The 115,343-nt window shown below is 54.3% G+C and carries 101 protein-coding genes and 1 pseudogene (2 of these 102 running past the window's edge); 28 read left to right on the top strand and 74 right to left on the bottom strand.

Translation table 11 applies throughout. The features are described 5' to 3' along the window. From D3P09_RS23880 to cls, 6 genes are all read right to left on the bottom strand, one after another. Positions 1–1,038, bottom strand: partial view of a sodium-dependent transporter gene (locus tag D3P09_RS23880; RefSeq protein WP_243644437.1) — the 5' portion only. The gene continues 291 nt to the left of window position 1, outside the view; 1,038 of the gene's 1,329 nt are visible here — the first part of the coding sequence; its start codon is at positions 1,036–1,038; its stop codon lies beyond the left edge, outside the window. Positions 1,039–1,097: 59 nt separating this feature from the next. Next, a complete protein-coding gene (locus D3P09_RS23875) occupies positions 1,098–1,580 on the bottom strand; it encodes a CcdC family protein (RefSeq protein ID WP_120113943.1) in 483 nt (160 codons plus the stop codon). Between the two features lie 459 nt (positions 1,581–2,039). Further along, positions 2,040–3,506: a catalase gene (locus tag D3P09_RS23870; RefSeq protein WP_120113942.1), complete on the bottom strand. Its 1,467-nt coding sequence runs from the start codon at positions 3,504–3,506 to the stop codon at positions 2,040–2,042. 176 nt (positions 3,507–3,682) lie between these two features. Then, a complete protein-coding gene (locus D3P09_RS23865) occupies positions 3,683–4,447 on the bottom strand; it encodes a winged helix-turn-helix transcriptional regulator (protein ID WP_120113941.1) in 765 nt (254 codons plus the stop codon). Beyond that, complete coding sequence (locus D3P09_RS23860; protein ID WP_120113940.1) at positions 4,426–4,818, bottom strand: Fur family transcriptional regulator; 393 nt, start codon at positions 4,816–4,818, stop codon at positions 4,426–4,428. The genes D3P09_RS23865 and D3P09_RS23860 overlap by 22 nt, the downstream gene beginning before the upstream one ends. A 453-nt stretch (positions 4,819–5,271) precedes the next feature. Next, entirely contained in the window at positions 5,272–6,720 is a 1,449-nt protein-coding gene (cls, locus tag D3P09_RS23855; protein ID WP_243644446.1) for a cardiolipin synthase, read from the bottom strand. Between the two features lie 99 nt (positions 6,721–6,819). Here cls and D3P09_RS23850 point away from each other — a divergent pair, with 99 nt between their 5' ends. Continuing rightward, complete coding sequence (locus tag D3P09_RS23850; RefSeq protein WP_120113939.1) at positions 6,820–6,975, top strand: DUF1540 domain-containing protein; 156 nt, start codon at positions 6,820–6,822, stop codon at positions 6,973–6,975. Positions 6,976–7,091: 116 nt separating this feature from the next. On the opposite strand, the gene D3P09_RS23845 is transcribed toward D3P09_RS23850, so the two are convergent. Continuing rightward, the gene (locus tag D3P09_RS23845) at positions 7,092–8,048 is read right to left on the bottom strand and encodes a M15 family metallopeptidase (protein ID WP_243644435.1); all 957 of its coding nucleotides are present in this window, start codon (positions 8,046–8,048) and stop codon (positions 7,092–7,094) included. A 243-nt stretch (positions 8,049–8,291) separates the two neighbouring features. Here D3P09_RS23845 and D3P09_RS23840 point away from each other — a divergent pair, with 243 nt between their 5' ends. Continuing rightward, the gene (locus tag D3P09_RS23840) at positions 8,292–10,166 is read left to right on the top strand and encodes an LTA synthase family protein (RefSeq protein WP_424452566.1); all 1,875 of its coding nucleotides are present in this window, start codon (positions 8,292–8,294) and stop codon (positions 10,164–10,166) included. A gap of 106 nt (positions 10,167–10,272) precedes the next feature. On the opposite strand, the gene bcp is transcribed toward D3P09_RS23840, so the two are convergent. From bcp to D3P09_RS23815, 5 genes are all read right to left on the bottom strand, one after another. Beyond that, the gene (bcp, locus tag D3P09_RS23835) at positions 10,273–10,743 is read right to left on the bottom strand and encodes a thioredoxin-dependent thiol peroxidase (protein ID WP_120113938.1); all 471 of its coding nucleotides are present in this window, start codon (positions 10,741–10,743) and stop codon (positions 10,273–10,275) included. A gap of 27 nt (positions 10,744–10,770) precedes the next feature. Continuing rightward, complete coding sequence (locus D3P09_RS23830) at positions 10,771–11,460, bottom strand: VOC family protein (RefSeq protein WP_120113937.1); 690 nt, start codon at positions 11,458–11,460, stop codon at positions 10,771–10,773. Further along, the gene (locus D3P09_RS23825; protein ID WP_165867567.1) at positions 11,457–12,521 is read right to left on the bottom strand and encodes an asparaginase; all 1,065 of its coding nucleotides are present in this window, start codon (positions 12,519–12,521) and stop codon (positions 11,457–11,459) included. Before D3P09_RS23825 ends, D3P09_RS23830 begins: the two co-directional genes overlap by 4 nt. Before the next feature lie 145 nt (positions 12,522–12,666). After that, on the bottom strand, positions 12,667–15,864 hold the full coding sequence (locus tag D3P09_RS23820; protein WP_120113935.1) for an MMPL family transporter: 3,198 nt from the start codon (positions 15,862–15,864) through the stop codon (positions 12,667–12,669). 41 nt (positions 15,865–15,905) lie between these two features. After that, positions 15,906–16,355, bottom strand: a complete 450-nt coding sequence (locus D3P09_RS23815; RefSeq protein WP_120113934.1) for a MarR family winged helix-turn-helix transcriptional regulator — start codon at positions 16,353–16,355, stop codon at positions 15,906–15,908. Positions 16,356–16,571: 216 nt separating this feature from the next. On the opposite strand from D3P09_RS23815, the gene D3P09_RS23810 reads away from it, so the two are divergent. Both D3P09_RS23810 and D3P09_RS23805 read left to right on the top strand, forming a co-directional pair. Continuing rightward, positions 16,572–19,223 (top strand): putative bifunctional diguanylate cyclase/phosphodiesterase, encoded by a 2,652-nt coding sequence (locus D3P09_RS23810; protein WP_120113933.1) that lies wholly within the window; start codon positions 16,572–16,574, stop codon positions 19,221–19,223. Between the two features lie 167 nt (positions 19,224–19,390). Beyond that, positions 19,391–21,136, top strand: a complete 1,746-nt coding sequence (locus D3P09_RS23805; protein WP_165867566.1) for a methyl-accepting chemotaxis protein — start codon at positions 19,391–19,393, stop codon at positions 21,134–21,136. A gap of 71 nt (positions 21,137–21,207) precedes the next feature. Here the strand turns inward: D3P09_RS23805 and D3P09_RS23800 are convergent, their stop codons facing one another. The 3 genes from D3P09_RS23800 to D3P09_RS23790 form a co-directional block, all read right to left on the bottom strand. Then, positions 21,208–23,241 carry an ABC transporter ATP-binding protein gene (locus tag D3P09_RS23800; protein ID WP_120113931.1) on the bottom strand — a complete coding sequence of 678 codons (2,034 nt, stop codon included), beginning with the start codon at positions 23,239–23,241 and terminating at the stop codon, positions 21,208–21,210. Between the two features lie 19 nt (positions 23,242–23,260). Further along, positions 23,261–25,009: an ABC transporter ATP-binding protein gene (locus D3P09_RS23795; RefSeq protein ID WP_120113930.1), complete on the bottom strand. Its 1,749-nt coding sequence runs from the start codon at positions 25,007–25,009 to the stop codon at positions 23,261–23,263. 396 nt (positions 25,010–25,405) lie between these two features. Further along, positions 25,406–27,739, bottom strand: coding sequence for an ATP-dependent DNA helicase (locus D3P09_RS23790; RefSeq protein WP_120113929.1), 2,334 nt, complete (start codon positions 27,737–27,739; stop codon positions 25,406–25,408). A 465-nt stretch (positions 27,740–28,204) separates the two neighbouring features. On the opposite strand from D3P09_RS23790, the gene mle reads away from it, so the two are divergent. Next, a complete protein-coding gene (mle, locus tag D3P09_RS23785; RefSeq protein WP_120113928.1) occupies positions 28,205–29,041 on the top strand; it encodes an alpha/beta fold macrolide esterase in 837 nt (278 codons plus the stop codon). An 86-nt stretch (positions 29,042–29,127) separates the two neighbouring features. On the opposite strand, the gene D3P09_RS27850 is transcribed toward mle, so the two are convergent. Next, positions 29,128–29,277 (bottom strand): hypothetical protein, encoded by a 150-nt coding sequence (locus D3P09_RS27850; RefSeq protein ID WP_165867565.1) that lies wholly within the window; start codon positions 29,275–29,277, stop codon positions 29,128–29,130. 161 nt (positions 29,278–29,438) lie between these two features. Continuing rightward, positions 29,439–29,645 (bottom strand): cold-shock protein, encoded by a 207-nt coding sequence (locus tag D3P09_RS23780; RefSeq protein WP_120113927.1) that lies wholly within the window; start codon positions 29,643–29,645, stop codon positions 29,439–29,441. Positions 29,646–30,024: 379 nt separating this feature from the next. Between D3P09_RS23780 and D3P09_RS23775 the strand changes: the two genes are divergently transcribed. Beyond that, on the top strand, positions 30,025–30,156 hold the full coding sequence (locus D3P09_RS23775) for a DUF4023 family protein (RefSeq protein ID WP_120113926.1): 132 nt from the start codon (positions 30,025–30,027) through the stop codon (positions 30,154–30,156). A 126-nt stretch (positions 30,157–30,282) separates the two neighbouring features. Here the strand turns inward: D3P09_RS23775 and yidC are convergent, their stop codons facing one another. Both yidC and D3P09_RS27430 read right to left on the bottom strand, forming a co-directional pair. Beyond that, the gene (gene yidC / locus D3P09_RS23770) at positions 30,283–31,137 is read right to left on the bottom strand and encodes a membrane protein insertase YidC (RefSeq protein WP_120113925.1); all 855 of its coding nucleotides are present in this window, start codon (positions 31,135–31,137) and stop codon (positions 30,283–30,285) included. Further along, complete coding sequence (locus tag D3P09_RS27430) at positions 31,092–31,430, bottom strand: hypothetical protein (RefSeq protein ID WP_133305050.1); 339 nt, start codon at positions 31,428–31,430, stop codon at positions 31,092–31,094. Before D3P09_RS27430 ends, yidC begins: the two co-directional genes overlap by 46 nt. 96 nt (positions 31,431–31,526) lie before the next feature. Here D3P09_RS27430 and D3P09_RS23765 point away from each other — a divergent pair, with 96 nt between their 5' ends. The 3 genes from D3P09_RS23765 to D3P09_RS23755 all read left to right on the top strand — a co-directional run bounded on the left by D3P09_RS23765 (position 31,527) and on the right by D3P09_RS23755 (position 35,119). Then, positions 31,527–33,032: an ABC transporter permease subunit gene (locus tag D3P09_RS23765; RefSeq protein ID WP_120113924.1), complete on the top strand. Its 1,506-nt coding sequence runs from the start codon at positions 31,527–31,529 to the stop codon at positions 33,030–33,032. Beyond that, positions 33,025–33,747 carry an amino acid ABC transporter ATP-binding protein gene (locus D3P09_RS23760; RefSeq protein WP_120113923.1) on the top strand — a complete coding sequence of 241 codons (723 nt, stop codon included), beginning with the start codon at positions 33,025–33,027 and terminating at the stop codon, positions 33,745–33,747. Before D3P09_RS23765 ends, D3P09_RS23760 begins: the two co-directional genes overlap by 8 nt. 517 nt (positions 33,748–34,264) lie before the next feature. Next, complete coding sequence (locus D3P09_RS23755; protein ID WP_120113922.1) at positions 34,265–35,119, top strand: aminoglycoside 6-adenylyltransferase; 855 nt, start codon at positions 34,265–34,267, stop codon at positions 35,117–35,119. Here D3P09_RS23755 and serS read toward each other — a convergent pair. Beyond that, positions 35,098–36,405, bottom strand: coding sequence for a serine--tRNA ligase (gene serS, locus D3P09_RS23750; protein ID WP_120113921.1), 1,308 nt, complete (start codon positions 36,403–36,405; stop codon positions 35,098–35,100). The genes D3P09_RS23755 and serS overlap by 22 nt on opposite strands. Before the next feature lie 420 nt (positions 36,406–36,825). Here serS and D3P09_RS23745 point away from each other — a divergent pair, with 420 nt between their 5' ends. The 3 genes from D3P09_RS23745 (at position 36,826) to D3P09_RS23735 (ending at position 39,900) form a co-directional block, all read left to right on the top strand. After that, positions 36,826–38,514 carry a GAF domain-containing sensor histidine kinase gene (locus tag D3P09_RS23745; RefSeq protein WP_120113920.1) on the top strand — a complete coding sequence of 563 codons (1,689 nt, stop codon included), beginning with the start codon at positions 36,826–36,828 and terminating at the stop codon, positions 38,512–38,514. Then, positions 38,511–39,179, top strand: a complete 669-nt coding sequence (locus D3P09_RS23740; RefSeq protein WP_120113919.1) for a response regulator — start codon at positions 38,511–38,513, stop codon at positions 39,177–39,179. The genes D3P09_RS23745 and D3P09_RS23740 overlap by 4 nt, the downstream gene beginning before the upstream one ends. A gap of 172 nt (positions 39,180–39,351) precedes the next feature. Further along, positions 39,352–39,900, top strand: a complete 549-nt coding sequence (locus D3P09_RS23735) for an NADPH-dependent FMN reductase (RefSeq protein WP_120113918.1) — start codon at positions 39,352–39,354, stop codon at positions 39,898–39,900. Between the two features lie 15 nt (positions 39,901–39,915). Here the strand turns inward: D3P09_RS23735 and D3P09_RS23730 are convergent, their stop codons facing one another. The 3 genes from D3P09_RS23730 to D3P09_RS23720 all read right to left on the bottom strand — a co-directional run bounded on the left by D3P09_RS23730 (position 39,916) and on the right by D3P09_RS23720 (position 42,158). Then, on the bottom strand, positions 39,916–41,043 hold the full coding sequence (locus D3P09_RS23730) for an amidohydrolase family protein (protein WP_243644433.1): 1,128 nt from the start codon (positions 41,041–41,043) through the stop codon (positions 39,916–39,918). 153 nt (positions 41,044–41,196) lie between these two features. Further along, positions 41,197–41,730, bottom strand: coding sequence for a YceI family protein (locus D3P09_RS23725; protein ID WP_120113916.1), 534 nt, complete (start codon positions 41,728–41,730; stop codon positions 41,197–41,199). 191 nt (positions 41,731–41,921) lie between these two features. Then, a complete protein-coding gene (locus tag D3P09_RS23720; RefSeq protein WP_120113915.1) occupies positions 41,922–42,158 on the bottom strand; it encodes a hypothetical protein in 237 nt (78 codons plus the stop codon). A 235-nt stretch (positions 42,159–42,393) separates the two neighbouring features. Between D3P09_RS23720 and D3P09_RS23715 the strand changes: the two genes are divergently transcribed. The 6 genes from D3P09_RS23715 to D3P09_RS23690 all read left to right on the top strand — a co-directional run bounded on the left by D3P09_RS23715 (position 42,394) and on the right by D3P09_RS23690 (position 49,653). Beyond that, positions 42,394–44,529 (top strand): multicopper oxidase family protein, encoded by a 2,136-nt coding sequence (locus D3P09_RS23715; protein ID WP_120113914.1) that lies wholly within the window; start codon positions 42,394–42,396, stop codon positions 44,527–44,529. 69 nt (positions 44,530–44,598) lie between these two features. Further along, entirely contained in the window at positions 44,599–45,102 is a 504-nt protein-coding gene (locus D3P09_RS23710; RefSeq protein WP_120113913.1) for a hypothetical protein, read from the top strand. Positions 45,103–45,158: 56 nt separating this feature from the next. After that, positions 45,159–45,653 carry a hypothetical protein gene (locus D3P09_RS23705; RefSeq protein WP_120113912.1) on the top strand — a complete coding sequence of 165 codons (495 nt, stop codon included), beginning with the start codon at positions 45,159–45,161 and terminating at the stop codon, positions 45,651–45,653. 62 nt (positions 45,654–45,715) lie between these two features. Further along, positions 45,716–48,004, top strand: coding sequence for a PAS domain S-box protein (locus D3P09_RS23700; RefSeq protein WP_243644431.1), 2,289 nt, complete (start codon positions 45,716–45,718; stop codon positions 48,002–48,004). A 54-nt stretch (positions 48,005–48,058) separates the two neighbouring features. Beyond that, positions 48,059–48,745, top strand: a complete 687-nt coding sequence (locus D3P09_RS23695; protein WP_120113911.1) for a futalosine hydrolase — start codon at positions 48,059–48,061, stop codon at positions 48,743–48,745. Positions 48,746–48,798: 53 nt separating this feature from the next. After that, a complete protein-coding gene (locus D3P09_RS23690; RefSeq protein WP_120113910.1) occupies positions 48,799–49,653 on the top strand; it encodes a 1,4-dihydroxy-6-naphtoate synthase in 855 nt (284 codons plus the stop codon). 93 nt (positions 49,654–49,746) lie between these two features. Here D3P09_RS23690 and D3P09_RS23685 read toward each other — a convergent pair whose 3' ends face one another. Both D3P09_RS23685 and D3P09_RS23680 read right to left on the bottom strand, forming a co-directional pair. Further along, complete coding sequence (locus tag D3P09_RS23685; RefSeq protein WP_120113909.1) at positions 49,747–50,082, bottom strand: ArsR/SmtB family transcription factor; 336 nt, start codon at positions 50,080–50,082, stop codon at positions 49,747–49,749. A 2-nt stretch (positions 50,083–50,084) separates the two neighbouring features. Continuing rightward, positions 50,085–50,510, bottom strand: coding sequence for an SRPBCC family protein (locus D3P09_RS23680; protein WP_120113908.1), 426 nt, complete (start codon positions 50,508–50,510; stop codon positions 50,085–50,087). A 267-nt stretch (positions 50,511–50,777) separates the two neighbouring features. On the opposite strand from D3P09_RS23680, the gene D3P09_RS23675 reads away from it, so the two are divergent. Both D3P09_RS23675 and D3P09_RS23670 read left to right on the top strand, forming a co-directional pair. Further along, positions 50,778–51,344, top strand: coding sequence for a beta-class carbonic anhydrase (locus D3P09_RS23675; protein ID WP_120113907.1), 567 nt, complete (start codon positions 50,778–50,780; stop codon positions 51,342–51,344). 222 nt (positions 51,345–51,566) lie between these two features. Next, positions 51,567–52,349: a hypothetical protein gene (locus D3P09_RS23670; RefSeq protein WP_120113906.1), complete on the top strand. Its 783-nt coding sequence runs from the start codon at positions 51,567–51,569 to the stop codon at positions 52,347–52,349. A 63-nt stretch (positions 52,350–52,412) separates the two neighbouring features. On the opposite strand, the gene D3P09_RS23665 is transcribed toward D3P09_RS23670, so the two are convergent. The 11 genes from D3P09_RS23665 to D3P09_RS23620 all read right to left on the bottom strand — a co-directional run bounded on the left by D3P09_RS23665 (position 52,413) and on the right by D3P09_RS23620 (position 63,237). Further along, positions 52,413–53,600, bottom strand: coding sequence for an anhydro-N-acetylmuramic acid kinase (locus tag D3P09_RS23665; protein WP_120113905.1), 1,188 nt, complete (start codon positions 53,598–53,600; stop codon positions 52,413–52,415). Between the two features lie 28 nt (positions 53,601–53,628). Further along, the gene (locus D3P09_RS27845; protein ID WP_165867564.1) at positions 53,629–53,784 is read right to left on the bottom strand and encodes a hypothetical protein; all 156 of its coding nucleotides are present in this window, start codon (positions 53,782–53,784) and stop codon (positions 53,629–53,631) included. 7 nt (positions 53,785–53,791) lie between these two features. Next, complete coding sequence (locus D3P09_RS23660) at positions 53,792–54,712, bottom strand: N-acetylglucosamine kinase (RefSeq protein ID WP_120113904.1); 921 nt, start codon at positions 54,710–54,712, stop codon at positions 53,792–53,794. A gap of 27 nt (positions 54,713–54,739) precedes the next feature. Then, the gene (locus tag D3P09_RS23655; protein ID WP_120113903.1) at positions 54,740–55,879 is read right to left on the bottom strand and encodes an exo-beta-N-acetylmuramidase NamZ family protein; all 1,140 of its coding nucleotides are present in this window, start codon (positions 55,877–55,879) and stop codon (positions 54,740–54,742) included. Between the two features lie 24 nt (positions 55,880–55,903). After that, positions 55,904–56,611, bottom strand: a complete 708-nt coding sequence (locus tag D3P09_RS23650) for a PIG-L deacetylase family protein (protein WP_120113902.1) — start codon at positions 56,609–56,611, stop codon at positions 55,904–55,906. A gap of 2 nt (positions 56,612–56,613) precedes the next feature. After that, a complete protein-coding gene (locus D3P09_RS23645; protein ID WP_120113901.1) occupies positions 56,614–57,582 on the bottom strand; it encodes a GNAT family N-acetyltransferase in 969 nt (322 codons plus the stop codon). Between the two features lie 75 nt (positions 57,583–57,657). After that, positions 57,658–58,518 (bottom strand): carbohydrate ABC transporter permease, encoded by an 861-nt coding sequence (locus D3P09_RS23640; protein WP_120113900.1) that lies wholly within the window; start codon positions 58,516–58,518, stop codon positions 57,658–57,660. 18 nt (positions 58,519–58,536) lie between these two features. Then, positions 58,537–59,436 (bottom strand): carbohydrate ABC transporter permease, encoded by a 900-nt coding sequence (locus tag D3P09_RS23635; protein ID WP_120113899.1) that lies wholly within the window; start codon positions 59,434–59,436, stop codon positions 58,537–58,539. Positions 59,437–59,613: 177 nt separating this feature from the next. Further along, entirely contained in the window at positions 59,614–61,065 is a 1,452-nt protein-coding gene (locus tag D3P09_RS23630) for an ABC transporter substrate-binding protein (RefSeq protein WP_120113898.1), read from the bottom strand. A 58-nt stretch (positions 61,066–61,123) separates the two neighbouring features. After that, the gene (gene murQ / locus D3P09_RS23625) at positions 61,124–62,038 is read right to left on the bottom strand and encodes an N-acetylmuramic acid 6-phosphate etherase (protein ID WP_120113897.1); all 915 of its coding nucleotides are present in this window, start codon (positions 62,036–62,038) and stop codon (positions 61,124–61,126) included. 335 nt (positions 62,039–62,373) lie between these two features. Beyond that, the gene (locus D3P09_RS23620; RefSeq protein ID WP_120113896.1) at positions 62,374–63,237 is read right to left on the bottom strand and encodes a MurR/RpiR family transcriptional regulator; all 864 of its coding nucleotides are present in this window, start codon (positions 63,235–63,237) and stop codon (positions 62,374–62,376) included. A 207-nt stretch (positions 63,238–63,444) separates the two neighbouring features. Between D3P09_RS23620 and D3P09_RS23615 the strand changes: the two genes are divergently transcribed. Together D3P09_RS23615 and D3P09_RS23610 are read left to right on the top strand one after the other, a co-directional pair. Continuing rightward, the gene (locus tag D3P09_RS23615) at positions 63,445–64,728 is read left to right on the top strand and encodes a 6-phospho-beta-glucosidase (protein WP_120113895.1); all 1,284 of its coding nucleotides are present in this window, start codon (positions 63,445–63,447) and stop codon (positions 64,726–64,728) included. 30 nt (positions 64,729–64,758) lie between these two features. Beyond that, on the top strand, positions 64,759–65,754 hold the full coding sequence (locus tag D3P09_RS23610) for an N-acetylglucosamine kinase (protein ID WP_120113894.1): 996 nt from the start codon (positions 64,759–64,761) through the stop codon (positions 65,752–65,754). A gap of 151 nt (positions 65,755–65,905) precedes the next feature. Here D3P09_RS23610 and D3P09_RS23605 read toward each other — a convergent pair whose 3' ends face one another. Together D3P09_RS23605 and D3P09_RS23600 are read right to left on the bottom strand one after the other, a co-directional pair. Next, positions 65,906–66,151, bottom strand: coding sequence for a hypothetical protein (locus D3P09_RS23605; protein WP_120113893.1), 246 nt, complete (start codon positions 66,149–66,151; stop codon positions 65,906–65,908). A gap of 9 nt (positions 66,152–66,160) precedes the next feature. Continuing rightward, a complete protein-coding gene (locus tag D3P09_RS23600) occupies positions 66,161–66,457 on the bottom strand; it encodes a hypothetical protein (protein ID WP_120113892.1) in 297 nt (98 codons plus the stop codon). 210 nt (positions 66,458–66,667) lie between these two features. Here D3P09_RS23600 and D3P09_RS23595 point away from each other — a divergent pair, with 210 nt between their 5' ends. Continuing rightward, entirely contained in the window at positions 66,668–67,426 is a 759-nt protein-coding gene (locus tag D3P09_RS23595) for a hypothetical protein (RefSeq protein ID WP_165867563.1), read from the top strand. Positions 67,427–67,508: 82 nt separating this feature from the next. Here the strand turns inward: D3P09_RS23595 and D3P09_RS23590 are convergent, their stop codons facing one another. The 9 genes and pseudogenes from D3P09_RS23590 to D3P09_RS23550 form a co-directional block, all read right to left on the bottom strand. Then, the gene (locus D3P09_RS23590; protein ID WP_133305049.1) at positions 67,509–67,694 is read right to left on the bottom strand and encodes a hypothetical protein; all 186 of its coding nucleotides are present in this window, start codon (positions 67,692–67,694) and stop codon (positions 67,509–67,511) included. Between the two features lie 198 nt (positions 67,695–67,892). Beyond that, positions 67,893–68,795, bottom strand: coding sequence for an NAD(P)/FAD-dependent oxidoreductase (locus D3P09_RS23585; protein WP_120113889.1), 903 nt, complete (start codon positions 68,793–68,795; stop codon positions 67,893–67,895). Between the two features lie 346 nt (positions 68,796–69,141). Then, entirely contained in the window at positions 69,142–70,086 is a 945-nt protein-coding gene (locus D3P09_RS23580) for a nucleoside hydrolase (protein WP_120113995.1), read from the bottom strand. 25 nt (positions 70,087–70,111) lie between these two features. Continuing rightward, positions 70,112–71,029, bottom strand: a pseudogene (gene rbsK / locus D3P09_RS23575) (ribokinase). Then, positions 71,026–71,943, bottom strand: a complete 918-nt coding sequence (locus D3P09_RS23570) for a nucleoside hydrolase (RefSeq protein ID WP_120113888.1) — start codon at positions 71,941–71,943, stop codon at positions 71,026–71,028. Before D3P09_RS23570 ends, rbsK begins: the two are co-directional and overlap by 4 nt. A 20-nt stretch (positions 71,944–71,963) precedes the next feature. After that, positions 71,964–72,890 carry an ABC transporter permease gene (locus D3P09_RS23565; protein ID WP_120113887.1) on the bottom strand — a complete coding sequence of 309 codons (927 nt, stop codon included), beginning with the start codon at positions 72,888–72,890 and terminating at the stop codon, positions 71,964–71,966. Then, positions 72,883–73,926 carry an ABC transporter permease gene (locus D3P09_RS23560; protein ID WP_120113886.1) on the bottom strand — a complete coding sequence of 348 codons (1,044 nt, stop codon included), beginning with the start codon at positions 73,924–73,926 and terminating at the stop codon, positions 72,883–72,885. The genes D3P09_RS23565 and D3P09_RS23560 overlap by 8 nt, the downstream gene beginning before the upstream one ends. After that, positions 73,910–75,481: an ABC transporter ATP-binding protein gene (locus D3P09_RS23555; protein ID WP_120113885.1), complete on the bottom strand. Its 1,572-nt coding sequence runs from the start codon at positions 75,479–75,481 to the stop codon at positions 73,910–73,912. Before D3P09_RS23555 ends, D3P09_RS23560 begins: the two co-directional genes overlap by 17 nt. Before the next feature lie 123 nt (positions 75,482–75,604). Then, on the bottom strand, positions 75,605–76,729 hold the full coding sequence (locus D3P09_RS23550; RefSeq protein WP_243644429.1) for a BMP family ABC transporter substrate-binding protein: 1,125 nt from the start codon (positions 76,727–76,729) through the stop codon (positions 75,605–75,607). Between the two features lie 180 nt (positions 76,730–76,909). On the opposite strand from D3P09_RS23550, the gene D3P09_RS23545 reads away from it, so the two are divergent. Next, positions 76,910–77,671, top strand: a complete 762-nt coding sequence (locus D3P09_RS23545; RefSeq protein WP_165867562.1) for a helix-turn-helix transcriptional regulator — start codon at positions 76,910–76,912, stop codon at positions 77,669–77,671. Between the two features lie 413 nt (positions 77,672–78,084). Here the strand turns inward: D3P09_RS23545 and D3P09_RS23540 are convergent, their stop codons facing one another. The 10 genes from D3P09_RS23540 to D3P09_RS23495 all read right to left on the bottom strand — a co-directional run bounded on the left by D3P09_RS23540 (position 78,085) and on the right by D3P09_RS23495 (position 87,839). Beyond that, entirely contained in the window at positions 78,085–78,696 is a 612-nt protein-coding gene (locus tag D3P09_RS23540; RefSeq protein WP_120113882.1) for a flavin reductase family protein, read from the bottom strand. 11 nt (positions 78,697–78,707) lie between these two features. Continuing rightward, on the bottom strand, positions 78,708–79,313 hold the full coding sequence (locus D3P09_RS23535; RefSeq protein ID WP_120113881.1) for an alpha/beta hydrolase: 606 nt from the start codon (positions 79,311–79,313) through the stop codon (positions 78,708–78,710). Then, entirely contained in the window at positions 79,313–80,260 is a 948-nt protein-coding gene (locus D3P09_RS23530; RefSeq protein ID WP_120113880.1) for a VOC family protein, read from the bottom strand. The genes D3P09_RS23535 and D3P09_RS23530 overlap by 1 nt, the downstream gene beginning before the upstream one ends. A gap of 93 nt (positions 80,261–80,353) precedes the next feature. Then, positions 80,354–80,800 carry a MarR family winged helix-turn-helix transcriptional regulator gene (locus D3P09_RS23525; protein ID WP_120113879.1) on the bottom strand — a complete coding sequence of 149 codons (447 nt, stop codon included), beginning with the start codon at positions 80,798–80,800 and terminating at the stop codon, positions 80,354–80,356. Between the two features lie 251 nt (positions 80,801–81,051). Further along, positions 81,052–82,458: an MATE family efflux transporter gene (locus D3P09_RS23520; RefSeq protein ID WP_120113878.1), complete on the bottom strand. Its 1,407-nt coding sequence runs from the start codon at positions 82,456–82,458 to the stop codon at positions 81,052–81,054. A 128-nt stretch (positions 82,459–82,586) separates the two neighbouring features. Next, positions 82,587–83,678 carry a GerAB/ArcD/ProY family transporter gene (locus D3P09_RS23515; RefSeq protein WP_243644427.1) on the bottom strand — a complete coding sequence of 364 codons (1,092 nt, stop codon included), beginning with the start codon at positions 83,676–83,678 and terminating at the stop codon, positions 82,587–82,589. Next, positions 83,656–84,777 carry a GerAB/ArcD/ProY family transporter gene (locus tag D3P09_RS23510; protein WP_120113876.1) on the bottom strand — a complete coding sequence of 374 codons (1,122 nt, stop codon included), beginning with the start codon at positions 84,775–84,777 and terminating at the stop codon, positions 83,656–83,658. The genes D3P09_RS23515 and D3P09_RS23510 overlap by 23 nt, the downstream gene beginning before the upstream one ends. A gap of 18 nt (positions 84,778–84,795) precedes the next feature. Next, entirely contained in the window at positions 84,796–85,029 is a 234-nt protein-coding gene (locus D3P09_RS23505) for a hypothetical protein (RefSeq protein ID WP_120113875.1), read from the bottom strand. Positions 85,030–85,033: 4 nt separating this feature from the next. After that, on the bottom strand, positions 85,034–86,233 hold the full coding sequence (locus D3P09_RS23500) for a Ger(x)C family spore germination protein (protein ID WP_120113874.1): 1,200 nt from the start codon (positions 86,231–86,233) through the stop codon (positions 85,034–85,036). A 31-nt stretch (positions 86,234–86,264) separates the two neighbouring features. Then, on the bottom strand, positions 86,265–87,839 hold the full coding sequence (locus tag D3P09_RS23495) for a spore germination protein (protein ID WP_120113873.1): 1,575 nt from the start codon (positions 87,837–87,839) through the stop codon (positions 86,265–86,267). A 528-nt stretch (positions 87,840–88,367) separates the two neighbouring features. On the opposite strand from D3P09_RS23495, the gene trpS reads away from it, so the two are divergent. Then, positions 88,368–89,354 carry a tryptophan--tRNA ligase gene (trpS, locus tag D3P09_RS23490; RefSeq protein ID WP_120113872.1) on the top strand — a complete coding sequence of 329 codons (987 nt, stop codon included), beginning with the start codon at positions 88,368–88,370 and terminating at the stop codon, positions 89,352–89,354. Between the two features lie 61 nt (positions 89,355–89,415). Here trpS and D3P09_RS23485 read toward each other — a convergent pair whose 3' ends face one another. Both D3P09_RS23485 and D3P09_RS23480 read right to left on the bottom strand, forming a co-directional pair. Beyond that, on the bottom strand, positions 89,416–90,267 hold the full coding sequence (locus D3P09_RS23485; RefSeq protein WP_120113871.1) for a hypothetical protein: 852 nt from the start codon (positions 90,265–90,267) through the stop codon (positions 89,416–89,418). Positions 90,268–90,366: 99 nt separating this feature from the next. After that, positions 90,367–90,864, bottom strand: coding sequence for a hypothetical protein (locus D3P09_RS23480; protein ID WP_120113870.1), 498 nt, complete (start codon positions 90,862–90,864; stop codon positions 90,367–90,369). A 166-nt stretch (positions 90,865–91,030) separates the two neighbouring features. Here D3P09_RS23480 and D3P09_RS23475 point away from each other — a divergent pair, with 166 nt between their 5' ends. Beyond that, entirely contained in the window at positions 91,031–91,990 is a 960-nt protein-coding gene (locus tag D3P09_RS23475) for a BadF/BadG/BcrA/BcrD ATPase family protein (protein ID WP_243644425.1), read from the top strand. A gap of 181 nt (positions 91,991–92,171) precedes the next feature. Here the strand turns inward: D3P09_RS23475 and D3P09_RS23470 are convergent, their stop codons facing one another. The 4 genes from D3P09_RS23470 to D3P09_RS23455 form a co-directional block, all read right to left on the bottom strand. Continuing rightward, positions 92,172–93,599 (bottom strand): GntP family permease, encoded by a 1,428-nt coding sequence (locus D3P09_RS23470; RefSeq protein ID WP_207892551.1) that lies wholly within the window; start codon positions 93,597–93,599, stop codon positions 92,172–92,174. A 46-nt stretch (positions 93,600–93,645) separates the two neighbouring features. Beyond that, positions 93,646–94,779, bottom strand: coding sequence for a glycerate kinase (locus D3P09_RS23465; RefSeq protein ID WP_120113868.1), 1,134 nt, complete (start codon positions 94,777–94,779; stop codon positions 93,646–93,648). Between the two features lie 180 nt (positions 94,780–94,959). Further along, on the bottom strand, positions 94,960–96,126 hold the full coding sequence (locus D3P09_RS23460) for a CdaR family transcriptional regulator (protein WP_120113867.1): 1,167 nt from the start codon (positions 96,124–96,126) through the stop codon (positions 94,960–94,962). A 278-nt stretch (positions 96,127–96,404) separates the two neighbouring features. Continuing rightward, complete coding sequence (locus tag D3P09_RS23455) at positions 96,405–97,148, bottom strand: MerR family transcriptional regulator (RefSeq protein WP_120113866.1); 744 nt, start codon at positions 97,146–97,148, stop codon at positions 96,405–96,407. 198 nt (positions 97,149–97,346) lie between these two features. Between D3P09_RS23455 and D3P09_RS27940 the strand changes: the two genes are divergently transcribed. Beyond that, positions 97,347–97,820: a PepSY domain-containing protein gene (locus D3P09_RS27940; RefSeq protein WP_120113865.1), complete on the top strand. Its 474-nt coding sequence runs from the start codon at positions 97,347–97,349 to the stop codon at positions 97,818–97,820. A 317-nt stretch (positions 97,821–98,137) separates the two neighbouring features. On the opposite strand, the gene D3P09_RS23445 is transcribed toward D3P09_RS27940, so the two are convergent. The 8 genes from D3P09_RS23445 to chrS form a co-directional block, all read right to left on the bottom strand. Then, positions 98,138–98,392 (bottom strand): hypothetical protein, encoded by a 255-nt coding sequence (locus D3P09_RS23445; RefSeq protein WP_120113864.1) that lies wholly within the window; start codon positions 98,390–98,392, stop codon positions 98,138–98,140. Between the two features lie 178 nt (positions 98,393–98,570). Next, a complete protein-coding gene (locus D3P09_RS23440) occupies positions 98,571–99,908 on the bottom strand; it encodes a glycosyltransferase family 4 protein (protein WP_120113863.1) in 1,338 nt (445 codons plus the stop codon). Then, the gene (locus tag D3P09_RS23435) at positions 99,905–101,794 is read right to left on the bottom strand and encodes a CotS family spore coat protein (protein WP_341538304.1); all 1,890 of its coding nucleotides are present in this window, start codon (positions 101,792–101,794) and stop codon (positions 99,905–99,907) included. Before D3P09_RS23435 ends, D3P09_RS23440 begins: the two co-directional genes overlap by 4 nt. A gap of 197 nt (positions 101,795–101,991) precedes the next feature. Next, a complete protein-coding gene (locus tag D3P09_RS23430; RefSeq protein WP_120113862.1) occupies positions 101,992–107,565 on the bottom strand; it encodes a phosphodiester glycosidase family protein in 5,574 nt (1,857 codons plus the stop codon). A 399-nt stretch (positions 107,566–107,964) separates the two neighbouring features. Next, positions 107,965–109,875: a beta-N-acetylhexosaminidase gene (locus D3P09_RS23425; protein ID WP_120113861.1), complete on the bottom strand. Its 1,911-nt coding sequence runs from the start codon at positions 109,873–109,875 to the stop codon at positions 107,965–107,967. 202 nt (positions 109,876–110,077) lie between these two features. Beyond that, positions 110,078–110,629, bottom strand: coding sequence for a chromate efflux transporter ChrA (gene chrA, locus D3P09_RS23420; RefSeq protein ID WP_120113860.1), 552 nt, complete (start codon positions 110,627–110,629; stop codon positions 110,078–110,080). Beyond that, positions 110,616–111,269, bottom strand: coding sequence for a chromate efflux transporter ChrB (chrB, locus tag D3P09_RS23415; protein WP_120113859.1), 654 nt, complete (start codon positions 111,267–111,269; stop codon positions 110,616–110,618). The genes chrA and chrB overlap by 14 nt, the downstream gene beginning before the upstream one ends. A gap of 5 nt (positions 111,270–111,274) precedes the next feature. Next, positions 111,275–111,757, bottom strand: coding sequence for a chromate efflux transcriptional regulator ChrS (chrS, locus tag D3P09_RS23410; protein ID WP_120113858.1), 483 nt, complete (start codon positions 111,755–111,757; stop codon positions 111,275–111,277). A 255-nt stretch (positions 111,758–112,012) separates the two neighbouring features. On the opposite strand from chrS, the gene ggt reads away from it, so the two are divergent. Beyond that, entirely contained in the window at positions 112,013–113,593 is a 1,581-nt protein-coding gene (gene ggt, locus D3P09_RS23405; protein ID WP_120113857.1) for a gamma-glutamyltransferase, read from the top strand. A 69-nt stretch (positions 113,594–113,662) separates the two neighbouring features. On the opposite strand, the gene D3P09_RS23400 is transcribed toward ggt, so the two are convergent. The 3 genes in view from D3P09_RS23400 to D3P09_RS23390 are tightly spaced (at most 15 nt apart) and all read right to left on the bottom strand, a layout consistent with a single transcriptional unit that may run on beyond the window. Then, positions 113,663–114,454, bottom strand: a complete 792-nt coding sequence (locus tag D3P09_RS23400) for an ABC transporter permease subunit (RefSeq protein WP_120113856.1) — start codon at positions 114,452–114,454, stop codon at positions 113,663–113,665. A gap of 15 nt (positions 114,455–114,469) precedes the next feature. Further along, entirely contained in the window at positions 114,470–115,267 is a 798-nt protein-coding gene (locus D3P09_RS23395) for an ABC transporter permease subunit (RefSeq protein ID WP_120113855.1), read from the bottom strand. Positions 115,268–115,271: 4 nt separating this feature from the next. Further along, on the bottom strand, positions 115,272–115,343 hold the final stretch of the coding sequence (locus D3P09_RS23390) for an ABC transporter ATP-binding protein (protein WP_120113854.1). 813 nt of this gene lie beyond the right edge of the window; 72 of the gene's 885 nt are visible here — the last part of the coding sequence; its start codon lies beyond the right edge, outside the window; it ends in the stop codon at positions 115,272–115,274.

Genomic DNA, 115,343 nt, shown 5'->3' with positions numbered 1-115,343 from the left:
CAGGCCCACAAGCATAACAGCGACAGGACGGCTCCATCCAAAAGTCTCGCTGGCGTAAGCAACCGGCACCTCAAGCACGGAGACTGCCGACGTAATTGCCGCAAAAGCAAGCAGCACAAAAAACAAGCCGCCGAACACCGCGCCGAGCGGCATTGCGGAGAAAGCGGCCGGCAGCGCAATAAAGACTAGACCCGCTCCTTGCGTCGGTTCAATGCTGAACACGAAGATGGTCGGGAAGATAATAAGCCCCGCTAATAAGGCATACAGAACGTTGCCTACGCCCACGGCGATAGTCGCTTTGCCTAGCGACTGGCTTTTTTGGACATATGCGCCGTACGTAACCATTGTGCCCATGCCCAGCGACATCGAGAAGAAGGCTTGTCCCAGCGCCACGAGAGCTGATTCCGCCGTCAGCTTGCTGAAGTCAGGCTTCAGGAAGAAGGATATGCCCTCGCCTGCTCCCTCCAGCGACAATGCCTGCACGGCCAACAGCAGCAGCAAGACGACCAGCGACGGAATCAGCACCTTATTGAATCGTTCGATGCCTTCGGATACGCCGCGTATCAGCACCAATGCCGTCACCAGCATCACAACCAGCTGCCAGCCGATCGGCAGCCAGCTATTCATGAACCGCCCGAAGAGGCCAGCGTAATCCTGGGTGGAGAACAGCTCTCCCGTAAAGCTCAGAACCGCATAATGAAGCGTCCAGCCTGCTACGATGCCATAGAAGGACATGATGAAGAAGGAGCCTGCCACCGACAAAAAGCCGAGCGCTCCCCAAGACTTGCTGCCGCTCAGCTTGGTCAGGGAGGAGGAAGCATTCCCTCGCCCGCCGCGGCCGACTGCCAGTTCAGCCAACAGAATAGGCAGGCCGACCAGCACCAGACAAACCATAAACAGCAGAAAAAAAGCGGCTCCTCCGTATTGACCCGTCACATAAGGGAACTTCCACATGTTGCCCAGTCCTACCGCGCTGCCTACAGCTGACATAATAAAGCCTGTTGAGGAGAACCGGTCGGCATGCTTATTTTGCGCCATAAAAAAACCACCCATCGCCAAAAAGATTCGGTAATGGGTAGTATGACCAACTTATTGGCCTAAGCCTCTAATTTTCTCAGGCGCAAATAATCGCCCACCATGGCAAGCCGCCATGGCACAATCATGCCGAACGCGAGCAGATAGAAGATCGCACCCGTCTGCGGGATTGTCATATACTGCTCCACCACGCTATGGAGCGATAGCCGCAGCAGAAACAGCACAAGCATAATGGCAATGAACGCTTTTGATCGGCGCACGAAGATATCGGAATTCACCTTCTCCATGCTGGTAGTGACGATAAGCGGGAATGAGAATATAAGCAGCCCCGTCCCGAAAGCCGAGAGTCCCCATAACCACGGAATATGGGTGACGGGAACGGCAAACATAATGAAGCCCGTAGCCATGCCGAGCGGCGGAATGACGATTTTCTTCAGCGTCGTCGGCCGTTTGCCCGCGCGTATGCGTATAATAATCAGACTCAGCCCTGCCAGCACCGAAAACACGATCGCACCCGTCTGTACGATTGGATTGGACCACAGCATCCTCTGCAACCTCCATTGCTTCTATGACTTACATCTCGCCCCTCTAAGCCGTGTTTTACAGCTTACAGCTTCTGCGCGCGGGCGTGGCGACTCTCTTAGCCGATTTTCTCAGATTTCTGCTCTACTTTCACGCGCGGGCGGCTCCCTAAGCCGACTTTCTCGGCTTGCAGCTCCGCTCTCCCACACAGCCTACTTATTCCGACAAATTTACCTAATTATTAGTTTAACCTCAGCCATGCTCGTAATCAAATACGTTGTGTACATTCCCCTCACACTCACCTAGACAACCTCTAATTTGTTACGAACATTCCGCTTCTAAGCGAGATACGTGTATCCTCGGCAATCGTACTGCAATGGCTTAAATCAGGCACACATACTCAAACGCAAAAGCAGCGGCTTCTGTGCGAGGTGCCGCACAAAAACCGCTGCCAATAAACTTATATATGAATAGCTTGCAACTTACGCTTGGACATGCCCCTGAGGGATGAACTTGCTGATATCCACATCAAGCTCTTCGGAAAGCTTCGTTCCGAGCGTCCGGTCGGCGCGGAAGAAGTTGCAGATTGCGCGCAAGCGAATTTCGTCGTTCGTCGCCTTCAAATCGTTGACCAGGTTGGATACGAGATTGCGCTGCTGCTCCTCCGGCAAACTGCGGTAGCGCTCGCCCGCCTGTGTGAAATCGTCCGTCTTGTCGATTCTCTGACGACCTGCGTTCCCTTGAAGCGGAATGGACGAATCCTGATATGCTGCGTCCTCCTTCGGACTGCCGGAATCGCTGTTCGGCTCGTAATTGACCGGCGAAGGATCAGCTTTCATCGTCATCGCTCCGTCGCGCTGATAATTGCGCACAGGCGCATATGGGCAATTGACCGGGATGTTCAAGTAGTTGGCTCCAAGCCGGTAACGCTGCGTATCCGGATACGAGAACAGTCTGCCCTGCAGCAGCTTATCCTCCGATGGCTCGATGCCCGGCACCAATACGCTAGGGGCGAATGCCGACTGCTCCACTTCCGAAAAATAATTGAGCGGATTGCGGTTCAGCGTCATCGTGCCTACCTTGCGAAGCGGATACATATCCTCCGGCCAGATCTTGGTCGGATCTAGCGGGTCAAATGCATAACGATCGACATGCTCGACCGGCATCAACTGCACATGCAACTCCCACTCCGGGTAATTGCCAAGCTCGATTGCCTCATACAAATCACGGGTAGCGTGGTTAAAATCTTTTGCCTGCGTCTCCGCAGCTTCCTTCGCGGTAAAGTTGCGCACGCCTTGCAGCGACTTCCATGTGTACTTGACATACGTTTGCTTGCCTGCCGCGTTAATCCACTTGTACGCATGTACGCCAAAGCCGTCCATCTCGCGATAGGACGCAGGCGTTCCATCATCGGAGAACAGCCAGGTCAGCATATGTGTTGATTCGGGTGACAGCGTCATAAAGTCCCAATAGCGCGCCGGCTCCTGAATGTTCGTGTTCGGAGCAGGCTTCAGGGAGTGCACCATATCAGGGAACTTGAGGGCATCGCGGATAAAAAAGACCGGGAGATGGTTCCCCACCAGATCGTAGTTGCCTTCCTGTGTATAGAACTTCACGGCAAAGCCGCGCGGATCGCGAGCCGTCTCGGGAGAGCCGGTGCCATGGATAACCGTTGAGAATCGCACGAATACCGGAGTCTCAGTACCCGCGGCACCCAGGAAATGTGCCTTCGTATGCTCCTCCATGCTGTTCTCCAGCCGGAATACGCCGTGGGCTCCAGCCCCGCGCGCATGCACGACACGCTCCGGAATGCGCTCACGATCGAAATGCGCAATCTTCTCTAGCAAATGATAGTCTTCTAGCAAAGTAGGGCCGCGCTGCCCTGCCGTTCTGGAGTTTTGATTATCGCCTACAGGCGCGCCTTGATTGGTCGTCAATCGATTGTCCATTATATCCACCTCATCAGTTATATATTTAGACTTGATCTAAATCTTTAAACTAATTGTAACTTCACGGTGTCCGGTTGTCATGAAATCATGATGAACGGTGCATGAACATTAGATGAACGCATTTAAGAACGGAGTTGAAAGTTCATCGGTGCGCTAACGCCAAGCAAATAAACCGGTTAATGCAAGCCGTCATCCGCAAGCCTGTAGCCCGCTCCGCGGACCGTCACGATATAACGGGGCGATACAGCGCTGTCCTTCAGCTTCTTGCGCAGCGTCTTGATGTGCACATCGACCACATTGCTGCCGCCGTAGAACTGCGAGCCCCAGACGTCATCCAGCAGCATCTCTCTCGTCAGCACAGACCCGTCGGAATGGATAAAATACAGCAGCAAGTCGTATTCCGTCTTCGTCAGCTCGACTCGCACGCCTGACCGCTCCACCTTCATCTTGCGCAGATCGACGCGAATATCCTTGAAGACGCGTATGTCTTCCAAGCTGCCTGCTTGAGCTGGGCGATTCTCCAGCATGCTATGGATGCGGCTTAGCGCCTCCTCGGGCAGGGCCGGCCACTTCAGCAGCTCAGCGCCAGGGAACTCCTCGTCCTTATGCTCTTCGAAAGAAGGAGCGTCCAGCAGCACAAGCACCGGAACATGATAGTCCCTCGCATCAGCCAGCAGCTCAGCGCCCCCTTCCAGCGTATGGCCTTCAGACGGCAGCGGCAGCGGCAAGGCATCGTATACAAGCAGCTCCGGCTGCAGCGCTGGCAGCATGCCCTTATTGAATTCATGCAAAGAGAATACATCAAAGCATTCAGCCGACAGAGCTACCAGCAGACTGCGCACCCGGTCGGGCAGCGGACTGATAATCATTACCCTCTGCGTCAAGGAACAGAGCATGCCCGTCTGCGAAGACGGGTCCGTCATGAAGTTTTGCTCGCGCACGTCCCGCACACCCCCTCGAGAACGACATGGGCATGCTCAATGCGGTATCCGGTTTCCTTCGCCACGCTTGCCATCCATTCTGCAGGCACGTCGGCCAATACCTCGTCCACTCGCCCGCACTTCACGCACATAATATGCTGATGATCTTCCATTCTGGCATCGTAGCGGCTTACCGCCTCCCCTAGCTTCAGCTCACGAATGAGTCCGACATCCGTCAAGTAGCGAAGAGAATTATAGACTGTGCCATAAGCAAAGTTATGGCCGTTGCTGCGCAATCTCTCAATCACATCTGCCGCTGTCGGGTGGTCGAACGCCTGCTGTACAACCTCGTACACGGCTTTCCTCTGTATAGTTAAGTTTATTTTGTTCATGACTTCTTCATGCCGCCTTCGTAATATGATTTTAGACTAAGTATAAATTCATATCCGGGCACCGTCAACCGTCCCCATTTCTTAACGCCAACGTAACGATTTTGACACATCTATGAGTTGTCTGAATATTTACAAAATTAAAATAATAGGCTATAATAGAGTCATAACAAACGAGAGGGGATAGTCCATTGAAGTAGGTTAGCGAAGCGTGTTCCACTAACGCGGGAAGGAGCCAGCCGTATCAGGAGCATGCGGGAACTCAGTGCAGTTGGATAGGTTGGAAGTGGATAGTACGGAAGCGGTTAATACATGAGCAAACCTGCAACACCCTAATTCAAGTGGCTGTGCAAGCAGTAGAATGGAGCGTTTGAAGAAATTGAATAGCTGGTTTTCAGAAACGTAAAGGGATTTCGGTTATCATCGATAAGCGAAATCCCTTTTTATGTACCCGGATTATAGGATCGGACTTAGCAAACGGGAGATCGACTCCCTGAACCGATTGAATAGCGGCCGCTGGTCGTAATCCTCCTGAGTCAGCATTCGGGAATGCAGCACATCCTCCTCGAAGATATCGATTAGCCGCGCAGCCGTCTCTTCATCATAGATGAACGCATTCATTTCGAAGTTAAGCTTAAAGCTGCGTATATCCAGATTGGCCGTTCCGACGGATGCGGTCTTGCCGTCCACCACCAGCGTCTTGGCATGAAGGAAGCCCTTCTCGTACAGATAGACCTGCACCCCGCTTTTCAGCAGCTCACCCAGATAAGAATGCGTTGCCCAATAAACGAAGAAGTGATCAGGCTTGCTCGGGAGCATAATGCATACCTTGACCCCGGACAGCGCCGCGATACGCAAAGCCGTCATCAAACTTTCATCCGGTACAAAGTAAGGCGTCTGCAGCCTGATGGTATCTTTGGCAGAATAGATCATCTTAATGTACGCATTCTTGATCTCCTGATACTCCGTATCCGGTCCGCTCGCGACCAGCTGCATGCCGATCTTGCTGCCCACAAAAGGAACAACGGGGAAATACGATTCGCTCAGATTGATGCGCCCGGAGGATGCGAGGTTCCAGTCCATCAGAAACTGCGCTTGCATCTGCAAGACAGCGCCGCCCTTCACCTTCAGATGCGTATCCCGCCATTCTCCAAAATGCTTGTTCAGGCCCAAATACTCGTCGCCGATGTTGAACCCGCCTATGTAACCGACCTGGCCGTCAATAATAGCAAGCTTCCGATGATTGCGGTAGTTGATCTTCAAATTCAAGTACGGTATGCGCGAAGGGAAGAACGCCGCTTCCATCCCGCCTGCCTCGCGAAGCTCCTGAAAAAACTTTCTCGGCAAGTTCGAGCTGCCGATATGGTCGTACAGGAACCGGACCTCGACGCCCTGCGCCGCCTTCTTCGTCAGCGCCCCGACCAGTTTCCTTCCCAGCGCATCATCGCGAACAATATAATACACCAGGTGAATATGATGCTGAGCCGCCTCTATATCCGCGATCAGCGCGTCGAACTTCTGATTGCCCTCGGTAAAGATCTCAATAGAATTATTGCTCGTATACAGGGCATAGCTCGTAATCAGGTTCATGTAGATCATGTCCTGATAGTCCGACAGATCGCTGGATTCCGGAAGCAGCCGATGCTCCAGCAAGTCTTGTCTTTGCTTCTCCAGCGTATCCTCTAATATTCGCTGATTATCCCCGAGCAGCTTGTTCAGCTGCCGCTTCCGCACCTTCTGACCCAGCACCAGATACATAATAAATCCAAGCACCGGAATAAAGAACAAAACCATCAGCCAAGCCCAAGTCGAGCTGGCATTGCGCCGCTCCAGGAATATGACGGTAATCGCCAGAAAAATGTTGAGCAGCATAATGATCAAAGAAATATTTTGGAGCATGGTAATATGCACGCTCGGCACCTCCGTGTCGCCACAAATCCGATTTGTACTAAGTATAAAAGAGGCTTTCCCTTGACCATCCTATTCATAGGAGGTGAATGGAAGATGGCAAAGGACGTATTATGTGAAGTGAACTCATGCAAGTTTTGGGCGGCAGGGAACAATTGCGCTGCGAGCAGAATCTATGTGGTCAGCAACCGCGGCAAGCAGGCCAGCCACTCCGAGGAAACCGACTGCAAAACATTTGAATCCAAAATTTAAAGAACCGCCTCACAGGCGCAGCCTCCGGACAAGCATTCATGCAATGGGACTTGCCGCTTACCGCAATGCTGCGCCACCGTTTTTCTATTGTGCGTCTGCCTTCATCTTATCATTCTTTACTGCTTTCCGCTTACCGGAACAGCGTCGTAATATTCCTCCAGCGTCGACCCGTTCGCCGCAATCTCGCCCGCCAGATCCGATCCTACATAACGCAAATGCCAAGGTTCATATTGATAGCCCGTTATATTCTGCTTCCCTTCCGGGTAGCGAATAATGAACCCGTAATCCGCCGCATATTTTTTCAACCAGTCCGCTTCCTTCGTATCGCCAAAACAATCCGCTGCTGCACACTTGCCGTCGCTGCTGGTCACGTCTACGGCCAGCCCTGTTTCATGCTCGCTAGTTCCGGGTAATGCGCTGTATGTTCTTGCTTTCTCATAGCCATCACGCTTCACATAGCGGTCGAACAATGCTTTCTGCGTCTTGTGCGATCTGTACGCCGATACGCCGGCCAGATAGATGTTATCCTTCTCAGCGCCCGCGAACAGATTCTCAAGCGCCTCGGCCGCTTCTTTGCGCATCATCCGCTTCTCGATTTTTTCATTGAAAATAAAACGGACATCGGGATAGACCAAATCGCTTGGCACGTAATCGTCAGGAAGCATATTGAAGGGATTGACTAGCGCGGCTATGCTCTCCGGCTTGCCGATTACCGCAATGGCTCCGTCTTCGCCTTTGGAGATACCGGCTTGTCCGCCGCTGGCAGAGCCAGGCTTAGTCGTGGCTGGAGGCGTTGACGCTTCCCCGCCGGAAGGCTTGTCCGTTGCAGGAGGCGTCGTCGCTTCCCCGCCGCTCGGCCCCTCTGTCGCAGGAGTCTCGGACGCCTCGCCGCCCGGTTCTTGCGGTATCTGACCGGATACCTCGCCTTCGCTCTCGCCGGAGCCGTTATCCGCTCCCTCGGCCAGCTTCGGCGGCGTCTCTGTGACCGATTCCTTCTTCTCTAGTACGGCATAAGCGCCCAGCACAACAACGACCGCCAGCGCAACCAGCATCATAAACTTACCTCTGCCCATTCTAGTTCCTCCTGTTCGTAACATGGCATATCCTATCTATTGACGTCCGCCGGCATCAGGATGATGCGACTAACGTTTGTTAATTTTCGACATTCCTGCTAAGGGCCCTTTTGCCTTTTGACAATTGGCTCCTAGAAGGAGCATAATGATAGTGGATTTACAATACGATTATAATTATAGAAAAAAGCGCGTAACGGCTGCTCGGGGAGAAGGCCGGTTTTTGCTGTGAAAGGAAGGGTCAAAGTGTCAAACTTATCATCAAAGCGGCTATTGAGCACTCGTCCCATTTTGTTTTTCTCGCTCATTATGCTTCTGAAAAGCTACTTGGCTTGGATGGTTATTTTCGAGGGCGGCCCGTCTTGGACGACCCTGCTGAAGGAAATTCCGTTCGTGCTCATCGTGTACTGCCTCATTGAATGGTTCGCCAGCAAGAGGAAGCTGCTCTATTATCTCATAGCGAACCTGACCATGACATCTATTCTATTTGCAGTAATCATGTATTACAAGTATTACGGTGTAATTGTCACCTATTTCGCACTTGCTCAGGTCAACCAGGTGACCGCGGTCAAAAACAGCGTATTTTCGCTTATGGATCCTTACTTCCTATTTATCTACACGGATGTCGTGATCCTGATGTTCCTGATGTTCCGCAAAAACAAGGCGGTAGAGTGGAAAAACTCGTTCAAGCGCAAAATGAACACTAGGCTCGTTGTCGGCTTGCTGACCGTGTCGCTGGCGATCTGCCTGTTCAACGTGCTGCCGAACCGCGCCAGCATGAACGAAATTGTCAAAGCAGAGCAAATGGGCATTCTCAGCTACGAAGCATATACCATCTTCTCCAATAAAGAAATCGACTATGTCGATCCAGACCAAATCTCGCAAGAGAAAATCAACACCGTCAAGAAGACTGAACCTTCTGCAGTACCTGTCTTGCAAGGGACAGCAAGCGGCAAGAATCTGATTGTCCTGCAGATGGAGTCCATGCAGAACTTCTTGGTAGGTCTTAGCATCGAAGGCCAGGAAATCATGCCGAACCTGAACAAGCTGGTGAAAGAGAACAGCTATTTCAAGCACTTCTACCAACAGGTGGGACAAGGCAATACGTCCGATGCAGAGTTCGTCGTGAATACATCGCTGTACATCCCTCCTCGCGGAGCGGCAACTCAGATGTATGCCGGCAAAGAGCTGCCTAGCTTGCCGAAGCTGCTGAAGAGCCACGGCTATGATACGGCGACATTCCATACGAATGTCGTGGAATTCTGGAACCGCGGCGAGCTGTATAAGGCAATCGGCTTCGATCGCTATTACGATGCAGAGTTTTTCGGAACGGAAGACACCGTATTCTTCGGCGCTTCCGACGAGATGCTATACAAGAAGACAATCGACGAATTGGAGCGCATGGACAAGAACGACAATCCGTTCTACGCCCAGGTTATCTCCATGACGGCTCACCATCCGTACACCATTCCGGATAACAAGAGACTCATCAAGCTGCCGGAACGCTTCGACAACACGCTTGTCGGCGACTATATCGTCTCGCAGAACTATGCCGACCATGCGCTCGGCAAATTTATCGAGGATCTGAAGGCACGTGGCATCTGGGACAACAGCTTGATCGTCCTGTACGGCGACCATCTGGGACTCCCAATCTATTCTCTGGATCGCCATGAGAAGGATTTGATGGCGGAGATTTATTCGCGTGAATACACGTACACCGACATGATCAACATTCCGCTCGTGATCGTGAATCCAGACAAAACGGCACAGCCGGCCGAATACGAGCAGCTCGGCGGCCAAGTCGATGTGCTTCCGACTGTTGCGAATTTGCTAGGCATGTCTTTGGACGATCAGGTTCATTTTGGCCAGGATTTGTTCAACCAGACTTATAACATCCTGCCACAGCGCTACTACCTGCCAAGCGGCTCGTTCTTGAGCAGCCAAGAGCTGTTCATGTCGGGCAGCGGCTTCGAGGACGGCAAGCATTACCCGCTCGCCGGCGACGGCAACAACGATGAGAACAAAGCGACCGAAGATGAATTCGAGCGTGCGCTCGAGCTGCTGAATTTGTCCGACAGCTACGTGAACCATTTGCCGAATTGGAAAAAAGAACAGAAATGAGTATAGGTCCTCCCCTCAAGCTGCACTAAGCTTGAGAGGAGGACCTTTTTTGATTACTCCGTATTGAAACTGGTTGCTCTGAAGCCCGATTAAGTCCGCTTCGGACTCAAGCCTTGACTGCTTCTAGCACCTCAGCCGCATGGCCGTCTACGCTGACGCTGCGCCATTCGCGCACCAGGGTGCCCTCTTCGTCAATGACGAAGGTCGAGCGTTCCACGCCAAGGAACGTTTTGCCGCCCCAGCTTAGCTCCTTCCATACGCCGAACAGCTCCGACACCTTCTGCTCCGTATCCGACAGAAGTAGGAACGGCAGCTTGTACTCACTAACGAACTGCTCGTGAGATGCCAGGTCGTCTGGACTTATGCCGACCACTTCCGCATTATTCGCCGCAAATTCGCCATTGAAATCACGGAAGTCGCAGGACTCCGCCGTACATCCCGGTGTCATATCCTTCGGATAGAAGTAGATGACCAGCTTCTTCCCCTTGTAATCGCTGAGCGACACATCCTTGCCATTCGAGGCGTGCAGGGTGAAATCCGGCACTTTCTCGCCTACCTTAACTGTCCCAATGCTCATTATTCTTCTCCTCCTCTTAATCGTTATTTACTTCGTTGCCGATTCTTTGCGAATGATAAGTCCCGACTCGCCTTCCTCCAGCGACAGCAGACCGATCCCCTTCACATTCGCCTGGAATGGGAAGCAATCAGCCGTCAGATCCGTGAAGTGCCACCTGCGCCCCGGACTCACGACAATGAAGATGCCTTCCTCGTTGCCGACTGGATTAAAGACAGGATCCCGCCTTTTGTAGGTAGGGATGCCAAGCGCCTCCAGCTCATCTACAGCACGCGGAACATCCTTCGTAGGCAGTCCCATCTCGCTGATTCCGAGCAAATCCCGCTTCGGGTCAAACGGACGGTCCACCGCATTGTCCATCGTATGCCGCGCGATCAGCTCCAAGATATTGCCCGCCGGATCAAAGAAGTACACCGAATGGGAGTCCCATAGCTCGCTATAAGAAATATCCGTCCCGTTCTCGGTACCCAGCTCTACTTTGGACTCTATCCAGCGCTTTGCCTCATCCAGCTTGTTCTCCGGAATATTGATTGCAAAGTGGTAATAAGGGGCCTCTTCCTCGCTGTCTTGATACACAAAGGTCAGGCTGGAATAACCGGCCTGAACCGTAAAACGGTCCTCCGCAGACTCTATAACCGGCAAGCCCAGCACCTCACGATAAAATGGCAGCAGCTTCTCGGGAAGCATAGCCGTATACAGCTTTACCGAGTCCATAATCATGACAGCACCTCAAGCTTCTCATAGTAGATCGACTCGCTTCGGATGAACTCATCGCGCGCAGCGTCCTCTGCGATCATGCCGTACGCCAGCATCAGCTTGGTCAGCGCGGCTTCTATGGATATATTTTCAATGAACCGTGCTCCGGCGTCAATCAGGCGATGTGAGGAATCGTATAACGCATCGGAAGCGTTTTTGATAGGACATAGGTAGCAATCGATGCCAAGCTTCCTGATTTTCTCGATAAAAGCAGTCAGCGAGTAGGGTCCTGATTCCAACGCATTCGCTGTGCCGGAATGATGAAGGTCATGCAGGATAACCCGCGGCTTCTTCTTGCTGAAGTCATATAGATCGTAGTTCAAGCCTGGATACGGCTTTATGTATAACACGCCATCCTCCAGCTTAAGCGTCGATGGCTCCCACGCCAATGTGCTGGCGCTCGGGGTCAGGCTGGCCGGATCGGGATTGCGCCGGTCCTCCACCAGCTGGAAGGTTCTGTCGCTGGCCATCTTGCCGTAGACAAGCTCATAGGGGCTAAGGAATTGATCCGTGAAGGATTCGTTCTGGAAAATCCTTGTGCCCAGGTATACCAGCGGCTCTCCTTTGTTGTTTTCATAGACGACGAATATGCCGGGCAGCGCCGCGTTCACAATAAAATCAATGGAGCTGGACAAGTTGCGCAAGCCGTTGCTGCGCTCATCCGCGATGGGATAGTTGCTTGCCGTCAGCACAAGCGGAACCTTGATATCCGCGAACAAATAACTCATCATAGCAGCCGTATAGGCTAATGTATCGGAGCCATGCGTGACGATCAGTCCTTCGTAAAGACGTAAGTCCACCTCGCGTATAGCCGATGCCAGAGAAGACCAGTCTTGCGGCGTCAAATTCTCGCTGAGCAGGTTCAGCGGCTGAATCGTATCCAGCTGTACATCGCTGCGATAGAAGGGCTGCTTGCGATATTCCTCCAGCAGCGTATAAGAGCCGCTGTCGCTAACGTTAATCGCCAGTCCCTCCGCTTTGCTTCCAATGGTGCCTCCCGTGAAAATTACCAAAAGCCGCTTCATAAGCAGCCTCCCTCCACTCATTCATGCTGTCCTTGTTCAAGATTGCCCTCTTTGGGCAACGCAATACGTCCATCTTACTACCTGCGAAGGGGAATGTCTAAAAAAGAAACCCGAACCTCAGCAATCCGAGGCTCGGGTTTTCACATTAATGTTCTTCCCTATTAGAGCTAATCGTTGCGTATTGATTCAACGCCCTGCCCCGCTGGTCGCTCTTGGCCATGAACGGCCACCAGTTGGCTTCGCCAAAGGTGCGCACCATAACCGGAATGAAGAGCGGCAGGATGACGAGCGCGTACAGGAACAATCCGCATAGGACGACTGTCGCGATTTGCAGCAGCGACATGACGCCGGAAGGCAGCATTGCCGCGAACGTACCGCCCAGAATGACAGCCGCGGACATAATAACCGCGCCCATGTTCTTCATCGCTTCCAGGATGGCCTGCTTCGGATCCAAATTCTTGTACTCCTTGAAGCGGTCCATCAAGAAGATGCTGTAATCGACGCCGAGCGCGATCAGCATGACGAAGCCGAAGAAAGGCACCGCCCAGCTGATGCCGGACAATCCAAGCATACGGACGAAGATGACCTCTGTCATCGCCAGCGACGTATAGAACGTGACCAGCAAGGAAGCAACGATATAAATCGGAATAATAATGGAGCGGAACAGTACGATCAAGATCAGGGAGATGCCGATAAGCATCAGCATGACTGTTCTGGAATAGTCGCTGTTCGAGATGGTGCTGAGGTCATGGTTCATACTCGTAACGCCGCCAATCGCAACCTCCGCTCCCGATAGCGGCGTGCCTTGGAAGGCCCGTTTGACCGCAGCATTCAGGGCTTCGATCTCCGCCATCGTATCTTGCGCGTACGGATTGCTTTCGAAGATGACGTCCAGCTTCGCCGTCTTGCGGTCTGGCGACATGTAGACATCCAGCGACGCCTGGAACTGCTCATCCTCGATCGCTTCCTGCGGAATATGCCAGCCGGTTATCGTCTTATCCGGCGCGCTCGCCAAGCCTTGCAGGTAGCCGCCGGCGGATGACAGGCCGTCCGTCACTTGCGTCAAGCCGTCGACGCTCTGATCCAGTCCGCTAGTCAGCTCGCCGAGCTGATCGCCCAGCGATGCGAAGCCGGACTTCAGCTCCTCCTGCCCTTTGGCAAGATCGCCAAGACCTTGCGTCACGCCCGGCAGCTGCTGGACGATCTGCCCTTGGCCAGCGGCCGCTTGGCTAATGCCATTCTTCAGCTCGCCAAGGCCTTTCGCGAGTTGCGACAAACCTTCCGCAAGCGCCGACTGGCCGGCAGACGCCTCGGCAAAGCCCTTGTTGGCCTGTGCTACGCCGGCAGATACTCCAGCCAGGCTCTTATTCAGCTCTGCCAGCTGTGCGCCCAGCGCTGCTGCGCCCTGCTGCATGCCGGACAATGCGCCCAGCGCCTGCTGGAAAGCTTCATCCTGCTTCAGCTCGGGATGCTTCTCCTGCAGGCTATCGAGTCCTGCAGTTACGCCTGCGAGACCTTCAGCCAGCTTTCCTTGCTCAGCCGCAATCGCTTCGTATCCGCCGCTGAGCTGCGCGAGGCCGCCGCCCAATTCATTGTAGCCCTTCAAGAGCTCTGCGCCCCCCGCGGCAAGCTTCTCGGCGCTTTCCTGCGCCTCAGTAAGGCCGCTCAGCAGCTCCTGCGCTCCAACCGTGCCGTCATCAAGCCCTTTCTGAATCGCCTTCAGGCCGGATGACAGCGCCTCTACGCCGGACTTCAGCTCGTTCGTGCCGCTGACCAGCTTCGCGGCGCCGTCTGTCGCCTCCGCCAGCTTAGGCGCATTCTCGTTCAGTGCGGTGCTCGCGTCGGCAAGCCCGGTGCTGATCTCGCCAAGCCCCTCGCCGCTCTTGCCAAGCCCCTCATCCAGCGTCTGCACTTGGTCCGCTACGAGGAAATCGTCCAGCACAGCGCCTGTCGGACGTGTAGCGCTTCGGACGGTCTTGACGCCCTCGACCTTCGACAGCTCGCGGCTTGCCTGCTCCAGAGCCGCCAGGCCTTCCGGCGTGTCGAGCGGAGCGTCCGACTTCACGATGACGCCAGTCGGCAGCGACTCGCCCGGTCCGAAGCCCTCGGCGATAATATTAAAGCCTTTGACCGAATCGTATCTCTCGCCGATCTCATCCAGTGAGTTGAAGGATATCGTCCCCTTATATGCCGTCAGGAACGGGACAATGATGACTGCCAGGATCAGCAGCGCCCATGCCGGACGTTTCAGGGAGAATCGGCCTACCACATCCCACAGCTTGCTTGGCTTATGCTCCAGCTTGCCCTTCGACGGCCAGAACAGCGCGTTGCCGAGCAGCGCGAGGAAGACCGGCACCAGCGTGAATAGTGCCAGCAGCAGGATCAGAATGCCCACTGCTACCGCTACCGCCGAGCGATACAGCACGAACGTCGACAAGCCAATGGAAGCAAAGCCGACCAGCACTGCAAGACCGGAGAACAATACTGTTCTGCCTGCTGTGCGGTAAGTATGCACAATAGCTTCCGTACGGTCGCTCCGATGCGCCAGCTCTTCCTTATAACGGCTGATGAGCAGAATGCAATAATCCGTTCCGATACCGAACAAGACGGCCACAAGGAAAATTTGCGTAAAGTTCGACAGCGGGAAGTCCGCATACTTGACCAGGAACGCTACAATCGACTGTGATACCAGATAAGTGAAGCCGACTGCCAGCAGCGGCACAAGCGGCGCCGCCGCAGAACGGAATACCAGGAATAGAATGACAAGAATAAATCCGACTGTAATAAACTCCGTCTTCTTCAGGCCCTCTTGCGAGCTCTGAATAACATCCTCATTAATAATCCAGTTGCCGGTGTAATAATGATCGACCGATACGCCTTCGAGCGCCTCGTACAGGCTATCCTGCACTTCCTTCATCTCCCGGCCGCCCGCTTCGACGGTCAGGAGCGACAGAATGGTGCTGCCATCTTCCGCCACCATCTGCTCCTTCAGCTCCGGAATATCGAAGTGCGTCATCACGGAGCTGACGCCGAGCTTCTCGCCTTCGGCATCCAGCTTCGCCAGCGCCCCTTCGACTTCCTTCAGGTCTGCGTCGCTCATTCCGCCCTCCCGGTGGAAGACAAGCACCGTAGACATCCCCGGCTCGCCGCCTTCTTCGGCCCCGGTTCCCCCGATGGCCTTCTCCAATTGTCCGGCTACCGAAGATGAGTATCCTTCCGGCACGGTGATCTGGCCTTTCGTGCGGACCAGTTCTTCCATAGCTGGCGCGCTCAGCATAAGGCCCACTGCTCCAAGCACCCACAGGGCAAGGACCAGCCATTTCAACTTCAACACAACCCTCATCAACGATCTTCCTCTCTTCTCCAAGTAGATCTCTTTAGGCACTACAGGGCAGCCTTTACGACCTTAGCCAGCTTTTCGAAGGTCTCAATGAAGGCGATAGCCTCCTTCTCGTCGAAGTGCTCAATAAGATCCGCCAGCACATTCTGCACACGCTCCTCCAGCAAGCTGCTGATGCGCTCTCCCTCCTCCGTCAGCTTCAAATGAATGACTCTGCGGTCGCCATCATCCGGCACGCGATCAAGCAGCCCTTTATCCGACAATCGGGTAATAATCGCGGTGATCGAGCTTTTGCCCACGCAGAAGAACTGAGCCAGCTCCGATGCCGTGCTGTTGACATTATGTCTAAGGAATCGCAGCGTCTTGAACTGGTCGACGGTCAATTCCTCCGGCATTAAATCCTTTACTTTGACATGAAGACCTCTCTCTACGACAAAGTTTGCAACCTCGTAGCGGTGGATCAATGATTTCAAAAGGCAGAGGTCCTTTTCCATTGCTCTCCCTCCTCCCTCTCATTAATTCTATTGTTGAACTATTCGATAGTAGAACTATATCACGATGGGGATAAGCATGCAAATTCACATCATTTTGTCCTTCTTTTTGAAAGGAGGATTTAAGAAAATTTTGTCGAATATTAGGGAAATAACGCGGCATTAGACACCGTATCTATCGTTCATCACATCGCTTCTTACAGCAACTGGAGGACGCACTTGAGCAATTCAACTCATCAACCGCGCAGCAAATGGATGGTTGTCATCTCACTTACGCTCTGCGCCTTGCTGGCCGTTGCGGGAGAATGGAGCCAGTTCCATTTCATATACGGCATTACGTTTTCACTTACGAGCATATTTGTTCTCCTCGCCCTCCGGCTGTTCGGCATTTGGGGAGGCCTTCTGACCGCAGGTGCCGCTTTCCTTGCCGGAGGCGCTTCTATGGAGCATCCGATGTTCCAGGCGCTCGGTATGCTGGAGGCCCTCATTGTCGGCTTATTGATGCTTCGCTATCGCGGCCGGCTGTTCATGACGGACCTCTGCTTCTGGCTGTTCATCGGCGCGCCGGTCGTATATTTCTTCTATAATCAACATTATTCAGGAACAGGAATCGATATTAAGCTTATTGCCTGCCTCATCGCAATTAATGGCTTGTTTAATGCGCTATTCGCCGAAATTGCCCATCAATACTTGCCTCTCAGCCGCTGGAGCGGCGTGTCCAGCATTAAGCAGCTGCCCCGGTCCATCAACCAGCTGCTGCTGCATTTGTCGCTTGGCATCGTACTCGTGAGCTTCTTGCTGAATATGCTGGTCAACAGCATCAATTCCTTTAAGGAAGTCAGTTATTACGTGGAGGATATCGCGCTGCAAGCTACCAGGACGATTACCAAGGAATGGGGCGCATCGGAGGTCCCGTATACGATTCCTTCCGATCGTGTATCCATTCGCACGCTGCAATTTCTGATTGACCGCTACACGACGGACACGTATACGTTCAGCCTGACAGACGATCAGCATCGCGTCGTCGCATCGAACCATCACGGGCTAATCGGCACGCATCTGGATCCTTTCGGCGAGAAGACATTCCAGCCGATCACCGATTATCTCTATTTTTCATCCAACTACAATAGCTTTAGCCGTTTAAAGCCCTATACCTGGCAAGATGAACAATTCCTATTCCAGTCCAAGCTCGGCAACGGAACGGGACAAATCATCATTACATTCCCGCTGGAATACTACCAAAAATATCTGTTCGGCAAATATTTCACCCATATCTTCTATTTGATCGGCTTTGGGCTCGTGGCAGCCTTTGTCTCTCTGCTCATTAACCGCTCGTTCGCCCGCAGCTTGAAGAGGCTCGCGGTCGTAACGACGAACTTGCCGCTGAAGCTGAAGCATAATAACGCGCTGGAGCTGCCGGCGAGCAGCACGGTCGAGATTCATTCGCTCATTATGAATATCAAGCATATGTCGAGCAGCCTTCTCTATCTGTTCCGGGAATCGCAAAGCAACAACGAACGGCTGGAGATGCAGGCTCAGCTTCTGCAGCAATCGGAGGAGCGGCTTCATCAGCTGGCCTACTATGACATGCTGACTGGACTGCCCAACCGCCATCAGTTCACCCGCCACTTCCAAGAGCTGATCGCCATGAATTCCGGCGCCGGCTCCAGGCTGAAGGTCGGCGTGCTGTTCGCGGACATCAACCGTTTCAAGCAGATCAACGACACGCTGGGCCATGCCTTCGGCGATAAGCTGCTGCAGCTGGCCGGGGAGCGGTTCCAGGCGATAGCATGCAAGTCCTGCGACGTGTTCCGGCTCGGCGGAGACGAGTTCGTCTTTGTGGTTCGCTATCAACAGGAAGAGGACCTGTCCCGCCATGCGGAAGCGGTTCTGGATTGCTTTGTCGAGCCGTTCATCATCGACGGAATGCCGCTTTTTCTCACAGTCAGCATCGGCATAAGCGCCTATCCCCGCGACGGGGAGGACATGGATACGATCGTCCGCAATGCGGACATCGCCATGTACAACGCCAAGGAAGAGGGAGACGGCTGCTACCGCTTCTTCAAGCCGAACCTGCTGCCGCTCATCGCAGAGAAGATGCGATTGGAGAACGGCTTGTACAAGGCGCTTCAGGAGAATCAATTCTCGCTTCACTATCAGCCGAAGATTAGCGCGGCATCCGGCGAGCTGTGCGGCATCGAGGCATTGATCCGCTGGAAGCATCCGGAGCTCGGCCTGGTGCCGCCGGACAAATTCATTCCGCTTGCGGAGGAATCCGGCTTCATCCTGGAGATTGACCGCTGGGTATTCCGTGAAGCTTGCCGCCAGAATAAAGCCTGGCAAGATGCGGGCTTGAAGAAGATCAGCGTCTCGGTCAACATATCGGCACGACACTTCTATCAGGGCAACCTGAAGGAAATGATTCTGAGCGAATTGAAAGCAACCGGTCTCGAACCGCATTATGTCAGCCTGGAAATTACCGAGGGCGTCTTCATGCGCAATATCGATCAGGTTATTGATACCATCCTGTACTTGCGCAACCTGGGCATACAGATCTCGATCGACGATTTCGGCACGGGCTATTCGTCGCTGAACCAGCTTCAGCGTCTGCCGATCTCCGATGTGAAGCTTGACCGCTCCTTTATCCAAGGCATTACAAGCGATGACAAGAAGTCATCGATCGTTCGCGCCATTATCGAGCTTGTCCATAGCATGAATATGAAGGTGGTCGCGGAAGGCGTCGAAACGGAAGGCGAATCGCGCTTCTGCAAGGAGCTCAAATGCGATGAGCTGCAAGGTTATCTGTTCAGCCGGCCGCTGCCCGCCGCAGAGCTGGAGGCCTTGCTAGTCCAACCGAAAAACGTTAGCTAAAAGCCGGTCCAGTCTGATACTTTCCTAACATTAGCTGCTAAACTTTTCTAATAAATGCATGCTAGTGTAGGATATTAGGCGGGACCGGTTTGTTCTAATACATTCCTATCATGACGGACAGCCAATTGTCTTGCCAGCCTTTACAACAATCGAGAGGTGTGGCATTCATGTTCAGATGGAAAGATCGAAGTTTGGTCGTAACAAGCTCTCTGGTATTAGCCCTTATACTGATCGTGCTAATCAGCGCGACACAGTGGCTATCCTACAGTTCCCAGAAAGCAGCTTATAAGGACGATATTACAGATTTGGGCGAAACATTAGGCTATCAGCTTGAATTCGAATATGATCTAGTCGCAGCCGCTCATGATGAATTGCTGCAAAGCGGCACTCATGAAGCGGACGGCTTCCGCGTTCTAAAAAGTAAATTTGATGCCATGGTGCGCAACGAACGGGTGGCGAACGCCTATATCTATATGCCTGAAATTAAGGAAGTGGACGGCAAGCGCACAGCCGTCATGCTGCAAAGCAATGAGGAGCTGCATCAGACCGATCTGGGTCCAGGCGGAACTTATGCGATGGCGGAAAGATTCGATACCGCATTCCAGAAGGCAGCGGCTCAAGGAGCGGCATGGACAGAAATCTATGAAGATGAATACGGCCAATGGGTTACATATGTAAAAGCAATTGAGGATACAACGGGCAAAGTTGTGGGCTTGTTAGGCATTGACTTCGACTACGGACAAGTCGATGAAGAATTGGGCGCCATGGTATGGAAAAGCTTCTTTATTGCCGCTGCCTTATCGGCGGTCGCCATTCTGATTATTACGATGCTGGTGCGCATCGTGCTCCGGCCGCTTCGCCGGGTCGCTGAAGTGTCTGAGCTGGCGGCTGCCGGAGATTTGACGATATCCGTGAATGCAAAGGGCGACAACGAAATCGGGCAGCTGTCCAAATCGTTCAACAGCATGATCGCCAGCCTGCGCAAGCTGACAGGCGATATTCGGAACAGTACGGGAGAGGTAGCCGGCTCGGCAGAAAATATGCAGCAGAGCGCCGAGATGACCTCGCGCGCCACAGAAGAAGTGACGGAAGCGATCCAAGAGGTTGCATCCGGATCGGAATCGCAACTGCAGAGCTTCCAGGAATGCCAGCGCGCAATGGGCGAGATGGCTGTCGGCATCGGCCGCATTGCCGAATCGTCGGCTATCGTATCGGAGATGGCTGCGGATGCCACTCATCTGGCTACCGAAGGTGAAAGCGTCATGGAACAGACGCAAACCCAGATGAAAGAGCTGGAGCAAAATGTGGAGCAAACCGTTGTCACGCTCCGCGAGCTCAGAGATCATAGCGAGAAGATCGAAGGCATTCTAGGCCTTATCGCCGAGGTGGCGAATCAGACCAACCTGCTGGCGCTGAATGCTTCGATTGAAGCCGCGCGCGCAGGAGAGCATGGCAAAGGCTTCGCTGTAGTCGCGGTCGAGATCCGCAAGCTGGCGGAGAGAAGCAAGGAATCCTCGGAGCAAATCAACGAGATTCTGAATATGATCGGCATGGGTACGAGAGAAGCCGCAAGCTCCATGGAACGCTCGGCAGTAGCGGCACGCGAAGGCTCTGCCGTGGCGACACAGGCGGGCGAATCCTTCCGCTCCATCGTTGACTCGATCAAGCATGTATCGGCACAGGTGCAAGAGGTATCCGCCGCATCGGAGCAGATGTCCGCCGGCAGCGAAGAGATTGCCGCTTCGCTGGATCAGCTGTCCTACATCGCTCAGTCTACAGCGTCTAACGCACAGCGCGTCGCAGCAGCCTCGGAGGAGCAATTGGCTTCCATGCAAGAGGTAGCAAGCGGCTCTGTGCAGCTCCGCAGCTTGGCAACAGGCCTCAATCAAGCAGTCGGACGCTTCAAAACTTAATATCCGGATTCAATTAAAAGGCCCGCATACACGATGCAACGCGTGTATGCGGGCTTTTCTGGCCTCCTATATTAAGCGGTCTGTATGGAACCTTGCTGCAGTTGATACATCGCATAATATTTGCCGCGATGATCCATCAGCTCGTCATGATTGCCGCGTTCTACGATGACGCCTCGGTCAAGCACCAGAATCTGATCGGCCTGGCGAATCGTTGACAGACGGTGGGCGATAACGAAAGTCGTGCGTCCCTTCTTCAGAACGTTCAGCGCTTCCTGAATGACCGCCTCCGTCTCTGTATCGATGCTGGCTGTCGCCTCATCCAGAATGAGAATCGCCGGATCGAATGCCAGCGCGCGGGCAAAGGAGATCAGCTGGCGCTGTCCTGCCGACAGCGTGCTGCCCTTCTCGATCACCTCGGCGTCGATGCCGCCAGGCAGCTGGCTGAACATCTCGTATGCTCCGACATCCTTCAGCGCTTGAATGACCTTCTCTCTGGAGATCGTCGGATCGTCCAGACTGACGTTCGAGGCAATCGTGCCTGTGAACAGGAACGGATCCTGCAGCACGATGCCCATATGCTGGCGCAGCATCTGCTTCGGAATCTCGCGCACGTCCCGGCCGTCTACGACGATGCGGCCTTCGCCGTCCTTAATGTCGTAGAACCGGAACAACAGGTTCAGAATCGAGCTTTTGCCTGAGCCGGTATGGCCCACAAGCGCGACGGTCTCCCCTTGCTTCGCATGGAAGTTGATGTTCTTCAGCACATATTCATTCTTCTTATAGGCGAATGATACATTCTCGAACGACACATTTCCTTTATAACGCTCCAGCTTGCCCTTCGCTACATCGATGCCCTCTTCGTCCATCAGCTTGAACACACGCTCCGCAGATACGCGGGCAGTCTCCAGATTGGAGAGCTGGTTCACAATGCCGACAATCGGCGAGAACATCCGGTTCATATAGTCGATATACGCGAACAATACGCCGACCGTCACCAGCGTCCCAAGCGTACCGCCCCAGAACATCCAGATGACGATCAGAAACAGCACATTCCGCACGACATTGACGAGGTTGTGGGACGTTAGCGAGTTAAGGCTCAGCAATTTGTTCTGATATTTGAAGTAATGATCATTCATCTCGGCGAATTCCTTGGACGTCTCCTTCTGGCGGCGGAAGGCTTGAATGATGGTCATGCCTTGGATCGATTCGTTGATCATCGCATTGATCTCGCTCAGCTTCGCTCGGATAATGCGGTTATACTTCGCTGCGAACTTCCGGTATATGATAATCCAGACGATCAATATCGGAACAAGCGGCAGCGTGATAAGCGCCAGACGCGGATCCAGCAGGAACAGCGCCCCGAAGATGGCAACCATGTAGATCGTGCCGGTAAAAAAGTTCGCCAGCACGCCGACATACAGCTCCCGAATCGCTTCCGTATCGTTCGTAATGCGTGAGACGACCTGGCCCGCGGCCAGATTGTCATAATAATTGACCGGCAGCCGCTGCGTGTGCGCATACACATCATTGCGCATCTTGCGCACGATGCGGTTCGCGGACGTCTGCAGCATGAGCCGCTGTCCGTACGTCAACACCGCCACCACCAGCAAGAGGCCGAAATATATGGCGGCCAGCACGAGCAGTCCCGGAACCTCCGGCTCGTAGAAGCTGTACAGCTCCTTGGAAGTCAGCTTCGCCACCACATGCTTTTCCTGCTCGCCTGTCGTGCCGTTCGTCACAGTCAGCTCGCTGCCATTCACTGCGCGCGCGCCGTTCTCATTCACAAGCACGCCCGTCAGGAAGTAATAGCTTCTGCCGACTTGCAGCACGCGCGCTTCCTGACCTTTCTCGCCGCTCTCCTCAGAGGAGAAGCGGTCCTCCCGTTTGTACCAATCGCCTTGATACTGCACGGCGTATGGCTGATCGCCCTCTACTTGATGCCATCTCTTCTCGATGCCGAGAATGTTCTGGTCAATCATTCGCTTGGCGATCAGCGGGCCCGTAAGCTCCGCGCATACCGCCAGCACGAGAAGCGCCAAGGCGATCAGAATCGTTTTTTTATACAGCATGGCGTATTGAAACAATCGTTTGCCTGTTGTACCCATTGCTCTTCACGCCTCCTATCTATTCAGTTTCAATGGATGCTTCCAATTGCTGGCGGTCATACTGCTCGCGGTACCAGCCTCCGCTTGCAAGCAAGCGGTCATGCGTGCCCTCTTCCACTATCTTGCCGTCCTCCAGCACAATGATCCAGTCGGCATGCTGCACCGCAGACAGCCTATGGGTCGTAATCAATGTTGTTTTGCCTGCACGCTCCGTGCGGATGCCTTCAATGATTTCCGCTTCCGTCTTTGCGTCAACAGCGGAGAGCGCATCGTCGAGCATCAGAATTTCGGGATCGGCGATCAGCGCCCGTGCTATGCTGACACGCTGCTTCTGTCCGCCGGACAGCGCCACGCCTTTCTCGCCGACCATCGTATCCAGCCCATCCGGCAGGAAGGCGATATCCTTCGCGAAGGAAGCGCGCTCCAGCGCACGCTGCAGATCAGATTCGGACGCATCTGTGCGGCCGAAGAAAATATTTTCTTTAATCGTCTTCGAGAACAGAATCGGCTGCTGAGGCACATAGCCGATCCAGCCCAGCATTTGGTCAATCTTCACATTGCCCAGCGGCTCGCCGGATACGCGGATCTGGCCTTTGCCAAGCGGATACTCCCGCAGCAATTGCTTGAGCAGCGTCGTCTTGCCGCTGCCTGTGCGGCCGACAATGCCCAGCGTTCCGCCCTGGTGAAGCTTAAGCGATACGCTCGCCAGGTTGTCGACCTCCGAGGATGGATAACGGAACGTCACTTTGTCGAATTCAACCATAGTCGGCTCCTCGACCGCGGCAGGCTTCGCCGCATCCTTCACGTCCTGCTTGTAGCCCAGCGTCTCATTCACGCGATCGAGAGACGCGTTGCCGCGCTGCATAATATTAATGAGCTCGCCGATGGCGAACATTGGCCAGATCAGCATGCCAAGGAAAATATTGAACGAAACCAGCTCGCCCAGCGTTATTTCGTTATGGAATACAAGGAAGCCGCCATAGCCGAGACCGATCAAATAGCTGCTGCCGACGAGGATCTTCATCGTAGGCTCGAAGAGCGCGTCAATTTTGGCAACGGCAATATTTTTGCCCAATACCTCACTGGTCTTCGCATTGAACCGGCCTTCGCTTGCTTCCTCCTGCACGAATGCGCGGATGACGCGCACGCCGGCTACCGACTCCAGCACCTGGTCGTTCATCTCGCCGAAAGCGTCTTGCGCTTCTGTGAACCGCTCATGAATCTTCTTGCCGTAATAAGACATCGCAATCGCCATGAGCGGCAGCGGCAGAAGCGCCGCCAGCGTCAGCTTAAAGCTGATAGCGGCAGCCATGACGATCAGAATCGTAATCATGAACAGAGTCGAGTCGACCAGAGTCAGTATGCCGAAGCCGGCCGTTGTTGCCACAGCTCCAAGGTCGTTCGTCGAGCGGGCCATCAAGTCGCCGGTCCGGTTCCGCTCATAGAAGGTCGGCGTCATGCGCAGGAAGTGTCCCATCATGCTGGAGCGCAGCAGCCTCTCCAGCACGAACGCCCCGCCAAAGAGCTTATAGTGCCATACATACGTAATCAGATAACCGACTACCGTCAGACCGATCCAGAAATACATGATACGGTTGAACTCGGACGTGCCGAGCGTATTCTGGCTAATCCCGTCTACGACGTAGCCGAGCAGCCAAGGCGGAATAATATCAATGACTCCGGTCAATACAAGCAGCGTGACCGCCAGCGTGTATCGCTTCCATTCCTTGCGAAAGAACCAGCCTAGCTTTTTCAATACGCCAAACATCGCTTTTTACCACACCTTCCGTCTCGCATCCGTAAACCGGATGCTTCTCTTTCTAAAATCGAATAATTGCTGGCCGTTTCCTCATACAGTTCAAACAAAAAGAGCCTGTCGCCGCAACGACACGCTCTTATCCGGCCCGGAATTCTCCCCGCGCGAGACGCGGTAAGCCCTTCCAAGGCACAATAAAGGCGCATGATTACGGACACGTAACCCTGCGCCTTTGATATCGGGTACACCCTGATATATCAAAGTTATTCTTCGCGCAGTTGGATTACGTCGTGGGAGCCGTTATGAAAATGGCCGTTCAAATCATTATTACGCATGTCGTAATCCTCCCTCTTCGCTAGAAATTTTTTGAAATCTATTTGTCACTTTATCATTCCGATCAAGAAACTGTCAATCGTAAAGTTCGCTATAAGTATTCTTTACCGCCTGCAGCCATTCCTCCGGAAGAAGCCTGCGATAATCAGGCTCCAGATACCGGTCGTCTATGAGCACAAGCCGCCCTTCATCGGTCTCGGAGCGAATCAGCCTGCCGCCTGCTTGCAGCACCTTGTTCATGCCGGGTATGACATAAGCATAGTGAAAGCCCCGATTGCCCCGCTCTTGATAGTACGCCCGCAGCGCGTCCCGCTCCAGCCCAAGCTGCGGCATGCCGACGCCTACCACGACCACGCCTATAAGCCGCTCTCCCGGCAGATCAACGCCCTCTGAGAAGACGCCGCCCATGACCGCGAAGCCCACCAGCGACCGCGCTCCGTCTGGCTGGAAGGCCTCCAGAAATCCGTCACGCTCTTCTTCCGTCATATCGCTGCGCTGCACTTGAACGGATGGCCGCTCTTCAGGCGGCAGCCCTTCGCGTTCCATCAACTCTATATATGCTTCATAGACCGCATTCATGTAAGCATAGGACGGGAAAAACACAAAATAATTACCTCTCCTGGACATAACCGTCCGATGCACGATACCGGCGATAGGTGCATATGATTCCCCGCGATGCTGGTAACGGGTCGAGACCGGGTAGACTGATACATCCAGCTGGCCGCTGTCAAAGGGAGATGCCAGAGAGATGGTATAGTCTTCCTCCGCGCCGCCCAGCATGTCCATGTAATAGCCAAGGGGAGTGAGCGTAGCCGAGAAGTAGACGGCTGACCGGTAGCCTTTCCTCATGCCCTTCAGCAGTTCGGATGGGTCGAGGCAATAGAGCTTCATGCTGACATCGTTCCTTATCACCTCCGTCAATGTCGCATAACGGACGTCATATAACTTCGCTGCCCGGAGAAATTGCTGAGTCTGGAAGTATAGATCAAGCCCTTCGGCGCCGATGTCTTCGAGGAGCGGCTCCAGTTCCTCTGCGAAGCGCTCCGCCAGCGCAATCAGCTCGTCCGGCCTCTCCTGCTCCATGGCTGACGGCTTCCCATCGCCAAGAAGCTTGCGCCTGGCGATAAAATAGTCGTTGACCGCCTTCGCCGCGCTATATGCGCCCGGATGCTTCCCCTTCATCTCCCGCTGCATCGCAAGGAACGGGGCTTTCGCCAGCGAGCCGGAGAACATCTCCCGCCCGCGGTCGGGAAGATGATGCGCCTCGTCCACAAGCAGGGCTGTCCGCTTCTTCACTTCCCCATGCAGCCGCTTGAACGAAATCCGCGGATCGAAGACATAGTTGTAATCGCAAATAACCATGTCGGCGGCATAAGCCAAGTCCAGCGAATATTCGAACGGGCATACAAGGTGCTTGCGCGCGTATTGCTCAATGACCGGTCTTGTCAGCAGCGTCTCCTCCCGGAGAATATCCATAATCGCTTCATTAATCCGGTCATAATAACCGTCTGCGTACGGACAATGCTCCTTCTCGCAGCGAGTCTCCTCCTGGAAGCATATCTTGTCCTTGGCTGTAATCGTTACAGCATGGAGCCTTAGCCCCTGAGCCTCCATTAGCCGCAGAGCATCCTCGGCTGCCGCTCTTGTCGTCGTCCTCGCCGTCAAATAATAAATCCGCTGCAAGAGGCCTTGGCCGATCGCTTTGATCGCAGGGAAGGTGGTAGAGATTGTCTTGCCGATTCCTGTTGGCGCTCTTGCGAACAGGGAGACCCCTTCCTCAATCGACTTGTATACGGCCCCCGCCAGCTTCCGCTGTCCCGCCCGATAGGCGCGGAACGGGAAATCGAGCTCCCTGATGCTCTCGTCGCGGCTCTGTTCATGCTCTTTGCGAAGCAGCGCATACGGGGCATACCGCTCGATCATGCCGAGGATATCCGACTCCAGCTCCTCGAAGCTGGCTTCCCTGACGAATCGGACCGTCTCATCCGTTACGGTATGCACATACGTCATCTGCACACTCATCCTGCGAACGCCATGGTCTCTCGCATACATATAGGCGTAGAACCAGGCCTGCGCCCAGTGGACAGGGAGTCCGCCCTCTTCCTTCACGCGCGCAAGGTCGCCTCTAGTAGACTTGATCTCATCAATCATCGGCACATTGTCCGAGGCAAGCAAGCCGTCACAGCGCCCGTCAATGGCGAACCGAAGATCATCCCCCCATGGGATGTCTGCTTTCAGATACACTTCCTTCTGGTCGTGCTCGCCATATTCGCTCTGGATGCGTTGATGCGCCTTCGTCCCGTCCAGCATGGCATCCGCGCTCTGCAGCCGGGCATCGATGCTGCCGCTGGAGAAGACATATTCCACCAGTTGCCTGACTGACAGGGATACTACATATGAGTTCGACATAAGCTCTCCTTCACGTCCGACCGAAAGAACATTTGTTCCCTAAGTGTAGCATACATCGTGGAGTTGTACAGCCGTCCCCAAGATCCATTTCCATGAAAAAACCGGGTTGACAGCAAAAAAATTCATATGGTAGTATGAGAACCAATTCACTTTGAACGGAGGGTTACGTGTGTTGAACTAATGATTCGGTTGCTCGATGTGCATGGAACACAATATTGCCTATAGGCTCTCTTTGTGCATCGTAATCGAAGAATGGTTTGCCATACGGTAACCCAATTGCATACAGGAACGTATTCTCGAAATTCCGGCCAGCAAGGACCTTTATTTGCAGTCTGCCCGTACTGCTTATCGGCCTGCTTAAGCTTGATTGTTCGCAGCGCTCCTCTATGTCTCGATTACGATCAGCACAGGCTAAGAGCCTGTGCTTTTCTAATTTCACCGCAAATGACGAGGGGGAATCATCATATGACTCATAAGCTAATTGCCAGCAATGGCGCCATGATCTGTGCAGAAAGCTTCGGCAACCCGGCCCATCCGGCTGTCCTGCTCATTATGGGAGCGCAGTCTTCGCTGCTCTGGTGGGAGGAAGCCTTCTGCCACTATCTCGCTGATGAAGGACGGTTCGTCATCCGCTACGATAATCGCGACACCGGACTGTCGACTACGTACGAGCCCGGCAAGCCGGACTACACCTTCGAGGACATGGCGGATGACGCCATTCAGGTTCTGGATGGCTACGGCATCGAGCAGGCCCATATTGTCGGCATGTCCATGGGCGGCATGCTGGCACAGATGATCTCGCTTCGCCATAAGTCCCGCGTTCGCACCATTACGCTGCTGGCGACTTCCAACTTTGCGCCGCATCTTCCTCCTATGGAGGAGAAGATTATGAATTATTTCGTCAATTCCGGTCAGATAGACTGGACGGACACCCGAGCTGTCATTGACTTCAATATCGGCAAGTCCAAGCTGCTCTCCGGCTCCAAAAATCCGTTCGACCTGCCTCGGGCAACCGAGCTCGCAGAAGAAGAAGCAAGGCGCAGCACCCGAATGGAAAGCATCAACAATCATGCTCTGGTCGCGGGCGGCGAGCACTACTTGACGCGCATAAGCGAAATAGATGTCCCCGCTTTAATTATCCATGGCACAGAAGACCCTATCATCCCCTATCCGCACGCCTTGCATCTGGCAGATACCATCCCAGGGTCCCGGCTCTTGACGCTGGATGGGACCGGACATGAGCTGCATCATCATGACTGGGATGCCATCATTGAGGCGATCAAGGCTCATACCTCTGTCTGAAGCTCTTAAACGGCACAGCGGCAGCCCTGAAGGCCTGTTACAGGTCTCTTGGACTGCCGCTTCTTACTGAATTGCACTACTTTTGGCTACTCCGGATCCGTATCTTTCTTGTGGACGCTGCCGATTTCGGGCTCCTCCGTGAACAAGCCGAATTGCTCATCGATATCCCGCTCGGTTACCAATCCTTCGTGCTTGACGGAATCCGGTAGTCGCACACGTTCATTATCCTTCGTCACCTGCTAGCCTCCTTATAGAAATTATGGATCTGTTTCTATTCTGTTATAGATTGCCCGCCCGCCTGCTGCATCAAACGTACGCCCTCAATCTGTATCCGGCCAAAGAAAAACCGCCGCAGGAAGATTATCTTCCTGCGGCGGTCTTCGCCGGTTGCGGCGGCTTAGCTCTTCAGCTCTGCTGTCGAATTGACCAGCATCGGAAGCATTTTCTCGCCGCTTACCATTGGTGCGTTGCACATAATACAGCTCGGCACTCGCTCGAATGAGAAGTTGTCCCTCATCCAGCTGTTGCAGCCCTCAGTCTCGCATGTCCATACTTTCGTGTTTTCAAGCGGAATTTCTTCTAGCGGTTTTTTACGATTGTACATGGCCAGCCTCCTTCGCGCCAGCGCCAACACATGCCGGTGTACCGGCCGTGTCCGCCTCGCAGATATGTGTGTAATGTGCGTCCCTGCCTGTCTCTCCGCCGACAACCCCTCGACAAAACGGAAAACTGCCTCTAACGCTTGGTCAGCGGGCAGTTTTCGTCTATGGGGCTCTGCCGTCGTTCAAGGCGACAACAGGAAGTTAAGTATTAAATTTCCGTCATTGTACCATGTACACCGGAATAAGGCAAATGATATAGATGCCTGCCAGCCGGAACGCTTCATTACGCCAGAATGGGCTTTCGTGCCCTATTTCATTATTTTTATTCAGCGGAATTGAATTTCATGACTCGGGGGAAAGTGGACAAGAGGAGGTGAGCCGATGAGCCAGACGGATTCTTTTGTAGACAAAGTCAAAAGCACGCAGCAAAAAGCCGAGCGGAACAAGCGTACGAACGGGCAGGGATCGCCGGGCGGGCAGCTCCCGAACAAACAGCATAGCACCAACAAATAATTGTGCACAGACAAATCGTGCGCCTAATGAGCGAGCAGAGCTCGCGTGTAAACGTGAAAAGAGGCTCCCCTTTTTTGAAAGGGAGCCTCTTTTCATATAGCGAAATCGCCAGCTTCTCCGCCGGGATCAAGCCCCGCTTTTACGCGTCTTGGCTTGTGGCGGCTCCGGTGCGATTTCTGGAAGCTTGACCGCCGGGTACAGCTTGGCAAGCAGGAATGATTGTCCGATCATGAACAATCCCCCCGTCACCCAATACAGCGAGATAGCTGCCGGAGCCCACAAGGCGAACACGCCCATTAGAATCGGCGAGAGGTAGCCCATGAATGCCAGCTGCTTGTTCGCCGAGTTGTCGGCGCCCCGCTGAGAGACCTTGAATTGCAAGAAATAGATGAATGCCGCGATAAGCGGCAGCCACAGATCAGGCGTCCCCAGCTTGAACCAAAGGAACGAATGGGTAGACATCTCCGGCGTCAGCCGGATGGCGGAATACAGTCCCGTCAGAATCGGCAATTGTATGAGCAGCGGCAGGCAGCCCATCGCCAGCGGATTGACGTTGTGCTTCTTATACAGCTCCATCGTCTCCTGCTGCTTCTTCACTAACGCGTCCTGGTCCTTCTTGTCCTTGTATTTCGCCTCCAGAGCCTTGAGCTCCGGCTGCAATGCAGCCATCTTCGTCTTCATGGCCTGTTGAGATTTATATTGTCTGAGCATCAGCGGGAAGAGCGCAACCCGGATAATAATGGTGATCGCCATGATCGCAAGACCGTAATTGTCGCCAAGCGCTCCCGCAATTCCGCTGATCAGCTCTGAGAGCGGATAAATGATGTAGTGATTGAATACGCCCGGCGTATCTTCATTGATGGTGCCCGTAGCTGAACCGCAGCCAGGCAGAATGACCAGCAGCGCCAGCACAGCCAGCGCTAGAATATATTTTTTTATCCCGTTATTCCGGGAAGCAGAGATGAATGTTCGATTAGACATGTAGTCCCTCCTCGTTGATTGGATCTTGCGCTAACCAACGAGGCGCTGCACGCCGGATCATCTTCTTCCGGCGAATCCTTGCGCTTGATATGACGGACCAGCCGCTTCTGAACGACCGCCGCAATCGAGACAATGCGGCGTTCCGTCCCAATAAGCATCCCGTTTTCCTCATCGTGGCAGACCATCGTAGCAGATACGGTATGCAGATGAACGGAATATAGCCCCGCTACTGCGCAGATCCAGCCGATCGTCAGCAGATAAGGCAGCCATTCCTGGAATTCCAACTCGAACATTTCAATCCCCCCTTCCCCGGACAAAGATTCGTTTTTAATTATACGGCAGCAAACTGGTTATAGTAACAACAATTCACAATGATCTGGAGAGGGCCTATGCGAAGAACCGCTTTGCTGCGAATCATCTATCTGCTTCTCCTCGTGTTCGTCGCTTCCGCTGCGCTGCTGCCCAGCCTTCTTGGCGATGTCCGCACGGGACTCGGACCATATGCATCAACTGTCGCCCCAGCCGCTCCAAGCGTGGGGGAAAAGGGCACAATTGTGCTTGGCACATCGCCCGACTATCCGCCCTATGAGAATGTCGATGCCAAAAAGGGCGGCGAAATCGTCGGCATGGACATTGATATCGCCAAGTTTATTGCGGCCCAACTCGGCTTTAAGCTGGAGATCGCCGCAATGGATTTTAACGGCTTAATCGCCGCCTTGCAGACGGGCAGGGTCGACTTCGTCATGTCGGCGATGTCCGTTACGGAGGAACGGAAGAACAACGTCGACTTCTCCTCTACCTATTATGTAGCGCGGAACACCATTGTGTCCAGAGAGAGCGAGCCTTACGAGACCAGTGAATCGCTGGGAGGAAAAATCGTCGGCACCCAGCTTGGCTCCACACAGGATCTTTATGCGCAGACGCTAGAAGGCGCCGAGCTGAAGAAGCTCAACCGGATACCGGATCTGATCCAGGAGCTCAAGACAGGACGCGTCCATGCGGTAATCGTCGAGGATGCCGTAGCCGTAGAGATGACAGCGGCGAACCCTGACCTGATCATGACCTTCTTGCCGCCCGGCAACTCGAAGGACGGATATGCCATCGCCTTCCCGAAGGGCTCTGCCCTGGTAGAATCGTTCAACGGCGCACTGGAAGAGATGAAGGCGAGCGGTCAGATCGACGCCATTGTGGACAAGTGGTTCGCCACCGGACGGGAGCCGCAGGCGGACAGCTTCCTGAATCTGAACTTCGGCATCCTGAAGGGATATATTCCATATATGCTGAAGGGCGTCTATGTCACGCTGCTCTTCACCCTTGTATCCGCCGCATTCGGCTTCATCTGGGGCACGATTCTGTCCCTGTTCAAAATATCCGGGATCAGGCCGCTGGAGTGGTTCGCAACCGCTTATACCTCCATACTGCGCGGAACGCCGCTGCTCCTGCAGCTTTTCCTGATCTACTACGCAACGCCGCAGCTATTCCAGTATGACATATCGCCGCTTATGGCAGCGGGGCTGGCGTTCGGCCTCAACTCAGCCGCGTATCTGTCGGAGACCATTCGCGGCGGCATAATGGCCGTCGACAAGGGACAGCGGGAGGCAGCCATGTCGCTTGGCATTCCCTACCGGACAATGATGATCAGCATCATCCTGCCGCAAGCCGTAAGAACCATTCTACCGGCGCTGGTGAACGAATGCGTCGCTCTGCTGAAAGAATCGTCGCTCGTCTCCGTCATTGGCGTGCAGGACATTATGCGCAGGGCGAGTGTGGTGCAGGCGACGGAATTCCGCGCGCTGGAGGCGCTCCTGTTCGCCGGGGTGATCTACTACGTATTGGTGCTTGTCCTGACATCGCTTGCCCATCTGCTGGAAAGGAGGCTTCGCCGCAGTGATTAATGTAACGGAATTGACCAAAACCTTCGGCAAGCATCAGGTGTTGAAAGGCATAACAACCTCTGTACGCAAGGGAGAGGTTGTGGCCCTCATCGGCCCGTCCGGCTCCGGCAAGTCGACCTTCCTGCGCTGCTTGAACCTGCTGGAGACGCCAACCTCCGGCATTATTACCATCAACGATACGGAGCTGACCAACCGCCATACCAACATCGGCAAGGTCAGGCAGCGCATCGGCATGGTTTTCCAGCACTTTCACTTGTTCCCCCACATGACGGTGATGGAGAACATCACGTTTGCACCGCGCCGGGTGAAAGGTGTACCCGCTGGTGCCGCAAGGGATAAAGCTATTGCGCTATTGGAACGCGTCGGACTGGCCGATAAGGCGGACAGCTACCCTTCGAGGCTCTCCGGCGGACAGAAGCAGCGCGTCGCGATTGCGCGCAGCCTTGCTATGGAGCCGGAGATCATGCTGTTCGACGAGCCCACATCGGCGCTCGACCCCGAGATGGTCAAGGAAGTGCTCGCTGTTATTCAGGGGCTGGCCAGCACTGGCATGACGATGCTGATTGTGACGCACGAGATGAAGTTCGCCCGCGAGGCTGCCGATACCATCTATTTCTTGGATGACGGCAGACTGGTCGAGAAGACGCCTCCCGCGCAATTTTTCGAAGAGCCGCAAAGCGAGCGCGCCAAGCGGTTTTTGGAGAAGGTGCTCTAGGCTACAACATAGGGAATACCTACTCTACAGCGTTCGTTCGGCTGCCACAGCATTCTCCGCTAAAGCCGTGGGAAGTTCCAGGCCGATTTGGGCAGCTTGAAGCACACGTGCGTCCAAGCTACTTCCAAGGCTTTAAGCCGTATTTCATGGCTTAAAGCCTGCTCAGACTGCACTTCCCGCGCTCGATGCCGATTTTCTCGGCTTGCAGCTCCCGCAGACTGCTACTTCCCACGCTCGATGCCAACTTTCTCGGCTTAGAGCTCTCTCAAGCTGCACTTCCCACGCTCTATGCCGACTTTCTCGGCTTGCAGCTCCAGTAGACTGCACTTCCCGCGCTCGATGCCGACTTTCTAGGCTTGCAGCTCCCGCAGACTGATACTCCCCACTCTCTATGCCGCATTATCGGCCTATCAATTTCTTCGATCCTCGATAATACCAGCTTGCCGTTTGTCCCCATTTCATCCTATCTATTATAATCAGATGAATAGGTGATGAGTGACAAGGAGGACGAGAAACCATGCGTACTGAAGCAGAAATGTTGGGGCTGATCCTGGGCTTCGCCAACAAACAGCCCGGTATTAGAGCCGTCATCATGAACGGCTCCCGCGTCAATCCTCATGCGGCCAAAGACCGATTCCAAGACTACGATATCGTCTACTATGTGACTGATGTGCAAGAGTGGATCACTGACCGCAGCTGGATCAGCCGCTTCGGCGACATTCTCATCATGCAGACGCCTGATGAAGGGACTCTCATTCAAGATGAGCCCCGCGCCAGCTTCGGCTATCTCATGCTGTTCATGGACGGCAACCGCATCGACCTGACCTTCGCGCCTGCCAGCCAGTTGGAAAGCATGCGCCATGACAGCCTAAGCCTCGTGCTGCTCGATAAGGATGCGCGCGTCGGGAAGCTCCCTCCTCCCAATATTGATGACTACCGGACAAAGGAGCCGAGCGCCAAGCATTTTGCGGAATGCTGCAATGAATTTTGGTGGGTAAGCACCTATATCGCCAAAGGGCTGTGGCGCGGTGAGCTCTATTATGCCAAGTTCCATCTGGAGCGTCCTGTGCGCGACATGCTGATCTATATGCTGGATTGGTACATTGGCTGCCAGTCGGACTTTAAAGCGAATCCCGGCAAGCTGGGCAAATATTATGAAGAGCTGCTCCCTCCCGAGCTGTGGGCCAAATTCCGGCAGACCTTCCCGAATGACGGCAGCGACCAGATTTGGCAATCGTTATTCGTGATGTCCGAGCTGTTCCGCGAGACGGCCCATACGGTCGCACAGCATTACGGCTTCGTCTACAATGAAGACGAGGACCGCAATGTCACAGCTTATCTGCACCGCGTTCAAGCTTCCGCTTCCTCCTGAGGCTCACACGGCGGACGGAGTTCCGTCAAGCCGTTCATATAAGGCTGGAGCGCCTCCGGAATATAGATCGAACCGTCCTCGCGCTGATGATTCTCCAGTAGCGGGATCAGGATGCGCGGGCTCGCGACCGCTGTATTATTAAGCGTATGGCAATAACGAAGCGTCCCGTCTTCGTCCCGATAGCGAATGTTGGCGCGGCGCGCCTGGAAGTCATGCAGGTTCGACGACGAATGCGTCTCTCCGTATGCCGCGCGGCTTGGCATCCATGTCTCCAGATCGTACTGCTTGTATGTCTTCTGCGACATATCTCCGGTACAGACAGCCATCTGCCTGTATGGCAGCTCCAGCTTCTGCAGCAGCAGCTCCGCATTCGCCGTAATTTCCTGCAGGATCGCCTCCGATACGGCTGGGTCCGCCTTGCAAATCACAACTTGCTCCACCTTCGCGAATTGATGGACCCGATAGAGGCCGCGGACATCCCGCCCTGCCGATCCAACCTCGCTGCGGAAGCACATCGAAGCGGCCGCCAGCCGGATCGGCGTCTCAGCCTCTACAATCTCACCCGAATAATACATCATCAGGGGCACTTCCGATGTGCCGGCCATATAGCCGTCGATTCCATCCAGCCTGTAGGCTTGGTCACGTCCAAGCGGGAAAAATCCCGTATGGCTCATCGCTTCTTCCCTCACCATTAGCGGCACTTCAAGAAGCTCAAAGCCCCGTTCGAGCAGCAAATCCAGCGCAAGCTGCTGGACAGCCCGGTGCAGCAGCGCTCCCGCTCCCTTCAAGTAATAATGGCGGCTGCCGCCTGTCTTCACGCCCCGCGGAACATCAATCAAGCCGTGCAGCTCCCCCAGTTCCATATGATCCCTTGGCTCGAACGGGTAGGCCGGCAGCTCGCCAACCCGCTTCAATTCCACGTTGTCTTCATCCGAGCGGCCAATCGGCGAATCCGGCGATACGACGTTGGGGACGAGCTCATACAAGACGCCGAACCGCTCTTCCGAATCCCGCAGCTCCGCCTCCAGCTCAGCCAGCTTGGCATTAACGGTTTTCGTCTCCGAACGGATAGCCTGCGCTTCGTCCCGGCGCTTATCCCCCATAAGCCGTCCGATTTCATTCGACAAGCGGTTGCGGCGTTCCCGCAGCACATCGGTATCCCGCTTCAGCCTGCGCCGCTCCTCGTCCCGTGCCAGCAATTCATCCACCGACAGGCGAATGCCCTTATTCCGCACCGCTGCCCTTACCTCTTCCGCATGTTCTCTTACCCATTTCATGTCCAACATTGTCACCGCGCTCCTTTTCGCATAGAAATACAAAAAGCGCCCTTATCCCAATGGGACGAGGAGCGCTTGTCTCGCGGTGCCACCCAAATTAACCGGACCAATCAGAGGGTCCGATTCTCTTTGTTCCGCGGTAACGGGCGGATTCCGGCAAACTTAGGGAGCAGGCTTCATGCGTCAGCCTTCCTTGGCGAATACGCCTCCGAGTTGGATTCTCATCATAGGCATAGTGTCCGTATCGTTTTTTTGTATTATAAATAGGTTTCCCGCTTAAAGCAAGCCCAATTCCTCTTTGCAAAAAAATCCAGAAATCACACTTGTCTCACGCCCTGCTTAACAGGAATAGGCTTTCGCTTCTGCTCATCAACAATTATATTGGAGGAATAAGAATCTTGCGGAACAAAGGAGAAGGGAGTGCCTCAGATGAATGATATGCGCCATATTCAAGAGCTGACCACGCTCAAAATGATTGCGGAGACGCTTAACCGCTCCCATCATGTCTATGACATGCTGGAGGCCGTACTGGAGAAGCTGCTTGATGTCACCGAGCTTACCTTCGGCTGGATCTTCCTGATAGACGACAACGGGCATTACAGCTTCGCCGCCGATCGGAACTTGCCGCCCGCCCTGCTCCTGCAGGACAAAGCGCCTATGAAATGCGGCTCATGCTGGTGCGTCGATCAATACCGCAGCGAGCGGCTGACGGATGCGGTCAACATCCTAAGCTGTCGCAGGCTCAGCCAAGCCCGGGCCGCAAAAAGCGGCGATACATGCGGCTTCACCCACCATGCCACAGTGCCGCTGCGGATTGGCGAGCGCAAATTCGGCATTCTGAATGTCGGTGCGGCAGGCAAAAACCATTTTACGGATGAAGAGCTGGCACTGCTTCAATCGGTCGCCTTCCAAATCGGCGTGGCGGTGGAACGCATCCGGCTGCATGAAGCGGAGCAGCGGCGGGCCCAGCAATTCACCCGTCTGGGAGCATACAGCCGCTCTCTGCACGAGTCGGTCAGCTCCGGCATGGCGCCAGTCCAGCTGGCGGAGAATGCGATCTCCCTGCTCGCGGAGCAATTCGATTGGCCATTGGCCGCTCTGCTGGAGCGTACAAGCGACAGCCGGTATGCGATCCAGGCGCTCCATGCCGATCATGCGCTGCAGGATCATGTCCTTACCGCCCCGGCTTTCCTCGCGGCGGAGCTGGACCGCATCGCCAGCGATTCGCGCTGCATAGAGCTGGATATCCGTCATTCCAGCGATGACATGACTACACCTTGGGGCCTCACGTCCTCCCCGCGCTCCGCCTTGCTGGCCGTCCCCGTTACACCGCTGGTATCGCAGTCTGAGCGGATTCTGTTGATTCGCAGCAGCAGTCCCGCCTTCCTGAACAGGGTGGAGAGCGAGGTGCTGGAAGCGGTGGCGGAGCATATAGCAGCTGCGGTCGACCATGCCAGGCTGGAGCAGAACAGGCGCGAGCTGGTGAGAGTAGAGGAGCGCAACCGGCTGGCCCGCGACTTGCATGATTCTGTATCCCAGATGCTCTTCTCCATCAGCATGACGGCAAAGGGAGCGGAGTCTTATTTGCAAGATAAAGATCTGGACGCTGCCCGCCACGCCCTTCAGGATATGACGGTCGTCTCCAAGGATGCGCTGAAGGAGATGCGCTCGCTCATTATGCAGCTTCGTCCCGCCAATCTGGACGGTGGCATTGCCAGGGCGATCGTCGAATACGGCAAGCGGCTAGGCCTTCATGTCCAGTTGACATGCGATGGCTGCATGAAGCAGCTTTCGCAGGCGATCGAAGCAACAGTATGGCGGATTGCGCAGGAGACGCTGAACAATGTTGCCAAGCACGCAAAAGCGGATGCCGTCGAAATAGCCCTTTATACGCATGAATCGAGCCTCGTATATGTAGCCAAGGATAACGGCAAAGGGGTCAAGCTTGAAGAGCTTCCCGCCAGCGGCAACAGCTTCGGCTTGTCCATCATGAGAGAACGCGTCGAAGCTGCGGGAGGCCGGCTGAAGCTGGCCAGCGCGCCGGGTGAAGGCATGCTGATCGAAGCTACGCTGCCTTTGTCCGCATTCGAGATGGAAGGAGTCGTTCGGGGGCAATGACTATACGGATTCTGCTCGCTGATGATCACAAGGTGGTTCGGCGAGGACTGCAAGTATTCCTCACTTCGCAGAAGGATATGGAGATTGTGGGCGAAGCGTCCACCGGCCGGGAGCTGCTGGAGCAAGCGGCGGCGCTGGCGCCCGACATTGTGCTGATGGACCTTCGTATGCCCGTCATGGACGGGATTGAAGCGACCAAGCGCCTTGCAGAATCGCTGCCGGGCGTGAGGGTGATTGTGCTCACTTCCTTTTCGGATCAGGACCATGCCCTGCCCGCCATACGCGCGGGGGCCAAAGGCTACCTGCTGAAGGATCTGGAGCCTGATGAGCTCGCGAATGCAATCAGGCGGGTTCATGAAGGAAAGGTCGAGCTGCATCCCGATATCGCTGGACAGCTCATGAATCAATATATTCATCTGTATCAAGGGGACGCCGCTCCATCCGAAGCCAGCCCTGCCGCCCTAGATCCGCTCACGAGAAGGGAGCTTGAGGTGCTGCGGCTCATTGCAGCCGGCATGAATAACCGCATGATTGCGGATGCGCTTGTTATTGCCGAGAAGACAGTCAAGACGCATGTGACCCATATCTTAAGCAAGCTTGATCTGGCAGACCGCACGCAGGCAGCGCTGTTTGCGGTACGCAACGGGCTCGACAAAGAAGCTTGATCCAGGCTGCGCGGCAGTTCATCTCAGACTAACGTCGCATATACGCTCAGACCTTTGAAGGTGCTCCTCCCGGATAAGTTCAACCCTTGTGCCGACGTGCTCCTTGGAGTCCCTATGTTACGATCATGGCATAGCAACGGACGCAAGAGCCGGACCAAAGGGGAAATGGATCATGAACGTTATGATTATTGCAGGAAGCAATCACAAAGGGGCGACAAGCACCCGTCTCTCGGAATACATCCAGGAAGTTATCGCCGGCGAAGGGCATCAAGTCACCCTATACGACTTATACCGAAAGCCGCTGCCGTTCTACTCGCCGGACGGCGAATATGACAACAGCGGGCATATTGCGGAGCTGAAGCAGGGTATGCATCATGCCGATGCCATCGTGCTGGCCACGCCGGAATATCACAGCAGCATCTCCGGCGTATTGAAGAATGCGCTGGATCACCTGGGGCAGGATCACTTCCGCGGCAAAGCCGTGCTGTCCATGAGCTCGGCTGGCGGCGCAGTGGGTACCAGCTCCCTACAGCAATTGCAGACCATCGTACGCAATCTGCACGGGATCAACTCGCCGGAATGGGTGTCTATCGGCGGCGCCCAGCGGAACTGGTTCGCCGAGCCTCATACGGACAACGAAGGCTCCGGGGGCGAAATTGTGGAGCGAATCAAGCGGGTAGCCCGCTCCTTCCTGGAGCTGGCGGCACGGATAAAAGGATAGGCGCAGCTTATGCGCCTATCCTTCTTTTTGTCTGCGGATCAGCCACTCGCCTGCTTCCCGCTTCGAGGGCTCAGCAAGCTTGAGACTGCTGTCGTCCTCTCCGCCCAGCTCCTTGATCTTCTCCAGCTGCGTCCGAGTTGCCGGCTGCCGCTCGATCAGCCCGTTCATATTGCTGTAGGCGATCCGCTCAACCAGCGAGCGGTCATCCAGCTTATCCATTAAGCGATACATCGCTTCGATGGCCTTTTCCTCGCTGCTAAGGCCGTAGCCGGAATCCGTACTCAGCACAATCCGGTCTGGGAACTTCCTTATTACCGGAATAAAATCCTCCAGCACATTCGTGCTTTCCGGGTTGAAGACGGTAAAGCCTGCAAAGAAGTCGGCATACAAATTCGGATACTCCTCCAGCCACGCCTCTATATTAGCCGGCGAGTTGAATGCATTGGCATGGGCGAGAATAAAGGTCGTGTCGGGATAAGCGGCCAGCGCTTCTTGCAGCTTGGCGACCGGCATACCGTTCAGCGGATCGATATGCAGCAGAACCGGCGCCTGATATTCTGCGCACAAAGCATAAATTTCCGGCAGAATCCCATCCATCGGATGCTCCGTCTTCCACTCCACGCGGGCAAGTGCAGGTGAATGCTGCGATGCGGCCGCAATCTCGCCTAGGCCGAAGTAACCTCGCTCCAGCTTCTCCCGCAGCTTATCCAAGCCCTCCTTCTCCAGCAGATTGATGCCGGAGGTGAGAGGAATGAACCGCTCAGGATTGCTCTGGTATGCCTCCCAAGCGACCTCGTCCGTAGCCTCTGCAGCCGGCTCCGATACGGCGCCAAAGAGCACAACCCTGTCCACGCCGCTTGAATCCCACTTGGGAATCATACTGCGGTATTTGCTCCCGGCGGCATTATGGTTATGCGCATCCATAACTGGAATGTCACGATAAATCTGAACCAGCTCATCGAAGCTTTTCTCCGTCGGCGGCGCCTCGGACGGCTCTTGAGATACGATCAGCTGCCCCTGATCCGGTAAACCCGCAGTCTCGTCCGCTCCCGGAGCCATCGCCCGTCCTCCTGCTATCAAAGCGGCAGCCGCTGCTGCAATTCCAATCATCGCCCAAAGGACTCGTCTCTTGGATCTGCTCAAAATCCCCTCTCCCCCGCTAAATGGCTTATCTACGAACAACATAGCATCTTCATCCATTTATGTAAATTGATTCTTAGCGGCGGCAGAGATCCATTAAGAGACAAAAAAGACTGCCGGCCAAGGACCGACAGTCTTCCTTATCATGATGAGAGCTTAAGCTTGTTGCAAAGCTTCGATCTCAAGCGTAATTTTCACATCGTCGCCAATCATCACGCCGCCTGTCTCCAAAGCCGCGTTGTAAGTCAGACCGTAGTCGCTGCGCTTAATTGCGCCAGTCGCGCTGAAGCCGGCTTTGGTGTTGCCCCAAGGGTCGCGGCTTGTGCCTTCGAACGTCACTTCGAATGTCTCGGAACGCGTAACGCCATGCAGGCTGACGTCCCCAGTAACGCTATATTCGCCTTCGCCTGTTTTCGTAATAGCTGTCGCCTTGAAGGTTAGTGCAGGGAATTGCTCGATGTCGAAGAAATCAGCGGACTTCAGATGCGCGTCGCGGTCGCCGTTGCGCGTATCTACGCTGCTCAGATCGATACTGAAAGAAATTTCTGCGGAAGTCAGGTCGGCCGGATCCGCTACGATGTTCGCTTCGAATGCATGGAATGTGCCTTTCACCTTTGCAATCATCAAGTGTCTTACCGAAAATCCGACTTCGCTGTGCGAAGCATCTACAACCCATTGTGCTTTTGTCATATTAAAAACCTCCATATGTGATTTTATTTACTAACATTTAATAATTAACTAACTTTAGATTATAAAATTATCTTAAAACAAAGACATCTATCTGTCAACTCTTTTTTTGCTCGGCATGTTATATAAAAAAGCTGCCCTGTACGCCGTGAGGCGGCAATGGCAGCTCCGATTCTATTTGCAAAGAATAAATATTATTCCGCTTCTTCTTGGGATACTTCTTCTGCTTCCGCCTCGGCTTCTTCTGCCGATGCAGCCGCCTCTTCCACTTCTTCCTCCAGCTCCGCTTCCACCGCTTCTGCGGCTTCCGCTTCTACTGCTTCTTCGGCCTCAGCCTCCTCTGCCGCTTCTTCCGCAGCAGGAGCATCCTCGGAAATCAATTCTACGACTTCTTCGGCGCCCTCTTGAACAATTTCTTGTTCTTGGCTCATATCTCTCACCTCCCTATCAATTCATATCTTCATTTTAGCGCTTTCATAGGTACTGGGATAGAGGTGTAAAATGTCGTTTCATAGGAAGTTTTTCCGCTTTCGCAGGCGGGTTTCGGCGCTTGTGGAACCTCCCCGTCTGAGGTCTAGGTTAAGGATGAGTCTCCCGGAGGTTACACGCAAATCTCTCACGGGATACGATATTAACGTAAAGCAAATGAACGGGAGGGTTACCCTCATGTATAGCGTACTGACCAATATCAGCCAAGCGCTGCTGTTCCTGCTGCTGATATTCGGCTTGATCGCCGCCAATAAGGCATCCAAGCTTATTTTCTCCCCAACAGAGAAGGAATTGCACCGAAGAGCGCGGGGAATGCGCTTCTGGACGATCCTGCCCAGCCTGCTGGCGGCAGGCTCCATCGCAGCGGATGCCATGCTGGCAGCGATCAGCCCGCCTGTCTTCTGGATAGACCGCCTCTTCCTGCGCGCGCCGCTTGCCGTCCTCGCCCTCACCCTGCTCTGGGTGATCGCGTGGCCGAGGCTGCGAATGCTGATCCAGCGCACCCAGAGCCAGAGAGAGATCGCGCCGGATATGCCGCGCAGGAGGCACGCTACAGACAGCGCCCTGGTCGCGCCTTACAAATGGCTGGCGCTTGCCTCCGCCGTGCTCGTCTATTTCGTCCTGTCGCCGCCTATACCGTTCCTGATGGTAGAGATCGCGATCCCGCTTACCGTGATGGTGTTCATTGGCAGCTTGCTATGGATGCATCAGTCCAGCCGCAATGCCGCAGCCGCGGCATCCGATGCCGTTGCCGTTTATCAGCCTTGGCGAAGACGCGCCCGTATCACGGTCGTCACAGCAGCTGCTTGCGCCATCTTAAGCGTACCGGCGCTGCTCGCTATGGACGCAAGCCGCCATCCCGGCAGCATGAGCATGATGGCTGGCAAGCCGGACTATGGAATGATCCGCGGACAAGGCGGCAAGCTGGTCAAGGCGTCAGCGCCTGAGGGCCATGCTCATCATTCGTTGCCGGTTGCCGGTACGGTTCAGACGCCTGACCAGACTTCCGTTCCTGTCACTGCCTTAAGCGGACCGCGGGAAGGGAAGCCTGACCGCTCCTTTACCCTGACCGCCAAGAAGGCAAGCGTTGCGCTCAGCTCAGGTAAGACGGTTGATGCCTGGACGTATAACGGAGAACTGCCCGGGCCGGAAATTCGGGTTCGCGAAGGCGATCTTGTTGAAGTCACCCTGTATAACGAAGATATCGAAGACGGCGCTACGCTGCACTGGCATGGCCTTGATGTGCCGAATGCCGAGGACGGCGTAGCCGGAGCGACTCAGGATGCCGTTATGCCGGGCGGCAGCCACACCTACCGCTTCATAGCGGAGCAAGCCGGAACCTTCTGGTATCATTCCCACCAGCATTCCAAGGAAGCTGTCGAGAAGGGATTGTTCGGCTCCCTGATTGTCGAGCCTGTCGAGAAGGACCGTCTGCCTGATCACGATATCGTCGTATTAACGCATGTCTGGGATGGCGCCGGCACGGCAGTCGGCAGCTTCGACACCTTGAAGCGTATGGAGATTACACCCGGCGAACGCGTGAAGCTCAGACTCATTGGGACTGATAACTGGGTTCGACGCTCTTATACGCTGTCAGGCACGCCATTTCAGGTAACGGCAATCGACGGCGTCGATCTGAACGAGCCGGAGCTGCTGGAGAATACGGATCTGGTCCTGACCACGGGTGGACGCTACGATGTCGAATTCACCATGCCGGAGAGCCCCGTCTATCTCCGTGTCGACGGCAGCCTCGAGAGGGGAATCTTGATGAGCTCCGATGGAGCAGGCGAAGCGCCCAAGCCGCCTCGTCCGACCGCCGTCTTTGACCCGACCCATTACGGCAAGGCAGCGCCGACGCCCTTCGATGCCGGCAGCGACTTCGACCGGGAGTTCACGATGATCCTGGACAATCGCCTCGCTTTTTTCAACGGAGCGCCTGCGTTGTATGATACAATTAATGGAAAGGTATTCCCGAATACGCCTATGTATATGGTCAAGGAAGGCGATCTGGTAAAAACAACGATATCCAATCGCAGCGCCGTCGACCATCCGATGCATCTTCACGGCCATCATATGCTGGTACTCTCCCGCAATGGCAAGCTGGCGACGGGCAGTCCATGGTGGTCCGACACGCTGGACGTTGCGCCCGGAGAAACATACGAAGTCGCCTTCGTGGCGAACAATCCCGGCCTATGGATGGATCACTGCCATAACCTTCAGCATGCTGCTGCAGGAATGACCATGCATCTAATGTACGAAGGGGTCTCTTCTCCCTTCCAGATCGGCACCGATACGCATAATCATCCAGAGTAGGGCAACCGCGCTATGATCGGGCCCGCTTATCCTATATAATCAATTATGAAGAACGGAGTGTTCATCATTATGAAAATCAAAACAATTGGCGGGGTACTCCTGCTGCTGCTCGGCATTATTCTGCTGCTGAATCAAGGCGAGACCTTCGGTCCCGGCAAAATCTTCGCTTACTTCTGGCCATCCCTGTTCGTCATTCCGCTCGGTTTGTTTTTCCATTGGCTGTATTTCAGCGTGACGGAACGCCGTGCATCGGGGCTGCTTATTCCAGGGGGCGTTCTCCTTACTGCCGGTTTTGTATGCCAAGTCGCTATGCTGTTTGGCAACTGGGAGTATATGTGGCCGGGCTTCATCCTGGCGCCGGCTGTCGGCTTGTTCGAGTTCTACTGGTTCGGCTACCGCAACAAGTGGCTGCTTATCCCGATTAATATTTTGACCGTGCTGTCGCTGCTATTCTTTGTCGTCTTCTCTTTCGGCTCGCTCTTCGACTTGCTGCTCACGAAGCAGCCGTACTTCGCCATTCTGCTTATCATTGGCGGAGCTGCGATTCTGACGCTGCGCAAGAAATCCGATTAAGAGAAGAGAATCAAGGCGAGTGGCGGCTTACCATTCAAGGAGGATTAACCTACACTATGCTTACCTTTGACCAAAAGCTTGCCATTATCGCGTCCTTTCCTGAGCTTCAGCGGAAGGACGTTTCGCTTGGGCGCGTAAACTTCCATTACGAGGAGAGCGTCCATGAGAAAAAAACCGTCGTCTACCATCTTCACCCGAACGGGAACGGCTTTGTCTATGGCGGTCTGATTGACGGCGTGGAGACTGACGCCAAAGGTCTCGTGAATATTCGCGATTATGGCGAAGAAGAGCTTCAATCGCTCATTGCCCGCTCCATAGCTTCATTATCCGCTGGCGAGGCAAGTGATTCGGGGGCCGTGCAGACGGATGAGGAGACTGGCTACCGCACTTCCCGGGCTGAGTTCTGGCGGGGAGCCGGCGGCACCCGGCTTACGCTGCTGTTCCAGGAAGATCTCTGGTTCGTCTATGCCGGCAAGGAACTGGACATGGCGTTCGAGACATACGAAGAAGCAACGCAGTACTTGGTAGATGAAGGGTTTCGGCGGGAATAGACAGGAATTTGCCTCCCGTTGTCTAATTGTAAGTAGACAACTAGATTTCGGGAGGAACATCCGTGTCCATCAAAGCCAAGCTATCCTTTTCCATCACCGCGATCGTAGCGGCGATTCTGGCGTTAAATATTATGTTTTCCTATATCAGCACCAAGATGGCCCAAGAGGCCGCCCTGGAGCAGCAAATTCAATCGATCGTCGAGCAGCTCGGCGTGACGCTTGAAATTATCGAGACGACTCGCGAGGCAATGGACTCCGAGCTTGGCGAGAAGCTTCGCATGGCCGCAATCGTGGCTAAGGAGAAGCTGGATCCCGATATTAAGCATGTCACTAACGGGCAGCTGGCGTCTTTGAGCGAAGAGCTGGATTTGGATGATATTACGCTATGGCAGCGATTGAACGGCGAAGTCGTCTCCGTCCGCTCCTCCAACCCGGAGGAAATCAATCTGAGCTCCAAGACTTGGGACTATTGGGACAAGGCATTCCACCAGCTCTTCGATCTGAAGGAAGTGTCGGTCGGCCGTGGAGACGCGCTTAAGCATTATTGGTCCGGCCCCATCAATTACGCCGTATCCGATCCTACCCAAATCAACAAATGGGGCTATTATTACGACGGAACGACCAACTATATGATCAACACGATCATTAATACAGACGCTAATTTCTCATTCGATCTGGTCAACGGTACCAACAATGTCATTGCCAAGCTCAAGAGCCAGCAGCCTAGCTTGCTGGAAGTAACCGGATTTGATCCGCAATATTTCGGCTCCGAGCCGATTATCAAGATGAAGAAAGGGATACCCGTCTACAATCTGGACGTTCGGGCTATTCCGTTCGGCCAATATGAATACCGCAATTCCGGAGCCGACACGCATCATATTCATACCGTGCTGGAAAGCGGGAGCATGCTAACCGACAAATATTCGATCAATGGCAAGGAAGTGCTGCGCAGCTTCATACCGATCAACGTCAATCATGAAAAAACGTATGTCATCGGGGTTGCTTTCGACAAAGCAGGGCTTCAAGAGCCGATTCACCGCCAGCTGGTTGCCCATGTGCTGATCTCGCTATGCCTGCTGCTGTCGGCCATGCTCGCGAGCTATTTCATTGCGGGCTATATGCTCCGCTCGCTGAATCTAATCATGAACAAAGTGAATTCCATTGCGGACGGAAACTTCAATGCCAGCATCTCCATCCAGAACAAGGACGAGCTCGGTTTGCTGGCATCGCGCGTCAATTCAATGGGCGTGCGGCTGCTGAACTATACGACGCAGCTGAAGGATACCGCCAGGGAGCTGCAAAGCACGAAGCAGTATTTGGAGTCCTTCGTCAACCACACCTCCGATGCGATTCATGTCATCGATCTGGACGGACATATCATTCAGGTCAATCCGGCATTCGAGACGATCTACGGCTGGAGAAGCGAGGAAGTCTTCGGCCAGTTGCCTCCGAATCTGCCGGATAGCCAGCTGGAGTCGCATGAAGTGCTTATTCAGACGATCCTCGAAGGCGGCTCTGTAACCGACTACGAGACGGTTCGCTTTACGAAGGATGGCGGAGTGATCGACGTATCCATTACGATCTCAGCTATTCGGGACGAGATGGATGAGATTGTCGCGATCGCTACGATATCCCGCAATATTACACAGCGGAAGCAATCGGAAGAGATGATCCGCCGCTCGGAGAAGCTTGCCGTAGTCGGACAGCTCGCCGCCGGGGTCGCGCATGAAGTGCGCAATCCGCTTACGACGCTGCGCGGATTCGTCCAACTGCAGAAGCAGACAGGCTCGCTGTCTGTGTCTCATCTGGACCTGATGCTGTCCGAGCTGGACCAGATCAACATGATCGTAAGCGAGTTCCTGGTGCTTGCGAAGCCGCAGGCGATCCGCCACGATTGCCTGAACATAGGCGATCTGATGCGGGATATCGTCATGCTGATGGATTCAGAGGCCAGGATGAGCAAGGTCAATCTGTCCATACATCAAATTACGGATATACCTGCCATCGGCGGGGTAAGCAGCCAGCTCAAGCAAGTGTTCGTCAATATGATCAAAAACGGCGTCGAAGCGATGCCGGACGGCGGCGAGCTTACCATCGAGATGGCGGCCACCGATGATGGCCGCGAGATTACGATTCGGTTTACCGATCAAGGCATGGGCATTACAGAGGAAGATATGGGGCGCCTCGGCGAGCCGTTCTTTACGCGGAAAGAAGGCGGCAACGGTCTGGGCATCATGATCTGCCAGCAGATTATCCGCAATCATAACGGAAAATTGAAATACCGGAGTCTTGTCGGCGAGGGCACTTGCGTGGAAATTCGTCTCCCCGTGAACAAGGCGGCAGACCGGTAGCGGCGAGCCGCAGTCACCGGCTTGGCTGACGAACACAATAAAGGAGTCTTCACCATGACACAACCCTCTGTTACGAGTACCGAACATACCCGAATTCTCGTTGTGACCGCAGTCGAGGCTGAGCGAGAAGCAGTCCTCCGCGGCCTCTCACAAGCTGATTCCGTCCGCTATGAGGTTGTCGCAGGCGGAGTAGGACCTGCGGCCGTTGCGGCGAGCACAGCCGCGCTGCTGGCGGCTGGCGGGCATCGTTACGAGCTCGTCATCAGCGCCGGAATCGGCGGCGGCTTCCCGGGACGGGCCGACATCGGGGAGCTTGTCCTCGCCGATACGATTGTATCGGCAGATCTGGGGGCGGAGACGCCGGACGGCTTCCTCAGCGTGGACGAGCTCGGCTTCGGCAGCTCGCGAATCGCCGCTCATGCGGGGTGGAATACAAAGCTTAAGAACCAGCTGGACGCGGCCGGGCTTAACAGCACGTTCGCTCCGATTCTGACCGTATCGTCGGCGACGGGAACCGCTGCCACGGCGGCGCTAAGGCAGCGTCTTGTGCCAGGAGCCGCCGCAGAAGGCATGGAAGGCTTCGGCGTCGCGACTGCAGCGGCACAGCTAGGCATTCCTGTGACGGAGCTGCGCGCCATCTCCAATGCGGTTGGACCGCGCGACCGCTCTGCATGGCGCATCGGCGAAGCATTAGGCTCGCTGGAGAAAGCCTTTGCCGCATTCGCAACGATCACGCCTTGATAAAAGCTTGACCATCCATATAAGCATCATGCAATACAGAAGGAGGGATTGCCATGCAACAACAACATCTTCACATCGCCTATTCCCCGTGTCCCAACGACACCTTCATATTCCATGCCTGGGTGAACGGCCTTCTGCCGGATGCGCCCCAGCTTGACGTCACCTACGCGGATATCGATATTACAAATCATCTGGCCGCCCGCCGCGAAGGCCCGGAGGTCATGAAAATATCCTATGCCGCATTGCCATGGGTCCTGTCCGACTATCGGCTGCTGCCTTGCGGGGGCGCGCTGGGAAGGGGCTGCGGACCGCTTGTATTGACACAGGGCGGAAGCGGATCGCTGGATGGCTCTGCACTGGCTGGCAAACGCGTCGCGGTCCCGAGCGAGCGCTCCACCGCTTACCTGCTGTTCCGGCTTTGGGCTGCGCAGCAGGTCCCTGGCGGCGTAGGCGAGATCGTCGTGATGCCGTTCCATGAGATTATGCCGGCCGTACGCGACGGCAAGATCGACGCCGGACTGGTCATCCATGAAGCCCGCTTCACCTACACCAGCTATGGGCTGCATAAGCTTGCCGATCTGGGCAGCTGGTGGGAAGCGGATACGGGCCTGCCGATTCCGCTCGGCGCCATTATTGCTAGACGCTCGCTGGACGCCGAGGCAATTAGCGGATGGATCCGTTCATCGCTCCAGTACGCGTGGAACAACCCTTCCGCCTCCACGGAATATGTCATGGCCCATGCGCAGGAACTGTCGCCAGACGTCGCACAGTCCCATATTGAGCTGTATGTCAATTCCTTCAGCCATGATCTCGGCGAGGACGGCTACGGGGCCATTGAGGCCTTGCTGGGCCGCGCTGCCGAGCTTGGACTTGTACCAGAATTCGATCTTCAGCTGCTTAGAGAATAGTCCGCTTAAAGCAATAAGGTCCCGTCAGCGCAATGCTGACGGGACCTTATTGTCTTCATGCCGGCAGATTAGGAGATACAGATATCCCTGCGACTAGCCGTCTTCCTGATCTCCGCTTTCCACATACTGCTTCAGAGCAGCCAGCTTATTGTCCCAATACAGCTCAAAGTAAGCTAACCATCGCTGCAGCTCCCGCAGCGGCTCCGGCTCCAGCCTGTATCTCGTCTCCCTGCCTACCTTGCGATCCTTGACCAGTCCCGCATCCGCCAGAATGCGCAGATGCTTGGACACCGCAGGACGGCTCATCGGAAAATGTGCGCTGAGGGCATTCACCGGCTGCTCGCCATCGCCCAGCAGATGCAGAAGCTTCCGTCTCGTGGGATCCGCGATCGCTTGGAAGACATCATGCTTAGGCAATGCCTCTCCCATTCTTAATCCTCCATAATCCGCACAAGCTTCTGCACGATTCCCGTCCAGCCGCCGGACATGCGCTCTCTGACTACCGAATGCTTCTCTCCGAAAGCGGTAGCCGTATCCGCATTCCAGCCGCCATGCGTGAGCGTAAATTTGGTGCCTTCCTCCGCTTCCTCCAGCTGGAACGTCACCGTCCAGTCCTTGTCCCACGAAAAGACCAGGCGATGAGGCGGCGCAAGCTCCAGCACCTTGCACGGAGAATTGCCGTAAGGCCCTGCATTTAGCTGAAACTCATGTCCCAGCACAGGCTCAAAGTTGTTCGGCATGAACCAGGCGGCGATTCCTTCCGCTGTTGCGACCGCCTCCCATACCTTGGCAATAGGAGCCTTGATTGTAACTTCCTTGACGACATCAGCCAGTATGCCTTGTTGCTCGTTCGACATGTCATATTCCTCCTAGAATTAATAGACGAAGCGTTCTCAGGGCTAGTCCATATGGAATGGCTAGTCCAACATCGCGTTTTATGCTATAAAACAGGGTTTCGCCAGCTAGTTTTTACAACAGGAAACCAAAAGGTTTCTAATCACGATTATATGTAACCGTTTGGTTTCCTGTCAATAGTCTTTCATTGACGAGCGGCGCGATTGTATGAATAATAGATAAAAAAGCACGATCTGTACGAGTTTTCATAGTCAAAAGGAGGATCACCTATGTCTATCGTTCCACAATTGATGGCATTCAATAAAACATTCGTCGAAGAAAAACAATATGAAGCATACTTAACGGACAAGTTTCCGGAGAAAAAAATCGCCATCCTGACCTGTATGGACACCAGACTCGTTGAGCTTCTTCCCAAAGCGCTTAACCTTCGCAACGGAGACGCCAAGTTCATCAAGAACGCCGGCGCTATCCTGACACAGCCCTTCGGCAGTGCCATGCGGAGCATTCTGGTAGCGGTATACGAGCTTGGCGCGCGCGAGGTTCTCGTCATCGGCCATCATGGCTGCGGCATGACGAATCTGGATACGCAAGGCATGATCGAGAAGTTCAGCCAGCATGGCATCGACCCGCTCGCGATCGAGACGCTGGAGAACTCCGGCATCCGCATGGAGAAGTTCCTGCGCGGCTTCGCCAGCGCGGAAGAAGGCGTCATGCATAGCGTTCGAATGATCCGCAAGCATCCATTGTTCCCTAAAGCTATTCCTGTACATGGCTTCGTCATCCATCCGGAGACAGGCGAGCTGGAGGTCATTGTCGAGGATTTTAGGGAAGAGTAAAGCCGGACTGCACAAGGCTGCCTGCTAACGGCTGACAAGCCGTTTGCAAGGCAGCTTTTTTGAGGCGCGCTTCTCTTTTACAAAAAAACCATTCTAAAAATCAAGAGCCAAAGTATGCATGTATTTGCAATCGCTTTCGCTCTATCATGAGTTTACTCTGGGGCAACCAAGCCTATCTTGGGTTCCGGACTTCGATCATTTATTCGGAAAGGAGGCACGCAGTTGCTAATAAGAAAAGCCGTTGCATCTTATTTGACTTCATTTGCAGTCGTCATCTACATGTCGCTGATTCTTACCGGTGTAGAGGCAAATGCAACCTTTCCCCGCTTCGATCAATTTATGACCTGGACGACTTTTATCAGCTTATATGTGTTTCCGATCGTCTTTATATTTGGTTCGCTGGTTTCTATGGCGCTCGAGTTCGTCGTGAACCGGCGAGTGCACAGCCGCACGCTGGAGCTTGCGCTCCCCATTGCCGGCCATTTGCTGTTCGGCGCTTTGTTCAGCATCCCGTTCCGCTCGGCCAGCTTTACCTGGCTCTGTCTTGCTGCTGCAGTCTTTTATTGGCTGGCAGACTTTCTGTTCTCCCGCATTGCAGAGAAGGGATGGCGGAAGAACGGCATCCTGTTCTCCATTGCTATGCCGCTTGTATTCATTGCCGGAGTGGGCCTCCTGTCGCTGACGAATGATAAAACTCCTGAGCAGCAGCCCTTCACGAAAGAAGCCGCTGTAAGGACAGCTACGTCCGGAACAAGCGGCACCGAGCTGGAAGTGTTTCCGAAGCAGGTGGGCTCTACGCAGTTGGAGCTTAACGGCTATAAGGTCACCCGGGAGACAGCCGTGACCCGTACCGGCGATGAGCAATATGAAGTCATCTTCCGCGAGCATTGGACCAAGGACGAGGAGGAAGGCACACGCTCTATGACTTATAGCGTATCGAGGAGCGGCATGACCTTAAAGACGAATGAAGGCAGCCTGCCGCCTTATCAGACCGAGCAGGAATAATCTCCTATACGATCCATCTGGAACAAACAAAGAACCTTCGGCGCGCCGAAGGTTCTTTGTTCATTATGGCAAAGCCAGCTTGCCCATCACGGTCGGGCTCGCCGCCCCGGTCGCAGCCGGCACATTGTTCGGCTCTCCGCGCAGGAAGCTATGTCCGAGCAAGGCGAAGATAACAGCCTCCTTGGCGTCGTCAGCAAGCCCCAGAGCGCCGGCATTCATAATGCGCTGCTCAGGCAGCAGCCGGGCCAGCGCGGCCATTAGCGTGCGATTATGAGCGCCTCCGCCGCTGACAATGACCTCGTCGATCCGGCAGCGCGGCATGACGAGCTCCTTGCAAGCATCTGCGATGGTATGCGCAGTGAATGCCGTAGCCGTCGCCACAATGTCCGCCGCGTGCAGGCCGCGCTCCCCTGCTCTGCGCAGGAAGGCTTCCGTATAAGCGGCGCCGAACAACTCCCGTCCCGTCGACTTCGGAGATGGCTGACGGAAGTACGGATGCGACATGAGCTCGGCAAGCAGCTCTTCATCCGGCGTGCCGAGCGCTGCCCATGCGCCGCCCTCATCATAGCTCAGGCGTCCGTCAGTGAGCGTCAGCACCGTCTGGTCAATAATCATATTGCCAGGTCCGGTATCGAAAGCGAATACGTCCTCCGGCCCTGCGCCCGGAGGCAGGGCTGTGCAGTTGCCGATGCCCCCGATATTTTGAAGCAGCCTGCCCTTGTCCGGGTCTCCGAACAGAATCAGATCGCCATAAGGAACAAGGGGGGCGCCTTGGCCGCCCGCTGCCATGTCGGCAGGACGGAAGTCGCCTGCTGTCAGCCATCCCGTCCGCTTCGCAATGACCGACAAGTCGCCGATCTGCAGGGTCGAGCGGCGCAGGTATCGATCTTGCTCCGTCTCCTCCGGCATATGCCAGATGGTCTGTCCATGCGAGCTGACGAAGTCGATCTGCTCTTGCGCCAGCCCAGCCTCGCGTGCCGCTTCGATCGCCGCTTCCGCGAATACTTCGCCCATGTAGACGTTCATGCCGCATATGCGCATGACATTAGACGTTGCAGGATCGCATAACTCTTTGATCCGCGCACGCAATTCGTCGTCATAGGGCTTCGTATAATAATGCAGTAGATGAACCTTGGATTGCAGTCCGCTTCCTTCTATCTTGACTACAGCGGCATCCACTCCGTCCAGCGATGTGCCGGACATGAGTCCAATACCGATTACCGACGATTTCCCCGCCAATCCTGCCAGCATGCTCTGCCACGCTCCCCCATCTTCATTGTCAGGCACTCGCCTTCGGCGCCATAGCTGCCTGAAGGCCAGTGCCTGCCGTCTTATACAGCAAGAGGCCGACAGATCGTTCTGCCGGCCTCTCTGCCCTCACGCTTCCGCCAGCTGCCGCTGATAGACGCTTAATCCTCTCCAGCGGCTGCGGCATATGCCGCCTAGCCGTTCTTCAGCTTCTCCAGCGCAAGCAAGACCGCTCCATACGATGCGTCCCGCTTCGGCTCGATGCAGCTCAGCTTCGGCTGCAGGCGGCCCATTGCCTCGATGAACATCTCTCTCACATGACGATTGCGCGTCAGTACGCTGCCGAGCAGCGCCAGCTCCCCGTCTTGCAGACCAAGACGCTGGGTGACGGCATATGCCGTCTCGGCAAGCGCTTCTGCATTCTTCTGCGCGATGCGCAAAGCCGCGCGGTCCCCGCTTTCACAGGCAGCGGATAGCAGCGGAGCAATAGCGGCGATCTCTTTCTTATTCCGGTTTTTATCATAGACGAAGCCTACGATCTCGCGCACCGAGCCAATGCCCAGACGCTCGTACACCAGATCCCTGATGACAGTCGCCTCCTCGCGCCCATCGGACGCACGGACAACCGCTGACAGCAGATCGCGGCCTATGCTGTATCCGCTGCCTTCATCATCAATGAGATGGCCGAAACCGCCGGCCCGATGCGTATCGCCGCTTCCATTGCGGCCGTAAGCGATGGACCCGGTGCCTGCAATCAGAATGGAGCCGTATAAGCCGTCATGCGCCCCGCATAGCGCGGTCTCGTGGTCGCCGACCAGCACCAGCTCGCCTTCAAAGCCGCCCTCGCGCAGACCTGAGGTCATCAGGCCGCTAACGACGGGATTGCTAATGCCCGCTGCGCCTAGACAGATGACTGCGCAAGCGCCGAGGCCGCCTGGCAAAACGCGGCCAATCTCCACGCAAATCTCGGCAAGAGCCGCTCTTACACTGGCTTCGTCCTGGCCGTTAATATTCAAGGCGCCAACGGCAAATTCGTGTACGACCGATCCGTTCTCATCCGCGATCGTCACCGCCGTCTTCGTGCCGCCGCCATCCAGTCCCGCAACGTATCTCATGTTCCAATCACTCCGGCTTCGTTGTCATTAATATAAATGGAATTGCGCCTTGCGCGCTTCGAAGCTGCGGCTTTCCTCTCGGAACCGCTCCAGCAGCGCAGGTACGTCGGCCGACTCCGCCCGGTATACATCATCTCCGCATAGCAGGTCGATGAACGGCCTGCCGTTCTCCCTTACGGGCGGCAGGAACGCAAATTCCGGGAACAGCTTCTTCACCGTGAAGAGCAGCTCAACGCCCAGCTCCACCGGTCTAAGCGCGCGCTCATCGAGCACATGCGCGTATACCCCTCTGCAAAGCTCGCCCTCATGCTTCGAGAAGGTCGGCTTGAAGTAGGAGGGACGGAAGTAGACCCCCGGCAATCCTTTTGCATTCATTTCCTTCGCAAGCAGCTCCGCATCTACGAACGGCGCGCCAATCAGCTCGAACGGGGCTGTCGTGCCGCGTCCCTCCGACAGATTCGTGCCTTCGAAGAGGCAAGTGCCCGGATAGAGCAATGCCGTATCGAAGCGCGGGATGCCCATGGAAGGAGGAATCCAGGCGCGGCCCGTCCCCGAAAACGTCATCGTCCGGTCCCATCCCTCGCATGGCACGACATACAGCTCAGCGCCCAGATTGGTCTCGCTGCTCACCATCGTCGCAACCTCTCCGGCCGTCAGTCCATACCGTACAGCAAGCGGATAGTTGCCTACGAACGACGTGAAGCCTTCCTTAAGCACATTGCCTTCTACCGTTACGCCGTCAAGCGGATTCATCCGGTCCAATACTACGAAAGGCTTCCCGGCCTTTGCGCAGTCTTCCATTGCGTACAGCATCGTATAGATAAAAGTATAATAGCGGGCTCCCACATCCTGAATATCATAGACGACCATATCGACGGCGTCCAGCATCTCCGGCGTCAAGCGTTTGGAGTCCTTGCGGTACAAGCTGTATACGGGGACGCCCGTCGCAGGATCGATATACGTATCGACCAGCGCGCCCGCGGCCAGATCGCCGCGAACGCCGTGCTCGGGAGAGAACATAGCCGCCAGATTGAACTTCTCATGCAGGATATCAATCGTCGAACGGAACTCCGCATTCAGTCCTGTCGGCGCTGTAATGAGACCCAGCCTTTTGCCGCGGAACAGATCGGCATAGGCATCGATATTGTCAATTCCGTTGCGTATCATAAGCTTCTCCTCCTGAACTCAGGACTACAGCTCGGATTGACGCAAGCGCATCGTCTCGGCTGGAATCATGAACGTCTCCGCATATTCCTTCCGGGCTTCCAGACCCCTTACGCGGGCAAGAGATTTGTAATAATCCATATAGTTGAACGACTTGCTGCCTGTCACGAACCAGTGCGTAGACAGCGCTTTGATCCACAGGTCGAATGCTTCCTGGTTGAAGTCTACGTATACATAAGGCACGTAGTCGACCGCATCCTCCCAGTTCTCGCCATAATACAGCTTGGCTGCAAAATGCGGCGGATGCTCGCGCTCCATCGCTCGCAGGCCGGCGAAGAACCGTGCATCGTTGACGATACGGTGTGTCGTAGCATGGTCCTTGTGCATGCTGTTGCAATGATGGGTGATGATGATGTTCGGCTTCACCTCGCGAATGACATCGCAGACGCGCAGGCGAATCTCTTGATCATCCGGAACCTCGCCGTCCGGAATCTCGAATACGCGAGCCTCTCCGCCCAGCATACCCGCAAAGGTATGCGCTTCGCGAATCTTCTGCTCACGGTATTCATTCACGTCCTGCCAATCAGGAACGCCGCGCTCGCCCGCAGTCAGAGCCAGCGTCGCAATCTTGTCGCCTTTCAGATAATGGCTTGCAAGCACGCCTCCGGCTACCAGCTCTACGTCACCTACATGGGCGCCAATGCCCAGAATCGTAATCGGTTGTCTCTCACTCATGGTTATACAAGCTCCTTCCTCATGATAGCGAATGTTTTCACCGTCTGAAATCCGGCTTTCTCATAGATGCGAATGGCAGGATTGTTGCTGCCTGTATACAAGGACATATAGTCCGTACCGATATTTTGGAAAGCCTCGCATAAGCGGAAGAACAGGCTAGAGCCCAGTCCGTGGCCTTCATGCTCCGGCATAACCCCAATCCCGGCGAAATAGCCGCGACCGTTAGGCTGCCTGATGACCGGACCGGCGAAGCCGACCGTCTTTCCTTCATGCGCTGCAATGACGACTGGCGTGCCCGACTCGGCGCTGCCGCCAATCTCCCTCTTCCACAGCGGATTGCCCAGCGTATCCAGCATCTCGGCGATGCCGGAATGCTTGGCCGTATCCAGCAGTTCAACCGTGTAACCGTCTGCCGCAGCCTTCTCTTCCTTCGCCAGTATGCTCTCCGGCACCTCGAAGGCTCCAAGCTTCAGATACATCGCGCATTGCGTAGCGCGCTCCGCGTAGCCCTCCTGCAGCAGAAATTGGTGCAGGCCGCTTCCGACTGGCACGCCAGGCGCATTATTGTGCTCATGGCGGTCTGTATCCGGGATGTACCAAGGCAGCTGCATCGGGTTAAAGAACAGAACCTCCGCCTGCTTCTTGCCAAGCTCTAGGAACCGCTGCTCCATAGCGTTCAGCAATGCGGCATATCGAGCCTGCTTCTCAGAATCGGAATCGAGCACGATGCAGGTGATATATCCGGCCACATCGCCCAGCGGAAGCTCGTCTCCCGCACAGCCGCAGGCGAAGCCCGTTACCCGGCCTTCCTCCAGCCATACGAACGTGCAAGCCGGATCGAAGTTGGCATGATCCGTGAAGATCCGGGAGAAATCCTCTTCCGTCATCTCCTTGTAGCTGTCCTTAACGGCTTCCCTATTCCACAAACCGATCACTTCCGAGCGGTATCGCTCATTCCAAGTTGCAATCATGCTGTCCCTCCTCTTCCATGAACCGCTCCTAATACCAAGGCTGCGGCAGGAGCCGCAGCCTTGTAAGCGCAAATGTTAACCTTTGACCGCGCCGACTGTTACACCCTCCAGGAAGTAACGCTGCAGGCTGAAGAACAGAATGAACATCGGAACCGCCGAAATCGTCGCGCCCGCCATCATCGGAGCAAAGAATGTCGTGTTGGCGAAACGGAAGTTTTTCAGGCCGACTTGGATCGTCTGCATATCCATCGTGTTCGTTACCAGGAACGGCCAGAAGAACGTGTTCCAATTTTCCATGAACGTCAGGATAGCCATAACGGCCATAACGGTTTTGGACAAAGGCATAATGATTTTGGTCAAAATTCTGAACTGGCTTGCGCCTTCTACCTTGGCGCTCTCCAGCACTTCCTTCGGAATGGAGCTCATGAACTGCTTCGCCAGGAAGATATTGTAGACCGTAACAAGAGAAGGCATAATGAGTGCCTGGTACGTATTCTGAATCTCGAATATGTTCACGATCAGAATGTAGAGCGGTACTTGCGTAACCTGATAAGGAATCATCATTGCCGCCAGCAATACAGCGAACAGCACGTTGCGGCCTTTGAAGTTGATCTTCGCGAACGCATAACCCGCCATTGTGGCGAAGACGACATTCGAGACCATAACGACCGTAGCTACGATCAAGGAGTTCAATAACCAGCGGTACGAGTATTCACTGAAATTGAAGAAGAACTTATACGATTCGAACGAGAACTTGCCCGGCCAGATTGAATAGCTGATCGCTCCGGCTTCTACGGGGTCCCCGAAGGAGGACATTACCATGAAATAGATTGGGAACAAAGTTGCTAACGCGAACAGCAGAAGGAGGACAACAATAATCGTGTTGCGTGTGTATCTGGCTGCGCGATTTCCCAAGTGGTTGTTAAACAGGGCCAATTCGGGTCCCTCCTTCTACTAGTATTCCACGTCTTTGCCCAGGAACTTGAACTGGATAAACGCGATGATGCCGATAATCAAGGCAAGGATAAGCGATTGAGCCGCTGCTTTGCCGAATTCGAAATATTTGAACGCCGTATCAAAGATAAGCAAGCCCACCATTGTTGTGGAATGGTCCGGTCCGCCGCCTGTCATCAGGTACGCATTCTGGAATACCTGGAAGGAGCCGATAACGCCGGTTACGAGCAAGAACAAAGTGGTTGGCTTCAGGCATGGAATAACGATATGCCACATCTTCTGCCAGAACGTTGCGCCATCAATCTCAGCCGCTTCATAGTAGCTTTCGTCAATGCCAAGCAGCGCGGCTACATAGATGATGATGCTCGTTCCGTGGCTGGACAGCCAGGACATCAGGACGAGAGAGAACATGGACGTGGAGCTTGAGCCCAGCCAGTTCTGATTCTCGATGCCGACAAGTCCGATCAGCTGGTTGAGTATGCCGCCCGGCATCGGATCGTAGATCCACAGCCATACAACGGACAAGGCAACGCCAGATGCAACAGCAGGCAAGTAATAGATCGCCTTGAACGTTGTCTGTGCCCATTTCTTAAGCGGCATAATCATAATGGCAACACCGAAGGAGAGAATCAGCGCAACCGGAACCGTCAGTACCGTATAGACTAGCGTGTTCCACAAAGCTTTGCCGAAGAGCTCGCTCTTGAAGATACTCGCGTAATTGTCAAATCCAATGAAGCTTGAGCCTAATGGACGGTATTCCTGAAAACTGATAAGTAGTGCACTTATAACGGGATACGCTGTGAATAGCGCATATACGACGAGCGCTACTGCAATAAAACCATACGCCCATACGCTATCGCCCTTATTAAGACGATTCTTGATGCTTGATGCTCGAGCCATCATTCAGGACTCCTTTCACTACCGCTAACTTCGCCAAAAACATAATTCGGATAGCCCCCCCGATCAGGGGGCGGCTATCCGAGCGTTAATCTTGCCGAATGGATCGGCGATCAAAACCTCCGCTCAAACGCGGTCGCTCACCCTTAGGTTACATACGATGGGATTGCCTGAACGGAATTACTCTTGTACAACACCATCTGCGCCAAAGGTATCGATTGCAGCTTTCTTAACTGCTTCATACATATCTTCTGGCGAAATCTCGCCAGCCAGCAATGCTTGCAGCTTAGGAATAACAACTTCGTTTTCTACTTTGATTGCTTTCGCGCCCAGTTCTACAGGGATGTCAGGACGAGCCGGTGCAGCATGCTCCAGCATTTTCTCAACAGCCGCTACGTTGTCAGGGTTGCGAGTGGATTCCATTGTTTTTGCGATTTCACGTGCGCTGTTAGTAATATGCGCTGCGAACAGGTCTGCGTTAGTTGTAGCTGCTACTTGGCCGCTTGCCAGGAAGTAAGCTGCTTTTACTACGTTAGCTTTGTGCTCGTCAGTTGGCTCTTTCTTGCCGCGGAATGCGACATAGCCGTCAACAACAGCATGGGATACCGCTTCTTGACCTGCGAAGGAAGGCACCGGCAATACGATGTAATCTACTGCGATGCTGTCCGCAACAGCGCTTCCATCATTTGCTTCGATTTTCTTGTTGTTTTGGTTAGCAGAGTTCTCGAATACCGCCAGGCCTTTGCCTGTGATCATCGTCTGGCCAGTCAGGAACATGTTCCAGCGCTTGCCTGCGTCAACGGAGCTCAGCTCTTTCGGCATGGAGCCGTCGTCGATCATTTGACGGATCGCTTTCAGCACTTCCAGATAGTTTTTGCTTGTATAAGCATACTTATGATCTTGTGTGAATGGCGAAGGCATGCCTGCATTTTTCACCAAAATGCTCAGGTAGTCTTTGGAAGCTACGCCAGCTGTTGCGAATACGAAACCGTAGCGCGTTTTGCCGTTTTCCGTTACAACGCCGGCTTTGATCGCTTCGCGGAACTCTTCATAAGTCCAGCCTTGCTCTTGCACTTTCTTCCAGTCGATGCCAGCTTGCTCAAGCATTTGCTTGTTGCCGCCAATCGCATGAACTTCCATGTAAGCCGGCATGCCGTACAGGCCTTCGCCGTTCTTCATGTATTGAAGCGGAGCTTCATCGAAGTCAGCTACCATCTCAGGAGTAACCAGGTCTTTAATATCCATCAGCATGCCCATTTGCGCATACTTGGAGATGCCGTCGGAGCCGATGAAAGCAAGGTCAGGAGGGCTGCCCGCGTTCACTTGAGTATCAAGCTTCTGCGTCATGTCTTCCCAGCTTGCAGGTTCAATTTTCAAAGTCAGGTTAGGATAAAGCTTGTTGAAGTCTTCTTCCATTTTCTTGAAATTCTCTTGATACTTAGGCGATACCGGCGGAAGAAGGGCTGTGATGGTATCTTTTGCAGCCTCGCCCCCCTCGGAACCTGCGGAAGAAGTCGGGCTAGGCGAGTTGCTTGGTCCAGCATTGTTGTTGCTGGATCCGCAAGCGGAAAGTGCGCCTACAGAAAGCATGAGGGCCAAAACAGTTGCAACAAATTTCGTTTTTCTTTTCATTGCTAAGATCCTCCCTTTAATAATTTAATTCTATATACCCACATCCGGCCAAGCAACCTTACATTACTTTAGCGCAAACGCGAATAGCTCTCTTCAGGCTGCCTCCGCAATCAGACAGCACTTTTCGCGCCTCATCGGCTTGAAGCCCGGACTTGATCATCATGATCGCCAGCTTGCAGTCCATATCCGATTTCTGCAAAGTATCCTTGGCCGTGTCGTGGTCAACCCCGGTCGTCGTTCTGATCATGCGCACCGCACGATCGTACAGCTTGTTGTTGCTGGCCTTCATATCGACCATTAAGTTATTGTAAGTCTTGCCCAGCTTCACCATCGTGCCCGTCGTCAGCATGTTCAGTACCAGCTTCTGCGCTGTACCTGCTTTCAGCCTCGTAGAGCCCGCGATAACCTCCGGTCCAACAACCGGCGCAATCGTGATAGAGCTTACTTCGCTCAGCTTCGTATCCTTGTTGTTCACGACGCAAATCGTCGTCGCTCCAATCTCTCCCGCTCTGCGCAGCCCCTCAATTACGAATGCGGCGCTTCCGCTGGCGGAAATTCCGATTACTGCGTCATTCTCGGTCACACCGATACGGTCGATCAATGCCTTGCCTTCATCTCCATCATCTTCGCAGCCTTCCACAGCTACCCGCAGCGCGATGTCACCGCCTGCGATATGACCCTGTACCATTGAGGGATCGGTTCCGAAGGTCGGCGGACATTCTGAAGCGTCAAGCACACCAAGTCGTCCCGATGTTCCCGCGCCGATGTAGAACATGCGGCCGCCGCTTGCCAGCACCCGATGAAGCGCTTCCACCGCAGCTGCAATATGAGGCAGCTCTGCGGCGACCGCTGTAGGCACCGTCGCGTCTTCCTGATTGATAAGCTTCAGCATTTGCTCAGTTGCCAGCTCATCAATCATGGCCGTTTCGGCATTAATCCCCTCCGTCGTTAAGCTTGCAAGATAGTCATTCATAGTGATTCCCCTAACGTGATCATGGCTTAGGTTCGTTTCCGTGTTCCAGCCTCTGTGATCGTTTCATTTCTGTTGTGTTGCTGACTCTATATTAAAACTTTTATTTCATGTCCGTCAATAGATTTTGAAATAAATTTTTATGTTGAAACTTATATTTGGCATTTTATATCACAATTTGTATCCCTTGCACAGTCATTGTCGAAAGCGCCAGAAGGGTCTCTTGCCTGATAGCGGTAGGGGTCTCGTATAGTTTGCCTTTCGTATGAAATAAAAAAACCACCATCCCGAGAGACAGTGGTTGTCATCAACTACCAGTATGCGGCTGAAATTTTATTTTATCTTCTGCGCTTGTTCGCAATAATGCTGCGGCTCTTGGACAGATACTTCTTCACTTGCTGATAATCCGCGCTTGCCACGCCGGCGAACAGCATATCGATAATCGTCAGCATCGCAATGCGCGAGCCCATAGCGCCGCTGCGGATCGAGATTTCTGGCGTAGAGATGCTGAGCAGCGTGTCGGCACGGCTGGAGAGCTCGCTCTTGCCGTACTTGGTGATGGCTACAATATGCGCGCCGTTCTTCTTCGCGATTTCCAGCGAATCCAGAATTTCGATCGTATCCCCTGAATTGGAGATAAAGATCGCCACATCTTCTTTGGTCAGCAGGGAAGCAGCCGTAAGCTGGCTATGGCCGTCCAGGAAGGCATGGCACATCATATTGATGCGCGTGAATTTCTGCTCGGCATCCTGTGCCACAAGGCCGGAAGCGCCAATGCCAAAGAAGATGATGCGCTTGCTGGTCCGCAGCAAATGGACAGCCCGCTCCACAGCAGCCCGGTCGAGCACGCTTAGCGTGTCTTCGATGGAACGCATGTTGTTCCGGCTAATGTTGGAGATGATCGTCGTGAGCTCATCGCCTGGCTGGATATCCGTATATTGGTCGCCCGAGTCCTCATCCATCGATCCCAGCGAAGCAGAGATGCTGACAATAAAGCTGCGGTAGCCATTGTAGCCCATCGTCTTGCAGAAGCGCAGGACGGATGCGTCGCTCGTCTTGCTCGCTTGAGCCAGGCTTTTGATGGAGAGATGAGGAATTTCTTCCTTGTTGGCCAATATATATTCCGCGACCAGCCGTTCGACAGGCGTCAGACTGTCTTTGCGTTCGCGAATTTTGATCAAGACATTATCATTAATCGCCATGTGCCGCTCCTATTCCGTGTCATGTTTTTGCAACTAAATAGTATACGTAATAGCCACAAATTACAAGCACTTTTCGACACAAACGTTTGCATATGACTTTCATTTCTAAAATTTTATTTCAAAACTTTTTAGTCATATTGATTTTTATTGTTGAAAATAGCGCCGCGTGATATACTGGCCTTACTAATGCAGCAAAGGATGAGTGACATGGAGAGAAAGCTTAAAATCGCGATTATCGGCGCTGGCAGCACGTATACACCTGAATTGATGGAGGGCATCATCAAGCGTAAGGACTCTCTTCCGCTTCACGAGCTTGCCCTTATGGATATCGATGACCGGAAGCTTGAGATCGTTGGCGGCCTATGCGAGCGCATGACGGCGGCGGCGGGGCTAAACTGCCAAGTCATCAAGACGAAGGATCTTGACGAAGCGCTTCGCGGCGCGGACTTCGTGCTCGGCCAGATTCGCGTAGGCAAGCTGCCTGCACGCGTACTGGACGAACAGATTCCGCTGAAATACGACTTGATCGGACAAGAGACCTGCGGCATCGGCGGCTTCTTCAAAGCGATGCGCACCATTCCGGTTATGCTGGATATTGCAAAACGCATGGAAGAGCTGTGCCCGGACGCTTGGCTGATCAACTTCTCCAACCCGGCTGGTATTATTACCGAAGCGATTCTGAATCATACGAATGTGAAGATGCTGGGTCTCTGCAACGTTCCGTATAACATGAACAAGAGCATCCGCGAGACGATGGAGCTGCCGAACGCAGAGCTTACGTATGTCGGCCTGAACCATCTGAGCTGGGTAACCGCGATCGAGCAAGACGGCAAAGATTATTTGAAAACAGCTCTGGAAATGGGCTTGAACAGCGAGACGATGAAGAACATCCCGTCCACCGGCTTCAGCAAGGAGCTTGTGCAGCTGGTCGGCGCAATTCCATCCTCGTATCTTGAATATTACTACTTTAAAGATAAGAAACTGAAATTGCTGAAGGACGCCGAGCTGTCCCGCGGCGAGAAGTGCATGCAGATCGAAGAAGAGCTGCTGGACATCTATTCGAACGCGGAGCTTCACTCGAAGCCTGAGCTGCTCTCCTCCCGCGGCGGCGCGAACTACTCCGAAGTGGCGATCAGCCTGGTCGACGCGATCTTCAACGACAAGCAAGAGAAGCATGTCGTAAACCTGCTGAACAACGGAGCTCTTCCGTTTATGGAAGACAGCGACGCTATTGAAGTTACAGCTGTTATCGGCAAGGATGGCGCGAAGCCGATTGCCGTATCGGACTTCGACAACCAGCATATTATCGACTACATGCGCATGGTGAAGGCTTACGAGCGCGAGACGGTCGCAGCCGCAGTGGAAGGAAGCGAAGCTGCAGCCATGCGCGCGCTGATGATGAACCCGCTGGTAGGCGACTATCAGACGGCGCATGATTGCTTCCACGAGCTGAAGGAAGCGCACAAGGACTATTTGCCGCAATTCAAATAAATGTAGCATCACTAAGGAGCATGACCTGCTATGAAAGGTAACTATGTAATCGGCGTCGACGGCGGCAACAGCAAAACGGACTACTTCTTATTTGATCTTAGCGGCACGCTCGTCGACCATATCCGCTCTGGCACATGCAGCCATGAGCAGTTCAAGGACAGCTACGCGGAAGCATATCGCGTCATGAACGAACAAATTACACTGCTGCTGTCGCGCAACGGCCTGTCAATGGAGGACGTTGCTACTGGCGCATTCGGGCTTGCGGGGGCGGATATCCCTGTCCAGAAACGCAACTTGAATGAAGTCGTGGAACGGATCGGCTTTACAACTTATGCGCTGGACAACGACTCTTTCCTTGGCATTAAAGTTGGCAGCGAAAAAGGCTACGGCATCTGCTCGATCAACGGCTCTGGCGTGTGCACAGGCGGCATCTCGCCTAGCGGCCAGCGACTGCAAGTCGGCGGCGTCGGCAGCGAGCTGTCCGGCGACGAGGGCGGCGGCTTCTACTTGTCGCGCCGCGTTATCCGCGCGATCTACGACAGCTTCTACAGGCTCGCTCCCGAGACGAGCATGACGGCGCCTGCCATGGAGCTGATCGGCGTGAGCAACAAGGAGAGCTTCATGGATTACGCACTGGAGCAGCTGATCACCCGCAAGCTTCCATTCACGGGGCTGGTGACTGTGCTGTTCGAGGCGGCGGAGAGCGGCGATCCTGTCGCATCGGCGATCGTGGATCATTCCGCGCGCCAGCTCGCCTACTCCACCGTCGGCTGCATCAGCCACCTGGACTTCAACGAGGAGCCTGTCGACATCGTCATGGCCGGCTCGGTATGGGTGAAAGCTGCCTCCCCGGTTATGCGCGACCGCTACAAGCAATACGTCGCCGAGCTGACGGGGCGCGAGTGCAACTTCATCCTGCTCCAGGAGCCGCCAGCCGCTGGCGCGGTCGTCTGGGCGCTGGAGCTCGCACACGGCGGCCCGCTCAGCGCGGAGCTGCGCAAGAAGATCATTGATGCGCTTCAATAGAAGCGCAGTTTAGAGGGCTGCCCGTTCGTGGCAGCCCTCTTTTTGTATGGGCGTGTGCCCGGCTTCGTCGTCGCTTTCCCGCTCGGGGCGGGCGGCTGCTCGCTAAGCCGAGTTTCTCGGATTGCAGCCTCACTTTCCGCCCGGGGCGGCTCTATAAGCCGAGTTTCTCGGGTTGCTGCTTCTCTTTCCGCACGGGGCGGCTCTCTAAGCCGAGTTTCTCGAGTTGCAGCCTCACTTTCCGCTCGGGGCGGATCGCTAAGCCGAGTTTCTCGGGTTGCTGCTTCACTTTCCGCTCGGGGCGGATCGCTAAGCCGAGTTTCTCGGGTTGCTGCTTCTCTTTCCGCCTGGGGCGGCTCTCTAAGCCGAGTTTCTCGGATTGCAGCCTCACTTTCCGCACGGGGCGGCTCTATAAGTCGAGTTTCTCGGTTTGCTGCTTCTCTTTCCGCCCGGGGCGGCTCTCTAAGCCAAGTTTCTCGGATTGCAGCCTCACTTTCCGCACGGGGCGGCTCTCTAAGCCGAGTTTCTCGGGTTGCCGCTCCTCTTTCCGCCCGGGGCGGCTCTCTAAGCCGAGTTTCTCGGTTTGCTGCTTCTCTTTCCGCACGGGCCGGTTCTCTAAGCCGAGTTTCTCGGTTTGCTGCTTATCTTTTCCCGCCCGGCGGTTCTCTAAGCCGAGTTTCTCGGTTTGCCGCTCCTCTTTCCGCACGGGGCGGTTCTCTAAACCGAGTTTCTCGGTTTGCAGCTACTCTCCACGCTCACTTGCACTCTCTATGCCACGTTTCACTGCTTGCAGCTCCATTTCCCTGCTCACTCAATTTCTCAGATTCATCGCCCGCGATTAAATGGCATAATAAAGATAGGCTCACGCGAGCACAATAAATGGTTACTTAAACGAAATGTTACGGAGGCGATTGGATTGGCACAATCGAAGTTAGCATCATATCACCGCGTAATTGCTGAACTCCCCGACACGTCATGGAAACGCGAAGACCTTCTAATAGATGGCCTGCTGCTGGAGCAAGAAAATGACTTGTCCTTGTACTACGCGCCATACGACTATGTGAATCCTGCAGCCAAAGTGACCATCGTCGGCATTACGCCTGGCTTTACGCAAATGTCGATTTCTCTCCGGCAAGCGAAAGATGACCTGGCTGCAGGCATCAACCTATCCGAAATCGATCGGAGAGCCAAATACGCCGCAAGCTTCGCCGGAACGATGCGCCGCCATCTGGTGGACATGCTGAATAAGCTCGGCTTGCCAGAGCTGCTTCATGTTTCGGACAGCAGCGAGCTATTCGGCGACCGCCGCGAGCTGATTCATACGACTTCTGTCATTCGTTATCCCCTTTTTCATAAAGGAGAAAACTACACCGGTCATCAACCGCGAATGCTGTCATCCCAACTCATACGCAAATACGCGGTGCATGACTTTGCACATGAGCTTGCAGCCGTAAAGGATTCCGTCATCATTCCGCTAGGCAAATCTGTCTCGGACTTGCTGCGTTACATCGACGGCGAAAAGCCGCTCCCGGGGGAACGGCTCCATGAACGCTGCTTGTTTGATTTTCCTCATCCCTCCGGCGCCAACGGCCATCGCAAAAAACAATTTGAGCTGCTGAAGGAACACCATATAAGCATTTTACAAAGCAAGCTGGGCAACCATCAGCAATTATAGATTCCTGGACAGTCGCTTTCTGGCTTAATACTATGCTTATACATGGGCACATTCGCAGCTGCAATAAGGTTAACAATAGCCCCTAACGATACGAGTTAATCTCGATTAGCAGAATTAGAAACAAAAATAAAACTAATCCTGTCAGTGCCGCGCCCAAGCCTGTTTGCAGTTCAGTATTTCTGCCCGCCTTTATATTTTTGAGCAGCTTCACGGTATTGACGTACAGCATAATCCCCAATATAGGTATGATGAATATTAAATAAACCACCAGCTCGAGCCCTCCTTGGAATACGCTCCATCTTTTAAGAATGTGATTATAAGAATCTGCGATCAATGCCCGCATTCCCCTAAACCGCCACATCACATCAAGATATAACGCTTCGTAAAATCATATGGTTGCCCCTTCAAGGCCAGGCACCATTCCGAGGAGGCCGCTAAAAAGAACAAACACCAGGCCATACCAACATTAAAAATCCTCCTGGATCAAATCCGCGTTAATGCCAATCGCGGCTTTGCTGCCTTCGCCCGCTGCGATGACAGCCTGTGCCGGTGCAATGACCGATGAATCTCCGGCTGCATATACGCCGTACACGCTCGTGCGTCCCAAGCGGTCGGTCTGAATGCCTCCCTGGTCATTCGTCATGCAGCCAAGAAGCTCGCCAAATGGAGCTGCCTGCTGCCAAATAGGCGAGACGAATCCGCCTGTTGCCCGAACCCGCTTACCGTCTTCGAGCCGGATAAACTCCAGCTTACCGTCCTTGCCCCCTAGCTCCACTACTCGCTGTCTCGTTATCCGAATGCCGCGGGATTGGAGCTTTTGAAGATCCTCATCAGTCAGTGTACGCCTCGCTCCATTCGTGCATAGAAGCAGATCCTTGCTCCATTGATAAGCCAATCTGGTCAGCGTAAAAGCGTTCATCCCATCCGCAATAATAATAAGCGGACGGTCACGCAGTTCCCAGCCATCGCAATACGGACAGTTGAACAGGCTTCGTCCATAATAGTTATTGATGTTCGGGACCTGGGGCAATGTCTCCCGAAGCCCCGCCGCCAGCAGCACTTTGCGGGCTGCATACCAGCTGCCGTCAGCCGTGCCTATATGAAAGCCAGAGACCGCGCGCTGAATGACGGTCACCCGCTGCCGCTTCACCGCCACTGACGGATAAGCGGCCAGCTCCCTCTGGGCCAGTCCTCTCAGCTCGCCCGGCGTCACGCCGTCTCTGGTCAGAAAGCCGTGCGTATGACGGGTGACCGCATTGCGCGGCCGATTATCGTCAAATAAAATAACGCCTCTCCTTGCTCTGCCAAGCACCAGCGCAGCATTCATCCCTGCTGGCCCTCCGCCTATAATCGCGCAATCCACTGTCATACTCCAACCACCCTTCATCCTTGCCCGCACTCAAAAAATATCCCATCGGATTATGTATATCAACCGCCGCTCCCCAACATGCTTTTATACAGGACAATACTGCACATATAAATCTGTTTCATCGGCATACGATTTGAGTACTGCACACAAAATCCCGCTGCATCAGCATGCCGACCGGTGATATGATTCAATCGGACTTAATAGCAACTCTAGTATCCCGCATGCTTTTATTGAGCAGCAATAATGCGCACAAAAATAAGCCCGTGCATCAGCACAGGCTTACAAACAAGGCAGTATAACAGATAATTAATCCATGCATTGCTTTCTTACCGCCAATCAAATAAAACTATATGAAAGCATGCAGCAGACGATCGACCGCCAAAGAAGCGTTCACTTCTGTGCACACATGGATCGGCGAACCGACCAATGATCTGCGGCGCAGGTCGGCGACGGTCATGCCCGCGCACAGCTCGCTGTCGCATACGACCTTCACGTTCATGAGCTGCGTCGTTACGATGGACGGATCCTCCGCGACCAGGACGGTCAGCGGATCATGAATCGGCGCCGCATCAATAAAGTAATTGCTGGAACGGTAGAAGTCAAAGTAGAATCGGTGCGACTCCCGGATGAAATCGACAACTCCCGCATTCTCTTCCCCGCATGATTGACGCAGCCTGTCCAGATGCTCGCCCGTCAGCAGCGTCTTCATCGTCACATCGAGACCAACCATCGTGAGCGGAACGCCAGAAGCAATAACAAGCTCCGCCGCTTCAGGATCGCCCCAAATATTCGCCTCCGATACCGGAGTAATATTCCCGGGAACGCCTACTGCTCCGCCCATGACGTATACATGCTTGATTCTTCCGCATACGGACGGATCCTTCTGGATCGCATGCGCCAGATTCGTCAGCCGGCCCAGCGTCACTAGAATCAGCTCGCCTGCCAATTCCTCCGACTTGCGCAATATAAAGTCTGCCGCCTCTTCATCTAGCGGCTGCTGGGCTGAAGCCGCTACCTCCACATTGCCAATCCCGTTCGCGCCATGGACATGCGTGCCAAATTCCGGCTTCCCCCGTCTGAGCGGCTTGCCCGCTCCCTTGGCAACCGGCACATCATAAGCAGGAGCCGCCAACGCAATGATCCTGAGCGTATTGTCTGTCGCCTGATCTACATTAATGTTCCCGAACACAGTAGTGATGCCTTCTACCTTGATCGAAGGAGATTTCAGCGCGTATAGAATGGCAAGCGCGTCGTCGATGCCCGTATCGGCGTCGATGATCATTTTTTTCATCTGTCTCACATGCAGCCCTCGCTTCTCATTCTTGAAAGTATGCCTTCACTTCTGTCATCATCGGCATGCCGTCCTGCGCACCGAATTTCGTAACGGCAAGGCCCGATACCTTGGCTGCAAAGGCAACTGCGTCTCCGATTCCGCAGCCTGCGCTTATATCATAGGCTAATCCGGCGTTAAATGCATCCCCTGCGCCCGTGGTGTCAACAACTTCCATGCGATGGGCAGGCTGGCGCTGCAGCGAGCCGTCCTTCCGCTTCCATATCGCGCCTTCCGCTCCTAACGTGGTTACGACACAGCCAACACCGCTATCCAACAGCTTGTCGATTGCTTCTTCCAACGGTTGCTCGTCAAGCGCACTCCCCGTCAAAGCTTCCAGCTCCGTACGGTTCGGCGTAATAACATGGACCCGCTTCAGCAGACTCTCCGGCAACGGGCGCGCCGGCGCCGGATTCAGAATGACCAGCTTGCCGTATCTGTGCGCCAGCTCCGCGGCATACTCCACCGTCTCAAGCGGAATCTCCAGCTGGAGCAGAACCGCATCGGCGGCTTGAATCAATGTTTCCGCCTGCTTGACGTCACTAGCCGCCAGCTTGGCGTTCGCCCCGGGCACCACTACGATATTGTTCTCGTCCGGCGTCAGCGTAATCGACGCTGTGCCCGTCGAGGCCTGCTCTGTGATTTTGATATAGTCGCTGTTCACGCCGTTGTCAGCCATTGCCGTCATCAGCGTGCGGCCGAATTAATCGAGACCGACCGCGCCGACCATCGTAACCTGAGCGCCCAGACGCGCGAGAGCGACTGCTTGATTCGCTCCTTTGCCGCCGGGGATGAAATGGATTTCGTCGCCCAGAATCGTCTCTCCGCCTGCGGGGAATCGGGGGGTCTTCACGACGATATCCATATTCATGCTGCCTACGACGACGATGTTCGGCTGCTTCATACCGCGTTAACCCTTCTATCGACCAGCCGCTCCATAAGCAGCGCTACCGCTCGCGCATGATCGACATCGAGGCAAACCTCGACGTTGCCGCCCGCATCCAGCGTGGCAATCGTCTGGCCTGTCTGCGGGCGATGATCGTAATCGACGCGAATGTTCATGCGCTCCGTGCGGACAAGCGTGCGGTCGATCAGCAGCGCAATCGTCAGCGGATCATGCATGAACGACTTCTCTTCCTTCGCGAACTCGAACCATTTGCCGATCATGCGGGCCAGCGCCATATTCAGCGGATCGCCGGTCGCATGCAGCTTCGCTCTCTCCGCTTCCGTAATAATGACCTTCAGCGTTACATCAAGGCCTGCCATCAGGATTGGAGCGCCGCTGCGGAATACGAGCGAAGCCGCCTCCGGATCGCAGACGATGTTATGCTCTACAATCCGCATATGCACGCCGTTGTCGCCAAGGCGAGTGACGCCGCCCATAATGACGATTTCCTTCACGTTCTGAGCGATGCGCGGCTCGCGGATCAGGCAAGCTGCAATGTTCGTCAGGGGGCCGATCGCGACCAGCGTAATTTCGCCAGGGTTGCTCATCACGGTATCGATAATGAAATCGACCGCATGGCGGTCCTCATATTGCAACTCATCATCCTCCGCCAGAAGACCGTCGCCCTCATGGCCGGCCATCCAGATCTCACGGTTGTCCAGCAGCGTCTTGTTCAGGCCTGCGTATACGCGCACCTCGGGGTGCCCGCCGTATTGCAGCATCTTCTTCGCCATGCGGGCACGCAGCTCTACATTGCCGTAGACTGTCGTTACGCCCTCCATTTGAATTTCTTCCGAATGCATGGCCAGCGCCAGCGCCATAGCGTCATCCACGTCGCTCCCGATATCGGTATCCAGTATAATTCGTGCCATAATGTCCGTCTCCTTAGCTGTTAGATTCCCTTTTTGCGTTTCTTCCGTTTGCTCTCAATCATTGCATAGACAAGCAAGCCTACGACCGTTGCCACATAAGGGAACGTCGCGATCAGCTCCGATGGTATTTTCAAAATTTGCAGCGCATTCGCCATGGCATTCGTCGCTCCGAAAATTAATGAAGCGATAAAGGTGCCGATCGTGCTGCCTCCGCCAAGCGCTTCCGCCGCAATCGCGATCCAGCCCCGGCCTGCTGTCATGTCTCTAGTAAAGAGAGACAGATAGCCCATGGACATGAACGCGCCGCCAAGCGATGCAAAAAAACCGCTCAAGAGCAAGGCGATGCATTGGATCTTGGCCACGCTGATGCCGACCGATTGGGCCGCTTGAGGATTCTCGCCGACCGACCGGATCTGGAGGCCCAGCGGCGTTCTCTTCAGCATGTAGTACACACCCGCTACAGCCAGCAGCGAGATATACGTCAATACGTTGTGGCCGGAGAGGATCGGTCCAAGGACCGGAATATCCTGCACCAGCGGAATATGCAGGTTCGGCAGCACTTTGCTTTGCAGCGAAGTCGATGTGCCTTTGTCCCCGCTTACCAGATAAAGAATAAAGACCGTTCCGCCTGAGGCGAACATGTTAATGGCGATACCGCCCAAAATAATATGCGTCTTAATCTTAAGTGTGAAATAAGCCAGAATGGCCGACAGCGTAATGCCAGACATGACCGCCCCAAGCAGTCCGATCCAGGCGCTGCCGGTATAGGCGCTGACGATAACGCCCGTCAAGGCGCCGACAAGCATCGTGCCCTCCATGCCGATATTGACGATGCCGGCTTTGTTGGAGATTAGCGCGCCTAACGCGGCAAGCAAGATCGGCGTCGTGACCCGAAGGACGGAGAAAGCAAAATCCGTCGAGAAAAGTACGCTCCAGAAGCTATCCAAGTTTCTCCGCCTCCTTCAGCAGCTGTCTGTTCTTCCACATCTTCAGGAATTGCTCCGCCGAGATGAGCAGAATAATAATCGCTTGAATAATCGAGATGAGCTCCGCCGGCACATCCGACATGATGGACATCTGATCGGCGCCAATGCGGATATACGCGAGGAACAGCGCCGCGCCGACGACCGACAGCGGATTGTTTTTCGCAAGCAAGGCGACAAGAGCGCCGTCGAGGCCGTAGCCCGGCAGGTCAGACCATTGGAACCGGGTGTACATGCCCAGCACCTCTACCGAACCGCCCATTCCCGCCAGGAAGCCGGCAATGAGATGCACCGTAATGATAACGCGGCCCGTCTTAATGCCGGAGAATTCGGCGAATGCACGGTTGGAGCCTGTCATGCGCAGCTCATAGCCCCATCTTGTGTGGTACATGAAATAATGGGTAGCCACGATACAGGCGAGCACCAGAATAAGCCCCGTATGAATTCGCGTACCCGGAATCAGGTTCGCAAGCCTTGCCGTCTCTTGGAACTTGTAGGACACATTGGCGAACGCCGCTGCATCCCGCAGATGATAGTTCAAGATATAGAGGCCGATGCCGGATAAAATACTGTTGAACATCAGCGAGGTCACCAGCACCTCCGCATTCCATTTCGCTTTCATAATGCCGGGAATAGCCGACAGAAGCGCGCCGACCGTCGAGCCGGCAAGTATCGCTACGACAGGATGGATAAAGCCGTTCATGCTGGCATAGATGGCGATGATCGCAGCCACCACGCCCGAGATATAGAACAACCCTTCCGCTCCGAGGTTAAATAATCCGCTGCGGAACAGCAATACGACAGACAGGCCCGTGAACATTAACGGAATAGCCATCTCGATTACATTGCCGATCTGTGCTGTCGTCGACAGCGGCCCCGTCAAGAAAATTCGGATGGTCTCCAGCGGCTGATCGCTGACCAGTGTAATAATGAGGAAGGCGATAACTAGCGCAATCGCAATCGATATCAGTGTTCTTATGGCATCAAAGTACTTGAGCATCTGACGCTACGCCCCTCCCTGTGTGGTCACCCTGTTGTTTTTTCAATCCGAGCATATACAGCCCAAGCTCTTCTTCCGTCACTTCCGACGGCTTGTCGAACGAAGCGACCAGCTCCCCGCCGTACATGACGTACAGCGTATCGCTCAGCTCCATAATTTCATTCAAATCAGCCGAGATGAGCAGTATGGCGCAGTTCTGGCTTCTCATCTCCAGCAGCTTCTGGTGAACAAGCTGCGCCGCGCCGACATCGACACCCCTGGTCGGCTGCTCGGCAATGAGCAGAATCGGATCCGTCGAGCATTCGCGCGCGACGATAACCTTCTGCATATTCCCGCCGGACAACATCCCGATCGGCTGGGCAGGCCCGGAGCATCTGACCTTGAATTCCTCGATCAGCTTCTCAGCCAGGCGCACAATCGACTTGCCCTTCAGGAACAAGCCCTTGTTCCAGTCTTTGCTGCGGTATCGCGTCGAGATGATATTGTCGGAGATGCTCTCTTCCTTCGCCGCTCCCTGACTCATTCGATCCTCAGGCACATAAGAGATGCCAAGCTCCCGTATCGACCTCATATCCAGCCCTGCGATTTCGGAGCCGTTCACCTTAGCCGAGCCTTTCACACGGCCGCCGAGCCCGCCAGTCAGCGCTCTGACCAGCTCGGCTTGGCCGTTGCCTTCGACGCCGGCGATGCCTACGATCTCGCCCGCCCGGATGGAGAGGCGGATATTGTTCAGCGCTTTTTTGTCCAGCGCGTTCACGTAATTCAGTTCCTTCACTTCCAGCACCGGAGGGCCGTAGAACGACTCGACCTTGTCATACTTGAGCACGACATCCCGTCCGACCATCAGCCTCGATATCTCCTGCTCGGTTACGTCTGCCATATCGAAGACGCCGGCGCTCGTGCCGCTGCGCATAATCGTAATACGGTCGCAGATCGCCTTCACTTCCTTCAGCTTGTGGGAGATGAAGACGATGGTATGGCCTTCCTGCTTGAGCACCAGCAGCTGCTTGAACAGCTCATCGGTCTCCTGCGGCGTAAGAACGGCCGTCGGCTCGTCCAGAATGAGAATCTTCGCCCCCCGTAGGAGCGCTTTCAAAATTTCCACCTTTTGCTTCATGCCGACCGACAAGGACTCCACCTTCGCCCGTGGATCAACCGCCAACTGGTACTTCTCCGACAAGGCCTGCGTCATGCGAACCGCTTCTTCATAGTTGACGCTGAACCCCTTCTTAGGCTCCATGCCCAGCACCATATTCTCCGCTACGCTGAAGGATGGCACCAGCATAAAGTGCTGATGGACCATGCCGATTCCCTTCGCAATCGCATCCTGCGGCGTCTGAAATCGCATTTGCTCACCCCGCAGCATGATCTCCCCGTCGCTGGGAGGCTCCATGCCGAACAGGATTTTCATCAATGTCGATTTGCCGGCCCCGTTCTCTCCGGCCAGAGCGTGAATTTCGCCTTCCCTGAGCGAGAAGTCGACGTTGCGGTTAGCTGTAACGCCATTCGGATAGACCTTGGTGATATTGCGCATCTCCAGCACATTCTGCCGCATCAATGTTCTCCCCTTAGCCCCTCGCCAGCATAGCGACGGCGGCCTTATAGAATTGAAGGGAATTCTTCGCAGCCGAAGAACTCCCTTGGTTATTTTAGCTAAAAGCTCGTATGAATCCGTGTATTATGGCTTAACGGAATTGCGGATTTGGTCTACTTCGGAAGTCTGCATGCCCATCGCATTGCTAACTTCGATCTCGCCGGCAATCAGCTTCTTCTCGATTTCAACCAGCTGAGCTTTGATGTCTTCCGATACAACCGCGTTGAAGATATCGTTGCGTACGATGCCTACGCCGTCTTGCTCCAGGCCTACGACATCCAGCTTGCCTAGCTCAAGCGTGCCGGCTTTGATGCCGCGAACCGCATGCACGATCGCTTGGTCGATTTTTTTCACGGAAGAAGTAATGATCAGATCTGCTTTTTCTTTGTCCGTACCCGCCATCATCGTTCCTTGATCGGAGTCTACGCCGATTGCGTAGCGGCTCTTCTCCTTCGCCGCGTCGAACACGCCAAGGCCTGTTCCGCCCGCAACGTTGAAGATCACGTCAACGCCGGAGTTGTATTGCAGCAGGGAAAGCTCCTTGCCTTTGCCCGGATCGGCAAAGTCGCCTGCGTAGGATACGGCTACTTTAATGTCTGGCACAGCATACTTAGCACCCTCAATGTAACCTACGAGGAATGCGTTGATTGCTGGAATATCCATGCCGCCCAGGAAGCCGATTTTCTTGTCTTCGTTCGCATTCGGCATGTCGGATACGCTCGTCAGAGCCGCCGCAGCGCCTGCCAGGAAGGACACTTCATTGGTTGCGTAAGAGATTGCATAGACGTTCGAAGCTGCTTCCGGGATGTCTGTGTCATAGTTGATGAACTTCTTATCCGGGTTCTTCTCCGCTGTTGCGTTCAGAAGCTCCGTAATTTGCGAGCCGCCGGAGATGATAACATCCCAGTCTTGCGCCGCTACGGAATTGAAGGTCGGCTCCCACTTCGTCGTGTCGACGCCCATCTCGATAACCTTCGTCTCCGCTTGCAGGCTGTTCGCCACTTGCTCAAGTCCGCTGTTCGCCGCATCGAAGAACGATTTGTCGCCAAGCGTGCCCGGCACTAGCAGAACCACTTTCAGGTTGTCCGACTTGGAACCGGAGTTATCCGGTTTGTTATCCGCCGGGCCGGCATTTTTGCCCCCGCCCGAACAGGCCGCAATCAACATCACAGCAGCCAGAACTAAAGCCAATAAACTTCGTTTCATCATTATGCCCCCTAAAGGTATGTTTGGTTAGTCCTCCACAGCTCGTCTGCTCTCTCCGCCATGAAGTTTACGATATGCCTCTTTCAATGATATGATTGTACCAAACAACGCCCTTATGTTTTATCTTGATTCGCTCATATTTCTTATATGATTTGGCTAAATCAAACGATGGGAGCAACGGGCATGAACAATATGGATTTTCTGTTCTTCTCCAGGCGCCGGGAGAAGCAATATATCCCTTCCCACTTTCATGAATGCTTCGAGCTCGTCTACTACTATGGCAAAGGGCATACGAAGATTGGTTCCACCGCATACCATTTCCGTCAAAATACGTTCGCGCTCGTCGCTCCCTTCACCGAGCACGACGAGCTGCATCTGAACGAAGCGGACGTCCTGTTCGTCGGCTTCTATAGCGAACGCGAGGGACTGTCTTATCTTAACGGCGTATTCGAGGATGATCAAGACGGCACGATTGAGAATATATTGCTGCGGATGAAGGACGAATTCGTGAAGCAGCAGGATGATTTTTCGGACATGCTTAATCTGCTGGTCGGCGAGCTGTCGATTCAGCTCCTCAGGCTGATCGGCACACGGAAGGCGCCCAAGCAGCAATCGGATCGGATGAATTATGTGCTTAACTTTATGGATGAGCACTTTCGCCAAAAAATATCCATTCAAGCGCTTGCCGATCTGGCTGGCTACAGCTATGGGCGGTTTCGCCATCTGTTCAAGGAGAAGTACGGCGTAGCTCCGCTTCAATACCTGTATGTGAAGCGGCTCAACTATGCCAGATCGTCCCTGATCCTCCACCCGGAGAAGCTGGTCTCGGAGGTCGCGCTGGACGCCGGCTTTGTCAACGACGCGCAATTCTGCAGCATGTTCAAGCGCGAGAACGGCATCTCGCCGAAGCAGTACAGGCTTTCGAAGATCTGGAAGAACAATTGACGAAGCGCAGAGGCGGCTGTGCAAAGAACAAACTCAGCCTGATCCTGCCTTTTAACGGAATTGAGAGACTCTATGCTTCGATTTTTTATATGTTTATAACGCTAACGGAACTAGGATGCCTTATCTGCACCATCCGACCCGTACTTCGGTTCATTTAGAGCAAATAAGGGTTCTCTGTTCCCTTACGTTAAAAAAACGTAGCAAAACGGGCAAATAGCGGCTCGTAGTTCCCTTACGAATTTCAAAGTACCCAACTTCAGGACCTGCTTCAGCCAACTAAAAGTAGGTTTTTGCCGCTTAGAGCTCTCCTTTTGACTAATTTATCCACAATTTCAAAAATTGCATACTTTCCTAAGAAACAAAAAAAGCGGCATCCCGAATCACTGCGGGATGCTGCTTTTATGCGATGGGCGCTACTCAGGACGAATCAGCGTGAATCTCTCTCCAAGCTTGGCGTAGTCATGGCCCGCTAGCCGGCTCACCGGCTTCAGACCGTCCGGATCAATTCGCCCGTTCTCATAGAGCGAATCTGCGATATGAAAACGTACGATCCTGCCAATCAGCAGATCGCAAGCCGGTGAAGCTTCCGTGCCGCCCAGCGGCAAGGCCCGCTCCAGCACGCATTCCATTCGGATGCGGGCTTCAAGAATGCCCGGCACCTTAATTCTGCCGCTGGCCACCGGCGTCAGCCCTGTCAGCTCTACCTCGCTGACCTCCGGCGCTGCCTGGGCGGCCGTCCCATTCATCGCTTCGACGTAGCTCTCATCCGCGATATGGACGACGAACGCGCCCTGCGCTTCAGCATTCCGCGCCGTGTCCTTCTGCATGCCGTTCTTCCGCTGCACGGATACGGATACCATCGGAGGATTGGAGGACACGATGTTGAAGAAGCTGAACGGCGCGGCATTCAGCACGCCGTCCTTCGACAGCGTCGTTACAAGAGCGATCGGGCGGGGAATAATGCTGCCGATTAGCAGCTTATAGTTGTCCTGAGCGCTCTGGCTCTCTGGGTCAATAGCGATCATGAGCTTCCTCCTTAGAAGGTTTTGTTGAACCACTCCGCAGCAGCCGCAACCTCAGTGCCGGTCAGCTGATGTCCGAATCTCTCCCAGTGCGTCGTTACCTGCGCTCCCGCTTCTGTCAGCAGCGCCTCCAAATCCTTTGTCTCCGCCGGCGTGCACATCGGGTCGTTCTCGCCTGCCCCGATGAAGACAGGCAGCCCATCCATATTCGGCAGCTCGACGCCGCGGATGGGAACCATCGGATGATGCAGGACAGCCCCCTTCAGTGCATTCTTGTAATGGAAGAGCAAGCTTCCTGCAATATTGGCCCCATTGGAATAGCCGACTGCGACGATATTGCCCCGGTCAAAGCCGTATTCCGCGGACGCGCTATCCAAGAACTCGTTCAACTCCTCCGTGCGGAGGATCAGATCCTCGATATCGAATACCCCCTCCGCCAATCTGCGGAAGAAACGGGGCATGCCATTCTCCAGCACATTGCCTCTAACGCTCAAGACGGAGGACGAAGGGGACAGCCGCTCCGCCAGCGGCAAGAGATCGCGCTCCGTGCCCCCCGTTCCATGCAGCATCAGCAATACAGGGGCATTCGGATCCGTACCTTTTACGAATATATGCTTCATTATTTGCTCTCCTCCAATTCTCTTACTTCAAATGGCAGCAGCAGCTTCTCGATCTCGCCGCGATGCTTCTCATACCATTCCGGCAGCATGAGCTTCTCGCCCAGATGCTCCGGCTCTTCATCTCTTGCAAAGCCTGGAGGATCCGTCGCAATCTCGAACAGGATGCCGCCTTCCTCCCGGAAGTAGAGAGCGTTGAAATATTGACGGTCTACAATCGGCGTCGGCTGGTAGCCGTGCGAGGCTACATGCTGCCTCCAGACCGCATGCTCTGCATCATCGGCTGCTCTCATCGCGATATGGTGCACCGTGCCGTGGCCTCCATGGCCATGAGCCATTGGCGCAGCATTCACGTCAATCACATTGCCCAGATCGCCGAAAGCCCGGTACCGTACAAAGCCGGCATCCTCGCCCGCTTTCGCAAGACCCATTACTTCTTCAAGCAGCCTGCCTGTCGATTCCGGCGCCGTACTGAACAGCACCGCCCCGCCGAAGCCTTTGATCGCCTTATCCGCCGGAACGCCGCCGAACGTCCAGTCGCTCTCAGGACCTGCCTCGCGAGCTACAATCTCGATGCGCAAGCCGTCCGGATCAGCGAATTGCAGGTACTGCTCCCCGAAGCGCTCGGCTTCCTGAATTTCTACGCCAAATTGGATAAGCCGTTCCTTCCAGAAGTCATACGCTCCCGCTGGCGCCACATAGGTGGTAATCCCGACCTGCCCGCCGCCAATGCTTCCTTTGCGCGAATCCGGCCATGGGAAGAAGGTAATAATGGTGCCCGGGCTGCCCATCCGGTCGCCAAAGTACAGGTGATACACCTCAGGAGCATCGAAGTTGATTGTTTTTTTCACAAGACGAAGACCCAATATTCCTGCATAAAAGTCGGTAGTCTGCTGCGGGTGGCGCACAAAAGCTGTAATGTGGTGAATGCCTGCTGTTTTCGTTGTCATCTCAATCTCTCCTTTGATTATCTTTAATTTAAGATATATGCCCTGCAAAAGCAGTCCGTTGCCTCTCCTCCGCCGAATTGCGGCTCGGGTGCACTATTGATAGGACTGCTGCGCGTATTTGCCTAATTTCTTAAGCAGCTCGCTGGCTGCCTGCTTCTCCTCATCGGTAAGCCCGCTTGAAGCTTGCTCGATAACGCTAGTATGCGTCGGGAAGACCTCTTCTATGAACTTGCAGCCTGCATCGGTAACCTCCGCATAGATCAGACGGCGGTCTTCCTTGGAAGCGCGTCTGGCTACAAGCCCCTTCTTCTCCAGCTTATCTACGACATACGTGATGTTGCCGCTGCTCATCAGCACCTTGCCTCCGATTTGCTGAAGAGGCTGCGCCCCCTTGTGATACAACAGCTCCAGCACGCCGAATTCGGTCCGATTCAATCCATGCTGGCGTATATCCCGGTCGGCATGGGCATTGATCCACTGGCTGGCTCGGGATAAAGCAATGTACAAGTCAAGAGCTTCATTCGATCCGTTGTTCGCCATGCCTGCCTGCCTCCTTTATTTCAATTTGTATTATCTTAAATTAAAGATATCATGACAGGAATCGGATGTCAACCCTGTCGCCTGCAGCTTTTTCTCCTGTCCTACTCTGCTAGCTTCCCGCTATATCAGGCCGTTTATACCTCATCTTCACGCAGCGATCGGTAAGTTAATCGAGCTTCAGTATTCTCATCACAAATAAAGATGCCGTCTGCCGCGACACACTCGTCGCTTCAGACGGCATCCTGATTCTTTTACACGTGAACCGCAGCAGGCTCTGCTTCTTTATCCGGCCGCACCAGCGCGTGCTTCTCCCACTTCCGGCTCTTCCATCGGAAGTAGAAGATGCAAGCTCTAAGCCATTCATCTGCCGCAATCGCCAGCCAAATGCCGACAAGTCCCAAATTGAAATGGAAGACGAACAGATAGCCGAGCGTCAAGCTCATGCCTACCATGGAGAACATGCCGACGTATAGCGGATACTTGGCATCGCCGGATGCGCGCAGCGCATTGACAATAACAAGGTTAATGGTGCGCCCCGTCTCCAGCAATAGGCTGTACAGCAGCACCTGCGCCCCGATTCGCAGGACATCGGCGTCATCGGTGAACATGCCGACAAGCTGCTCCCGGAACAGCATCACTAGCGCAACAACGATCAGCGTGCCAATGATCGCCGAGCGCACGCTCATCCAGACGCGCTTATAAGCATCGTCCGGACGTGCCTCTCCTACAAGACGCCCTACCATAATGGATGTTCCCATACCCACTGCAAGCGCGAACAGATAGATGAACATCGAGATGTTGGTTGCGTATTGCTTGGCTGCCAAAGCCGCCTCGCCCAGGAATGTCGTGTAGAAGATGAACATAATCTGGCAGCTCTGATACATCACTTGCTCGAGTGCGGACGGTATGCCGATCTTCAGGATCTTCCCGATATATTCCTTGGACAGCTTGAAGTAATAATTGATCTGGATGCGCACCTCCATAATCCGGTACAGCAGCCAGAAGAAGACGACTATCGCCAGCAGACGGCTCGCCACGGTCGAGATCGCCGCGCCTTCTACGCCAAGCGCCGGCATGCCGAAGTGGCCGAAGATCAGTCCGTAGTTGCCGATAATGTGAACCACGTTCATGCCCAGCGATACGAGCATCGCTTCCTTCGTAAAGCCATGAACGCGGATAATAGCGGCCAGCGAGTTAATAATGGCCTGCAGGAAGATTGCCCCGCCTACGATCGCCAGATAGCTATGCGCGAAATCATAGACTTCGCCTTGCAGGTTCAGGGAACGCAGCAAATATCCGTTGAACACGACGAACAGTACGCTCATCACGATGCCGACCAGCAAGTTAAGCGTGACGGCTATTGCCGAAATTTTGGCCGCCTCAAAAAACTTCCGCGACCCGATGTATTGCGCTACCACGATGGATGCCCCGTTGCCGATAACCTCCAGCAGCAGAATGGAGATATGCAGAAATTGGTTCGCCGCGCCGACGCCCGATACCGCGTTGTCGGAGATCGCGCTCAGCATGAACGTATCCGCTATACCCATCATCATAAATAGCGTTATTTCCAAAAATATAGGCCATGTCAGGTAGAACAGCTTCAAATCCTTCGTACCCTTGCCTTTGCCCTTTGCTGTCTCTCCAGCATGCCCTTCCATGTCATCACCTTCACTTCTTCATCATGCGCTATGCCTGGTTAGGTTTCTACCGTAACGTATCGTAGCACACAAACGAAAAAGATACATCTGTGATTATTGGTAAAAATGAATGTGATTTTGTGTTGTATTTATTTCTTTCGCCTTATGGCGTGAACGATCAGCAACAAGATAGGCAGATACAGGCCATAGGTCGAAACAAACGGCACCCATACGCTTCTGTTGTATTCCTCGCTATGCATAACATTCGGATGCACCAGCATAGACAGCGCAACAAGCAGCATCCCCACAGGCCATACAAGGGGGCGGTAATCTTTCAAATGGAACAATTGCTTCATCCCCAGCAAGGCACCGTACACATAAAAGGCCATCCGGTAAAAAATCGTAATAAACCACATGATCGCCATGACAATCTCGATTCGCTGCAGGAAATGGCCGACATTTATTTTTTTGGCAAGTGCATAGCTAGGGTAGGTCTGCCTGGCTGTCATATCGGTGCCCAATACCGTAATGGACAACACAATAATAACCACAAGCACCAAGCCCGCTATAAGCATACCCCGATAAAAGCCCTTGCTTGCCGCCTGCGGCGAATCCATATCTGACGGAAATACCGTTAGCAGCAAAAATGAAGTGAGCGAAAAGGTGCCAATAAAATACATCGTGGCCCAGGCCATACTCTTCATATTCGTCTCCATTACCGGCTGCAGGCGTTCAAGATGAATCTGCGGGGTTGTAAATACGGCCAATACAAGGATCAGCAGCACAAATACGGGAAAAAGCAATTCTGCAGAGCGAGCCAGCGACTCGATGCCCAGTCGCATACCCATCATGACCACAATAGCGAACAATATGTTAATCGCCTGCATGGGTGTCGTCTGCATGATCTGAGTCGTCATAAAATTCCCGATGAAATAAAGCACCTCAGACGCGGTAACGAGGCAAAAAAATACAATGGCGAGATTTACCGCTTTGCCCAGCCAGCTTCCCAGCACGTGCTCAATTACAGCAAATAGTGACTTCTCGCTTTGCAGATTTCCAACCGCGATATACAGTCTGACAAGCACAAGGCTAATCGCAATGCCAAGACAAGCAGCTATCCAGCCATCCTGCTTCGCAATGGAAGTCAGCGTTGCAGGAATGATCAGAATGGGTGTGCCGATCGCGCAGAGAATGACGAGAATCGCGAATTGTCTCGGGCTAATCTTTTCCTTTGTTCCCACTTCCGGTGGTCCCCTTCCTGCGAGCCGCTCGGCGAATCGCATATGCAGCAAGCAGCACAAGCGACAGAATCACGCTGAATGTCATGTCCATATAAGGCCAATAATGGTCCGCTTCATGGAAGTCGATAATGTTCGACGAGATGATCAAGGAGAAGCACACGACCAGCATGCCAAGCGGAAGCTCCAACCTCTTCTCTGTGCGCAAGCCCGCTGTCTGAGCGATCGCAGTCTGCAGCACTTTGAAAAAGATAGCCGATTTAATAAAAGAAGTCAGCAGCCACATAAACGCCAATATCACTTCCAGCCGCTGAAAAAACCTTCCGACATTGATTTTTTTCGCAAGGGCATAGCTCGGGTAGATGCTTCTTGTCGCATAATCAGGGCCTAGCACGAGTATGGACAATAAGATGATCAATAGAACGACAGCTCCGCCCATGAATGCCCCCCTCATAAAATTGGCGTGTATGGCTTGCGGTTTCCGCACGGCCGGTATCGCCATCAGCAGTACAGCCAGCTCCATGAACGGATAAGCCGTCATCGTAATCGAGCCCCGCAGAATGGGCTTTATGCCTCCGTCCAGCACAGGCAGCAGATTGTTCAGCTTGATATCGGGAATGAGGAACAGAATAAAAGCGGCAAGGAACACTATAAAGAACGAAAAGAAAAACTCCCCTGTCCGCGCTATTGTCTCCAGTCCCAGCCTCGCCGCCATAGCCAGAATGCCTGCGTACATAATATGTATCGCTTGAATCGGCGTCTCCGGCATCATCTGCGTCGTCAGGAAGTCCCCGATCTCCCGGGTATGCGCGCCGATGGACAGGAACAAATAGGCAACAAACAGGGCGGAGACCGCCTTGCCGATCCACTTCCCCAGCAGCTGCTCCGCTGCTTGCACGAGCGTCAGATGGGGGTACAGCCTGCCTGCCGCGCTTAGCAGCCATACCACCATCATGCCTGCAGCCAGCCCGACAAGAGCGGATATCCAGGCGTTCTGTTGTGCATCGTTGATCGGAATGGATGGCAGCACAAGCATCGAATCACCAATTGCAACATACGCGGCCATTAAAGCAAACTGCCTGCCGCTGATCCTCTCATTCATATTTATCGCTTCTCCCTGTTATTTCAGCGCGCTATCCACCAGCCGCCCGATAGGTCCGTATACTGCGGCGACCCAATCCAGCGGATTAGGCAGGGTAATGTGCAGGCTCTGAGCGATTCCTATGCCAGCAGCAAGCAGCAATATGGCAAAGAACAGGAACAGCTCCTTCTTCAGCCGCCTCTTCCTCATAGCTGGCACTTCCAGCATCGCAATAAGGACCGCCGTCAGTACGATACCCGCAATGGCAACCATAGCCTTACTCCTTCAGATCGTTCATAATGGATTCCCCGATTGTTCCGATTCGTCTGATTTTCACATTAACTTTGAATCGTATGGGCATCTTGGCGAATTGCTCATCCCAATTGTCCTTGTTATGCTTCCAATAGCCTGGCGCAGCCCGATGAATGGCATCGCCGAATCCGAACACATCGCATTTCAGCCTCTGAGCCTTCACTATGGCATGCTCCGCATGCTTCTGCATAGCAGCCCCTGCGGCATTCTCAAGCTCATACAATGTACTGGATTTCGTCAGCTTGATCTTGCATTCGACATCAGCCACGTTCGCTTCCGTATGCATGATGACCTCGGCCTCAGGCTTCCCGTCCCGAATCTTCGCTTTAATCGACGTCTTGGACCGAATAACCTCCACAGCCATCTTTCCGCCGTTAGGACAAGCCGTCTCGACTACGGTACTGTGCAGCTGGTCCGTAATATTGCTGTATCCTTTGCTCTCTTCTTCATTCATCCAGCCAACCAGCTTGTCGCCTCTGAATATAGCTATTCCTTTATACTGGATACGGGTGGGCACATCTGGACTTTCCAGATTTTTTTTCTTGTTTCCTGCTTCAAGGTCTCCACGGATTGTAACGCCTGTCAGCGTGGCCTGAATTCCGGGGTCTACAATATTGGTAATCAGCTCATCCAGCTGTACAGCAACCGTCGGCGCCCATGACTTGGCCGACACTTCCAGCGAGGCATACAGCTTGGATGCCGGAATTTTCTCGAGCGGCGTCAAGACATTCAGTACCGCCTGGGCCGTCGTATCTTTGGCGACGGTAATATAGAAATCCGTTCGCCCTTCCTGGTCCCTGGACAGCAAATCCAGCACTTCGCCCATGCCTTGGCGGGCCAGTTCTTCTCCAATGACAAAAATGCGCAGATGAGAGAAGTACAGCTTGCGCGGAGTCGATGTCGTCATCTTGCGGATTGCCTCAAATACCGTGCCGCCGACCGCATGATAAGTGGACACTGGCGATTGCCCGGCGCTTCCGCGGCGCGAGGCGACCTCGCCCGGGTCGACCACCTGCACCGTGACCAAGTACTTGTCCTTGGCCTTGTCGATGCCTACTGCAGCCACAATCGCCAAATCGTTCAGTTCGCGCCGGTTCCAGCATCCCGAAAGAATTGGAGATAACATGAGAAGAAAGATAAAGAGCCATGCGGCTTTCCGTGCCATCGCAATATTCTCCTTCCGTCAGATTCTGGCCCTACGGCTTGGGCTTCGCGGATGACGGCTTTTGCTGCCGCTTCCTGTTGTTCCGGTTAATGAGCCTAGGCCGGGCAAATTGCGCCCAGTGGGGGATCCGGAAGATTGCGTCCTTCTGGTCGCTTAGAATAAGAGGGGCAAAGGGACTCATATACGGCACGCCAAAGGAGCGCAAGCTGCTCACATGCAACACGATGGCAAAGGTGCCGATAATGATGCCGTATAATCCAAAGGTGGCGGCAAGCCCCATCAGCGGAAAACGCAGCATCCGCATTGTATTAGCCAGGCTGTACGATGGAAAGACAAAGCTGGCAATCGCCGTTGTGGATACCACAATAACCATAGCCGCCGATATAATGCCCGCTTCAACCGCTGCCTGCCCGATCACCAAGGTTCCGACGATCGAGACCGCCGGGCCAATCGTGCGCGGCATGCGAAGGCCCGCTTCCCGCAAAATTTCGAAGGCCACTTCCATCATGATAGCCTCGATAAAAGCCGGGAACGGAATGCCTTCCCGCTGTGCCGCAAGGCTGTAAAGCAGCTGCGTGGGCAGCATCTCTTGATGATAGGTCGTAATGGCAACATAGAGTGACGGACCGAACAGCGCGATAAATACGCCGATGTACCGCAATATTCGAATCAAGGTGCTGATATCGAACCGGTGGTAATAATCTTCGGCAGCATGAAGGAAGGATACGAACAGCGCAGGCACAATAAGCACCATAGGCGTCCCGTCCACCAAGATCGCTATTTTGCCTTCAAGCAGCTCCGCAGCGACCACATCGGGCCGTTCGCTGTTATAGACAGTTGGGAAAGGCGTGTAGGTCTCATCCTGAATCAGCTCTTCGATATATCCGCTCTCCAGAATGCCGTCGATATCGATACGATCCAGCCGCTGGCGCACTTCCTCCACCACTTTGTCGTCCGCGATGCCTTTGATGAACATGATGGCTACATCCGTCTCTGTGACCCGTCCAATCTGGCGGGTTTCCAGCCATAGGTTGGGATCCTTGATTTTCCGGCGGATCATGGCGGTATTTGTACGCAGCGTCTCCGTGAAAGCTTCCTTCGGGCCTCTGACAACGGTCTCCGTCAACGTCTCGTTAATGCCGCGGTCACGCCAGCCTCTAGTTCCAGCCGCAATCGCTGAAGCGTAGCCGTCTACCAAGACAATCGTCTCTCCGGATAACAAGGCATTGAACAGACTTCCATAATTGGGAACGTCTCTTGTATCGCTTATAGACAGCACTTGGTTGACCAGTGTCTGCGGACTGACTCGAACCGCATCTCCCCCTTCTCCGCGAGTCATCTGGTCACGCAGCATAGCCGATTCCAGAATAAATTCGGAGACAGATTGCTTGTCCGCCAGACCGTCCGTGTAGACAACCGCCAGCGCAAGTCCGTCTCCGCCTGGATAACTCAGCTCTCTTATCACGATATCGCTGCTATTCCCTAGCTGGCTTCGAATCAGCTCCAGATTGTCTTGAAGGCTGGGCATAATCGGCTTGGTCTTGATGGCCTGATCCTGAGAGTTAGCTTGAGCAGGCGGCGTTTTCTTACCCTTTGTCTCCTTCATATTGACCACCTTCGGGGTTGGATGATATTCATCCATTATGAACATCATTAGACAATTTTAGACATTTTCCTCAAGCTCGCAAGCTTATTCCGCCCGCTTGACTCTACCCTCTTTTCGGGCTATTCTTATAATCAATACTTGAAACATACAGCTACAGCCATGATGGGAAGTAGTAACCGATCTTAGAGCGTATGCCTTAGCGAGCCGGCGACTGGTGAAAGGTCCGGCGCATCCGCAATCGGCGAATGGATCCCATCGCTTCAAACCGAACTTGCAGGCCTCGCAGAGGCCTATGACAGTAGGCTTTGACGGTCTCTCCCCCCGTTATCCAGGGAGACATGATCGAAAGTATGCAAGGGACGCGGCAGCGCGCTTATTGCTCCGTTCATGGCTAAGAGCGGCCTATGGTCGAATTCGGGTGGTATCGCGGAGTTTACGCTTCGTCCCTTGCAGGGGGACGGGCGTTTTTTTATTGCCTTTAAGTTCCCCAAGCTGGAAGTACACTATTGGAGAAAAGAGGAATGCACAATGAGCAAACGCATCTTGTCCGGCATCAAACCAAGCGGCGACCTTAACATCGGCGGATATGTCGGCGCCTTGCAGCAATTCGTGAAGCTTCAGGAGGAATATGAGGGCTACTTCTTTGTGCCGGATCTGCACGCCATTACCGTACCGCAGGATCCTAAGGAGCTGCGCGAGCGTTCCCGCCAGATTGCGGCGCTCTATATTGCCGCAGGCGTAGATCCTGAGCGCAACACTATCTTCATGCAGTCGCATGTGCCGGCCCACGCTGAGCTGGGATGGATTATGGAGACGCAGGCATACTTCGGCGAGATGAGCCGCATGACGCAATTCAAGGAGAAATCCGACGGCAAGGACGCTGTCAGCTCCGCCCTGTTCACATACCCGGCGCTGATGGCCGCTGACATTCTTCTCTATCAGGCGACGCATGTGCCGGTAGGCGAGGACCAGAAGCAGCATCTGGAGCTGACGCGCGATCTTGCATCCCGCTTCAACAATCGGTTCGGCGAAACCTTTATTCTGCCGGAGCCGGTCATTCAGGATGTCGGCGCGCGGGTTATGGGCCTCGACGATCCATCGAAAAAAATGAGCAAAAGCAATCCGAACCAAAGCAGCTACGTCCTTCTGCTGGACACGCCGGCTGCGATCCGCAAGAAGTTCTCTAGAGCTGTGACGGACTCCGACATGAGCGTCCGCTACGACTGGGACAACAAGCCGGCCGTCAGCAATCTGATCGAGATCTATTCCGTCTTCTCCGGCGAAGAAATTCCGGCTGTCGAGAAGCGTTATGAAGGCCAAGGCTACGGCACGTTCAAGAAGGAGCTGGCCGAAGTGGTCATCGACAAGCTTGCTCCGCTTCAAGAAAGATACCATGAGCTGGTGGGCTCCGAGGAGCTGGACCGCATCCTCAAGGAAGGCGCGCGCAAAGCGTCCGAGGAAGCTCACAAGACACTGGACGCGGCCAAGCGCGCAATGGGCTTGTTGACGTTCTAAGCTCGCTGTACGCGAAGAAAGGGCTCCCCTGCGGGAGCCCTTTCTTCGCGCCAGTAAACCTTTAGATATTGTCCGGCTTTGTATAATAGCCGTGTTTCTTATGGAATACATAAGGCTGACCCTGTTCATCCTGAAAGAGATAGTGCGTCTCATCATCTCCGATATACTGGATATACTCATTCGCACTTGTCAGTATGTGCTCCGCATCTTCCTTCGCAAACGCATATTCCGCCGTGCGGCTCTTAATGTCGCCGATTCGCCAGCTCTCCCCGGAGCGCAGCAGCTCAATCTCCATATGTCTGGATACGGTGTGCTCCTGATAGTCTTGGCCATATGTCTTGAAGCTTAGCCTTACTTTATCCTCGTCGTCCCTCGACAGCTCCAGGCTTGGTTCATACATATTGACAGCGTATAGAAGCTCGCTTGGCTCGAGCAGCCAGCCGGGATCATTTTCATATATCGTTTGCCACGGGTCCAGTCTCTGCTCGGCATTGTACTTGAGCAATTCCTTGCGGAGCTCTTCGAACGAAGGAGCCTCATCCTTGTTGGCGAACCGCTTCTCCGCCGCCTGCGACAATATCATCAATGTCTCGTATTCGAGCTGATGCAGAATAGACGCATACTCATTCTCATACGCCGCATCGCGCAGCCAGTGCGGCCGTTCAGGCTCGTTCTCCGGCTGGCCGTCAATCAGCAGCGGCTCTTCAGAGAGGGCTTCCTCTGAAGAGGGACTTTGCGTGGAAGCGTCGATCTGGAACGTTATCGGAGTTGTAAGCGGCGACGGCTCCGGCGAGCCCTCCTCTGCCGCAAGATTCGGCGTTCCCTTCTGGCAGCCCGCTATGACCATCGCAAGGATGGCCGCCGCAATCAGCAATTCCGCTCTGCTGAGCGCCCGATGCCCCTCTCTTGTCATCACCGTACCTCCCGATTCCCTTTTTCTTATAGACGTCTTTAAACGGTCGATGGTTACAAGAGATTGACGGCAAGCCCTACAGGCGGAACACACCCCTCCTTACCAAAGCAACGGCTTCATGGGTCTGCTCCATTCTCGGTCGATGAGCAATCGTCCGTTTTCTTTTGTCAGCTTCACCTGCCCCTTGTACTCCAGCTCCTCCAGCAGCTTGCCGGCTTCGTCCTTAACACGTACCGGGATCAAGTATTCATAATCGTATACGTCGCTTTCCTCTTTCATGGATCTTAATTGGACCTCTCCCATTTCCAAGTTGTGCTTATTCCTGGCGGCGTTCACTATATACAGCATAAATTCCCGGTTTACGAGCACTTTGGAGCCTTTCTCCGTGAAAAAAGCTTTGATCTTATTCTCCTTATCCGTGTAGAAGGAATCGTCATCCAGCTTGATTTCCCGGTAATCCTTCACTTCCAGCATCGCTTTTTTATAATCCGTAACGAGCTGCTTGGCATCCTGCTCCTCTGAGGAAGGTCCTGAGCAAGCCGCCAGCAGCATAGAGATGGCAATGACAAAGGACAGCATTCGTTTCATATTTTTCATATCTTGTTCCCTCCTTATGGCGGACAACCCGAACTGACGTGTGCCCTCCATTTGCTAGACAAAAATGATATAATCCGTCATCCAAATTATGTTATGATTGCCCTATTAAATGACAATTAGAAGCGAGAGACTCGTTTCTCGCCAATCAAGGGGGTCACTGCTGCATATGAGTAAGCCGGCAGTTATCGGCATTGATGGAGGCGGCACGCATACTCGAGTGCTGGTATGCGATCTGGCGGGACGCCAGCTGGCTTATGTGGACAGCCCGCGCGCTGCATCCATATATAAGGATTCTAACGCGGCTCAGAACGTTCGACACAGCATCGCCGAAGCTCTGGCGGCCGCAGCTATACGCCCGGAAGAAGTGCGCTGTGTTGCTGCGGGTATTGCCGGGTATGACAAGCCCGAGGATCTGGGCTGGGTAGCGGAGCTGACAGCGCTGCCTGGGCTGCATTGCCCTAAGCTGCATATGAACGATGCGGTCGCGGCGCATGCTGGCGCATTAGAGGCTAAGCCCGGCATAGTAGCCATCTCCGGCACCGGATCAATCATCCTCGGAATTACCGGGTCCCATGAGCACATCCGCAATTACGACTTTCATCACTATGCGCACAGCGCTGCACGCTTTCTGGCTTATGATGCCGTATATGAAGTGCTTGCCGGTCATGCTGCCGCTTCGGATAGAGCCTTAGTCGAATCCATGCTTAACCACTGGAATGCAGCGGATCTTCGTGCATTGGCTGCAATTGGCCGCCAAGGCTTCCAGGCCGACAACAAGGAGAGAGACAAGCATTTTGGGCAATTCGCGCCTTTCGTAACGGAAGCTGCACAAAGGGGCAGTACCATCGCCGTTGATGTCTGCGATCGGGCTATTCATCAGCTTAAGACCGGCATCGAGATGATCGGCGCGTCCTTCGAAAGCGAGACTGTAGAAGTCGCTTATATCGGCAGTGTCATCCGCAGCGGCTATGTGTCCAGCCGGCTGTCTGAGCAGCTGGCGCAAGGCAGCAACAAACGATATCTGGCAGTTGAGCCTGCACTTTCACCTGTCGCAGGCGCAGTATTGCTGGCTTATCAGAAGCTCGGAGCAGCTGCGCCAGAAGCTTCGCTTCTCGTCATTCAGTAGGTTCGACCGACTTTTTTCCTGCTGATCCTTCTTCCTTTATACGCTCCATCCAGATATTGGTCGCGTAATAGGATGAACACAAAGAAGCCAAGGAATCGTTCCTTGGCTTCTTTGCTTTTCGTACATTTTAGTCGGTCTCATCGGCTTGGGTTCGTGGCCCCTTCGCCCCCACACCTATCTCTTACAGGAAAATAGCGCCCAAGATACATACGACGATAATGCCTGTGATGCCTTGAACCAGCGTTGCCATGGTTTGCGCCTTGTACGCCGTCTTCAAGTTCATGCCGGAGAACTGCGACACCACCCAGAAGTACGAATCGTTGACATGGCTGACTGCCATCGAGCCTGCGCCTATCGCCATAACCGTCAGGATTTGTCCGATCGGGACCGAACCCATCATCTCCATCAATCCAAGAGAAGGCATCAGCGGGAACATGATCGTTGACGTTATAATGAGGGCGGCCGTCGTGCTGCCTTGCGCCGTTTTCAATATCGCAGCGATCACAAACGCCAGCAGCAAAGCGCCTACTCCGATGAACGCCGTATTGTCCGCGACCAGCGACTTCACATAGTCGGCGATCGGAGTCGCTTTAATGACCGATCCAAGAGCCCCGCCTGCGCCGGTAATCATGATGATGATAGCCGCATCGACCAGACCCGCTCCCATCAGCTTCGTCAAGTTTTCCTCATCGCGCTTCGGCAGCAGTGTAAAGATTGCGAGCAGCACGCCGATGAACAGCGCATTTACCGGAGCCCCGAGGAACGTGAGCAGCGTATGAGCGAATCCGCTTGCCAGCAGCTGCTGGTTGCCGTCCGCATCCGTGCCGATTGGCAGATTCGCAATCGATGCCGCTGCAAGCAGAGCAATCGGAACGATAATCGGTCCGAATGCCGCCCATGCGGATGGCAGCTTGCCGAATTTCTCTTTGTATTCCTCGAAAGTCTCCGTAGCTTCTTCCAGCGTGGAAGGCAGCTTGCTCGCCGCTGTCCGCGCCCAGATATGACCCGCCAATGCAACAGGAATAGAAACGATAATGCCGACTACAATGACCCAGAACAAGCCCGCGGGGCCAATGCCGACATTGGACGCTGCCGCAATAGGGCCTGGTGTCGGAGGAACAAGCGTATGCGTCGCGTACAGACCGGTGGACAAGGCTACGGAAAGAGTCACAATGCTGACGCCTGTGCGCTTGGCCAATGATTTTTTTAGCGAAGAAAGAATGACGTAGCCGGAATCGCAAAATACCGGGAGCGATACAATCCAGCCAATGATCGACATCGCAATTGCGGGGTGGCGATCGCCAAGCAGCCTCAGGACCACCTCGGCCATTTTGATCGCGGCGCCTGTTTTCTCCAGCACCTTGCCGATAATCGTGCCGAAAATAATGACAAGTCCAATGCTGGCAATAATGCTGCCAAAGCCGGAGGTGATGGTGGAGCCGATATCCGCGATAATCGGAGCGGAATGGCCCGACAGCTTGCCTATCAAATTCGTGCCCAGCGCCAGCAAATAAGTTGCAGCAATAATCGACAGGAAGGGATGAAGCTTCCACTTCGCTGTCGCAAACACGATAAAGATAATACAAACGAACAGCAGACCTAATATGATGGGACCCAACTGAATCACTTCTGCGCTAAGATCCATAGCCATCCTCCTAAGCTCTCGTATGAATGATTCGAATTACTTGCTCGGCTGCAGCCTCAAGCAGCGGGCCTGTCTGCCCCATCGCCTCCTCCAATGTCATAGGCTTGTTCACGATGCTCAGCACCGCTGTCACGCCATGCTCGTACAGGGCGTCGATGCCATCTCCTACCGAACCAGCCAATAGGATCGCAGGCACGCCGCAGGATTGCGCAAGCTTGGCGACACCGTAAGGCGTCTTGCCCCCAATGGTCTGAAAGTCGACCCGCCCCTCGCCAGTCAATACCAAATCAGCCCCCGCCATAGCCTCCTCCAGCCCGGTCACACGAGCTACAATGGATACGCCGGACTCCAGCTTCCCGTTCAAGAAGGCCAGAATGCCTCCAGCCAATCCCCCGGCTGCGCCTGTTCCGGGGATATGATGAATGGCCGTTCCCAGCGCCTGTTCAATCACATCGGCGAACTGCTTCAAGTTCTCGTCGAGCTGATTGATCATCTCCGGCGTAGCGCCCTTTTGCGGCCCGAACACTGCTGATGCGCCCCTCGGACCAATCAACGGATTGTCTACATCACAAGCAATGATGAACTCGCATTCGCCAAGCCTTGGATCCATGCCATCCGTCTGGATACTATGGAGCCTCAATAGCTCTCCGCCTCCGAAGCCGATCTCTTCTCCATCCACTCCGAGCAGCTTTACCCCCAGAGCTTGCAGCATGCCGGCTCCTCCGTCGTTAGTCGCACTGCCCCCAACAGCCAATATAAATTCCCGGCAGCCTTGATCCAGCGCGGCTGCAATCAGTTGGCCGAATCCGTAAGTCGTAGTGCGCATCGGATTGCGTTCATGATGCTCAATCAGATACAGCCCGGACGACATCGCCATCTCAATAATGCAGGTTGTGCCGTTGCCGAGAATGCCGAATCCGGACTCGATCTCCCTCCCTACTGGATTCAGGACCTTCTGAGCAACGAACTTGCCGTCTGTCGCGCTGATCAGGCATTCCATCGTGCCTTCCCCGCCGTCAGCCATCGGAACCACACTGATAGCGCTTTCAGGAAAAGCCCGCCTAATGCCTCTCTCCATAGCCAATCCTGCTTCCTTGGCCGATAAACTCCCCTTGAAGGAATCGGGTGCGATCACTATTTTCATTGCCAGAAAACCTCCCTCTTGCAGCCTAACATCCTCGTCTGAATTGCTCTTAGTATGCTTCGTTTTGTGTATCTGCCATTCATTATAGGAGAGTCGCGCCGACTGCAACAATGTGCATAACGAACAAGAAAGCGCTTAATATAAAGCGCTTTCTTGTGTCTTTTTAACAAAGAACCCTATTTAATTGCTGCCTATTTCTTTGACTGCATAAATACTGGAAAGCATCAAACCTAGCTGAATCCGCATGGCCTGCTGGAACTGCCGCGGGTCCACGCCAGTGAATGTAGCTGCACGGTCAAGCCGGTACAATAACGTATTGCGGTGAACGCCAAGCGCGGCGGCTGTCTCATTGATGTTCATATTATTGCGGTAAAAAGCATGCAGCGTATCCATCAGCGCCGGATGCTCGACCAGCTCGCCCAGCACGCGCGTAATCAGCTGCCGCGCCGCTGCTTCCGACACCTCGGACAAGACTAGCTCCAGCGCTGCGTCCTCGACATGAAAGATATCGCCTTCTGTTGATGCTTTCCTCGCAATCTCCAGCATATTGACCGTCTCATGGAATGAGTCGCTGATCAGCGTAATATCCGGGCATATTCTGCCAATGGCAACATAAGACGCCTTGCGGAACCAATCGGACAGCTGCTGCTGCAGCTTGGCGGCGATATCGAGCAGCGCATGCTTCGCATGTCGTTCCGTCTTGTATACCGTCGTATCCGCAAGCGCCATCCAGCGTCCCCGGCTAAGCTGCACAATAAGCGTCTCCTGCGGATTCGGGAATAACGCGGCAACATCCTTGAAGCGAATCTCGTAATCGCGGGTATCCTCTAGATGGTCCATCCCGAAAATCATCAGAACACGCTGCAGCCGCAGGTTTACGCTGAGCAGCTCGCCTCTTGTATACAGGCCCTCTTTGACCGCCGGATCAAACCCTGCAATCAATTCCTGCACCAGATACATTTTGGACCGTTCCTTCATCTCTACCTGCTCCGTCAGGTAGGATTGCTGCAGCAGCAGCTCGGTCATCATGCGCACTGCGCGCCCGAACGGAATGACCTCCGACTCCCGGCCGGTGATGCCAATGACTCCGACTACCTCCGCATGAAAATAAATGGGCATATTGATTCCGGGCTTGCTGCCGGCCCACCTGGACGCCTGCTCTCCCGTGATCATCACTTCATCCCCGGTTCGCACAACCTGGACTGCACCCTCATGCAGCATGCCGATCCGCTTCGGGTCGCTGGAGCTGATGATGACGCCGTGCTTATCCATGACATTCATGTTCAGCTGCGTCAATTCCTTCGTCTGTTTGACAATCGTATCCGCTATCTTCCTCGTGATTCGCATATGACCTCCGGTTTGTAAGAAGGATTAAAGCGTTCAATCGCAGATGCTGCTCCCCTACATCGTAGTGTTGCCAAGTTGGAAAGTAAAGCCCCAGCCTCACACTACGGCGGTCCTGCCTGCAAAACGTCTGGAGCGTCAAATGTAGCGGATAAGAGCCAGTTGAAAGCTGTCATACCATTTCGATACTCGGTGCGTGTGTTGCTCCGTCACTTTACGATTGCTGCAAAAAAAGCAGAAAAGGGATATCTCCCTCTTCTGCCCGTTTGAGCCGGTATTCATTAGCCTTGAAGCCCGTCAGCGTAGATCGCCATAGCGTCTCGCATGAATACGGCGAGTCCTTCTCCGAACTTATCGATATTTTTCGTAAAACGCTGGTCATCGACATACATTTGGCCAAGACCTTTGAACGCCTCCGGCGAGTAACTGCCCATCTGGCCAAGCATACGGTACCATTCGCCGATGGCCGCCTGTGCGTCCTCTGAAGCCGGGTCGGTGTGGCGAAGCTCTGCCAGCTTGGCGTATAGCTGATTCATGTCCTCCTGGAACTTTTCCATTTGTCCGTCCTTCTTCATCTGCTTTGCTTTGGCGTTCGACTCGTCGACCGCTTTATCTCCCCAGCGCTCGCGCGCCTCCTGCTCATACGGATTGCTGCTGAAATCAAAGCCTTGAAATTTTTCTTTATGCGACATTTGAACCTCTCCTTTCGCATGTTGGATCGTCTTCGCCACGGTTCCAAGCAACATATCGATATGCTTCTTCTTCTCCAGCAGCATTTGCTCATGCAGCCTAAGTGCCTCCAGCCGGTTGAAGTCCGGGCTTGTGACGATTTCCTTTATTTTTTTTAAAGGAAAGCCAAGCTCGCGAAAAAATAAAATTTGCTGCAATTGTTCCAAATTCCGCTCCGAATAAATCCGGTAGCCGGATTCGGTGAGCTGATCGGGAATAAGCAATCCAATCTCATCATAATGATGCAGTGTGCGCACACTGATCCCCACCAGCTTCGCAACTTCATTTACCTTCATAGCGTCTTCGCCTCCTTGCAAGCTTTACTTTAAAGTATCACGCAACGTGAGAGTCAATATGTGATTTGATTTATTTTTTCTTAACATGAATCTAGCAAAAACATGCGGTTACCCCGCTTCATCCACCCACGCCAATGATACCGCCCGCTTATACAATATACTAGCTTGAAAATATGAAGCAGACGGAGGGATCCTTTCTTGTCCATTCAAAAGCAAGTGAAAAGCGTGCTGAAATCGAAGGAAGTGTCGCAGCTAGTCATCGAATACGAAAACGGCAGCACAAAGGAATATTCGCTCGAAGGCAAAAACGGCAGCAAGTCCGCCATCAAGGACATTCTCAACTCCATCAACTGGGAGGATGTCGCCGAGGTGCAGTTCGTCCTCGACGAAGAAGACGATGACGATGATGACGACGACGATGACGACGACGAGGTAAACGTTCGTTCTGTCGATTACGACGACGATGACGATGATGATGACTACGATTATGGCGATGACGATGACGATGATGACGACGACGATGACGATGACGACGATGACGACGATGACGACGATGACGACGATGATGACGATGATGATGATGATGATGACGATGACGATGACGACGATGATGACGACGATGATGACGACGATGATGACGACGATGACGACGACGATGACGACGATTACTAGGACTATCTAGTTGTTTTAGACCCTGCTGGAAAGCAGGGTCTTTTCTTTTGGAAGAAGCTTGTAAGCCGACTTTTTCGGCTTGCACCTTCGTGAGGCGGCGGGCGCGGGCTCCGTAAGCCGACTTTCTCGGCTTGCAACTTTGCTCGGCGGCTGTGCGGGCTCTGTTAGCCGACTTTCTCGGCTTGCAGCTTTACTAAATGGCCCGGCGGGCTCGCTAAGCCGACTTTCTCGGCTTGTAGCTTTACTAGACGGCCCGGCGGGACCGCTAAGCCGACTTTCTCGGCTTGCAACTTCGTGAGGTGGCCGCTTGGGCTCTGTTAGCCGACTTTCTCGGCTTGCAGCTTTACTAGACGGCCCGGCGGGCTCGCTAAGCCGACTTTCTCGGCTTGTAGCTTTACTAGACGGCCCGGCGGGACCGCTAAGCCGACTTTCTCGGCTTGCAGCTTTACTAGACGGCCCGGCGGGACCGCTAAGCCGACTTTCTCGGCTTGTAGCTTTACTAGACGGCCCGGCGGGACCGCTAAGCCGAGTTTCTCGGCTTGCAGCTTTACTAGACGGCCCCGCGGGCTCACTTAGCCACTCCCCATCTTAGCAGATAGCGAATAACCCCTCGCCTAACGGCGAGGGGTCACTTTATTGATCGACAAAACAGCTACTCAGATTCGAATGCGAATTCTGCTACTGCTGTCACTCGGACACGTTTTCTACTTCTCACTCGGATATGATCTCAGTTAATCTTTCGGCAGCAGCTCACTCGGGTATGGTCTCAGTTTGACCTTCTACTGCGGCAGACTCAGATACGGTCTCGGTTGGGCCTTCTGCAGCGGTAGACTCGGATACGATCTCAGTTGGGCCTTCTGCAGCGGCAGACTCGGATACGGTCTCGGTTGGGCCTTCTGCTGCTGCAAACTCGGATATGATCTCAGTTGGAACTTCTGCAGCAGCAGGCGGATTTTCCCAGACCTCCTGGATTTGTCCCGCTACGTGGTTCCAGGTGAAGTGGTCCTCTACCAGCTTGCGGCCGTGCAAGCCCATCTGGCGAGCGTTGTTAACATTGGATAGCATGTTGTTGAGATTGGTTGCATATTCGACTGGATCCTCCGGATTCTGAATGATGACGCCGTTGTTGCCGCGGATGATCTCCGGATTGCCGCCTCTCGCCGTCGTAATAAGCGGCAAGCCCGCTGCCATCGCCTCGTAGTGAACGCGGGCCAGCGGCTCCTCCCAGATGGAGGTGCAGACGAAGACGTCAGCCGCGCAAAACCACTTGTGCACCTCGCTTGCCTGCACATAGCCAGTCGTCATTACTGGGATCGGCGACTTCTCTGCAAGCGCCCGCAGGTAAGCGATATAATCACTGATCCGGTCGTCGCTGTACCATGCCGCGCCTACTATGACCAGCACCGCATCCGAATGCTTCAAATTCGACATTGCTCTGACCAGGACATGCGGTCCTTTGTTCCGCGACAGTCTGCCGACGAACAGGATGACCTTTTTATTGCCCAGTTTATGCTGATCGCGTATGCTCTCCCGGTCCCTTAACGCCGCCTGCGACTGTTTCCACGGAGCGAACTTCGACAGATCGACGCCTGAGTAAATTGTGCGGATTTTGGACTCCGCCTGCGGATAGTCCTTGCAGATAGCCGCACCGATATAATTACTGATCGTTACAATTGTCTCGACCCGCTGTACGATGGCGTCTCCCTCTTCCTTGTTCAGCTTCAGCGGATTGAACATGTCGTTGTGCATGCTCAGCACGATACGCGCATTCGGCTTGACGGAAGCAACGGGCAGCACCATTTTGGGACGGTTGAAAATATGAATCAGATCATACTCTTCCGTGCTGGCTTCCAGATACGGGATGACATTGCTCATATAGATATCGAGCACGCCCTGGGAATCAAACCGTAAGAAGCGAATGCCGTTCACCGTCTCCTCATCCGGCAATTCAGGGTCTGACCGCCCGATGATGGTAATTTTATGGCTGCGGCTTAGCAAAGGAACGACGCCACCGATATAAGTTTGAATGGCTCCGCCCCGTATATTAGGCACCGGAAGCTTCTCTGTGCATATCAATAATATATTCATGTCGTAATCTCCCTTAACACATCGCTTCTCCGGTAAGCGAGGATATAAGCTTTGACTTTAGCCTTCTTAAACGATCTTCCCCGAGCGGCGAACGTTCCTTTGCCGATAGCTCCTTTTTTCTTCTTGGAGGATGGGGCTTGAACGGAATTTTTCTTGCCCTTCGGTTTTGCTGGCGCCTCCATTAGCTTTCTGGCCGCTCTTCTGGCCGGCTCTGTTCTCAGCCTGCGAATATCCTCCTCGGTCGGCCGCCTTCCATAAGAACGCGACGCTTTGCCGCTCTTCGGCTTAAGAGGCAGCAACGCCTTGGCAGGCTTGCTCTTCTTAGACGGCTTCACGGATACTGGCTTCACCTTTTTGGCCAATTTTTCTTTCAATTTTTCTTTCAATTTCCCTTTCACTTTCTCTTTTAATTTCTCTTTCACGTTCTCTTTCTTTGGCTTGGCGACTAGCGGCAGAGCAAAAGCTGGCTCTCCAGACTTCCGTTTTCTCTCCTTGCGCCGTCCTTTCTTCTCTTCGCGAAGCTTCTTTGGCGGCTTGCTGTAGACCGGTTCGGCATCGCTCCGCGAGCGCTTGCTTTTCCAGACATCTCCCGGCTCCATGCCAGGCTGCAGCAGGATGCCTTTGCCATCCGGACCCACGACCAGGCGGATAATGTTCGACACGCTGCGTGCCCGCTCCAGCGGACGGCCGCCTTCCACGCGCCGGCCCTTCTTCGCGTAATCCCGGTACGTGTACGGCTGGCTTGGCGCTGCGACAAGCTCCGTGTAATCGCCTTCTGGATACTTGGCTTTATCCTTCTCCAGCTCCCGCAGCACTTCCCACTTGTTCGCTTCTGTAGCGATAACGCGATCCAGAATTGGACCGAGCTCCGTATTCATAAATTCGACGGGAGTAAAGACCACTTCTTTTACATGCTTGTAAAATTCATTCGGGAACGCCATATCGATCCACAGCAGCTCGAACGTCTCCCGGTCAAGCGGATTGGCGCGATGGTACGCATCGATTACGCCGCGAATCCATGCCAGATCCCACATGCCCATATCGTCCATCGTGCTCGTAATAATTTTGCGGAGATCGCGAATAGGCAGGTCGAACGCTACGCCGTCAAGATCGATGACCCAGATGCCTTCCGGCCCCATCTGACCGTTGGACCAGCCGTAATCTTGGTGAGCAAGCCCCCAATGAGCTTCTCCTTTGCGGATCATTTTCTGATAGGACGAAGCCTGGAACTTCGCGAAGATCTCCTTCGCCTGATTCTCGAATGTGTCCAGCACCGATAGCAATTGCGAGCTGGCTGCCGCTTCCGGGTAAGCCTTAGCGATATGGCGGAACCAGCCGATCTTCGTCATGATCTTCTGATATTGGCTTTCCCACTTGAAGATGCGGCTCGACTTCCCGGCTTCAAGCGGCGGCACATACCCTTTTGACCATTTGTGAAACTCACCCAGTCCGTGGCACAGCGTCTGCGCGCCTTCCAGATCGATCTTGGCGACAGGCGTCAGCGTGTCAATCCAATCGGTCACGATCCACAGCTTGCCGCCGGCTACGACTGAGTTTTTGCCGTCTTTGGTCAAAATAATGCCGGGAACCCGCGCGCCTTGCTTCACCACATACTCTTGTGCGCCTACACTGAACAAGCTTCGGGCAGGCGTACGGTGAAGAACCTTCAGACTGCGGGTTCCATGGTTCGTGTCAATTCGCCAGATTGCTCCTCCTTTATCCGGCTTGGAGGTAATCAGTGTCATGCCTCTGACGTCCATGTTGTATGACTTGCATACTTGATAAGCGAGCTTCTCCAGCTCGGGTGGAACGTATTGCTCTAAGTTCAGACCGGAAGATTCTTCTGCCAGCATGTCATCCCAGGGTACGATTTGATACTGTTCCAACTAAGCAACCTCCACTCTGTGCGGTAAATATGAAGTTCTATTATGTATATGTTTACTAGAAATTAATGGATAGGTATACAAGTGGAGATTTGTGCGCGGGCGGGCAGTTTGGGTGAATGCCGGGATGAAGCTTCTCTATGAAATAAAAAGAGACTGCCCCGGCAGTCATAAACCCGGGCAGTCTCTTTCAGCTCGATTTAGTTCTCATCCAGCAATTGCAGCAGATTGAGCAGCAGACTTGCGCTTTGCGCCCGCGTGCCGAAGCCATTCGGCTTGAAGGCTTGCGACGGGAAGCCCTGCATCAGACCCAGCTCATGCGCCGCGGCGATCGCTTGCTGCGCCCACTGTGGAGCGGATGCAAGATCGCTGAACGGCGGTTGGCCGACGCCCTCTGCCGCCTTATTCGTATGGTACGAATAGGCACGCACAATCATCGCCGCCATCTCTTGGCGGGAGACGGAGGCAGCCGGCTTGAACAAGCCGTCGCCTACACCGTTAACGATACCCGCTTTTACGGCTAGATTGACTGCATCCGCATACCAGGCATTAGCGGCCACATCACTGAAAGCGGCCGATGCTTCACCTTGCAGCCCTATTGCGCGTACAAGCAAAGCGGCAAATTCAGCACGTGTCACCTCTCTCTCCGGCGCGAATCGGTCACTCGATACGCCTTCGATGACATGCTTTGCCGACAGCTCCATAATATCGCCCGCAGCCCAGTGTCCGATTGCCACATCAAGGAAGGTCTTGCGGTATTCCAGGAGCGCATATTGCCCAGATTCGCTGACGGAGCCCGTCAGCCATCCTCCGCTGCTTCGGCTGCCCATATATATCAATTCGCCTTGACCGGATATGCGGTACATGCCAAGCAAGCGTTCCTCCGCCTGGGCGCCCGGTTTCAGCGCAATGGATACAGCATGCTGGAACCCTCCGACTGCCGTTGTGGTTCCGTCCGGTTCCGTTACAGTGAATGACAGCGTCAGCACATCACCCGACAGCCCAAGCTTAGCGGCAGACCGTTCCTCCGCTGCGTCAAGCAGCGAATCAGCCGCTGTCTTAGCCAAGCGGTCAACCGTGAGCGTAATCTTGCTTTGCTCCAGCCGCTCATCCGGCAGCATGCCTGCAAACTCCTTCAGCCACTTGGCAGGCAGCGTGACGCGGATATTGCCCGCTTCCACGACAACATCCGATGCGCCTGCCAGCTCTGCGGCATGGCCCGGCAGAACAAGCTCTTCCAAAGAAGCATCCGTGCGGATCACGATTTCGCCCGAAGCAGTGCCTTGCAACTGCTCTGGCTTCACTTCCACCCGCCCCGGCTTATCCGCCGGCTCTGGCGATGGCTCAGGGCCCGGCGTTACCGGCGGCGTCGTCGGCTTCGTTTGCTTCACAATTTCGAAGGTATCGACCAGTTCGCCATCAACAGTAGTTGCCGTAATGACGATCTTATCCTCTGCAATCTCTACTGCCGTATACAAGTTTATATCCTCATCGTACACAAGCTCTTGCCATGGACGCTCCGTGAGCGCATAAAACTTGGGTCCGGTTGAACCGCCGACTACATAGCGGGTGCCTTCGCCTTCCTTGACGATCTCGCCGCCTTTCATCGGGAACGTGCGCAGATAGATGTGGTCATGACCGTTCATCACGAGATCGACCCCGTATTTATCGAAGACCGGCACCCAGTGCTTCTGTACATTCGTATTGGCATAGATGCTGCCGTAAGGGCCTTGATGGAAGACGATGACCTTCCATTTCTTCTTCGTTGCGGCCAGATCCTTCTCCAGCCACTTCGCCTGCTCCTTTAAGGCTTCTTCCGACATTTCCGTATTCATCATCACAAAATGCACGTTTTTCATATCGAAGGAATAACTGCTGCCCTTCGCCACATCCGCCCCGTTCTGCGGATTGTAGAAATGGGCCAAATAATCACCGTTGCCGTTCGTGCCGGTTACCTCATGGTTGCCGACCACCGTCTGCAGCGTATACTTCAAGAACAGCTCCTGCGCGGCGCCGAACCACATATTCCATTGCTCCTGCTCATGGCCATGATCGACCATATCTCCCGCATGAATAAGCAGCTCTGCATCCGGCATGTGCTCTACCGCTTTGGTCAAGGACTTGCCCCAATCATCAAAACCCGCCTGATTGGAAGCCTGGGAATCGCCCAGGAACAGGAACTTCACACCGTCTCCGGATACTGGAGCCGTATGGAATTCCCCTTGCGCGCTCATATTGCCTTCCCCATCGCCTACACGATAGACGTAGACCGTATCTGGCTTAAGCTCAGTCAATTGAACGCGGTGCACGCGGTAAGTGCCGTCATTGTTCGTATTGTACAGACTGCTTGCGCCCTCCGTCTTCTTGACGCCTTCTCCTTCAAATCCAGCAAAACCTTCCTTCTCCGCCCACTCCACAACGGACGCTTTCACATCAGGGTGAGTCTGCCAAGCGACATGTCTGGAAGCAGATGGATTGCCGCCCACCGAAACGTTGATATTGACCGGCGCAGTTGTATGCGCAGGAGGCGCGACAACAAAGGCCATAATCGGGCTATAGTTGTCGCCCTGCTTGGCCTGAAGCTTATACGTTCCCTCAGCCAACGTGACATCAGCCGTCACCAGCCGCCCTTCTGCACCCGATACCGCTTCTTTCACTTCTGTGCCATTCAACAGCAGAACCGCATCGCGGACTGGCTCGCCGCCTTCAGTAATTGTGAATGCCGCCGGCTCTCCCAGCGCGATATCGGCATGGTTCCACAGCAGCTTCAGCTTGTTCTTGACGACCGTCTCCAGAGGCGGACCGTAGAACGGCTTGGCTGTACCGTCTCCTTCAACCGTCACGATGGAGCCGGATACGAATTGGATATCATGCTTGCGCGTCACCTCTCCGCCTTTGGCCTGCTCCAGGCCAAGCGGTCCGATGACATCACTCTTCACCGTATACCGGATCGTCGCCGCCACATCGCTGTCCTTCAACGAAGCGGAGGGCAGATTGGCGAAGTCAAGACGGACCGTGCCCACCTCTGCATTCACAGTCGAGCTCAGCTGGGCTTCGCCAAGCTTCTGTCCTCGCACAACTTCAAGCTTGTGGACAATAGCAGGATCGAATTTGAATTCCGCATGGCCGCTCTTCAGCTTGGCAGCCGATTCGATCGTCATTGGAATATCATATGTGCCCCCTGCAAACACATCCTCCGGTGTCTCATACAAATATTGCGGAGAACCCATATTCACGTTAAAATACCATTCCTTAATGGTCTGGTTGCCGCTCAAATCCCGAATAGCTACCTTCACTTTATGGCGCCCCTCGGCAAGCGGCTCGATCGGTGTATAGGTAATCAAGCCTTTCGGCGGATACAAGCCATGCTGGACAGGCTGATCATCCAGATACACCCTGATCTTGTCGGGATCAATAAGCGTTGTAGCCGGATGCTGTACCGGATCATAGCCGACATCCTCGCCAATGACGCTAATCGTCGGATGAGCGTTTCTAACTGTTGTGTTAGGTGAAGGAGCAATGTCCTTCAGCACCGGAGGCTCGATATCCTCGCCCGCCGTAGAACCGTAAATCGCGCGGATCTGATCGACATAGATCACTCCGGAGTCCTTCTTCGCATTGTTCGTCTCCATGTAGCGCACCGGCATATCGATCGTGAACGGCTCTGACTTGCCAGTAGGGACAGCAGCCTCGACGTATTTCCATCCCGTCCAGTTGACGCCTGTAACCTGGTCGGTAAAGTCGAGCGGAATCGCCGCATTGTTGCCGTCTCTCATCTGCATGCGAAGCCAATGCGTCTTGCCGTCGCCATATACCCACATGCCGATCTTCTGCGGATAGCCTGGCACCTGAATCCGGTCATCGACCGACTTCGCTTGCAAGTAAGCACCGGAAGTTCCTGTTTTGCCTGTAAAATCGTACGTTAGCTTCAAAGCTGTATGGCCAAAGCGGACAAAATCAGGATTGCTCTCTTCTGCAATATCGACGTTATTGAATGCTGCGCCCGCAGCCATATAGGCCGACAGACCGTTCTCGAAATCCTCCAGCACAACCGGAGGGATGCCTACGCTGACATTCATAGCCGCCTCCAGATCGCCGTAGGAAACGATAATCCGGCCGGATTGTCCGTTGCTTTCTGTTGCGGTAAATACGCCGCGCTCGTCAATTGCCCCGATATCTCCTTCTACTCGCCATTCAAAGCTGTCATTGCTCGCTTGAATCACTTGACCGTCGCGTGTCGCGATAGCCTTCATCGTCTCAATTGCACCGGATTCATAGGTTTTCGATTCATCAGGGAAGGCGAGTGCCGTCAGCTTGTCGACCACTTCAATCGCCGCCGATCCCGCCACACCCCCTGCCTGAACGCTGATGCTTCCTTCCGCCGCCTTCTCTCCGGCTGTAAACCATCCATCCGCAGTGATGCTTCCAAGCGCAGCCTCTGCTTCCCAGGCCAAAGCGCCGTTCGCAGCAGCGGGATGCCCGTTCGCATCAATGCCTTTCGCCGTGAACAGAACGGAGGAGCCTGCGAGAATCCGCTCCGCGCCTGGACGAACGGCCAAACTTGCCGCGCTGCCCAGCTCCGGCGCTTTATTGACCAGCAGCAGGCTGTTGCCTGTCTTCCGCTCACCGCCGTCAGACGGCGTATTCATCACTTTCACTGCCGCTTCGCCCGGCAGCTTCGCGGCCAGCGTCGACGAACCGCCGCCATCCAGGTTCATAGCCTGCACGACACCCAGATCCGCCAGCATAGCGGCAAGCTCTTCCGTCTCTACGCCTTCGCTGAAACCCGGCTGCCTGCCGTCAATCTCGAACAGGACGATTGAGCCATCCGCCTTGGTCCCGATTGCAGTCCGCGGGTGGACACCTGCCGGGCCTACGCCGTTCTGGACAACGCCATCCTTGATCAGCGGCCCCATGCCCCCGATCGCCACCTGTACGTCGCTCCACTCATCGCTCAGTGCGAACTCGGCCGAGATTTCATCTCCGGGATTCAGACCCGCCAGCAAGCTGCGCGCGCTGCCTGATGCCGACAATACCGCTTTGCCTTCCGCTAGAGGCGCATTGCCTTGATTCTGGCGAACGGCTTCAACCTTAAGCAGAAGCGCAGAGCCATCTTTCACTTCTCCGCCGACGATCTCAAGCACAACCTCGTCGCCGTCATTCCCTGTCATCGTCGACGTATAATAATCTGTCGTATAAAGGACAAGCTGATTATCGCTGCGGTAACGGTTAATATGCGTCAAGGGCGAAGCTGTGCCATTAATCGTAACCGTCTTGGTCAACTGAGGCGTTCCGTAGATGGATGAGCCATCCGCCTTCAACCCGAACGCATAGCTGCTCACCGCACTGTTCAGAATGCGGCCTTCGCCCATGAACAAGCCGTTCGGCACCCCTGTTGCGTTGCCGCTAATCTCATAAAAATCGCCGTTAATGCCGGCGATTACACGATTGCCCGGCTGGTCCGCATAAGCGGCCATTGCCGTGACGCCTTCCATACCGCGCACCTTGCCGGACTTCGTACCGGCGATCAGGCCCAAATTGGCATTGGCAGGGTCGAATTCTACGAAATGAGCTTTCTGTGTTCCTCTTGCTGTCTGCATGTCATACCAGGTGTAAGCCGCTCCCGGCGCCAGCTCTGTCCGGCGCACGTCAATCACTTTGCCGAATCCGGTGTCAGGCGGGTCCATTACTCCGGCCGATACGGCCGGCGCCAGCACCGAGATGAGCATCATGACGGCCAGAATCAGACTGGCGACACGCTGTCGTGTTTTCATTGCTGCATTCCTCCAAACTACGTTTTTTTATCGCAATCACAGCGATTATATTTGTAATTTTATTTCACAATCAATGATTTATGACGAAATAAAACATTATCTTAATATAGCCCCTATCATTTTCATGCCCTTTTACAAATGATTAATAGAATCGACAACGAACCGTCATATCGAGGTTGTCGGGCGCTGCTGGACTGTTCGATCCCCTCGGACCAAAAAAGAATGATGCCGGTATAACGGCAAACAAAAAAGCCGGTTCGACAATAGTCGAACCGGCCATTATGAAGTCTATTTCCAGGAATCGCATTCTCCGCACGTTTCTTAGATTGAAAAAAACGCCACTCTCCTGCCGGGCAAGAGAGTGGCGTTCCTTATAGGTTCTGCTGCAATGGCAGTCTCTTAGAACGGATTCAATACATGGAAGAACACGTTCGGCGATGCCATCCGGTAGTAATAGCTGCACCAGCCGGCACCTTTGTTGGTGAAACGGTTAGTCGTGCTGTAGAGCAGGCGCTCCTGCTCCAGCTCCTCGATCCGGTCAATGCGGCCATCCACATAGTCAAGGAGACGCATGCTGGCTGTGTCCAGACGACTGATCACGCCGCCGTAACGGATGTCAATAACTTCCCAGCCGAATACTTTGAACATGCTCAGCCACTGGGCGCGGTGAGCGGCGCGCAGCTCCGATACCGCCTTCGAGATAAGCGGCAGCGTGTCTGTCGCGATGCGCTTCAGCGTCTCTTTGTCGCCGCCGTCATAAGCGCGCTTCAGCTCGATGCCGATCTCGCTCTTCACCTTCAATACGGCTGCAAGCTTCTGCGGCACCTCGAACAGATAATCCAGCTCCGCTTCTGGATCGCGGCGCGATGCGATATTCCTCTCTACACCCGCATAATGCTCGTTCATCGCAAGGCCTTCGATCTGCTTGTCGAACAAGCCGAGCAGCACATCCTGGTACAGAAGGAACTTCGACGGATTGCTTTGCTTCTGGTTATCCGGCTCTGCGCCAGGCGTCTCATCCAGATACTTGAGCTGCATATACGTGTCCCCATCGATGCCTGTGCAGAATTTGACGCGCTCCGCCACAACGTCCATATCCGGCGAGCCTTCCGTGTAGGCATGCTCCGCATACAGCTGCAAGCCGAGGAATGCGATATACGGGTTGCTCTCCATGCCGTCGTCGCCCCACATGGTCGCGTACACTTCGTTGATGCCTTCCTTCTTGCACACTGTTAGCGCCGTGTCTGTAGCCGGCAGGGACAAACCATAGTTCACGCCGAATGTATTGAACACCCATACCGCTCCGGCGAATACCAGGTTGTTGCCGAGCGGGCGGTGCTTCGCGATAAGCGTCTCGTAATCCTTGCTGTCGACATGGTTGTAGTCCCAATACACCATATCGACATCCTTCGGAATGCGGCTGGCCATCTCCTCTGGAATTTGCGTCTCGTGGCCATAGTAGTCTTCGCCGTTCGCCGAAGCCAGCTTCAGGAACATGTCGCTCCACATAAGCGACTTCAGGCCAAGACGCCGCGTTACAGCCAGGACCTTGTCCAGATGCTGCGTCATAATATCGAAACGGCTGATATGGCCGTTATGATCCAGGAATTTGCCGCGGCCAAGCTCCTCCGCCTCGTCCATGCCGATATGAATCTTGTTGCTGCGGAATGGCGCCGTGACGCTCTTAATCATATTTTCAACCAGAAGGTCCGTTTTCTCCGATCCCACCAGCAGCGCGCCCTTCGTATCCTTGTATTCCTTCACCGGCTCCCACTTCAGGAACTCCTCCAGATGCGCAAGCGTCTGGATGCTCGGGAACGCTTCGATGCCGAATTGATCCGCGTAATCGTCGATTTCCTTCAGCTCCGCTGCGGAGTAACGTCCGCGCATGTAGCCGAAGTACGGCTCTCCTTCGATCTCATACGTGTCTTCCATATACAGCATGACTGTATTGAGGCCCATCAGCGCCATCTTGCGAAGCATGAATTTGAATGCCCCAACAGTCAGCACGCCGTTGCGAGAGAGGTCGAACATCGGTCCGATCGTATCGAACTGCTGTGTCTCGCTCAGCTCGAACGACTCCCCTGCTTGGCCCCTCTGCACCAGCAAGCCGAGCCCGCGGAAAAATTGGTGCTTCCTCGTATAGCGAATGTACGCCTGATTGCCCTGCAAGCCAACTTGAAGCCCATTCTCAGAAGGCTCGACGGATACGACAATGCCGCCTTCCGCTTCCGTTACGCCCAGATCCTTCAGCAGCAGCTCGATGCCAGACCGTAGCTCTGCCGTATTGCCTTGAAACTGCAATTTCATCTAACGTTCCTCCTAAGAGTGATTGAATCGTTCATATATATGTATTTTACATCAAAACGAATGATCGAATCTATCATGAAAAAGTGACAAAAAAAGACGGGGACCTTCATTTCGCCCCGCCATTCGTTATTATTCATTTCCATCCTCGTACAGAATCAATATTCCCGCATATGGCTCGCACCTATACGTCCATCTCTTCCCGTTACAGATTGATGTGCGGAATGACAAACCCGCCGTAAGCAAAGGCGGCAACTATGACCAGCGCGGGATGAATCTTGCGGATTTGCATCGCCCAGAAAGCGACGGCGGCAATCAGCAGCGACTGGATCCACCCGATAGAAGCAATTGCGCTCTCCCCCATCTGCCAGGTCAGCACCAGCATGAGAATGGCGATGACCGGCTGGATCAGCAGCGTCATCCCTTTCACGACAGGCGACTGGCGATGCTTGCGCAGCACATTGAGCAATATAATAAGCGCCACGGCGGAAGGCACGATCGTAGCAGCCAAAGCAATGGCAAGCCCAATCCAGCCGCCTACATCATAACCGACAAAAGCGGCCATTTTCGTCGCAATCGGACCAGGCAGCGCATTCCCCAGCGCGAGGATGTTGGAGAATTCCGACGGCGTCGTCCATGCATAATTGGTTACGACCTCCTGGTACATCAGCGGAATCGATGCCGGCCCCCCGCCATAACCCAGCACGTTGGCCACAAAGAAACCAATCATCAGACGCCACCATTCAATCCATTCCATGCGTAGCGCCTCCCTTCTCTTTCAAGCCGCTTTCCTGCTCCTGCTTCGCCTTCCTCGCCTCGCGCCTGCGCCTCCAGGTATCGGCCATTCTCATATGAAAAGCGCCATATACCAGGAATACCATAATGACGATCGCAGGATGCAGCTGGATGAGCTGCAGCAAGATGAAGGACAGCACAAAAAAACCGGCTCCCGCCCAGATGCCAAGCCCCTTCACCGCGCGTTCGCCGAATTCATACGCCATCATGGCCAGCATCACGGCTATAACGGGTATCACTGCTCCGATCATGCCTTGAATAAAAGCCGATCCGCTCAGCCATTGCACCGCTGACAGCAGCGCAAGCATCGCAACGGTGGACGGAACAATATGCGCGAGCACCGAGACGACTGCCCCCATCGTTCCTTTCAGCCGGTAGCCTAGATACGCGGCCATCTTCGTTGCGATGGGGCCCGGCAGCGCATTCGCCAGAGCCAATATTTCACCAAATTCCTCATCGTCTATCCACTTGTATTGCATAACAGCCTCATACCGGATCAACGGAATAACGGACGGACCGCCGCCGTACCCCAGCACGCCCGTCTTGATCATTGCCCAGCTTAACTGCACATACGGATTGCCTCCTGATGTCTTCTCCCCCATAGCCGCTACAACCTCATTCCCATACGGCTCTTATAGCGGTTAATCAGCAGCTGGCAGTCTACGCCGGTGATGCCCGGCAGCACATACAGCTTCTCCCGCATAAAGTATTCCATCTCCGCGTTATTGCGGAACAAGCCGTGCATATGCAGCTTGCTTGGACCCGTCATATGGTAAAGGCTTGTCACGTACGGCTCCTCCGCCAGTTGCTCCGCCACAGCATGGAGATGCTTCGGCTCCACTTCGACATTGAAGAACGCCGATACGCCGATGCCGATCTTCTCCGGATTAATAACGGCGGTGAATCGCTCGATGACTCCCGTGTCCATCAAGGTGCTGACTCTCGCCTGCACAGCTACCCTGGACAAGCCGATTTCCTTAGCCAAATCTGTGTATGATATTCGTCCGTTGCGATTCAGCTCTTTAATGATTTTGCGGTCAATCTCATCGATTTCTACAGCCTCCGTGCCCTGTTCCCGTTGCTCTGTCATACTGCCCCACTCCTATCCCTCCAACCCTATGCCCAACTCCAGAGGATGAACATAACGTTAGTTAAATATTATTTTTACTTACGATATGTATTACTATATAGCCGTTCACAATCGTTATCAATACATTTTCATCATTTTTCTTTCATACTTATTGCACAGCCGGAGAGATGATGTTATTTTTAGATAAGTTATGGCGCGAGGAAATCTAACCTGCTATTAAAAATCATCATGGGAATGGCAAAAGGAGTGAATGGGATGAAGCAGCCGGCTTTCGGCAGCGAGACGATGGTCGTCAGTCCGCATTATCTGGCAAGCGCCGCGGGAGCCCGCATCCTGGAGCAAGGCGGCAATGCATTCGACGCAGCCGTCGCGGTAAGCGCATGTCTGGCGGTCGTGTATCCCCATATGACAGGCATCGGCGGCGACTCGTTCTGGCTTACCTATCATCAGGACGATGGAACTGTCCGCGGCTATAATGCCAGCGGCCGTGCCGGATATGAGGCGACGCCCGACCGGTATGCAGGGCTGGCGTCCATCCCTAGAAGAGGCGTCGGCAGCGCCGTTACGGTGCCGGGCATGGTGGACGGCTGGCATGCCGTACATAGCCGCTATGGCAAGCTGGCTTGGGGGGAAGTGCTTGCGCCCGCCATTCAATATGCCGAGAAAGGCTTCCCTATGACGCAGGACCAATTCGCCAATACAGCGCAATATGCTCATGTGCTTGCGGCAACGCCGGAGACTGCGGCGATCTATCTGCCCGGCGGGTCGCCTATGCAGCCCAATGAACGGTTCCGGCAGCCGGCCATGGCCCGAACGCTCAGACGAATTGCCACTCATGGACGAGACGAGTTCTATAAAGGGGATACTGCGGCAGGGATCGCTTCGTTCCTGTCCAAGCACGGCGGACTGTTGACTGCCGATGATCTCGCCGATCACGAGGGCGAATGGGTAGAGCCGATTCATGGCTCTTACCGGGGACATACCCTTTATCAGATGCCGCCCAACTCGCAGGGTTTTACTGGCATTATGGCGCTGCAAATGCTGGAGAACTTCGACTTTTCAGCTATCGAGCACGGCTCCTATGATTACTATCAGCTCTGCATCGAGGCAGTTAAGCTCAGCTTCCGCGACCGGGACGCTTATCTGACCGACCCTGCTTTTGCTTCAATTCCGCTGGAGAGGCTGCTCAGCAAGAGCTACGCCGCCTCCTTATCGGGATTGATCCGATTAGACCGTGCGGCATCCATGGATACGCAGCCTGCCGGCAGCGATACCGCTTATGCGGCCGTCGTCGACCGGGAAGGCAATGCCGTATCCTTTATTCAAAGCCTGTACTTCGAATTCGGCTCCGGCGTCGTGGCCGGGGACACGGGCATATTGCTGCAAAATCGGGGGTCTTTCTTCTCCCTTGATCCTGAACATGTGAACAGGCTTCAGCCTGGCAAACGTACCTTCCATACGCTCATGCCTGCCATGGCATGCGTAGACGGAAAGCCGTCCATTCTATACGGGACGCAAGGCGGCGAAGGGCAGCCGCAGACGCAGACGGCTATCTTCACGCGCATGGCCGATTACGGCATGGACCCGCAGCAGGCCATTACCGAGCCTCGCTGGATATGGGGACGCACATGGGGAGAGCTTACCCAGGAATTAAAGGTGGAAGCACGCGTAGGCGACGATATCTTGAGCAAGCTCGCGGACGCCGGTCACATGGTGCGCAAAGCCGCTCCGTTCGACGGGATTATGGGGCATGCATGCGCCATCCGTAGGGATGCGAACGGCTTCCTGCAAGGAGGCGTCGATCCGCGGAGCGACGGGGGAGCCTTTGGCTGGTAGAGGACATAGACAAAGTCAGGAGGCCTTCCTAGAGCGGGAGGCCTCCTGTTATGCTAAGCTGGTTATGAGCTACCTCATATCCCTTCGATTATAGCCGGCGAACAACACAACCAGCGCCACAGCTGTTATTCCCAGAGATAGCAGAGCGTAGCCGGCTCCTATCCCTTGATCGATAACCGCCGCCGCGTCGACATAATAGAACGGCGTGAATACCCCCATGTAGTCGATGTGGCCGCTAATCTTGATAGCCATGGACAGCAGGAAAGTGAGCAGCATGACGGCGGCAGAGTAAGCTACCGCCCGCTTCGGATGCCGCCCCGCCCCGGCGATCGCCATGCCGACAGTCAGAAAGATAAGCTGAACGAGCAGCATGCCCGCCATTAGCGACAGGATCGCTCCAGCGCTGGACTCTCCTTCTGTATACGAGCCGATGACCAGAATGGAACCGGTCAGCATGACCAGGTTAAATATGAGGACCTGAGTCAGCGCGGCCAACAGCTTGCAGAGCAGCAGCCGTCCCCGCGACAATGGCTTCACTAATAGAAATTCCGCCGTCTTATCCCGCTCTTCCTTGGAAATGATGGCAGCCCCCAGCATAGAGGCATGGATGGCCGCCATTAGCAACAAATACAGAAACAACACGCCGTAATACCCGATCGGCGTCCCGATATCGAGCTCGCCGATGCCCATAATCGCTTGCAGCGCCTTTGGCATATCGGCCATCAGCTCATTCATCGCAGCGCCGGATTCCTCCATGCCTGTGAATTTGCCCATGCCTGCGGCCAGCATAGCGATGATACCCGCAATCCAGATCAGCAGCGACTTCAGATGCGCCCTCATCTCTCTCCTGTACAGATTCATTGCACACGCCTCCTTTTATACCGCATGGACATCCCTGCTCCGATACCGCAAATATCCGAAAAGCAGGCAAACCGCTATAATGACAAGCGAAGCCGCCACAAAGCCCGTCTCGTAGCTGCCATGCTGAATAATATACGCACGGTCAAAATAATGAAACGGCGTTACATAACGCAGCTTGCCGTTACCTGAAGAGGACCCGATAAACGTAAGCACAAAAAACGCAAATACCGTACCCAGCGTAACCGGCAGCACCGTCTTCATGCGAGGCAGCAGCATCGCTGCAGCGATTCCTATCGCTAAGAAGATTAGCTGTAATAGAAGCAGGCTGAACGAGATAAGCGCGAATGCTCCATAATCATAGGGCTCCAGTGCCACGGAGGATGCGATCAGGCTAGCCGCCCCAAAATAAACGATGTTCGTCGCCAGCAGCAGCGTCAGCGCAGCCAGCGCCTTCGAGATGAGGATCGCTCCCCGCGTCACGGGTTTGGCCAGCAGGAAGTCCGCTGTTTTCTCCCGGGTTTCTTTGGATAAAATCGAGCTGCCCAAATGCATAGCCTGAATAGCGCCGCATAGCGATACATACAGAAAGATATAGGAATAATACCCCAGCAAAGAAGCGATGGAATCGATCTGAATGCCAATCGCTTGCACCACGGACTCCGGCATAGATGCCAGCACGTCCATGAAAGCCTCCGCATCCCCGGCAAAGGAAGGGTACATCGCCATCATCAGCAGGACAAGCCCGGTCATCGAAGCGGTCCAGATCATCGTAGCATTGCGGTACGCTTTGAGCTCATAGAGATACATGTTCATACGCTCATGCCTCCTTCGCGTAGTAATGCATGAAGATTTCCTCCAGATCCGGCTCCTCCACCCACAGGTTCAGCAA

The organism is Paenibacillus pinisoli, assembly GCF_003605435.1.
GTDB classification, from domain to species: Bacteria; Bacillota; Bacilli; order Paenibacillales; family Paenibacillaceae; genus Pristimantibacillus; species Pristimantibacillus pinisoli.
This window is presented reverse-complemented; position numbering and strand designations above follow the sequence as displayed.

Excerpts from the sequence above, each read along its gene's own strand:
- D3P09_RS23875 (WP_120113943.1), bottom strand. The coding sequence starts at position 1,580 with ATGCTGTGGTCCAATCCAATCGTACAGACGGGTGCGATCGTGTTTTCG.
- D3P09_RS23870 (WP_120113942.1), bottom strand. The coding sequence starts at position 3,506 with ATGGACAATCGATTGACGACCAATCAAGGCGCGCCTGTAGGCGATAAT.
- D3P09_RS23860 (WP_120113940.1), bottom strand. The coding sequence starts at position 4,818 with ATGAACAAAATAAACTTAACTATACAGAGGAAAGCCGTGTACGAGGTT.
- D3P09_RS23850 (WP_120113939.1), top strand. The coding sequence starts at position 6,820 with ATGGCAAAGGACGTATTATGTGAAGTGAACTCATGCAAGTTTTGGGCG.
- D3P09_RS23845 (WP_243644435.1), bottom strand. The coding sequence starts at position 8,048 with ATGGGCAGAGGTAAGTTTATGATGCTGGTTGCGCTGGCGGTCGTTGTT.
- bcp (WP_120113938.1), bottom strand. The coding sequence starts at position 10,743 with ATGAGCATTGGGACAGTTAAGGTAGGCGAGAAAGTGCCGGATTTCACC.
- D3P09_RS23830 (WP_120113937.1), bottom strand. The coding sequence starts at position 11,460 with ATGATTATGGACTCGGTAAAGCTGTATACGGCTATGCTTCCCGAGAAG.
- D3P09_RS23825 (WP_165867567.1), bottom strand. The coding sequence starts at position 12,521 with ATGAAGCGGCTTTTGGTAATTTTCACGGGAGGCACCATTGGAAGCAAA.
- D3P09_RS23820 (WP_120113935.1), bottom strand. The coding sequence starts at position 15,864 with ATGAGGGTTGTGTTGAAGTTGAAATGGCTGGTCCTTGCCCTGTGGGTG.
- D3P09_RS23815 (WP_120113934.1), bottom strand. The coding sequence starts at position 16,355 with ATGGAAAAGGACCTCTGCCTTTTGAAATCATTGATCCACCGCTACGAG.
- D3P09_RS23805 (WP_165867566.1), top strand. The coding sequence starts at position 19,391 with ATGTTCAGATGGAAAGATCGAAGTTTGGTCGTAACAAGCTCTCTGGTA.
- D3P09_RS23800 (WP_120113931.1), bottom strand. The coding sequence starts at position 23,241 with ATGGGTACAACAGGCAAACGATTGTTTCAATACGCCATGCTGTATAAA.
- D3P09_RS23795 (WP_120113930.1), bottom strand. The coding sequence starts at position 25,009 with ATGTTTGGCGTATTGAAAAAGCTAGGCTGGTTCTTTCGCAAGGAATGG.
- D3P09_RS23790 (WP_120113929.1), bottom strand. The coding sequence starts at position 27,739 with ATGTCGAACTCATATGTAGTATCCCTGTCAGTCAGGCAACTGGTGGAA.
- mle (WP_120113928.1), top strand. The coding sequence starts at position 28,205 with ATGACTCATAAGCTAATTGCCAGCAATGGCGCCATGATCTGTGCAGAA.
- D3P09_RS23780 (WP_120113927.1), bottom strand. The coding sequence starts at position 29,645 with ATGTACAATCGTAAAAAACCGCTAGAAGAAATTCCGCTTGAAAACACG.
- D3P09_RS23775 (WP_120113926.1), top strand. The coding sequence starts at position 30,025 with ATGAGCCAGACGGATTCTTTTGTAGACAAAGTCAAAAGCACGCAGCAA.
- yidC (WP_120113925.1), bottom strand. The coding sequence starts at position 31,137 with ATGTCTAATCGAACATTCATCTCTGCTTCCCGGAATAACGGGATAAAA.
- D3P09_RS27430 (WP_133305050.1), bottom strand. The coding sequence starts at position 31,430 with ATGTTCGAGTTGGAATTCCAGGAATGGCTGCCTTATCTGCTGACGATC.
- D3P09_RS23765 (WP_120113924.1), top strand. The coding sequence starts at position 31,527 with ATGCGAAGAACCGCTTTGCTGCGAATCATCTATCTGCTTCTCCTCGTG.
- D3P09_RS23755 (WP_120113922.1), top strand. The coding sequence starts at position 34,265 with ATGCGTACTGAAGCAGAAATGTTGGGGCTGATCCTGGGCTTCGCCAAC.
- serS (WP_120113921.1), bottom strand. The coding sequence starts at position 36,405 with ATGTTGGACATGAAATGGGTAAGAGAACATGCGGAAGAGGTAAGGGCA.
- D3P09_RS23745 (WP_120113920.1), top strand. The coding sequence starts at position 36,826 with ATGAATGATATGCGCCATATTCAAGAGCTGACCACGCTCAAAATGATT.
- D3P09_RS23740 (WP_120113919.1), top strand. The coding sequence starts at position 38,511 with ATGACTATACGGATTCTGCTCGCTGATGATCACAAGGTGGTTCGGCGA.
- D3P09_RS23735 (WP_120113918.1), top strand. The coding sequence starts at position 39,352 with ATGAACGTTATGATTATTGCAGGAAGCAATCACAAAGGGGCGACAAGC.
- D3P09_RS23725 (WP_120113916.1), bottom strand. The coding sequence starts at position 41,730 with ATGACAAAAGCACAATGGGTTGTAGATGCTTCGCACAGCGAAGTCGGA.
- D3P09_RS23720 (WP_120113915.1), bottom strand. The coding sequence starts at position 42,158 with ATGAGCCAAGAACAAGAAATTGTTCAAGAGGGCGCCGAAGAAGTCGTA.
- D3P09_RS23715 (WP_120113914.1), top strand. The coding sequence starts at position 42,394 with ATGTATAGCGTACTGACCAATATCAGCCAAGCGCTGCTGTTCCTGCTG.
- D3P09_RS23710 (WP_120113913.1), top strand. The coding sequence starts at position 44,599 with ATGAAAATCAAAACAATTGGCGGGGTACTCCTGCTGCTGCTCGGCATT.
- D3P09_RS23705 (WP_120113912.1), top strand. The coding sequence starts at position 45,159 with ATGCTTACCTTTGACCAAAAGCTTGCCATTATCGCGTCCTTTCCTGAG.
- D3P09_RS23695 (WP_120113911.1), top strand. The coding sequence starts at position 48,059 with ATGACACAACCCTCTGTTACGAGTACCGAACATACCCGAATTCTCGTT.
- D3P09_RS23690 (WP_120113910.1), top strand. The coding sequence starts at position 48,799 with ATGCAACAACAACATCTTCACATCGCCTATTCCCCGTGTCCCAACGAC.
- D3P09_RS23685 (WP_120113909.1), bottom strand. The coding sequence starts at position 50,082 with ATGGGAGAGGCATTGCCTAAGCATGATGTCTTCCAAGCGATCGCGGAT.
- D3P09_RS23680 (WP_120113908.1), bottom strand. The coding sequence starts at position 50,510 with ATGTCGAACGAGCAACAAGGCATACTGGCTGATGTCGTCAAGGAAGTT.
- D3P09_RS23675 (WP_120113907.1), top strand. The coding sequence starts at position 50,778 with ATGTCTATCGTTCCACAATTGATGGCATTCAATAAAACATTCGTCGAA.
- D3P09_RS23665 (WP_120113905.1), bottom strand. The coding sequence starts at position 53,600 with ATGCTGGCAGGATTGGCGGGGAAATCGTCGGTAATCGGTATTGGACTC.
- D3P09_RS27845 (WP_165867564.1), bottom strand. The coding sequence starts at position 53,784 with ATGCCGCAGCCGCTGGAGAGGATTAAGCGTCTATCAGCGGCAGCTGGC.
- D3P09_RS23660 (WP_120113904.1), bottom strand. The coding sequence starts at position 54,712 with ATGAGATACGTTGCGGGACTGGATGGCGGCGGCACGAAGACGGCGGTG.
- D3P09_RS23655 (WP_120113903.1), bottom strand. The coding sequence starts at position 55,879 with ATGATACGCAACGGAATTGACAATATCGATGCCTATGCCGATCTGTTC.
- D3P09_RS23650 (WP_120113902.1), bottom strand. The coding sequence starts at position 56,611 with ATGAGTGAGAGACAACCGATTACGATTCTGGGCATTGGCGCCCATGTA.
- D3P09_RS23645 (WP_120113901.1), bottom strand. The coding sequence starts at position 57,582 with ATGATTGCAACTTGGAATGAGCGATACCGCTCGGAAGTGATCGGTTTG.
- D3P09_RS23635 (WP_120113899.1), bottom strand. The coding sequence starts at position 59,436 with ATGGCTCGAGCATCAAGCATCAAGAATCGTCTTAATAAGGGCGATAGC.
- D3P09_RS23630 (WP_120113898.1), bottom strand. The coding sequence starts at position 61,065 with ATGAAAAGAAAAACGAAATTTGTTGCAACTGTTTTGGCCCTCATGCTT.
- murQ (WP_120113897.1), bottom strand. The coding sequence starts at position 62,038 with ATGAATGACTATCTTGCAAGCTTAACGACGGAGGGGATTAATGCCGAA.
- D3P09_RS23620 (WP_120113896.1), bottom strand. The coding sequence starts at position 63,237 with ATGGCGATTAATGATAATGTCTTGATCAAAATTCGCGAACGCAAAGAC.
- D3P09_RS23615 (WP_120113895.1), top strand. The coding sequence starts at position 63,445 with ATGGAGAGAAAGCTTAAAATCGCGATTATCGGCGCTGGCAGCACGTAT.
- D3P09_RS23610 (WP_120113894.1), top strand. The coding sequence starts at position 64,759 with ATGAAAGGTAACTATGTAATCGGCGTCGACGGCGGCAACAGCAAAACG.
- D3P09_RS23585 (WP_120113889.1), bottom strand. The coding sequence starts at position 68,795 with ATGACAGTGGATTGCGCGATTATAGGCGGAGGGCCAGCAGGGATGAAT.
- D3P09_RS23580 (WP_120113995.1), bottom strand. The coding sequence starts at position 70,086 with ATGAAAAAAATGATCATCGACGCCGATACGGGCATCGACGACGCGCTT.
- D3P09_RS23570 (WP_120113888.1), bottom strand. The coding sequence starts at position 71,943 with ATGGCACGAATTATACTGGATACCGATATCGGGAGCGACGTGGATGAC.
- D3P09_RS23560 (WP_120113886.1), bottom strand. The coding sequence starts at position 73,926 with ATGCTCAAGTACTTTGATGCCATAAGAACACTGATATCGATTGCGATT.
- D3P09_RS23555 (WP_120113885.1), bottom strand. The coding sequence starts at position 75,481 with ATGCGGCAGAATGTGCTGGAGATGCGCAATATCACCAAGGTCTATCCG.
- D3P09_RS23550 (WP_243644429.1), bottom strand. The coding sequence starts at position 76,729 with ATGATGAAACGAAGTTTATTGGCTTTAGTTCTGGCTGCTGTGATGTTG.
- D3P09_RS23545 (WP_165867562.1), top strand. The coding sequence starts at position 76,910 with ATGAACAATATGGATTTTCTGTTCTTCTCCAGGCGCCGGGAGAAGCAA.
- D3P09_RS23540 (WP_120113882.1), bottom strand. The coding sequence starts at position 78,696 with ATGATCGCTATTGACCCAGAGAGCCAGAGCGCTCAGGACAACTATAAG.
- D3P09_RS23535 (WP_120113881.1), bottom strand. The coding sequence starts at position 79,313 with ATGAAGCATATATTCGTAAAAGGTACGGATCCGAATGCCCCTGTATTG.
- D3P09_RS23530 (WP_120113880.1), bottom strand. The coding sequence starts at position 80,260 with ATGACAACGAAAACAGCAGGCATTCACCACATTACAGCTTTTGTGCGC.
- D3P09_RS23525 (WP_120113879.1), bottom strand. The coding sequence starts at position 80,800 with ATGGCGAACAACGGATCGAATGAAGCTCTTGACTTGTACATTGCTTTA.
- D3P09_RS23520 (WP_120113878.1), bottom strand. The coding sequence starts at position 82,458 with ATGGAAGGGCATGCTGGAGAGACAGCAAAGGGCAAAGGCAAGGGTACG.
- D3P09_RS23510 (WP_120113876.1), bottom strand. The coding sequence starts at position 84,777 with ATGAATGAGAGGATCAGCGGCAGGCAGTTTGCTTTAATGGCCGCGTAT.
- D3P09_RS23505 (WP_120113875.1), bottom strand. The coding sequence starts at position 85,029 with ATGGTTGCCATTGCGGGTATCGTACTGACGGCGGTCCTTATTGCGATG.
- D3P09_RS23500 (WP_120113874.1), bottom strand. The coding sequence starts at position 86,233 with ATGGCACGGAAAGCCGCATGGCTCTTTATCTTTCTTCTCATGTTATCT.
- D3P09_RS23495 (WP_120113873.1), bottom strand. The coding sequence starts at position 87,839 with ATGAAGGAGACAAAGGGTAAGAAAACGCCGCCTGCTCAAGCTAACTCT.
- trpS (WP_120113872.1), top strand. The coding sequence starts at position 88,368 with ATGAGCAAACGCATCTTGTCCGGCATCAAACCAAGCGGCGACCTTAAC.
- D3P09_RS23485 (WP_120113871.1), bottom strand. The coding sequence starts at position 90,267 with ATGACAAGAGAGGGGCATCGGGCGCTCAGCAGAGCGGAATTGCTGATT.
- D3P09_RS23480 (WP_120113870.1), bottom strand. The coding sequence starts at position 90,864 with ATGAAAAATATGAAACGAATGCTGTCCTTTGTCATTGCCATCTCTATG.
- D3P09_RS23475 (WP_243644425.1), top strand. The coding sequence starts at position 91,031 with ATGAGTAAGCCGGCAGTTATCGGCATTGATGGAGGCGGCACGCATACT.
- D3P09_RS23465 (WP_120113868.1), bottom strand. The coding sequence starts at position 94,779 with ATGAAAATAGTGATCGCACCCGATTCCTTCAAGGGGAGTTTATCGGCC.
- D3P09_RS23460 (WP_120113867.1), bottom strand. The coding sequence starts at position 96,126 with ATGCGAATCACGAGGAAGATAGCGGATACGATTGTCAAACAGACGAAG.
- D3P09_RS23455 (WP_120113866.1), bottom strand. The coding sequence starts at position 97,148 with ATGAAGGTAAATGAAGTTGCGAAGCTGGTGGGGATCAGTGTGCGCACA.
- D3P09_RS23440 (WP_120113863.1), bottom strand. The coding sequence starts at position 99,908 with ATGAATATATTATTGATATGCACAGAGAAGCTTCCGGTGCCTAATATA.
- D3P09_RS23430 (WP_120113862.1), bottom strand. The coding sequence starts at position 107,565 with ATGAAAACACGACAGCGTGTCGCCAGTCTGATTCTGGCCGTCATGATG.
- D3P09_RS23425 (WP_120113861.1), bottom strand. The coding sequence starts at position 109,875 with ATGAAATTGCAGTTTCAAGGCAATACGGCAGAGCTACGGTCTGGCATC.
- chrA (WP_120113860.1), bottom strand. The coding sequence starts at position 110,629 with ATGGAATGGATTGAATGGTGGCGTCTGATGATTGGTTTCTTTGTGGCC.
- chrB (WP_120113859.1), bottom strand. The coding sequence starts at position 111,269 with ATGGGGGAGAAGACATCAGGAGGCAATCCGTATGTGCAGTTAAGCTGG.
- chrS (WP_120113858.1), bottom strand. The coding sequence starts at position 111,757 with ATGACAGAGCAACGGGAACAGGGCACGGAGGCTGTAGAAATCGATGAG.
- ggt (WP_120113857.1), top strand. The coding sequence starts at position 112,013 with ATGAAGCAGCCGGCTTTCGGCAGCGAGACGATGGTCGTCAGTCCGCAT.
- D3P09_RS23400 (WP_120113856.1), bottom strand. The coding sequence starts at position 114,454 with ATGAATCTGTACAGGAGAGAGATGAGGGCGCATCTGAAGTCGCTGCTG.
- D3P09_RS23395 (WP_120113855.1), bottom strand. The coding sequence starts at position 115,267 with ATGAACATGTATCTCTATGAGCTCAAAGCGTACCGCAATGCTACGATG.